Source organism: Nitratireductor aestuarii, from assembly GCF_014641695.1.
In the GTDB taxonomy this organism is placed as follows: Bacteria; Pseudomonadota; Alphaproteobacteria; order Rhizobiales; family Rhizobiaceae; genus Chelativorans; species Chelativorans aestuarii.
Genome location: NZ_BMIF01000009.1, coordinates 56,195 through 171,537 on the forward strand (window position 1 = coordinate 56,195; position 115,343 = coordinate 171,537).

The following is a 115,343-nucleotide window of genomic DNA, read 5'->3' on the forward strand; positions in this document are numbered from 1 at the left end:
TCAGGCGCTTTCGCATTTGGTGGGGGCGTCCGAAGCCTATCGGTTTCTTCCTTGCGCTGCTGATTGCCGCGACTGTTCTTCCTGCGCTTGGAATTTCAGCGGTTTTGCTCAAACGAAACGACCTGGCGCAGCGCGAAATCACGACCACGCTGGCCGCCGGAATGGCGGCCTCGATCGCTGAAGCGGTCGATCGGGAACTCAATGGCGTCATCACGACGCTGCGAGTCATGGCAACGTCTCCTACTTTGGCCAATAATGATCTCGGGCCGTTCTACACCAGGGCCGTCGACGCCCTCGCGGGGACAGGCTCGTATCTTTTGATCATCGATCAAGGATTCAACCTCCTGATGAACACGCGTGTGCCGTTCGGCACGCCGCTCGGCAAGTCGGTCAATCCGGCTCTGGTGGAGACGGCACTCTCGTCCCGTGCAACGAACGTGTCGAACATCTTCTATGGAGCTATCCCCGACAGGTGGGTCTTCAACGTGCTCTATCCGGTTTTTCCGGAGAACCAGCCACCCCGCGTCCTGGCAATCTCGCAGAATGCGGATTCGATGGCTACGACGCTGTCGCAGCATCTTCTGCGCGGCGGCTGGCACGCGTCTTTGCTTGATCGTGAGAACAAGGTCATCGTTTCAACCTCAGCCGACGATACGGTCGGCGAACCGTTTTTCCTGAATGTCGGCAACAGCAGTTCCGCGGGTATGGTGCGCTACACCGAGGGCGGGGACGAGCTCTACCTGACGGTGATGGACGAATCCAACTTCAGTGGCTGGAAGGTCGTGGCCTGGGCGCCTGTCTCTGTCATCGAGTCACCTATGCGGCGGACGCTGTCGCTGCTCTTCGCGGGCAGTCTTATCGTCCTGGTGATCGGTGCGGGAACGGCGCTGATGGTGGGCAGGCAGATCACCCGCCCAATCCGCAGGTTGGCAGCAGACGCCCGCAGGCTTGGAGCCGGCGAACCGGTGTCCGGCGCCATCTATCCCATCACCGAGATGACAACCGTCTCTTCGGCCCTGGCTGAGGCCGCGAGAAACCGCAAGCAGGCGGAGAACGAGATCCGCCTTCTCATGCGTGAGGTGGCTCATCGCGCCAAGAACCAGCTGACCGTCGTTTCCTCCATGGCCAAGCAGACGGCGCGGCATGCCCGCTCGCTGCCGACATTCCTCGACTCGTTCCAGAAGCGCATCTACGGCCTTGCCCGCTCGACCGATCTGCTGATCGCCGGCGGTGCAGTGGGTGTGGAGCTGAAGGAGCTTATCACGGTCCAGGTGGAGCCATTCAGGCCGGACGATCCCAAACGGCTCGAGATCAATGGACCGGCCTTCCGGCTTGCCAACCAGGCGGCGCAGACGATTGGGCTTGCGATCCACGAACTTGCCACCAACGCCTCCAAGTATGGCGCGTTTTCCGCAAGCGGTGGCAAGCTCCACGTCTCATGGAAGATCGAAGGCGAAGCGCTTGTCTTCGTCTGGCAGGAGTTCGTCAGCCGCGCGCGGCGCAAGCCGGTCATCCGCAGCGGCTTCGGTACCGAGATCATCGACAGGATGCTGGGCGGTACGTTCGATGCCGAGATAGAACGCAACTTCCTGCCGAAGGGCCTGGAATGCATCTTCCGCATTCCCGTTGCGCGCATCGCCGCCGAGAGCGTCCATGTGGTCCAGGCGGCCGCGGAATAGGACTACTCTCGCCGTTTTGGCGGTTTTCGCTAGCATTGAAGGCCACAATGCCCTATATGCGCGATGTGCTGCCGTGCGTGGTGCACGGCCCACGACCCTGGCTGAACGACATCTCGGCTATGGGCGCCTCAATCCTCCCGTAAGTTAGAAAGGATATACGATGTCGATTACTGCCGAGCGCAAACAGGAACTCATGCAAGCATTTGCAACTGCTAAGGGCGACACTGGTTCGCCTGAGGTGCAGGTTGCCATCCTGTCGGAGCGCATCAAGAACCTGACCGAGCACTTCAAGGATCACAAGAAGGACAACCACTCCCGCCGTGGTCTTCTGAAGCTCGTTTCGCAGCGCCGTAGCCTCCTCGACTACCTGAAGGGTAAGGACGAGGGACGTTACCAGACGCTGATCGAAAAGCTCGGACTGCGTCGCTAATCTAAAGGCGGGTCCTTCAGCATGGAAGGACCCGCCTTTGGCATAAGCTTCGCGCCTGATGCGCGAAGTTTTGAGACGGATGGGTCATGGGGCAGGATTGCAGGACGCTTGATTACAAGCTTCCCGTTGTCTTGCCCGTGGCTGGTCCCACGAATGGAAAGGGCTCTGCACCGATGCAGGGCCAACACGTAAGGACAAGACATGTTCAAGGAACATAAAGTCGAGATCGAATGGGCTGGGCGTCCGCTCATCCTCGAAACGGGCAAGATCGCCCGCCAGGCAGACGGCGCCGTTCTGGCCACCTACGGTGAGACCGTCGTTCTCGCCACCGTCGTTTCGGCGAAGGAGCCGAAGCCGGGCCAGGATTTCTTCCCGCTCACCGTCAACTACCAGGAAAAGTCGTTCGCTGCGGGCAAGATCCCCGGCGGCTACTTCAAGCGTGAAGGCCGTCCGAGCGAAAACGAGACGCTCGTTTCCCGCCTGATCGACCGCCCGATCCGCCCGCTCTTCGTGGAAGGCTACAAGAACGACACGCAGGTTGTTGTGACCGTTCTGCAGCACGACCTCGAGAACAATCCTGACATCGTTTCGATGGTTGCCACCTCGGCAGCTCTGACGCTGTCCGGCGTTCCATTCATGGGCCCGGTCGGCGCGGCACGCGTTGGCTACATCAATGGCGAGTACGTTCTGAACCCGCATCTCGACGAGATGGCCGAGACGAAGCTCGACCTCGTTGTCGCCGGTACGTCTGACGCCGTTCTGATGGTTGAATCCGAAGCTCAGCAGCTTTCGGAAGAAGTCATGCTGGGTGCCGTTACGTTCGGCCATCGTGGCTTCCAGCCGGTCATCGATGCGATCATCAAGCTCGCTGAAGTTGCCGCCAAGGAACCGCGCGACTTCCTGCCGGAAGACCTGAGCGCGCTTGAAGCCGAGATGCTGAAGATCGCCGAGAGCGACCTGCGCGAGGCTTACAAGATCATCGACAAGCAGGCTCGCTATGCCGCCGTCGACGCTGCCAAGGCCAAGGTCAAGGCTGCCTTCACGCCTGCTGAAGGCGAAGAAGCTGCATGGTCCGCCGAGCAGGTTGCGACCGTGTTCAAGGCCCTGCAGGCCAAGATCGTTCGCTGGAATATTCTCGACACCGGCAGCCGCATCGACGGCCGCGACCTGAAGACGGTTCGCAAGATCGTTTCGCAGGCTGGCGTCCTTCCACGCACGCACGGTTCGGCGCTGTTCACCCGTGGTGAGACGCAGGCGCTGGTTGTTGCGACGCTGGGTACCGGTGAAGACGAGCAGTACATCGATACGCTCACCGGCACCTACAAAGAATCCTTCATGCTGCACTACAACTTCCCGCCCTACTCGGTCGGTGAGACGGGTCGCATGGGTTCGCCGGGTCGCCGCGAAATCGGCCACGGCAAGCTGGCATGGAGAGCGCTCCATCCGCTGCTGCCGGCTCCGGATCAGTTCCCCTACACCATCCGCGTTGTTTCCGAGATCACCGAGTCCAACGGCTCGTCCTCGATGGCAACGGTCTGCGGCACCTCGCTCGCACTGATGGATGCAGGCGTTCCGCTGGCAAAGCCGGTGGCCGGTATCGCCATGGGCCTGATCAAGGAAGGCGAGCGCTTCGCCGTGCTGAGCGACATCCTTGGCGACGAGGATCACCTCGGCGACATGGACTTCAAGGTCGCTGGTACCGATGAAGGCATCACCTCGCTGCAGATGGACATCAAGATCACCGGCATCACCGAGGAGATCATGAAGATCGCCCTCGACCAGGCCAAGGACGGTCGTCTGCACATTCTCGGCGAAATGGGTGCAGCCCTGTCGCAGAGCCGCTCAGAGCTCGGCCAGTTCGCGCCGCGCATCGAAGTGATGCAGATCCCGACCGACAAGATCCGTGAAGTTATCGGCACGGGCGGCAAGGTGATCCGCGAGATCGTCGAAAAGACGGGCGCCAAGATCAACATCGAGGATGACGGCACGATCAAGATCGCTTCGTCGAACGGCAAGGAGATCGAGGCCGCCAAGAAGTGGATCCACTCCATCGTGGCAGAGCCGGAAGTTGGCGAAATCTACGAAGGCACGGTCGTGAAGACCGCTGACTTCGGCGCATTCGTGAATTTCTTCGGTCCGCGTGACGGTCTGGTTCACATCTCGCAGCTGGCCCAGGACCGCGTCCAGAAGACCACGGACGTCGTCAAGGAAGGCGACAAGGTTTTCGTGAAGCTCATGGGATTCGACGAGCGCGGCAAGGTTCGCCTTTCCATGAAGGTTGTCGACCAGACAACCGGCAAGGAAATTGCTCGCGAGAAGAAGGAAGACGAGGGCCAGGCGGCCCAGGGCTAAGCCCTTCTTCTTTTCAGATACGAAAGGGCGCGGCAACTCCGCGCCCTTTTGCTTTTCATGATGGCGGCGCGTAGAAGATGCGGCATCCGCCATCGATTGCCAGCGCACTGTACGGGACCACCCCATGAATGAAGCCCTGCCCACCCTGCTGTTTCCCTTCGAACGCGGCATCCTAGATGTGCCGGGCAAGGGGGAGCGCGTGCTCGTCCTCGGAGCCTCTGCAGGCTTTCGCATGCCGGATGGAGCGGCCGCAGATGTGACAGCCGTTCAGGATTTCCGCCCGGATTATCTGGCGCTTGAGAAGGCCGGCTTTCATGCCGTTGCTGAGGCTGAAGGCGAGGGCTATGATCTGGCTCTCATCCTGCTTGGACGGCACCGCCGCGAGAACGAACTCCGCTTCGCAGAGGCACTGACGCGGGTGAAGCCCGGCGGCCTGATCGTCGCGGCCGGCACCAAGAAGGACGGTGCCCCAAGCGTCGCCAAACGGATGGGTGAGATGGTGCCCATCGTTGAGCAGATGTCCAAGCACCACGGCATCGTATTCTGGTCTGTGCGCCCCGAGGCGCTTGATGCCGCCACCATTGCTCCGCTGTTCCCGGAAGCGGTGATGACGCCGGAAGGGTTCGAGACGGCAGTCGGCGGGTTCTCGGAAGGCAGGATCGACGAAGGTTCGCAGCTTCTGCTCAGGAGCTTGCCAGAGAAGCTCACCGCTTCGACGGGTCGTATTGCCGATTTCTGCGCCGGCTGGGGTTATCTCTCTGTTGAGGTGGCTCGGAAGTATCAGATGGGCGCGCTCGATCTCTACGAGGCCCACAGGCGCTCCCTTGAGGCAGCCAAGCGCAACTTCGAGAAGCTCGCACCGGATGCACCCGCAGGTTTCCATTGGCATGATCTGGTGAGTGAGAGGGTCGCCGGTCGCTATGACGCGATCATCATGAACCCACCGTTCCACCAGTCGCGCTCGGCCGAACCCGACCTTGGCAAGGCCATGATCAAGGCTGCATCCGCAGCAATGAAGCCGGGCGGCCGCCTGTACCTCGTGGCAAACAGGGGGCTACCGTATGAAGCCGTGCTGAAGGAGCATTTCTCCGCCAGCGGCGAAGTTGCCCGCGGCGGTACGTTCAAGGTGCTGTGGGGACGTCGATAAGTAGAGCGACAACCGCTTTTGCAATCTTCACGTGTGTAGGGTTGTGGGTGTATAAGTAAGCTGTTGGGGGCAGAAGCAGCAGCGCCTAGAACACTTCAGTGTTTCACGGAAACTCTGAAGTGATCTAGGCAATTGTTTCAACGCAATTCCGGACGGAAAACCGGATCCCACTTTTTCTGGAATTGCTCTAGGCCAGCAGGTGCAACCAAGGAAGATGGGCTTCCCTGGCTGCGGCAACAGCCTTGCTCTCTACTAAGGAGGTATCGCCATGTGGTTTTGGCCACTGACGATAGGCTTCAGGCTTAGAAAAACACGGACGTGTTGGTCTCTTGAGATCCGTGTTGGACTGATACTCTAGCCAAAGGGGGCCAGGTTGGCGCCTGGTCCCACCTCCTTAATATAGCTCGGCCGTACCTGCGTATCAAGCTGAACGGTTGTTCGCCCCCGCAAACGAAAAAAGCCGCCTCGAGGGCGGCTTTTTGCGCATCATTTAAGATGGACTTACTTGGCGCTCGCTGCAGCTTCGGCTTCGGCCTTTTCCTGCGCCTCGCCGGTCGACTTCAGCTCTTCCAGAGCCGGCATCGAGACGATGTTGTAGCCGGAATCCACGTAGTGGATCTCGCCGGTGACACCGCTCGCCAGGTCCGACAGCAGGTAGAGTGCTGATCCACCAACGTCATCAATGGTGATGTTGCGGCGAAGCGGCGAGTTGCGCTGCTGGTAGGAGAACATGTGGCGCGCGTCAGCGATGCCTGCACCAGCCAGCGTACGGACCGGGCCAGCGGAGATCGCGTTGACGCGGATGCCCTTCGGGCCAAAGTCATTGGCGAGGTAGCGAACGCTCGCTTCCAGGCCTGCCTTGGCAACGCCCATGACGTTGTAGTTCGGCATGACGCGCACAGAGCCCGCGTAGGTGAGGGTGAGCAGGTTGCCGCCGTTCGGCATCAGCTCCACCGCCTTGCGGCTCACTTCCGTGAACGAGTAGCAGGAGATCACCATCGTGCGGATGAAGTTCTCGCGCGTGGTGTTGGCGTAGAGGCCCTTCAGCTCGTTTCGGTCGGAGAACCCGATAGCGTGAACGAGGAAGTCGATCGTGCCCCATTCGTCTTTCAGCGTTGAGAACACCGCGTCGATAGAGGCGCTGTCTTCCACATCGCAGGGGAGGAGAAGCTTGGAGCCGAGCTGGTCGGCCAGAGGCTTCACGCGGCGGCCAAAAGCTTCACCCTGGTAGGTGAAGGCCAGTTCCGCGCCATGGGCGGCAAGCTTCTTCGCGATGCCCCAGGCAATGGAGTGGTCGTTTGCCACGCCCATCACCAAACCCCGCTTGCCCTTCATTATTGGTTCCATGCAAGGTTCCCCTTAGCCGTTGTAGCGTTGGAAGACCAACGTCGCGTTCGTGCCGCCAAAACCGAAGGAGTTGGAGAGAACGGTGTCGATCTTGGCATTGTCGATACGCTTGCGAACGATGGGCACGCCGTCGAACTCAGGGTCGAGCTCGGTGATGTGGGCGCTTTCCGCGATGAACCGCTCCTGCATCTGCAGGATCGAGTAGATCGATTCCTGAACGCCAGCCGCACCCAGCGAATGGCCGGTAAGCGACTTGGTCGATGCCGTCGGCGGGATGTTGTCGCCGAAGACTTCACGCAGCGCGCTGATCTCGGCGCTGTCGCCGACAGGCGTCGAGGTGCCGTGCGTGTTGATGTAGTCGATCGGAGCGTCCACCGTAGCGATGGCCTGACGCATGCAGCGGATAGCGCCTTCGCCGGACGGGGCGACCATGTCGTAGCCGTCGGACGTTGCACCATAGCCAACGACCTCAGCGTAGATCTTGGCGCCGCGGGCCTTGGCATGCTCCAGTTCCTCAAGAACCAGAACGCCCGCACCGCCTGCGATAGCAAAGCCGTCGCGTGAGACGTCATAGGCACGCGAAGCCGTAGCAGGCGTGTCATTGTACTTGGAGGTCATCGCGCCCATGGCGTCGAAGAGGTCGGACATGGTCCAGTCCAGATCTTCGTGACCGCCGGCAAAGATGATGTCCTGCTTACCCCACTGGATCAGCTCAAATGCATTGCCGATGCAGTGCGACGAGGTCGCGCAGGCCGAGGAGATCGAGTAGTTGACGCCGTGGATCTTGAACCAGGTCGCGAGCGTGGCGGATGCCGTCGACGACATCGCCTTCGGCACGGCGAACGGTCCGATGCGCTTCGGGCTGTTGTTCTTGCGAACGACGTCGGCAGCTTCCACGATGGCGCGGGTGGAAGGACCGCCCGAACCCATCACGATGCCGGTGCGCTCGTTGGTGATCTCGCTTTCGGTCAGGCCTGCGTCGGCAATGGCCTGGTCCATGGCGACATGGTTCCAGGCAGCGCCCTTCGACAGGAACCGCATCGCGCGGCGGTCTACCAGTTCACTCGGGTCGAGAGTGGGCTTTCCCCATACCTGGCAGCGGAATCCGTGTTCAGCAAAATCTTCCGAAAAACTGATGCCGGACTTTGCTTCACGCAGGGATTCGATAACTTCCTGGGCATTATTCCCAATGGAAGAAACAATGCCGAGGCCCGTGACTACGACGCGTCTCATATAGCTTCTCCTTGGGCACCCAGGGAGTCAGGTGCCCTCGCGTGGTTGATCGTGTAAGCGGCGTCTATCAAGCTTCCTGCTTGAAAAGGCCTACCCGCAGGTCACTGGCCTTGTATATGGTCTCGCCATCGGCCTTCAACCATCCATCCGCCATTCCAAGGACCAGACGGCCGCGCATGACGCGCTTGAAGTCGATCCCGTATTCGACCTTCTTGGTCGCAGGCGTCACCATGCCACTGAACTTCACTTCGCCCGTGGAAATCGCACGGCCCTTGCCGGGCTCGCCGAGCCAGCCGAGGAAGAAGCCGGTCAGCTGCCACATGGCGTCCAGGCCCAGGCAGCCGGGCATGACAGGATCGCCAATGAAGTGGCACGGGAAGAACCAAAGGTCAGGCTTAATATCGAATTCGGCGCGGATGTAGCCTTTGCCGTATTCGCCACCAGTCTCGCTCACGTCAGTAATTCTGTCGAACATCAACATCGGCGGCGCTGGAAGCTGGGCGTTGCCTTGGCCAAAAAGTTCGCCTCGAGCACAAGCCAAAAGCTCTTCGTAACTATAGCTGGATTTCTGTTGCGCCATCATGCCCTTCTCACTTCACACCCGATGCTTTCAGGGGGTATGTTTTCCACCTCCCTATCACAGCTTGTTTCCGGTAGGAAACCGTACAAGCACAAATTCGGCAAGAAAGCGCCAGCAGTATCAACATTCTGGGCGCTATTGATCGGACCCTCCCCCACAGATATATATCTCTGTAGGTCGAAAGGTGCATTCCGTGCCTCTGACGATCCTAACCAAAGGGAACCGTTTCCTTGAGCGATGTGACTGAGCGCGACATTTCCAATCTTGAAGCCCGGGTTCGCGAGGCTGGCCTTCGGCCAACCCGGCAACGCCTAGCTTTGGCGAGCCTGCTGTTCGCGCACGGCGACCGGCATGTCTCGGCTGAGGATCTGCATGAGGAAGCGCTCCAGGCTGGTGTGCAGGTTTCGCTCGCAACGGTCTACAACACCCTGCACCAGTTCACCGAGGCTGGCATGCTGCGGATCCTCCCGGTTGAGGGGTCGAAGACCTATTTCGACACCAATACGTCCGAGCACCATCACTTCTTCTATGAAGGCGAGGAACGTCTGGTCGACATTCCCGACGGAAATATGGCCGTGACTAACCTGCCTGAGCCGCCTGAAGGCATGGAAATCGCTCACGTCGACATCCTGGTGCGCCTGCGGCCGAAGCGTAAGCACTAGGCTTCGCGCGCGGCGCAAGGCGCAGCCGCTCAGGCTTCCGTCGTTTCCTTAGGCCGGCGAATTTCCGGCAGCGCCTCCATTACGATCGGCTTCAGCTTGAACAAGCCGGACTCAGCCAGTTCGAAGAAGCGCTTGCGCATGCGCGGTTCCCAGAAATTGTTGATGTGATCCGCCACTCCATGGGCCGCCGCCTGGGGAGACTGGCTTTCAAAGAAGGTCGCGATCTGGTTTGCCATGTAGACGAGACGTTCGTCCGTCGTCTGGCCCTCGTCATGCGACATGGTCGGACACTCCTATGCGTTCGTCATGGGTGAAAACATCATACTCGTCTCCGCGCACGAGCGCGACCAGCGTGATGCCCGCAGCCTCAGCCGTGCGGACTGCCAAGGCGGTCGGCGCTGAAACTGCGATAATGATGGGTGCGCCGATGGCAGCCGATTTCTGTACCATCTCAACTGACACACGGCTGGTTATGACGACGGCACATTCCCGGGCATCGATCTTCATGCGCGATAGTGCACCGGCCAGCTTGTCCAGCGCATTGTGCCTGCCGACGTCTTCGCGGGCGGCGAGGATGCCTTCGCCAGGCCTGTAGATGCCTGCCGCGTGCACAGCTCCGGTAGCCCGGTGAAGCACCTGCTTTTCAGACAGCAGACGGACGGATTCAACAATCTGGTCGTGGGTCAGGCGGAACCCGCTCGCGACACTCGGTACGTCGCGCATGGCCTCCTCAATGGACTCGATGCCACAGAGGCCACAGCCCACGGGGCCTGCGAGCCTGCGTCGCCGTGCCTCAAAGCGATGGTTGGCCGTATCCTTGAGCCGGATCTGGACGTCGAAACCGACTTCCAGATCCTGAACATCGATACTCTCGATCTCGTCCGGTGAGGCGATAATCCCCTCGGTCAGGCTGAAGCCGAGGGCGAAGTCTTCCAGATCTGCAGGCGTCGCCATCATGACGGCATGTGTCGTGCCGCCGTAGGAGAGGGCGACGGCGGTTTCCTCCGGCAGTGTGCGCGGCTCTTGCCGCACGCCATCGCGGCGTTGGGCAAGACGCGGAAACGAGGCGAGCGGCGAGGTCACGGCTTCAGCGTCACTCAGCCGGTTCTGCATGCACGATCCGGCGGCTGCGCTTGGCCTGATCGTTATAGTCGCGCTGCCACTCGGTCGGCCCATTGGACGGTGATACCTGGACGGCGGTCACCTTGTATTCCGGGCAGTTCGTGGCCCAGTCGGAATATTCGGTGGTCACCACATTCGCCTGCGTGTCCGGATGGTGGAAGGTCGTATAGACCACGCCCGGCGCCACGCGATCGGTAATCCTGGCGCGCAGGCTTGTCTCGCCCGAGCGGCTCGCGAGCTTCACGTAGTCGCCATCGCGAATGCCGCGATCCTCCGCGTCGTTCGGGTGGATTTCCAGCCGGTCTTCCTCATGCCAGGTCATGTTGGCCGTGCGTCGCGTCTGCGCGCCGACGTTGTACTGCGAGAGGATACGGCCAGTGGTGAGCAGCAGCGGGAAGCGTGGTCCGACCTTCTCGTCCGTGGGCACATAGGCGGTGCGGATGAAGCGGCCCTTGCCGCGCACGAAACCGTCCATATGCATGACCGGCGTGCCGAGCGGAGCCTTCTCGTTGCACGGCCACTGGACAGAGCCGACACGGTCGAGCAGATCGAAGGAGACGCCGGCGAAGGTCGGCGTGGTCTTGGCAATTTCGTCCATGATCTCGGACGGGTGCTGGTAGTTCCAGTCGAGGCCCAAGGCCTGCGCCATCTTCTGCGTGACTTCCCAGTCCGCGTATTTGTTCTTCGGCTCCATCACCTTGCGGACGCGGTTGATGCGCCGTTCGGCATTGGTGAAGGTGCCGTCCTTCTCGAGGAAGGTGGAGCCCGGCAGGAAGACGTGGGCGTAGTTGGCCGTCTCGTTGAGGAACAGGTCGTGGACGACGACGCATTCCATGGCGGCAAGGCCAGCGGCCACGTGCTTCGTGTTCGGGTCGGACTGAAGGATGTCCTCGCCCTGGACGTAGAGGCCCTTGAACGAACCATCGACAGCGGCATCCAGCATGTTGGGGATGCGCAGGCCCGGCTCGTTGTCGAGCTTCACGCCCCAGAGGCTCTCGTAGACGGCGCGGGTGGCGTCGTCGGCGATGTGGCGGTAGCCCGGCAGTTCGTGTGGGAACGAGCCCATGTCGCAGGAGCCCTGCACGTTGTTCTGGCCGCGCAGCGGGTTCACGCCGACGCCCGGGCGCCCGATGTTGCCGGTTGCCATGGCGAGGTTGGCAATAGCCATGACGGCCGTGGAGCCCTGGCTGTGTTCGGTGACGCCGAGGCCGTAGTAGATCGCGGCATTGCCGCCGGTGGCATAGAGGCGGGCGGCGGCGCGAACCTGCTCGGCCGGAACGCCGGTGTATTTCTCAACGGCCTCGGGGCTGTGTTCAGGCTGGAGCACGAACTCGGCCCAGTCCTGGAAGGCATCCCAGTCGCAGCGTTCGCGGACGAACTGCTCATCGACCAGACCTTCCTCGACGATGACATGGGCAAGTGCGGTCAGCATCGCGACGTTGGTCCCGGGGCGGAGCGGAAGGTGGTAGTCGGCCTGAACGTGCGGCGTGCGGACCAGATCGATGCGGCGCGGGTCGATCACGATCAGCCGTGCGCCTTCGCGCAGCCGCTTCTTCATGCGGGAGCCGAAGACCGGGTGCGCGTCGGTAGGGTTCGCGCCGATGACCAGGACCACGTCGGTATGCTCGACTGAGTCGAAGTCCTGCGTACCGGCCGAGGTGCCGTAGGTCATGCGCAGACCGTAGCCGGTGGGCGAATGGCAGACGCGGGCGCAGGTGTCGACGTTGTTGTTGCCAAAGCCCTGACGGACCAGCTTCTGGACCAGATAGGTCTCCTCGTTGGTGCAGCGCGACGAGGTGATGCCGCCGACGGAGCCTTTCCCGTACTGGTACTGCAGGCGGCGGAATTCCTTGGCAATATAGGCGAACGCCTCATCCCAAGACACTTCCTGCCACGGATCAGTGATCTTCTCGCGGATCATCGGGTTAAGGATGCGGTCCTTGTGGGTCGCATAGCCCCAGGCAAAGCGGCCTTTCACACAGGAGTGGCCGCGATTGGCCTGACCTTCCTTGTAGGGCACCATGCGGACGACTTCCTCGCCGCGCATTTCCGCCTTGAAGGTACAGCCGACGCCGCAATAGGCGCAGGTGGTGACCGCCGACCACTCGGGCATACCCTTCTCGATGACGGTCTTTTCGCGCAGCGCGCCCGTCGGGCAGGCCTGCACGCAGGCTCCGCAGGAGACGCATTCGGACTCAAGGAACGGATCGTCCATGCTGGCGGCGATGCGGCTTTCAAAGCCGCGACCTTCCACCGTCAGAGCAAAGGTGCCCTGCACTTCGCCGCAGGCGCGGACGCAGAGCGAGCAGACGATGCACTTGGCCGGATCGTAAGCGAAATATGGGTTCGAAAGGTCCTGCTCGCGGAAATGCGGGTTCGTGTCGCCGTGAAGCAGCGGGGCGACATGGTTCTCCCCATTCGGGCCATAGCGGTTTTCGGTGAGGCCCACCTTTGCCGCCATCTCGACCATGTCGCAATCGCCCTCGGCGCAGGCCGGGCAATCTGCAGGATGGTCGGACATGTAGAGTTCCATCACGCCGCGGCGGATGGAGCCCAGGCGGTCCGTCTGAGTGGCGACCTTGATACCCTCGGCCACGGGCGTGGTGCAGGAGGCAGGAGTGCCGTTGCGGCCTTCGATCTCGATCAGGCAGAGACGGCAGGAGCCGTAGGCCTTCATCATGTCATTGGCGCAAAGCTTCGGCACTTCGATGCCGGCTTCGCGGGCCGCGCGCATGATGGACGTGCCTTCCGGAACCGTTACTACCTTGCCGTCGATGGTCAGCGTGACCATACGGTCGGACTTGGAGGCAGGGGTGCCGTAGTCGATTTCATTTACCATGCACATGGCGCTTCTCCTTTTCCGCCGCTCACTCAGCCGCTTGGCGCAGGGGCGCAGGGCGGAAATCTTCCGGGAAGTGGGTTATCGCGCTCATCACCGGATATGGGGTGAAACCACCCAAAGCGCAAAGAGATCCAAATTTCATCGTGTTGCAGAGGTCGGTCACGATCTCGAGCTGGCGCTCGGGCTCGACGCCGTCTGCAAGACGATCCAGCACCTCGACACCGCGCGTGGAACCGATGCGGCAGGGGGTACACTTGCCGCAGGACTCGACGGCGCAGAACTCCATGGCGAAACGCGCCTGCTTCAGCATGTCGACCGAGTCATCGAAAACGACGATGCCGGCGTGGCCGATCAGGCCATCCTTGGCAGCGAAGGCTTCGTAGTCGAAGGGCGTGTCGAAGAGCGATGGCGGGAAATAGGCGCCCAGCGGTCCGCCCACCTGCACCGCGCGAACCGGACGGCCCGTGGCCGTGCCGCCGCCGATGTCCTCCACGATTTCGCCGAGCGTCAGGCCAAAGGCCGCCTCGAACAGGCCACCATGTTTCACGTTGCCGGCTATCTGGATCGGGATCGTGCCGCGTGAGCGGCCCATTCCGAAGTCCTTGTAGAATGTTGCGCCGCGATCCATGATGATCGGCACAGACGCAAGCGAAATCACGTTGTTGATGACGGTCGGGCGGCCAAGGAAGCCCTCATGCGCTGGCAGCGGCGGCTTGGCGCGCACCATGCCACGCTTGCCCTCCAGGCTGTCGAGCAGCGCGGTTTCCTCGCCGCAGACATAGGCGCCGGCGCCCATGCGCACCTGCAGCTCAAAGGCGTGGCCTGAGCCGAGGACGCTAGGCCCGAGGACGCCTGCATTGCGCGCCACCTCGATAGCCTGATTGAGCACCGTCTCTGCGTAGGGATATTCGGAGCGCAGATAGATGTAGCCACGGGTCGCGCCAACAGCGATGGCTGCGATGATCATGCCTTCGATCAGGACGAAGGGGTCGCCTTCCATGATCATGCGGTCGGCGAAAGTACCGGAATCGCCTTCGTCGGCGTTGCAGATGATGTATTTCTGCGGGCCCCTGGCGTCGAGCACGGTCTTCCACTTGATGCCGGTCGGGAAGCCCGCGCCGCCCCGTCCGCGCAGGCCGGACTCCGTCACCTGCTCGACGATCTGCTCCGGTGTCAATGCGAGGGCGTTGCGCAGGCCGCGTAGACCTCCATGCGCCTCATAATCCTCCAGCGATACCGGGTTGGTGATGCCACAGCGGGCGAAGGTGAGGCGGGTCTGGCGCGCCAGGAAAGGAAGGTCCTCCGGTCGGCCAAGGAGGAGGGGATGTGGGGAGGAGCCGCCGGAGGTAAGGTTATGATCAAACAGCGAGGAGACGTCAGACGGCTTGACCGGGCCATAGGCAACGCGGCCGTTTTCGGTTTCCACCTCGACCATTGGTTCGAGCCAATAAAGGCCACGGGAGCCGTTGCGGACGATCGTTGCTTCGATGCCGCGCACTTCAAGCTCGCATTCAATTGCTCGCGCGACCTGGTTGGCGCCAAGGGCAATGGCGCCGGAATCGCGCGGGATGTAGATCTTCACAGCCATCAGGAGCGAACCTCCGCCGCAATCTCGGCAGCCTTGGCTTCATCGAGACGGCCTATCACTTCGCCATCCAGCATCGCCGAGGGCGCGCAGGCGCAGAGGCCAAGGCAGTAGACGGGCTCAAGCGTCACGGAACCATCAATCGACGTTTCGCCGAAGCGCACGCCCAGAAGTTGCTGCAGCCTTTCGGCAACCGCATCGCCACCCATCGACTGGCAGGCCTCGGCGCGGCAAAGCTTCAGCACGTGGCGGCCAGTGGGTTCTGCCCGATAGTCGTGGTAGAAGGACACGACGCCGTAGACGTCAGCGCGTGACAGGTTCAGCGCATCTGCAATGGTCGGGATGACCTCACGGGGAACGTAGCCGAATTCACGCAGAATGCCGTTCAGGATCGGCAGAAGCGGACCTTCCTCCTGCTTCCATCGGTCGATGATCGGCATAATCGACGTGATCAAATCGGTACTGGCTGGTTGCATGCCCAGCGCCTCCCTTAGCTAAAGCTGCCCAAGGGTATGAGATACCGGATCCCAGTTCCGATCAATATAGCATATCCGTCGCTTGATAGGAAATTTCTATCAAGCTTTGCCGTAGCGTTCGGCGACCAGCCGCGCCTCGTAAAGAAGTGCGGAAACCATGGGCGTATGTGGCTCGCGCTCGGCAGCGACAACGCCGACGAGATGGCTCACATCCGGCTCAGTGATCGGGATGGCGCGGACGGGCTCCGAGAAGCCCAGCACTTCGGCAAGATTGAGCGGCATGATGGATGCCCACTTGCCCGAGCGGATGTGCGAAAAGAGGAGGATCATCGAGTTGGACTCGAGCGTCGGCTGGACGCGACCGCCTGCTTCCTCAAGGTGCTTGTTGATGATGCGCCGGTTCTGCATATCAGGCGTCAGCAGGCAGAGCGGCAGTTCGGCCACCTCTGCCCAGGTGACGTGATCGCGGTCGGAGTAGCGGCTGCCGGCGGCGGTGATGAGCTGGTAGCGCTCTGAATAAAGCGGCACCGCGACGACACGGCCCAAGGGTTCGTTCTCGATGTAGGTGATGCCGATGTCGATGTCGTAGTTCTCGAGATGTGAGAGTACCTGCAGCGAGGTGCAGGAGATGACCGAAAAGGTGACGTTCGGATGCTTCTCACGGAACGGCGTGGTGATGGAGGGCACCATGGCGAGTGCAGTGGGGATCGCGGCAATACGCACGTGGCCGGAAAGACCCTGGCGGGCGGCGCGCATTTCTTCCTTCAGGGTGCGGGAGTCGCCCACGATGCGGCGGGCCCATTCCAGCACGCGTTGCCCTTCCGGTGTCAGTCCCTGAAAGCGGGAGCCGCGCTTCACCAGCATCACGCCAAGCTGATCTTCAAGCTGCTTGATTGCCGCCGAAAGCGTTGGCTGAGTTACGCCAAGCTCGACAGCGGCGCGACCGAAATGCTGCTCGCGGGCAAGAACCAGAAAATATTCCAGCTTGTCGATCATTGGCGGATCTTCGTACCACTCCCTAGATTAAGACTAGCCCTAGAGCATTTTGCAGCCGGCGTGAAGGAAAGCGGCAAGCTGTCGCTTGGTTCTGCGATCGGTCTGATCTATGACGGGGCAGAGTTTTCCGTGCACCGGCTGATGTCCCAGGGACTTCCCCCATTCCCGAGCCGATGCTTCAGCAGTTTGAAGGCAGACAACATGACCGTCACGCGTGAAGCCGTCATCGACAAACTTTCCACCATCAAGGGACCGGACTTCAAGGACGATATCGTTTCGCTCGGGATGGTCTCGGAGATCTTCATCGCTGACGGCAAGGTTTTCTTCTCGATCACGGTACCGGCAGAACGCGCCAGGGAACTTGAGCCATTGCGCGAAGCCGCTGAACGGGCTGTGAAGAGCCTGCCCGGCGTCCAGAATGCAGTGGTGGCGCTGACCGCCGAACGCCAGGGCGGCATGGGTCAGGCTCCAGCGCAGACGCAGCGCCCAGCGCCGCGACCCTCCGCGGCGCCAGCCAGCGCGCCGCATGGGGCCGGGGCTGTTGCTGCGAAAGCTGACATTCCGGGTGTCGCCAAGATCATCGCGGTGGCCAGCGGCAAGGGCGGCGTCGGCAAGTCGACGACGGCGGTCAACCTCGCGTTGGCGCTGAAGGCGCTGGGACAGCGCGTGGGTATCCTGGATGCTGATATCTACGGACCATCGATGCCGCGCCTGCTGGGCGTCAAGGGCAAGCCTGCCTCTAAGGACGGACGCACGATTGTTCCGATGGAAGCCTATGGCGTGAAGGTCATGTCCATGGGCTTCATGGTGGACGAAGACACGGCCATGGTGTGGCGCGGACCGATGGTCATGTCGGCGCTCCGGCAGATGCTGCGCGATGTGGAGTGGGCGCCGATTGATATTCTCGTGGTCGACATGCCGCCCGGAACGGGTGACGCGCAGCTCACCATGGCGCAGCAGGTGCCGCTCGCAGGTGCGGTGATCGTCTCGACGCCGCAGGATCTCGCGCTGATCGATGCCCGCAAGGGGATCAACATGTTCCGCAAGGTCGAGGTGCCGCTTCTCGGCGTTGTCGAGAACATGAGCTATTTCATCGCGCCGGACACCGGCAAGCGTTACGACATCTTCGGGCACGGTGGCGCCAAGGCTGAAGCGGAACGCATTGGCGTGCCGTTCCTCGGCGGTGTTCCGCTGACGATGGATGTACGCGAAACGTCCGACGCCGGTACCCCTGTGGTGGCGGTCGATCCGGAAGGCGCGCAGGCGAAGGTGTACCTATCGATTGCGGAAAAGGTGCTCGCGGAACTCAACGAACGCGAAGGCGCTGGAGCAGGACCGAAGATCGTATTTGAGTAGCGCTCATTCTCCCCTCGTGGTTCGACTAGCTCACCATGAGGGGAGAATTGGTTTCCGTGAGTGCCTTAGGCGGTGGCTTCTTCCGAGGCGGAAGCGCCGCTCACGTGGGCGTTGAAGTCCGCGAAGAACTGCGACGCAAGCTTCTTGGACGTCGATTCAATCAGGCGGCCACCGAGCTGGGCAATCTTGCCACCAACATCCGCCTTGGCAGTGTAGGTGAGGATCGTCGTGTCCGGCCCATCCTCCTTGAGGGACACATCTGCGCCGCCCTTGGCAAAGCCAGCGATACCACCCTTGCCCTCGCCGGAGATCGTGTAGGAATAAGGCGGGTTGAGGTTCTGGAGCTCGACGAAACCTGCGAACTTCGCCTTGATCGGCCCGATCTTCAGCGTCACCGTCGCTTCAAGTTCGGTGTCGGACTTCTTCTCCAGGGTCTCGCAGCCGGGGATGCACTCCTTCAGAACATCCGGATCGTTCAAGGCGCGCCAGACAACATCGACCGGCGCCGTGATCCGCTCCTCACCTTCAATAACCATTGCCATATGCGAAGACCTCCTAATGCTAATCTCACCTGCAAGCTAATGCATGACGGCAAGTTTGGGAATGTTTCTAATCATGGCATTGGGATGATGAAATTTCAGCGGCCATCTGGACACGGAATGAAGAAGAACCACATTTGTGTGCCTGGAGAGCTCAAAGGACCACATCGGGCTTGTTCCAAGCCAATTTCCGTTTATCTCCGCGCCATTGCGAACCTAAGAGAGAACAATGATTGCATATTCTGATGCGCTGGAAGCGCTGCGTGAACACCATCGTCAGAACGGGCAGTTCGATCTCAGGGAAGCATTCAAGGCAGATCCCGAGCGATTCGCGACGTTCTCTGCCTCGCTGGACGATCTGACGCTTGATTTCTCCAAGACTGCAGTGAGCGAAGAGACGCTTCAGCTGCTTGGCGATCTGGCTGACGCCGCAGGCGTGAGCGAGCGGCGCGATGCGATGTTCGCCGGTGACCCGATCAACGGCACCGAGAAGCGGGCAGTTCTGCATACGGCCCTGCGCAATTCCTCCGGGCCGGTTATCCATGCCGGACATGACGTGATGCCCGACGTTGAGGCGGTGCTTGCCGCGATGGGCGCGTTCGCGGAGAAGATCCGCTCCGGGGAGCTTACGGGCGCCACCGGCAAGCGGTTCACCGATGTGGTCAACATCGGCATCGGCGGCTCTGATCTCGGCCCCTGCATGGCCACACTTGCGCTCGCCCCCTATCACGACGGCCCCGCCTGCCACTACGTGTCCAACGTAGACGCCGCGCATATAGCCGACACGTTGCGCAAGCTTGATCCTGAGACGACGCTCTTCATCGTCGCGTCCAAGACCTTCACCACGATCGAGACAATGACCAACGCCGAGACTGCGCGGCAATGGATCATCGGCAAGCTGGGTGAGGCGGCTGTAGGCGCCCATTTTGCGGCCGTCTCGACCGCGCTCGACAAGGTCGCAGCCTTCGGAATCGATGCGGACCGCGTCTTCGGGTTCTGGGATTGGGTTGGCGGACGCTACTCCATGTGGTCGGCCATTGGTCTGCCGATCATGATTGCCGTCGGGCCGGAAAACTTCCGCCTCATGCTGGACGGTGCCGCTGACATGGACCAGCATTTCAGGGAAGCGCCGCTCCGCCAGAACCTGCCGATTCTGCTCGGCCTCGTCGGCTTCTGGCACCGCGCGATCTGCGCCTATCCATCGCGCGCCGTGATCCCCTACGATCAGCGGCTGGCGAGGTTGCCGGCCTATCTCCAGCAGCTCGACATGGAGTCGAACGGTAAGCGGGTGAAGCTGGATGGTTCTCCAGTGGTGACGCCTACGGGCCCGATCGTCTGGGGTGAGCCCGGCACCAACGGCCAACACGCGTTCTTCCAGCTCCTGCATCAGGGCACGGACGTGATCCCCGTCGAGTTCATCGTCGCTGCGCAGGGGCATGAGCCCGAGCTTAAGCAGCACCACGACCTGCTCGTCGCCAATTGCCTGGCGCAGTCGGAAGCGCTGATGAAAGGCCGCACGCTGGAAGAGGCGAAGGCTCAGCTATTGTCGAAGGGGATGGACGCCGCCGAGGTAGAAAAGCTTGCGCCGCACCGCGTCTTCCCCGGCAATCGTCCTTCGATAACGATCCTCTATCGAATGCTCGACCCTTACGCACTGGGTCGTCTGATCGCGCTTTACGAGCACCGTGTTTTCGTCGAGGCGGCGCTCTTCGGCATCAACGCGTTCGACCAGTGGGGCGTGGAGCTCGGCAAGGAACTGGCAACCGAGCTGCTGCCCGTTGTCGAGGGCACGAAGGATTCGTCCGGTCGTGACGCTTCAACGGCTGGGCTCGTCAGCCGGGTTCATTCTCTGCGGAGTAAGTAAGCGTGCGAGGGCGGGCGGAGGATCACTCCGCCCAACTTTCCAGGCGCTATTTCAGCTCGCGGCGGAGGAATTTGCCGACATTGCTTTTCGGCAATGCGTCCCGGAATTCCACGTGCCTCGGGCGCTTGTAGCCAGTGAGCTTGTCCTTGCAGAATTCCATGATGTCCTGCTCCGTCAGCTTCGGGTCCTTGCGCACCACGAAAACCTTCGGCACCTCGCCGGAGTGTGGGTCCGATACACCGATGACGGCGGCTTCCAATACGCCCGGATGGGAGGCCACGACCTCCTCGACCTCGTTCGGGTAGACGTTGAAGCCGGAGACGTTGATCATATCCTTCTTGCGATCGACGATGCGGATGAAGCCGCGTTCGTCCATCTCAGCCATGTCACCCGTCCTGAAGAAGCCATCGCGTGTAAAGCATTGGGCGGTTTCTTCGGGCTGTTGCCAATAGCCCGGCATCACCTGCGGACCACGAACGCAGAGCTCCCCGATCGTGTTGAGTTCGACGGGCGAACCGTCCTCATCGCAGATGAGCACTTCCGTTGACGGGATCGGAATGCCGATCGTTCCGGAAAAGGTCTGGTCGCAGAACAGGTTTGCGGCAATTACAGGCGATGTTTCTGACAGGCCGTAACCCTCATGGATCGTGCCGCCGGTCGCTTCCTTCCAGCGCAGCGCAACGGAAGACTGCACGGCCATGCCGCCGCCGAGCGTCAGATGCAGGTGCTGGAAGTTGAGCTTCCGGAAGTCAGGGTTGTTCAGCATCGCATTGAAGAGGGTGTTCAGCCCAACGATGATGTTGAATCCGTAGCGGCTCATCTCCTTGATCATGGCGGGGATGTCGCGCGGATTGGCGATCAGAAGGTTGGTGCCGCCGATCTCCATGCCCATCAGCGCATTCACGGTGAGCGCGTAGATGTGATAGAGCGGCAGGGCGCAGACGAGGATCGGATTTTCCGGCTGCGGGCGCCCGATATAGGCCGTTCTCAGCCATTGCTCGTTCTGCATCGTGTTCGCCAGAACGTTGCGGTGGAGCAGGATCGCGCCCTTCGCCATGCCCGTGGTGCCGCCGGTGTATTGGAGGAAGGCGATGTCATCGAGACCGATGGACGGCGGCGTGAGTTGGAGCTTCGCTCCTTCACGCATTGCGCGTGGGAAGGGGATGCAGCCATCGATACGCCAGTTTGGCACCATGCGCTTGACATGGCGAACAACCAGGTTGACGGCATGACCCTTGAGGCCGAGCATGTCGCCCATGGCGGTGACGATGACGTGCTTTACTGCGGTCTGGGGCAGGGCCTTCTGAAGCGTGCCTGCAAAATTCTCCAGCACGATGATGGCCTCGGCGCCCGAGTCCTTCAGCTGGCGGGCGAGTTCCGGCGCGGTGTAAAGCGGGTTGACATTGACGACCACCAGGCCGGCTCGCAGCACAGCCATCAGCGCTACCGGATATTGCAGAAGGTTCGGCATCATCAGCGCGACGCGTGTGCCCTTCTTCAGGCCGAGTGACAGGAAGAAAGCGGCAAGGTCGCGGGATTTCGCCTCAAGCTCTGCAAAGGTGAGGCCCTTGCCCATGGAAAGAAAGGCCGTGCGATCCGAATAGCGTTCGCATGCCTCCAGCATCAGGTCAACGAGCGAGACATGCGTGAAGGGTCCGATTTCGTGCGGAATGCCTTCGGGGTAGCTCGAAAGCCAGGGTTTCGGGTTATGCTCCACCGCAACCGGTTTCTTGCGGGGGGATTTCGGCTTGCTGACGATCTCCACCTCCTGGACCACCCTGCCAGCCTTGGACCGGGTCACTGCTGTCTTCTTCTGCGAAGACATGCCGGCGTCTCCGTCCAGCTCAGTGCCCTTGGTGTCGTCCGCCGTCTTCGTCCGCCCGGATCCTTTCGAGCCGGCTGAGTTATCGTTGCTGGTGGATCGCGCCAAATTTCTCTCCCCGACTGATGTACAGGCCCCCGCCTGGAATCACTTGTTCGTTACTGACCGTACCCCGCATGTTCTTTCATGAATGCTAATTCCTCCTCGGTGCTCGACCGCCCCAGCACTGCGTTACGGTGCGGAAACCGTCCAAAACGCCGGATGATGTCACGATGTTCGATGGCGTAGCGCAGAGGTTCGTCCAAACCGAGTGCTTCGCAGAGCATAACCGAGCGATCCTGATCCGCCGAAACCTCGGAATGCTCGAATGGCAGGTAGAGAAAGAGGCGTTCGTTGGGCGACAGGTTCGCGTCGAGTCGGTTGTCTACAGCGTCCGCAGCGATCCGCAATGCCAGATTGTCAGTGGCAAATGCACGCGCTGTGCCACGGAATATGTTGCGTGGGAACTGGTCGAGTGCGACGACAGCAGCAAGCGCTGTTCTTGGTTCGGCGCTTAACTCGGCGGGCGGCGTCGTGCTCAGCTTGCTGATCAGGGAGCCGAAGCGCTCGCGTATCTGCTCGTCGAGTTCCTTCGTGGAGAAGAACCATTGCTTCTCGTCCAGCTCCTCGAACCAGAACTTCAGGACGTCATCGACCCACTTGTTTTCCATAGCTCTCACGCTTTCTCCCAAGTGCCCGTCAGATCGTCAGTTTGACGCGCCAACGCGGTTGCGTCCAGTGCCGTTCAATTTGAGTAACGCTATTGTCTCATAAGCGTTCGATCTGTCTTGCCTACCTACAATGATGTCTGATTATATACCGCTATACAAATCGGTTAAGTCCGTACGTTACGGGCATAGGGAGAGCAAAATGAAACTTAAATCGGCTTTTGCAGCCGCCTTGCTGGCGGCGACAATGATGAGCGGAGCAGCCGCCGCCAAAACTTTTGTTTATTGTTCCGAAGGTTCTCCCGAGGGCTTCGATCCCGGCCTCTACACCGCCGGCACCACCTTCGACGCAGCCGCCCACACCGTCTATAACCGGCTGCTCGAGTTCAAGCCTGGCACGACCGAAACCATTCCGGGTCTCGCTGAGGACTATCAGATCTCCGAGGACGGCCTTGAATATACGTTCAAGCTGCGTCCAGGTGTGAAGTTCCACACCACGGAGTATTTCACGCCGACGCGTGACCTCAACGCCGACGACGTAGTCTACTCGTTCGAGCGCCAGTGGAAGAGCGACAACCCGTGGAACAAGTATGTTGCGGGCGCCAACTGGGAATATTTCAACGGCATGGGTCTGCCGGACCTGCTCGAGTCTGTCGAGAAGGTCGATGATCTCACCGTTCGCATCAAGCTGAAGCGTCCGGAAGCGCCGTTCCTGGCAAGCCTCGCGATGCCTTTCGCTTCGATCATGTCGAAGGAATATCTGGACAAGCTCGAAGCTGACGGCCAGATGAACCTGCTGAACCAGCAGCCCGTCGGTACCGGTCCGTTCCAGTTCGTGGCCTACCAGCAGGATGCCGTCATCCGCTACAAGGCAAACGAGAACTACCACAACGGCAAGCAGAAGATCGACGATCTCGTCTTCGCGATCACCCCGGATGCATCCGTTCGCTACCAGAAGCTGAAGGCCGGCGAATGCCACCTGATGCCTTACCCGAACTCGGCTGACGTCGAGGAAATTAAGGCGGACCCCAATCTGAAGGTCCAGGAGCAGGAAGGCCTGAACGTGGCTTACCTCGCCTACAACACCAAGGTTGCTCCGTTCGATGACGTGCGCGTCCGCAAGGCGCTGAACCACGCGATCAACAAGGAAGCGATCGTCGAGGCCGTGTTCCAGGGTCAGGCAACGCCTGCCAAGAACCCGATCCCGCCGACAATGTGGTCCTACAACGACGCGATCGAAGACGATGCCTACGATCTCGACCAGGCCAAGAAGCTGCTCGAGGAAGCCGGCGTCGGCAACTTCGACATGAAGATCTGGGCGATGCCGGTCAGCCGTCCGTACATGCTGAACGCACGTCGCGCGGCGGAAATCATGCAGGCTGACTTCCAGAAGATCGGCGTGAACGTTGAGATCGTAAGCTACGAGTGGGCCGAGTACCTCGAGCGCTCCAAGGCTGAAGACCGTGACGGCGCTGTGATGCTGGGCTGGACCGGTGACAATGGTGACCCGGACAACTTCCTGCACACCCTGCTGGGCTGTGAGGCCGTGGGCGGCAACAACCGCGCTCAGTGGTGCAACGAAGAGTTCAACAGCCTCGTGATGAAGGCCAAGGAAGCCAGCGAAGTTGACGAGCGTACGCGCCTCTACGAGGAAGCTCAGGTCGTCTTCAAGCGTGAAGCTCCGTGGGCCACGATCGACCACTCGCTGTCCGTCGTTCCGATGCGCAAGAACGTTGAAGGCTTCGTACAGAGCCCGCTCGGTGACTTCGCATTCGAAGGCGTAGATCTGGTCGAATAGGAAACGTCGGCCATATAACTGGAGCGCGCTCTCTTCAGGGCGCGCTCCGATTTCAATTATGCGAGGCTCTTCTCGCGTACAAAGGAGAGCAACCGCGCTATGCTCCAGTTCCTGTTCAGGCGCCTTGCGGTTCTTATCCCGACGTTCGTCGGTGTCTCTATCATTGCCTTCGCCTTTATCCGTCTGCTGCCCGGTGATCCCGTGCAGATGATGGCTGGTGAGCGCGTAATCTCCCCGGAACGTCATGCTGAACTCAGCCAGCAGTTGGGGTTCGATCGGCCCATCGTTGTGCAGTATCTCGATTACCTCGGTGGTATCGTCACGGGCGACTTCGGCAATTCGATCGTCACCAAGCGGCCGGTGCTGAGTGAATTTTTGGCCCTCTTCCCTGCGACGCTGGAACTGTCCATCTGCGCCATTCTGCTTGCCGTCATCATCGGCGTGCCACTCGGCATCATCGCCGCAGTCAAGCGAGGATCCTGGTTCGACCAGGGCGTCATGGGCGTTGCGCTTGTGGGCTACTCCATGCCCATCTTCTGGTGGGGCCTGCTGCTCATCATCTTTTTCTCGGGCGTCTTGCAGCTGACACCGGTCTCCGGCCGGATCTCGCTCATGTATTTCTTCCCGCCCGTGACAGGCTTCATGCTGATCGACAGCCTTCTCTCGGGCCAGTCCGGCGCTTTCAAGTCGGCCCTGTCGCATCTCATCCTGCCCACCGTCGTGCTCGCCACGATCCCTCTTGCGGTGATCGCGCGTCAGACGCGCTCGGCGATGCTTGAGGTGCTGAGCGAGGACTATGTGCGCACCGCGCGGGCCAAGGGCCTGCCGCCGCGCCGCGTCATCGGCCTGCATGCGCTGCGCAACGCGCTGATCCCGGTGGTGACCACCATCGGCCTGCAGATCGGTGTGCTGATGGCTGGCGCGATCCTCACGGAAACCATCTTCTCGTGGCCGGGCATCGGCAAGTGGATGGTCGACAGCGTGTTCCGGCGGGACTACACCGTCGTGCAGGGAGGACTGCTGCTCATTGCCATCATCATCATGGTCGTGAACCTGCTCGTCGACGTTCTGTACGGGCTGATCAATCCACGAATCCGGTACTAGGCGGCAGGTTGGCAAATGGCTGTTAACACACCCAAAACTGTAGCAGAGCCCGTGGTGCTCGAGGGCGAGCACAGCGCCTCTGCGATCCGCTGGGCCATGCTGGCTGAGTTCTGGTACTATTTTCGCCAGAACCGAGGCGCCGTCGTTGGCGCGGCGGTCTTCACAATCATCCTGCTCGTCGCGATCTTCGCGCCGTTGATTGCGCCGCATGATCCCATAACACAGGTGCGTGGCGCATTCCTGAAGCCGCCGGTCTGGCAGGCAGGCGGCAGCTGGGAATACATTCTGGGCACCGACCCGGTCGGACGCGATATCCTGTCCCGCCTTATCTATGGCGCACGCTTCTCGCTGTTCGTAGGTCTCGTCGTCGTCACCATTTCGGTGTCGGTCGGCGTTGTGGTCGGTCTCATCGCCGGCTATTTCCGCGGACCGCTCGACACGTTCATCATGCGTCTGATGGACATCATCCTGGCCTTCCCGTCGCTGCTCTTGGCGCTCGTGCTGGTAGCGATCCTGGGGCCGGGGCTGCTCAATGCGATGATCGCAATCGCCCTCGTCCTTCAGCCGCATTTCGTGCGTCTCACCCGCGCCGCTGTGATGGCGGAGAAGAACAAGGACTATGTCATGGCCGCGAAGGTGGCCGGCGCAAGCCGGATGCGCCTGATGTTCAGGACCATCCTGCCCAACTGCACCGCGCCGCTCATCGTCCAGGGGACGCTGTCGTTCTCCAACGCCATCCTGGACGCGGCGGCACTCGGCTTCCTCGGCATGGGCGCACAGCCGCCGACGCCCGAATGGGGCACCATGCTTGCCGAAGCGCGTGAGTTCGTCATGCGCGCCTGGTGGGTGGTGACGTTCCCGGGTCTGGCGATCCTGATCACCGTTCTCGCCATCAACCTGATGGGTGACGGCCTGCGCGACGCGCTTGATCCCAAGCTGAAGAGGTCTTGATCATGGCTCTGCTCGAAATCAAGAACCTCTGCCTCACCTTCGATACGGTCGGCGGCAAGCTCAAGGCCGTCGACGGCATCTCGCTCCACGTCGATCGTGGCGAGGTGCTGGCAATTGTAGGCGAGTCCGGTTCCGGCAAGTCCGTCTCGATGCTGGCGGTCATGGGGCTTCTGCCCTGGACCGCAACGATTACCGCCGACTACATCCGCTTCGATGGCAAGGATATCCTGAACCTGAGCCCGTCGGACCGGCGCAAGATCATCGGCAAGGACATCGGGATGATCTTCCAGGAGCCGATGGCAAGCCTCAATCCGTGTTTTACGGTGGGTTTCCAGATCGAGGAGACGCTGCGTCAGCACACCGACCTCGACCGGGCGGCACGCCGCAGACGGGCCGTCGAGCTTTTCCGCATGGTTGGCATCCCCAATACGGAGGACAGGCTCAGCTCCTACCCGCACCAGATGTCGGGCGGACAGTGCCAGCGCGTCATGATCGCCATGGCGCTCGCCTGCAATCCGAAGCTGCTGATCGCCGACGAGCCGACCACGGCGCTCGACGTGACGATCCAGAAGCAGATCCTTGAGCTCCTGGTCAATCTCCAGATCGAAACCGGAATGGCGATGATCCTCATCACCCATGACATGGGTGTGGTGGCGGAAACGGCCGACCGGGTGGCGGTGCAGTACAAGGGGCGGCGGGTTGAGGAATCCGATGTGCTCAGCCTCTTTGAATCGCCCAAGCACCCCTATACCAGGGCGCTCTTGTCGGCTCTGCCGGAGAACGCTACGGGCGACCGGCTGCCCAGCGTCTCCGACTATTTCCTTGAGGAAGAAGCCGTTACTGGAGGCGCCGCATGAGCGAGATCGTTCTTGAGACGCGCAACCTTGTGCGTGACTACACGACCGCCGGCGGCATGTTCCGCCAGGCCAAGACCGTGCGCGCGGTCAAGGGCATCAGCCTCAAGGTGGAGAAGGGCAAGACGCTTGCCATCGTCGGCGAAAGCGGCTGCGGCAAGTCCACGCTCGCACGCATGATCACCATGATTGATCCGCCGACGGCGGGCGATCTGATCATCGACGGGCAGAAGGTGGATACGGCCAAGGGCGTTTCGCCGGAGCTGCGCCGCAAGGTGCAGATCGTGTTCCAGAACCCCTATGGTTCGCTCAACCCTCGCCAGAAGATCGGCGATGTGTTGATGGAGCCGCTTATCATCAACTCTGACCTGCCGGCGTCTGAGCGGCGTCACCGGGCCATGGAGATGCTGAAGAAGGTCGGCCTCGCGCCGGAGCACTTCAACCGCTATCCGCACATGTTTTCCGGCGGCCAGCGTCAGCGCATCGCGATTGCCCGCGCGCTGATGCTCAATCCGCGGCTGCTGGTGCTGGACGAGCCGGTCTCGGCGCTTGACCTTTCAGTGCAGGCGCAGGTGCTGAACCTGCTCGCCGACCTGCAGGACGAGTTCGGGCTCACCTACGTCTTCATCAGCCATGACCTTTCGGTGGTGCGCTACATCGCCGACGAAGTGATGGTCATGTATTTCGGTGAGGCGGTGGAATACGGCACGCGTGACGATGTGTTCTCCAACCCTCAGCACGAGTACACGAAAACTCTGTTTGCAGCCACGCCGCGTACGGATGTGGAAAGCATCCGGGCGCGCCTGGCGCGAAAGACTGCCGCAGCGTAGACGGTTCAGGCGAGATACACGACATATTGAACGACATATTGAGAAGGGCGGTCCTCAGTGGCCGCCTTTTTCTTTGGATGTTTCGCGACTGAATGCGTCTGGTCGCTTGCGCACAGCAGATAGAGCCTGTCGGCGGACCTCCGAGTGGCTGAGAATTTCCTGAATCGCGTATCTGCCGTAATAAATGGCCATCGTTCCCGGATTTAGATCCATGTTATTGCGATTTTCTTAATAGTAGAAGGTAAAATAGACTTACTAAACGTTATTGCGCTATATCGCCGCAAACGAACGGCGATAATTATCGAACTATTCTTGCAATATTATAAAATAGTAAGATCTGTTTACTTATATTAACTGACGAGGCTTTTGAATGTTTCATCTTCCATATGATGCTTGCGAGATAGAGTACGGCACCCAGTCTGAGTGCCTTCACGGAGGGACGGCTGGAGAGATCATCAGCTTCATCGCTGACTTCGCCTGCCAATTCATGGCATTCCTGGCCTAGTCTGGCTGAGCTGAACGGTCGGGCTTCCTTACGGGAGCCCGGCTGCTCCAAACATGCACGGAAGTACGCGCTCTTCAGGTCTGCTGATCAAAATTGTTCGGGAAGAGAAATGGTGCCGCTTAGGTGACTCGAACACCTGACCCCATCATTACGAATGATGTGCTCTACCAACTGAGCTAAAGCGGCCCGAGGCGAAGATGGCATCCCCGCCGGAGATGGGTGGCTGATACAGACATTGAGCACCAATTTCAAGCCCGTCTAACAGCTTGAATTCACATTTTCTGTGCATGGGCGAGCAGGCGGCGGAAAACCCGTATTTGCCGCAGGTGCCCTCTTCCAGATAGTGGCGAATGTCAGCACTGCGAGAGTGGCAGGCCGGTGAAAGCTCAGTGAGCATGGCAAGATCGGCAGGCATGAGTCGGCGCGGGAAAAGATGTCGCGTCGAGCCTCTTACAAGGAAGTGGACTCTTGCACCGGGTGAGGTAATCTCAAACTCTAAAAAGCCGAGCCAGCATTCCACGCAAGCAATGTAGGAGGAGATACATGGCTGAAATAACAATGGTCGTGAATGGCCGAAAAGTGACGCAGACGGTGGAGGACCGGACGCTGCTCGTTCACTTTCTCCGCGAACATGTGGGCCTGACCGGCACGCATGTGGGCTGCGATACGTCTCAATGCGGAGCCTGCGTGGTGCATGTGGACGGCAAGGCCGTCAAATCCTGCACGATGCTGGCGGCGCAGGCTTCGGGAACCGAAGTCGTGACCATCGAGGGGCTTGCCAAGGGCGACCAGCTGCATCCCGTCCAGGCGGCATTCAAGGAGCACCATGGCCTGCAATGCGGTTTTTGCACGCCCGGCATGATCATGGCGGCCGTCGACATGATCAATCGTCATCCGGAAGGGCTGGACGAGAAGACCGTGCGGGCCGAGCTCGAGGGCAATATCTGCCGCTGCACCGGCTATCACAACATCGTCAAAGCCATACTCGCCGCTTCGGAAGCCGTGAGCGCCAACAGGGTGGTTGCCGCCTAAAGCTTGCCAGCAATGAGAGGATCAGGCTCAGGCTTAAGCTGCAAACGGCATAGGGGAGTTGCCGTTCTGCCTGCCAGTCTCCGGGCCTTCGACGCTTCATCCGGGAGGAGAAGATAATGGGAATTGAAGGGATTGGTGCGCGCGTCGCGCGCAAAGAAGACAAGCGATTCATCACTGGCCGGGGCCGCTATGTCGAGGACATGGTCGTACCGGGGATGAAGTACGGGGTGTTCGTCCGCAGCCCCCATGCACATGCGAAAATCAGGAGCATCGACCTTTCGGCCGCGCAGGAGATGCCCGGCGTCATCGGCATCTATACCGGACCGGAGCTCAAGGCAGATGGCATTGGCAACCTCATCTGCGGCTGGATGATCCACTCCAAAGACGGCAGCCCGATGAACATGGGCCAGTGGTCGCCGCTTGCCACCGACACGGTGCGCTATGTGGGCGATGCCGTCGCCATCGTCGTCGCTGAGACTCGCGGTCAGGCGCGCGATGCCGCCGATGCCGTGGTGGTGGAATACGAAGAGCTGCCGGCGGTCACCAATGTGGTCGAGGCGCTGAAAGATGGTGCCCCGCAGCTTCATCCGGAGGCGAAGGGCAATCTGATCTTCGACTGGGAGATCGGCGATTCGTCGGCGACGGATGAGGCGCTCTCCCAGGCCGTGCACATCACGAAGATGCACATCGTCAACAACCGGCTGGTGCCGAATGCGATGGAGCCGCGCGCGGCGCTTGGCGTCTATGACATGGCGGAGGACCACTATACGCTCTGGACCACCAGCCAAAACCCCCATGTGGCCCGGCTGGTCATCAGCGCCTTCTACAACGTGGCGCCGGAAAACAAGCTGCGCGTGATTGCGCCGGATGTCGGAGGCGGATTCGGCTCGAAGATCTTCATCTATCCGGAAGAAGTCGTGTGCCTGTGGGCCTCGCGGAAGTCCGGCGTTCCGGTGAAGTGGACGGCGGACCGAACGGAAGCGTTCCTCTGTGACGCGCATGGCCGCGATCACGTGACGGAAGTGCAGATGGGCTTTGACGCCGATAACCGAATGGTGGGGCTCAAGGTCGATACGATCGCAAATTTCGGCGCGTATATGTCGCTCTTCTCCTCCAGCGTGCCGACCTATCTCTACGCAACGCTGCTGTCCGGCCAATATGCGATCCCGGCGATCCACTGCAACGTGCGTGCAGTCTACACCAACACGGCACCCGTCGATGCCTATCGCGGGGCTGGGCGACCGGAGGCAACCTATCTGCTTGAGCGCACTGTCGAGACGGCGGCGCGCGAGCTTGGCGTTTCGCCAGCGGAGCTCAGGCGCAAGAACTTTGTTCGCACCTTCCCCTACCAGACGCCTGTGATCATGAACTACGACACGGGTGACTATGAGGCTTCGCTCAATGCGGCCATGCAGGCGGCGCAGTGGGATACGTTCCCGCAAAGGCGCGACGAGGCACGGGCACGCGGCAAGCTTCGGGGCATCGGCATGAGCTGCTACATCGAAGCATGCGGCATTGCGCCTTCGCAGGCGGTGGGAAGCCTCGGCGCCGGCGTCGGTCTTTGGGAATCGGCTGAGGTGCGGGTGAATGCGGTCGGCACGATCGAAGTGCTGACGGGCTCGCATAGCCATGGCCAGGGTCACGAAACAACCTTCGCGCAGCTTGTGGCCGGACGTCTCGGCATTCCCATCGAGCAGGTTTCGATCGTCCACGGCGACACCGACAAGGTGCAGATGGGCATGGGCACCTATGGTTCGCGTTCGGGTGCTGTCGGCATGTCGGCGCTGCTGAAGGCGATGGAAAAGGTCGAGGCCAAGGCCAAGAAGATTGCGGCGCATCAGCTTGAAGCCGACGAGAACGACATCGTCATTGAAAACGGTGAAGTGAAGGTGGCTGGTACCGACCGCACACTTCCCTGGGCGCAGGTGGCGCTGGCTGCCTATACGGCGCACAACCTGCCGGCGGGCATGGAGCCCGGCCTCAAGGAGACGGCGTTCTACGATCCGCAGAACTTCACCTTCCCGGCGGGCTGCTACATCGCCGAGGTGGAAATCGATCCGGATACGGGCAAGACCGAAGTGGTGCAGTTCGTGGCGGCGGACGACTTTGGCGTCATCATCAATCCGATGATCGTCGAGGGTCAGGTGCACGGCGGCATTGCGCAGGGTATCGGGCAGGCGCTGCTGGAAGGCTGTCACTACGATGCCACGTCAGGGCAGCTCATCACCGCGTCCTTCATGGACTACACAATGCCGCGCGCGGACGATCTGCCGTCGTTCCAGATCTCGCACCAGACGACGCCCTGCACGACCAATCCGCTGGGCATCAAGGGTTGCGGCGAGGCTGGCGCGATCGGTTCCCCGCCCGCGATCATCAACGCCATCACCGACGCGATCGGCAACAACAACCTGACCATGCCGGCAACGCCGAATGTGGTCTGGAAGCTGCTGCACGCGTCAGTTTAAAACAAGCTGCATTCGAGGAGAACGAACCTCATGTACCAGACAACGTATCACAGGGCTTCGTCGATCGATGAGGCAGTCAGGCTATTGAGCGAGGCCGAGGATGCCAAGTTGGTGGCGGGCGGGCAGACGCTCATTCCCACCATGAAGCAGCGGCTGGCCGCACCGTCGGATCTGATCGACCTGCGCCATATTCCGGAGCTGAAGGGCATCACCGTCTCGGGAAACAGCGTGCGCATTGGGGCGGGAACACCCCATGCACAGGTGGCCGATAGCCAGGAGATCAGGGCCGTTTGTCCTGCTTTCTGCGAGCTGGCCGGCGTGATCGGCGATCCGCATGTGCGCCACATGGGCACGATCGGGGGCTCAATCGCCAACAATGATCCGGCAGCAGATTATCCCGCAGCCATGCTCGGCCTGAAGGGCACGATCCACACCAGCAAGCGGGACGTTTCGGCCGATGATTTCTTCGTCGGTCTCTTCGAGACGGCGCTGGAGGCGGATGAGATCATCACGGCGGTGTCATTTACCGCACCCCAGAAGGCTGGCTACGCAAAGTTTCGCAACCCGGCGTCGCGCTATGCCATGACCGGCGTATTCGTGGCGCAGCACGGCGATGGCGTGCGCGTGGCGGTGACAGGAGCAGGCGAAAACGGTGTGTTCCGGGCGACAGAGCTTGAGGCGCGGCTTGCCGGCTCGTTCGACGAGGCGGCATTGCAGGGCGCGACCGTTCCATCGAGCGGGCTGATCTCGGACATTCACGCTTCCGCTGAATACCGCGCGAACCTGATCGTGGTGATGGCAAAGCGCGCCTTGGCTGCCGCGAACGGCTAGGCGCCTTACGTGGGCCACACGCCCTCGTGCTGAGCTGTCGAAGCACGAGGGTCCAGTTGCCGCTCATTTCCCCCTCGTGGTTCGACAAGGCTCACCATGAGGGGGGAGCCGCCTTTCCCATGAGTTCATCTCTTCACCTGAAGTGTCAGGAACGCGTTCATTTCAGCTTTGCGTTGCCGCGCAGAAATGATCTAAGTCATTGATTCCTGCAGGTCCGGACACAAAGCCTGGTCCTTTCTCTGGAACCTCTCCTAATTCGCCCGCTTTTCAGTGGGAAGGGGTGCATTGCCGTTGATCCAACTCATCCGGATGGTTAACGGTAAGTTGGTACGATGATGAGGTCTCATATCGGTGTCGGTGAAAGATAGAATACTGGCTGCGCTGGCGAAGGGTGACGCGCGGGATCGCGGTTTTCGCGAGTCCGTGTACCGTCAGGTATTTGCAGCGCTTGAGAAGTCGGTAAAGAACAATCCCGAACTGAGCGCCGACGATGTCTACCGTCGCCGCGAGCAGATCCTCGGCATCATCGAAGAGATCGAAAAGGAATTCGCTGCAGCCGAAGCGCAGGCGATGGCCGCCCCTTCGATGGATTTCGTACCCGAGCCATCCATTCCGGAGCCCTCGCTGAGCGGACCGGAGGCCGATTTTGTACCCTCCATTTCGCGCGAGGAACGGATCGCGCCGCAAGGTGGCAAGCGTGAACGTGCCCGTGCGCGCAAGGCCGAAGCGCTGCTGCGCGATGATGGACGTGATCCCAAGCAGAAGCGCAAGCGGTGGCTACCCTGGTGGGCGCGGCTCATCCTGTGGCTCGTGGTGCTCGCACTTCTGGCTTGGGGCGGCCTGTGGCTCTGGCGGCAGGGCGAGGAAGCTGTTCGCACCGGCGGCGCCAGCATCGAAGAGATCATTGGCAGCAACGGTGCTCCGCTTGTGGGCGGCAACGGGCCGCTGCTTCCAAGCCGCGAGGATGGCCAGTGGGTCGAAATCTTCAACCCGTCTGACACGTCCACTGTGCAGGCGGCAAACGGAGCCCAGGCAAGCTCGGATGAGCAGGGTGAGTTTATCTCCATCGGAGGCACCAGGGCGGTTACCTTCACCGTGGATCCAGGCACGCTCCAGCAGTTCGCTGGACGCACCGCCACATTCAGCGTGAGGGCAAGGGCGCCCGAGGGCGAGAGCCAGATCGCGGTCGCCTGCGATTTCGGCGGCATGGGCAAGTGCAATCGCCTGCGCTACGTGGTGGGTGCGACGGCGGCGGACTATTTGTTCGAGGTCGACTTGGCCAATGCGTCAGCCTCGGGTGGAACGATCTCGATCGTGCCGGATGTTGAGGGTAAGGGTCGGAACCTGGACATTTTCGGCATTGCGGTGACGACCGAATAGCTACTCGATCTGCGGTGCTTCGAAGGCCGTTTCCTGCAGCAGCTGTTCCAGTGTCTCAAGCCGGTCTGCTTCATTGGCCGGCTTGTCCCAGCGCAGCCGCGAGATGCGGGGAAAGCGCATCGCCACGCCGGACTTGTGCCGGGTGGAGCGGTTCAGCCCCTCAAACGCGATTTCCAGAACAAGGCCATGGTTACGATCAGCCCGGACCGAGCGGACAGGTCCGAAGCGTTCGATCGTGTTGTTGCGGACGTATTTGTCCAGCTCCCGCAGCTCCTGATCGGTGAAGCCGAAATAGGCCTTGCCCACGGGAACCAAGGCTGCGTCATCCTCAGGCCCCGACCAGACCCCGAAGGTGAAGTCTGAATAGAAGCTGGAACGCTTGCCGTGACCGCGCTGGGCATACATCAGCACCGCATCGATGGTGTGCGGGTCGCGCTTCCACTTGAACCATGGCCCTTTGGGACGCCCAACCATGTAGGCCGAGTCCTTCCGCTTCAGCATCACGCCTTCAATCACCGGATGAGGCGGAGTGCAGCGCATATCGTTCAGCTCGTCCCACGAATGGTAGGTGACGAGTGGCGAAAGGTCGAAGCGGTCGGGCTCGAGCGTCGCGACGAAGGCCTCAAGGCGCTTGCGCCGCTCGACCCATGGCAGAGGGCGCAGGTCCTCATTTCCGTCGATCAGCAGATCGTAGCAGCGCACGAACACTGGCGCATCGCGCAACATTGCCTTCGATACGGTCTTGCGATTGAGGCGCTGCTGCAGGTCCGAAAATGTGCCGGTCCGGGTGGGCGGATGGCCAACGAGCAGTTCGCCGTCGATCGCACCTTCGAAGTTCATGTGCTCCAGCAGGTCAGGGAAGGTGCCGGAAATATCGTCGCCGGTGCGGGAATAGAGGCGGCGCACGCCCTTCTCCGAGACGACCTGCACGCGGATGCCATCCCATTTCCATTCTGCGACGTAGTCGGCCGGATCAAGCGAGGCGAAGTCGTTTTCCGCAACGGCATTGGATAGCATCACCGGGCGGAAGGGGGCGAGGGCGGCGCTGGTGGGTTTGGGTGCACTTCCCTCAAGCCACTGGAAAAGGTCGGTGAACGGGGGCACGACCCCATGCCATAGCTCCTCGATTTCCTCGACCGGAACATTGCCGAAGTCGGCAAGCGCCTGCTTCGTCAGACGTGCGGAGACGCCGACGCGCAAGCCGCCCGTCGCCAGCTTAATCGCCGCATAACGACCGGAGGGCGTCAGCTCATCGAGCAGGTCCGACATGACACCGGCGGCATCGGAACGGCTCGCGGACGACAGACGCTGCACGATCTCGTCAAGGCTCGGCGTGGAATTGCGGCGGCTGCGGGATTCCGGCCAGACGAGGGAAACCGTTTCGGCGAGGTCACCGACATAGTCGTAGGAATAGGCGAAGAGCACGGGATCAAGGCGCTCGGTGGCGATGGTTCGCAGCATGGCGGGCTTGATCGCAGGGAAGTCCAGCCCGCCGGTAAGGCCTGCCAGGCCCCAGCCGCGGTCCGGGTCCGGCTGGCTCGCAAAGTAGTCTTTGAGCAGCCGCAGCTTGCCGTTGCGGGAGGGCGTCAGCACGAGCCGGTCAAGGAGTTCAGCGAAGCGTTCCACCTATTCAGCCTCGTCTTCGTAGCCCGCGAGATGAAGCGGCTTTGCGGTGATGCCGTTGATCTCGCACCAGCGCACCAGCGCTTCCTCGCGGCCGTGGGTGACCCAGACTTCCTCCGCACCTGTCTCTCGGATGGTCAGGAGCAGATCGTCCCAATCGGCGTGGTCGGAGATGATGAGCGGGAGCTCTACACCTCGCTGTTTGGCGCGCTGGCGGATGCGCATCCAGCCGGAGGCGAAGCTTGCCAACGGATCCGCAAAGCGGCGTGACCAGCGGTCATCCACCGCCGAAGGTGGCGCTATAACGAGAGCTCCGGCGGGTGGGGCGCTGTTGCTGGTGGCGGGCTCCAGAGGGCCAAGGTCGATACCCTGTTCGGTGTAGTAGTCGCATAGGCGGATCAGCGCGCCATGCAGGTAGATCGTGTCAGTGTAGCCAGCCTCGCGGGCAAGCGCGATCACGCGCTGCGCTTTGCCGAGCGCGTAGGCGCCGACGATGTGCGTGCGCTCCGGAAACTGCCGCATGGAGTCCAGCAGGCGATGGATCTCGGTCGAAGCGGCCGGGTGATTGAAAACCGGCAGCCCGAAGGTAGCTTCGGTGATGAACACGTCGCAGGGAATGACTTCGAAAGGAAGGCAAGTCGGGTCGCGCTCGCGCTTGTAGTCACCGGAGGCGACGACGCGTGCGCCATTCTTTTCGATGGCGATCTGCGCGGAGCCAAGGACATGGCCCGCAGGGTGGAAGGTAACCCTGACGCCGCCGATTGCCTGGGTTTTACCAAGGGGAGCTTCTTCCGTCGTTCCGGCGAAATTCTCGCCATAGCGGATCGCCATGATGTCGAGCGTCTCACGCGTGGCGAGCACAGCGCCATGACCGGATCGGGCATGGTCGGAGTGGCCGTGGGTGATGAGCGCGCGTTCAACCGGGCGAACGGGATCGATGTAGAAATCCCCTTCGGGACACCAGAGCCCTTCCGGGCGCAGACGCAGGAGCGAACGAGGATCTACCATGCACACAACATAGTGCAGAAATGCCTCAGCGGAAGATGGCCTTCGCCGGATGATTGAAATGAGGGCGATTAGGACTTGGCTATGGGGATGTTCTGCATTAGTTCTGGGTTATCTTGAGCACGACCCTGCCCATCACCGGCGACGAGGCCGACGCGCTGCTGCCCGAGCGATTTCGGGAGTGGTTTGCCGCGCGGGGTTGGACGCCGCGTTATCACCAGCTTGAACTTCTGAAGCGGACGGGCGAGGGACGATCCGTGCTGCTGATCGCGCCAACAGGTGCCGGCAAGACGCTGGCAGGCTTCCTGCCTTCGCTCGTGGATCTGGCGACGCGGGAAAGGCGGAGGCCCGGAGAGCCGATGCGAGGCATCCATACGCTCTACATCTCGCCGCTGAAGGCGCTGGCGGTGGACATCCAGCGCAACCTCAATACGCCGATTGAAGAGATGCGGCTCGATATCCGCGTGGAGACGCGGACAGGGGACACGCCCTCGCACAAGCGCCAACGGCAGAAGCAGGTGCCGCCCGACATTCTGCTCACCACGCCCGAACAGCTGGCGCTGCTGATCGCATCCGGCGACGCTGAGCGGTTCTTCGAGGACCTTCGCTACGTGGTGCTGGATGAGCTCCATTCGCTTGTGACCTCTAAGCGCGGGCAGCTGCTTTCGCTTGGTCTTGCGCGGTTGCGCAGGCTGGCAAAAGAGCCGATCTCGATCGGCCTGTCTGCGACGGTGGCCGAGCCCGACGAGCTGCGGCGCTGGCTGGTTGACCAAAGTGCTGAAAGCGCGCTGGCCGATCTGGTCACCGTGCCGGGCGGCGCGAAACCCAACATCTCCATTCTTGAGACGGAGGACCGGGTGCCTTGGGCGGGGCATTCGTCGCATTATGCAATCCCCGCGATCTATGAGGAGATCAAGAAGCACAAGACGACGATCATCTTCGTCAATACACGAAGCCAGGCGGAAGCGATCTTTCGCGAGCTGTGGCATGTGAACGAGGACGTTCTGCCCATTGCGCTCCATCATGGCTCGCTCGACGTGGGCCAGCGGCGGCGGGTCGAAAAGGCGATGGAGTCGAACAGCCTGCGGGCGATCGTGGCGACCTCAACGCTCGACTTAGGCATCGACTGGGGCGACGTGGATCTTGTGATCCACGTGGGAGCGCCGAAGGGTGCGAGCCGTCTGGCGCAACGCATCGGCCGCTCCAATCACCGGATGGACGAGCCGAGCGAGGCCATTCTTGTGCCCGCAAACCGCTTTGAGATCCTCGAATGCCGGGCAGCGCTTGAGGCGAATTATGTGGGTGCGCAGGACACGCCGCCGATGGGTGAAGGCGGGCTCGACGTGTTGGCGCAGCATGTGCTGGGACGAGCTTGCGCAAGTCCGTTCGATGAGGACGAGTTCTACGCGGAAGTGCGGAGTGCAGCACCCTATTCCAATCTCGACCGACACACGTTTTCGCGCGTTGTCGATTTCGTGGCGACAGGCGGTTATGCGCTCAGGACCTATGAGCGCTACGCCCGCATCCGGCGCATGAAGGACGGGCGGTGGCGGATTTCGCATCCGTCGGTCGCGCAGCAGTACCGGCTGAACCTTGGTACCATCGTCGAGGAGGCGATGCTGAACGTGCGGCTGATCCGCGACCGGCGCTCGTCAAGCTTCGCGCGGGGCGGGGTGTCGCTCGGCAAGGTGGAGGAGTATTTCCTGGAGCAGCTTGCGCCGGGCGATACGTTCTTCTTCTCTGGCCGCACGCTGCGCTTCGAAGGGATCCGCGAGAGCGAAGCGTATGTGACCAACGCGCCGGGCGACGCCATGGTGCCGTCCTACATGGGTGGCAAGTTTCCGCTTTCCACCTTCCTCGCGTCCGAAGTCCGGGCGATGCTCGCCAACCCTGACCGTTGGGACGCGCTGCCGGATCAGGTTGCGGACTGGCTGCGCCTGCAAAAGGACAAATCGGTCCTGCCGCACCGTGAGGATTTGTTGATCGAGACCTTTCCTCGCGGCGATCACTACTATCTGGTCGCCTATCCGTTCGAGGGCAGGCTTGCGCACCAGACCCTCGGCATGCTGCTCACACGACGGCTGGAGCGCATGGGAGCGAAGCCGCTCGGCTTCGTTGCGACGGACTACACGCTTGCGGTCTGGACGGTGCGCGACGTTGGCCAGATGATCCGGCGCGGGAAGCTCTCGCTCAACGAACTCTTTGACGAAGATATGCTGGGAGACGACCTTGAAAGCTGGCTTGCGGAAAGCTGGCTGATGAAGCGCACGTTCCGCACCTGCGCGATCATCTCGGGGCTGGTCGAAAGGCGGCATCCCGCCAAGGAGAAGACCGGGCGGCAGGTGACCGTCTCGGCCGATCTGATCTATGACGTGCTGCGGACGCACGAACCTGACCACATCCTGCTGCAGGCGACGTGGAAGGATGCGGCGACTGGCCTGCTGGACATCGGCCGTCTTTCTGAGATGCTCTCGCGCATCAAGGGCAGAATCAGGCATAAAGACCTTGAGCATATTTCACCGCTGGCCGTACCCATCATGCTGGAAATCGGCCGCGAGCACGTACCGGGTGCGACAGAGGACTATCTGCTGTCGGAAGCCGCAACCGATCTGATCCATGAAGCGCTGGGCGAATGAACCTTTACGCCAAGATCGAAGCACGACCCGCTCAACCGGTGATCAGGATCGCCGGAGAAGACGTTCTGTGCGACTCTTCGGGTGCATTGTTTCTTGCGGAAGAGTCGATCCTCATCGTCTCTGACCTGCATCTGGAAAAGGGTTCTTCCTATGCGAGGCGCGGAAGCTTCATTCCGCCTTATGAGACGGGCGTGACGCTCACACGGCTCGAGGCTGTGATCGCCCGCTATCGCCCGTCCGCAGTGATCAGCCTTGGCGACAGTTTCCATGACGATGGCGGCGCTGGCCGCATGCCGGACATCTACCGCGAAAGGCTGCTCGGCCTGATGAGCGGGCGGGATTGGTTCTGGGTCACCGGGAACCATGATCCATCGCCGCCGGAAGGCCTGCCGGGGCAAAGCGTGGAAGAACTGGCGCTTGGCAACCTCATCTTCCGGCACATGCCGGAAGGCGAAGAGGGCGAGATCGCAGGCCACCTGCATCCGGGTGCCCGGATCGTGCAGCGGGGACGATCGGTGCGCCGCGCCTGTTTCGCGACGGACGGTCTGCGCATGGTGATGCCCGCCTTCGGCTCCCTGACCGGAACGTTGAACGTGCTCGACCGCGCCTTTGCGGGGCTGTTCCATCGCGAGCGGCTCGTTGCCTATATGCTTGGCAAAGCTCAGGTCTATCCGATCGCGGGAAGTCTGCTTCGATCGTAGTCGCGGTTATCATTAGCTGACGCCCTCATGCTTCGACAAGCTCAGCATGAGGTGGGTGAGAGCCTCGCAGCTTTCATTAGCCCTTGCGGAAGATGATGCTGCCCAGCCAACCGGTGAGCATCGCCAGCAGCACGGCGAAGACGCCGTAGTTGAAGCCGTTCGTCTGTGCGTATTCGTAAAGGCGCTGCTCAAGACCTGCCTTGCGGATCGTGAGGTTGGTCGAGGTTTCCTTGATGAACACGCCGTTGCGGAACAGGAAAGCGCGGGCGCGGTGGGTGCCGACCGGCACATGCGGCGCGAGATAGAGTGTGGCGCGGAACAGGCTCTGCGAGAGGAACTGCACGCCGCCGATACGCTCGGCAAAAAGCGCGGCCGCATTCTTGCGATCCCGCAGCGCGGTGGAGAATTCCTTGAGCGTGGTATCGTCGATGTTTGGGCTCAGCGGCTGCAGGAACAGGTTGTTGGCGCGCAGCGCAAGGCGGCGGTAGCTGCTCGGGTCCGTGATGTCCTGCGGCTGACGGGTCATGGCAATGGAATAAGACGCGGGAACGTCCTTGAAGGCGACCGACTCCGTGTTGATCCACATACCGAGCACGCGGGTCTTCTTGCGTACGACCGTAGGGCGGGGAGGGCCTTCCAGAACCACCACAACGTCATAGCGACCCTGGCGCAAAACCTGCGTGTTGGGGTTTTCCAATGCGCCGAAGATCGTGAGATCGGCGCCGGAGAAGTCAGACGTTATGTAGATAGTGTCGGTGGAAAGGCCGATCTGGATACCCTCAGGCAGAGGCTCCTGCTGCGCCTGCGCGAAAGCCTTGCTGCCAAGGCAGAGGAACAGGAGGCAGGAGAGTATCCGCAGGAGCATCCTCAAACGCTCCCGATCACGATCGAATAGACGTCCGACGGCCGCACGAAGAGGTCGAAGGCAAGGCGCAGAGCGACGGCAAGAACCAGAAGCGCCAGCAGCGCGCGCAGCTGCTCGCCGCGAAGTTTCTGGCCGACGCGGGTTCCGTACTGGGCGCCTGCAACGCCACCCACCATCAGCAGGAAGGCGAGCGCAACGTCTACCGTGTGGTTGGTGGTCGAATGCACGATGGTCGTGTAGGCCGAGACGAAAATGATCTGGAACAGTGAGGTTCCAACGACCACGTTGGTCGGCACCTTCAGGAGGTAGATGAGGGCCGGAACCATGATGAAGCCGCCGCCGACACCCATGATGGATGAAAGCACGCCGATGCCTGCGCCGATGCCTAGGATCGGGATGACGCTGACGAAGAGTTTCGACGTGCGGAAGCGCATCTTGAGCGGCAGGCGGTGGATCCAGTTGTGGTGCCCGGTGGTCGAGGCGCTGGGCGGCTGGCCTGAGCGAGTGCGCCGGATTGCGCGCACGCTTTCCACCAGCATCAGGCCACCGACGGTGCCGAGGAAGATGACGTAGAGCAGCGAGATGATCAGGTCGAGCTGGCCGAGGCTGTTCAGGTAGGCGAATATGTAGATGCCAAGCGACGAGCCGACGATACCGCCGATGAGCAGCATGGTGCCGAGCTTCACGTCCAGCGTGCCACGCCGGAAATGGGCGAGCGCGCCGGAGAAGGACGAGGCGATGACCTGGTTTGCGCCAGTTGCAACGGCGATGCCAGGCGGGATGTTGTAGAAGATCAGGAGAGGGGTGATCAGGAATCCGCCGCCGACGCCGAACATGCCTGACAAAAAGCCGACCGCTCCCCCCATGGCGAGAAGAACCACCATGTTTACGGACATTTCCGCAATAGGGAGATAGATGCCCACCCGGTGACACCCGCAATTCGTAACAAGGTTATCGTGGACGTTACATCCACTGGTGCAGATCGACGGTCGCGTTCATGCGCCGACGCTACGGCGAAGTCAAACTACTACGTGTAATAGCTTGAAGAGTCGCTAACATCGACAGCAAAAATCACCAAATTGGGGCGCTGCGGGAAACGCCGGAAACAGCCTGAAAATCAGGCTGTTTCATTCTGCTCAAGCAGCTTCTTGACGAGGTCCTGATCGATCTCCCCGGAAGGCGTCAGGCCGTGCTTCGACTGGAACGCCTTGATGGCGTTTCGGGTCTTGGCTCCCATGATCCCGTCGGGCACACCGGCGTCATAGCCCATCCTGTTCAGGAGGTGCTGGATGTTGGTGAGGGCCTGCTTGTATTCCGGCGAAGCGCTCGAAATCTGCGGCTCATTCCACTCGACTGGCACGGCAACCGTGTTGGCCGCCGCATCGACGTTGCGGGCCTTCCAGAGCTTCGCCTTTCCTTCCGCGATCTTCAGCTGGTCCGGCTCCATGGCGCGGGCCAGATCGTCCCGTTTGGAAGCCGCGTCGGTGTCACCCTTGCGGGCGACGATGTCGAGCCACTTGTAGGCCTCGGTCATGTCCTTCTGCATGCCGAGACCCTTGGCGGCCAGGATCGCCAGGTTGAACTGGCTGTCCGTGACGTCGAAGTCCGCGGCTTCGGTGAACCAGCGTACGGCCGCCCGATGGTCGGCATCGTTGTCGGCACCCATGGCGTAGAGAACGCCGAGATTGTGCATGGCGGTGAGATTGCCCTGCATGGCCGCCGCCTTGTACCAGGTCTTGGCCTTCGTCAGATCGCGTTCAACGCCAATGCCCTTCTCGTACATGTTGCCGATGCGGTACTGGGCGAGCGCCAGGCCTTTGTCGGCAGCCCTTTCGTACCAGGTTGCAGCACTCTCGATGTTGCGGGGCATGCCGCGGCCTTCAGCCAAGCGATTTGCAATTTCGAAATAGGCGATTGCGTCGCCCTGAAGCGCAGCTTCGCGTAGGGCCTGCACCTGCAGTTCGGCCGGAAGATCGGCTTCCGTCGGAACGAAAGCGTCTGCTGCCTTCGCAGCTGCTGTTGCGGGCGCGGCTTCAATCTTCGTGTCGGGCGCAGCAAACGCATGCTGGGGAATGATGCGCTCCTCCGCGTTCGCCTTCCTGGAGGCCGAAGCAGGCTTGATCGAACCGGTCTGGATCGGATCAGGCTTCTTGGCGGCGGCAATCTGCTTGGTCACGGCCTTAGGTTCGGCCGGAGCATCCTTCGCAATGTCCATCAGCGGCGATGCAGGCCCCATCGACAGGGTCGACGCCCAGTGCATGCCGGCAGCGAGGAGGATAACGCCGCCGAGCGCCACCATCGCATGCTTCCTGTGCTTGCCAACAATGGTGCTGATGCTGCGGCGTCTCCGCGGCTCTCCCGTCTCGTCGTCGAACGCCTCCGGCTCGCCAGCCTCGGCGGTGGCGGCACGACGGGCGGCTGCAATGAAGTCGGCCTTGCCGGCATCAGGGCTTCTGACGCCGAAGGACGGCCGATCTGCTGTCACGCGGCGCAGGATCGTGTTGATGTCCGAGATGGGTTCCTTCTGCTCGTGCCGATCGTTCGCGAGGCCTGCGAGTGAGGGTTCGATGGCCGCCTGCTCTTCCTGCTGCGGCTTGCGGCGACGGCGGAAGGCTTCCGACAGCGAACGGAAGCGTGACTTCACAGTCTCCAGCGAACCGTCCGTGGCTGCTTTCTCACCGAACAGCGCGCCCGTCTCTTCGAACACAGGTTGCTGCGCGAAAACCGGCTCCGGCTCGCTGAAGGGCGGGAATGTGTTCGGGGTGTCCCCCTCGAGGCTCTTGCCTTCCGCTTCGAGCGTGCCAAGCCGCGATACGATCTTCACCAGCGTGTCGTGGATCGCCTCGAAAGTCTTGGAATTCCGCTCGGCGGTCTGTCGGGTCAGGACTTCGAGCTTCTGCAACTCGTCCTGCAGACGGGCGTCCATCGGCTCCGACCGCTGGGACACGGCAAACTTCTGCAAAGCCTCTTCGGCGGCCTGCCTTGCGGCATCGATAAGAGAGGCGCGGTTTTCTGTCATCGCCCGCTCGATCTGCTCCAGTCGCGGCGTCAGTCGTGCGAGGCCGGCCAGATCCTGGTGCGGCTGGGACAGGAGCGAAGAGAGGTGGCTTACCTGAGACTCGAGCTTGCGCAGAAGGCGCGGATCGCCGCCGTTGCTGGTGACCGCATAGAGCTTGTTCGCCATGTTCTCAAGGCGGGCTTCCAGAGCCTGGTAGGTACGCTCATCTCCCAGCGCCCGCACGTCGTCCATGCGGCGGGCAAGATCGGAGAAGCGGTCGTCGATCATCGCCATCAGCGTTGAATCGGAGGCGCTCGCGCTCGTGCTGCTCAGGCGGGTGACGACGTCTACGAGTTTCTGCTCAAGGTCGTGGAAGAGGCTGGTGCCATGCTGCAGCACATCCGCCTGATGGCGGGTGAAGGCATTGGACAGCGCACTGACTTGCGCCTCGATGCCGTGGAGCATCTGCTCCGTTTCCGGCGCCAGGGAGACGGACCCCATCCGCTCCGAAATCAGCTGTACGTAGTGGGCAAGCCGCTCGAGCGACTGGGCTGGTACTTCCACCTTCTGGGCAAGGTCATCGACGCGGGTGGAGAGCCCGATCAGGTGCTCGATGATTGTATCGGAGGTGGGGTCGTCGTTCAGTTCGTCCACCTGGCGGGCGAGCGAGCCGATGCGAGCCTCGATGCGCTCCAGGACAGCCGGGTTGATGCCGGAGGAGCGCGCAAGTGCTGCTGACGCTGCGATGGCGCGGGAGATCTCGTCGAGACGCTCGTCAATGGCGGTAACCAGATGCTGCTGGTCGCCCTGGCTGCGTAGCGCCAGCTGCTCCAGTGCATGGGCAAGCTGCTGCATACGCTCATCCAGCATGCGGACGGAGCGCAGGTCAGGGATATGATCGATGGTTGCCGCAACCTGATCGAGGCGGGCCTGCAGGGCATCAAAGTCGCTGGAGAGCGGCGCCTGAGCAGTCCTTACCTGCTCGGCATGTAGCAGCTCGTCGATCGCGGCCTTCAGCCGACCGAGCTCCATCTGCAGCAGGTGGGTATCTCGGTCGTCGCGTTCCGACAGTTCGGCGACGGAGCGGGCGATGCGGGCAAGCCCAGCTTCCAGTCCTTCCGTGCCTCGGGAGTGCGGGACAGCGGCGAGCAGGTCGGAGAGCTCGTGACGCAGGTGGGAGAACTCTTCCCGCATGCCGCTGTTGATGATGGTGTGCAGGTCGCTGCGCAGGTTGCCGAGCTCACGCGCAAGCGAGTTCACGGAACTCTGCGGCTCGTCCTGGCGGCGTGTAAAGAGCGGATCGCGCGATAGGCGTTCGAGCGGCGAAAGATGAGGATCCCTTGCTGCGGCACTGGCAGAAACGCGAACGGGGCCGTTGCTCTCGCTGGCCGCTTCATCCGCTAGTTTCTTGAGCCGTTGCGCTATCACGTCCTCACTGTCGCGGTTGTCGATAGCGCGGCCGAGATGCTGTTCAAGCCTGGAGAGTGTCTGGGTAATATCATCCAGTGCAGAGCTGGGCCTACGCTGCCGTCCATCATTCAGCCTGTCTACATAAGAAAGCCTGGTACTCATGGGATCGCCCGCCTATACGCGACCTTTATGGCCGCCGTTCTCCGACACCGGAGCAGTCGCGACTGGCTATCCGTCAACGCCTACACGCTCCAGGGAAGGCCCCGAAGGTCGAATCGACCATCCGCCTTCCAAGGCAAATCTTTCGTCAACTATGGTAAATATGCCGTTAACTCTGGGTACGCAGGAGTGCGAATTACTAACTATTCGCAAGCACGCGAGGCTGCGGGAGGCGGGAAAACGGGGCTTGTCGGTACCCTGATGCTGTCAGGTTTAGTTCCCCTGACTCACCTATCCGCACGTGGTAAGGATAGCATTGCGATGGTTAACGTCCATCGGCACTGCGCTAGTTTACGGTAACTGAACGTTCCGTCCTTCACAGTCAGAGGTTTCGATGATCATCCGGCAAGAAAAGCCTGCGGACCTGCCTGCGATCCATAGGATCGTCCGCGAGGCGTTCGCGGGAGCAGAGCACAGCAGCGGCAACGAGCAGCACATTGTCGACGCCTTGCGGGACGCGGGCGCTCTGACGCTGTCGCTGGTGGCGGAACGCGATGGTGAAATCGTCGGGCACGTTGCCTTTTCGCCAGTGACAATCGGGGGCAACGAGGGATGTTGGCTCGGCATGGGGCCGGTCGCTGTTGCGCCTGATGCTCAACGGCGGGGCGTAGGCGCTGCACTGATCGGGCAAGGGCTCGAGCGCATCCAGGCAGATGGCTGGGCTGGGTGTGTGGTGTTGGGCGACCCCGCCTATTACCAGCGGTTCGGGTTCCGCGTTTCCGAAGGCCTGGAATTTGAGGGCGTGCCGGCGGAATATTTCATGGCGATCGCGTTTGCCGGTGCGATCCCGGTTGGGAATGCGGTCTATCATCCCGCTTTTTACCAGTGAGCATGTCAGGCCACCGTCACGCGATGGCCTGACGTAGGCTAAGCTAGGCGCGAAGTTCGCCCGACAGAGCCTGCGCGATGAGTGTGCGGCTCTCCTCAATGCCATAAAGCGCCACGAAGGATCCGAAGCGGGGTCCGCGTTCCTGGCCGAGCAGGACTTCGTAGAGCATCTGGAAGAAGGAGACCGAAACACCCGGTCCACCGGATGGGCTCTTCTTCGCATGGTCCTGATAGCGTTCGATGCCGCGGGCGACGTCGAGCAGCGCGTTCTGGATCTCCTCGCCGTCCGCACCTGCCGACAGCTCGCCAAGCTTCGCGGAGACTGCTTCCAGCGCTGCACGCTCCACTTCGTCTGGCTCGCGGAATTTCTTCGCAGGCTTCACGAAGTCGTCGAAGTAGCGGATCGCGTATTCGGTGAGGCGGTCGAGCTCCGGATGCGTTTCAGCGGTGACGCCCGGCGCGTAGCGGGAGATGAAGCCCCACATCACGCTCTTCTCGCTTGCGTTGGAAGCGCTCGCCAGGTTCAGCAGAAGCGCGAACGGCACCGGCAGTTCCGTTGCCGGAGGATTGCCGTTGTGGAGGTGCCAGACCGGGTTGCCGAGCTTGTTGCTCCAGTCCTGCCGATTGTAGGCAGACAGGAACGTGTAATACTCGTCCACGGCGCGCGGGATCACGTCGAAGTAGAGCTTCTTCGCGGTCTTCGGCTTCTGGAACATGTAGAGCGACAGGCTCTCGGTCGGCGCATAGCGCAGCCATTCGTCGATCGTCAGGCCGTTGCCCTTTGACTTTGAAATCTTCTGGCCGTGCTCGTCGAGGAAGAGCTCGTAGTTGAAGCCCTCCGGCGGACGACCGCCGAGCACCTTGCAGATCTCGCCGCCGAGCTTCACGCTGTCGATCAGGTCCTTGCCGGCCATTTCGTAGTCGACGCCGAGAGCTGCCCAGCGCATAGCCCAGTCAGGCTTCCACTGCAGCTTGAGGTGGCCGCCGGTTACAGGCGTCTCGAAGGCTTCGCCCGTTTCCGGATCGCGCCAGACGACCGTGCCGGCGTCGAGCTTGCGCTCCTCGATCGGGACCTGCATCACGACGCCGGTCTTCGGGTGGATCGGCAGGAACGGCGAATAGGTCTTGGAACGCTCTTCGCGCAGCGACGGCAGCATGATCGCCATCACTTCGTCATAGCGCTCCAGAACCTTGAGCAGCGTCGCGTCGAACCGGCCCGAGCGGTAATATTCCGTCGAGGAGGCGAATTCGTAGTCGAAGCCGAACCGGTCGAGGAAGGCGCGCAGGCGGGCGTTGTTCGCAGCACCGAAGGACTGGCCGCTCAGGAACGGGTCCGGCACCTCGCTCAGGGGCTTGCCAAGGTGCTCGCGCAGCAGTTCCTGGTTAGGCACGTTGTCCGGCACCTTGCGCAGGCCGTCCATGTCGTCCGAGAAGCAGAGGAGCTTCGTCGCAACCTTGTTGTCGGTCAGCACGTGGAAGGCATGGCGCACCATGGACGTGCGGGCGACTTCACCGAACGTTCCGATGTGCGGCAGGCCGGACGGACCGTAGCCGGTTTCAAACAGCACCTTTTCAGGAAAGCCGGACTTTTCGTAGCGTTTGACGATCTTCCGGGCTTCTTCGAATGGCCATGCCTTGCTTTCCGCCGCTGCATTCAGGAGGTCGGGGGAAAAAGAGGATGCATTGCTTGACGATGTCATCGTGGCTTCCGGTAGATCTGATTGGCTTTGTGCCGCCAAAAATGGGGCTATCCGGGGCTTTCCCGGAACGTACGGCATGTACGCGGCCCCGTGCAAAGCGTCAATGGAAGGGGCTCTTTTTCTTACGCGGGGCGCTCTTTAGACATTGCAGGGCTTCAAAGAAACGCTGAATTATCTAAGTCATTGTTTTAGCGCAATTCCTGACGGAAAACCGGTTCCCACTTTTCCTGGAATTGCTCTAGGGGAGCTGCTCGTAAAAGTCGACCGGGAAGTAGCGCAGATAGAGTTCGGTGAAGACGCCGTCGGCCTCCAGTTGCTGCAGCGCGAAGTTGAGCGCGTCCTGCAGGAGCGGCTGGTTATCCCGCGTCGCGATTGTGAGCCCATGGCCGAAATATTCGGGCGCAAGATAAGGTCCACCGGCAAAGCTGCAGCATCCATCCGTCTCTTCGCCTGTCAGCGCAAAACTAAGCCGCAGGCCATCTCCAAAGATGGCGCGAACATCGCCGTTGCGGATGGCCGCAAACAGATCCTGCTCCGCCTCGAAGGGGGCGGCGGTCACGCCGTCAAAGAAATCCCGCAGCATTTCCTCGTGGGCGCTGCCGGCAAGAACGCCAACACGCTGGCCCTTGAGTGTGGCATAGAGCGGCTCAGCGAGGCGGGCATCCTGGCGGACAATGAAACGGGCAGGGAACTGGAAGTAGGGACGCGAAAAGTCGTAGGTCGCGCGGGTTTCCGCTGTGACTGCGATGCCCGCGAGGATGGCCTCACCTTCGCCGCGTTCCAGCGCTTCGCCCAGTTCCTCGAAGGGCATGGCCTGGATCTGGCAGCGGTTGTCGATGCTGAGCTTGCTACAGATGGCGCGCGCAAGATCAACATGGAAGCCGACGAGATTGCCCTGCGGGTCAAGCATGCTGAACGGAAAGAAGTCCGTCGTGGTGAGAAACCGCAGGCGCTGGATCGTGGTAAGATCCGGTGCTGACAGGCGCTGCCGCGTGTCCCAGAAATGCGGAACCCTGACCTGAGCAAAGGCGGGCGCCGACACCATGACTGCAACGAATGCGAGAGCCAAACGGGAACGCAGCATGAGACCCCTTTGAGCGAATCTGCCAAGATCGCAGCCTACAGTAATTGTTGTTTCCGGCAAGCAGGCGCATATGCAATTCCAGATTGCAAATGCGCTCCTAAAAAATCGCTTAACGAGAAATGTGAATTGACGGCACTGAGGTTCTTGGACCATAGTAAGCACAAGCTTGGTAGCTGGCGTCTGAATTTCAGACAAACTTACATCCTGATCGATGGTGTTCGGTTCTGTTTAACCAGAACAGAGCAAGCCTTGCATTCGTGCCTTCGCGCTAGTGATAGCTTTACAGTGCATAACGATTGCCAAATCACTGCTGCATGTGCCTGGCAAGACTGCTGCTGTCGGGCGCAAGTCTAGACCATCCGGCGCGTTCGCGCCCGATGAGGGTGGGGTGTTCTCATGATGCTGGTCGCTGGTGGAGGCCGCGCACAACTGCGCGTGCCGTCGAATGTTCGCGTCAACAAAAGTGTGCGGGTGATCCGGGTCATACCGGCACGTGCGTACGACCGGACTGCGTATGGGCGCTCCGTGGATGGATGGTCCGCAGATGAACATCCCGCTCATGAACGTCGTGCCGACGGTGTGGTGGTGTTGCCGGAGGGACGACGCGCGGGCGGGCACCGCCAAGAGGCTGACGGGCTAAAACACCAGCCGGGTGTTCGCAGTCGACCAATCAATTCTCATGACACAGGTCGGGCTGAGGCGCTGCCGGGAGGTGCGGCCGGTTGGCTTCAGTACGGTTGGCGAGCCTTGCGGCTCAAGCTCGGGTTAAGCCAAGCGGACTGGCGTAACATTACCCGGCGGGCAGAAAGCCTCGGCGTGCCGCTCCAGGCAGAGTTGATTGCGTCGAGAGCCGTTTCGGAGGAAGCGCTCGTTCGGGCGCTGGCAGAGCTCATGGAGGTGCAGACGGTCAGCAGCATAAGAGCTGAACGGCTGATGGTCACGGGCGAACAGTGCCTGCAGGCAATCGGTCGGAAAGCAGGGCTCCCGGTCGTCACAGGGATGGATGACAGCGGCAGATACGTGTTCCTGCTCGCGCCCCGCCACCTGGATCTCGATGCGTTCGCAAAGTATCTCGCAGACCATCCGGAGCAGCGTTCAAGGGTGTGCTTTGTTCAGAGTCATGCTCTCCGGCAAGCCTTTGAGCAACGAGGCAGAAAAGACGCGATCAGAAAAGCACTGGCCGGACTGAAGGAAGCCCTTCCGGTCTATTCAGCCAGCACGGTTCTGAGCGGACGGCAGGGCGTGCTGCTGGGGGCTGCACTGGCTGGTGGGATTGCCTGTGCCGCCAACTGGCCAGGCCATACGCTGATCGCCATACACATCATCGTCTCGCTCGTCTGCTTCTGCTGTGTGGTGTTCAAGCTGCTGACCGCCAGCAGTTCGGATGTGACGCCAGAGATCCCGCTGAATGGGTTCAAGGCTGACGAGATGCCTGTCTACACCGTCATGGTAGCGCTCTACCGGGAAGCCGATGTGGTGCCGCAGCTCATGACGTCGCTCAGCCGGCTGGTGTGGCCGAGAAGCAAGCTTGAGATCAAGCTCGTGTGCGAACGCGATGACCACGAGACGCTCGCCGCCATCCGGGCGCTGGAACTGCGGGACCACGTGCAGGTGATTGAAGTACCGGTCTCCCTGCCGCGCACGAAGCCGAAGGCGCTCTCCTATGCCCTGCCGCTTTCAACGGGCGAGCTGATAGCGGTGTTCGACGCCGAGGATCGCCCGAACCCGTATCAGCTGCTGGAGGCGTGGCGTGCCTTCCGCAAGGGAGATGATACCCTTGCCTGCGTGCAGGCGCCGCTCGTCATCACCAACGGGCGCGGAAGCTGGCTCGCACGCATGTTCGCCTTTGAATACTCCGCGCTTTTCGGGGTCGTGCTGCCATGGCTGGCGAAACGACAGCTTGTCCTGCCTCTTGGCGGGACCTCCAATCACTTTCGCCGCGCGGCGCTCGAGGATGTGGGCGCGTGGGATCCCTACAACGTCACGGAAGATGCCGATCTCGGGATCAGGCTCTACCGGATGGGCTACAATATCGGGACCATCTCTTCGCCCACCTGCGAGGATGCGCCAACCGAGCTCGCGATCTGGCTGCGGCAGAGAACACGCTGGTTCAAAGGCTGGATCCAGACGTGGCTCGTCCACATGCGGCACCCGGTGCGGCTTTTCAGGGACGTTGGCGCCCGGTCATTCTTCGTCATCCAGATCCTGGTTCCCTGCGCGCTGACGGCCGCTCTCAGCAATGTTCTGATGTTCATCGCTGTCTTGGGCGGGGCACTGTGGCTTGCCGTAACGGGGACGGTTCCGGAGATCTATGAGACCCTGCTGCTGCTTGACGTTGCCAATATCGCGCTTGGTTATGCAGGGTTCCTGGTGATCGGGTGGCGCAGTCTGCCTGTGAAAGATCGGGCACGGCTCTGGCGCTATGTCGTGATGACACCCTTCTATTGGCTGCTGCTTTCGATCGCCGCCTGGCGGGCGGTCTGGCAGCTCTACCGGTGCCCGCACTACTGGGAAAAGACTCCGCATGCTCCGAGGAAAAGGGCGGCAGGTGATGCGGCTAGCCAACAGTCTACGCGCGTTCCTCAGCCAGGCTTGTAAAAATCCTGTCACACGGGCCATGTTAGTGGCATGGGATACAGGGTTATTCAGGCACGGGATGCAGGACTGTTGATGACGGATGATGGGGGCCGAAAGCCTGTTCGCTATGCCGGAGCGGCGGGGGTTCGCCGAAATCTGCCCTTTATCCTTGCCGGCGGGCTTCTGCTCCTCGCGATGGAGTTATGGAGTGGGGGCTCGGGCGTGGTATCAGCCGCTGGAATTCTGGGTCTTCTGATCCTCAGTGCCCTGCAGCCGACCCGAAGTGGCGGGGCCAACGCAAAGGCGCTCTCTGAGACCCCGGAAGGCGGAAGGATTTCTGCAGCGGAACTCGCTGCGGCCATCAACGATCCCATCTATTTCCTCGATGAGGAAGGCACCGTGCTCTACTCGAACGGTGCGGCCCGCGATGCTTTCGGCCCTCTGGCCGAGGGATCCGCCATTCAGCTCAAGTTCCGCTCGCCCGAAATGCAGGTATTCCTGCGTGACGCTCTCAAGAGCAAGCAGACGGAAACTTCCGTCGACTATGTCGAGCGTATTCCCATGGAGCGGGTCTATCGGGTATCGGCGCGAGCGATAGGTGAGGGCGGCAGGCGTTTCGTCCTCCATTTTCGCGACCAGAGCGAGGCGCGACGGATCGACCGCATGCGCGCCGACTTCATCGCCAATGCAAGCCATGAACTTCGGACGCCGCTCGCCTCGATCTCAGGCTTCATCGAAACGCTGCGCGGGCCGGCGCGCGACGATCCGAAGGCGCAGGAACAGTTCCTCCAGATCATGCATGGCCAGACCCGGCGCATGGCGCGGCTGATCGACGATCTTTTGACGCTGTCACGGATCGAGGCGAAACCGGTCGGCAAACCCACCGAGCCAGTCGACCTTCGCCCGCTGGTGGCAGGCGTCTGCGATACGCTGCGCCAGGTCGCCGACGAGGCCGGGGTGAATATCGAGATCGAGTTCCCGGATGGTCCGTTCGAGGTTGCAGGCTTTCGCGACGAGCTGGTGCAGGTCTTCGAGAACCTGGTCTCCAATGCCTGCAAATACGGCCGGGACGGGAAACGGGTGGTCGTGCAGGCAAAGGTGGAAGCGGGTGGCGAGAAGAGCGTCACTGTTACGGACTTTGGCCCCGGCATCGCCGAAGAGCATCTGCCGCGGCTGACGGAACGCTTCTATCGCGCCGACAGCGGGACCGGTCCCAGCCAGCAGGGCACGGGATTGGGGCTTGCGATCGTCAAGCACATTCTGAACCGTCACGGCGCTCGCCTGATCATCCGCTCGCGGCCAGGTGAGGGATCGTCGTTCACAGTGCACTTCCCGGCTCCCGAATTCTGACCGGCTGCCAATATCGGCGGGTTGTGGTAATCAGGGCCTCACAGGGAAAAGCAACAGAATGTCCAGCCAGCACATCAGGCGGTCCCTAGACGAGGACCTCAGATACATCACGACGCAGATTGCGGCGATGGGCGGCCATGCCGAGCGCATGGTTGAACAGTCGGTGGAAGCGCTCACCACCGGGGATGAAGCTCTTGCGCGCAAGATCATCCAGAACGATGCGGTCCTCGATGGGCTCGAGCGGGAGATTGGCGAGAGGGCGGTTGAAATCCTGGCACGCCGTCAGCCGATGGCGGGCGACCTCAGGGAAATCGTCGGCGCGATCCGCATCTCGGGCGACCTTGAACGTATCGGTGACCTGGGCAAGAACATCGCCAAGCGCTCGATCATCATCGGCGAGGTGGCGCAGCTCAGGCGGCTGTTCGTGGGCTTTGCAGCGCTAAGCGATCTCGCGATGGAGCAGCTGAAGGCTGTTCTCGACGCCTATGCCGCACAGTCCGTCGACAGAATTGCCAGCGTGCGCGACCGCGATCGGGAAATTGACGCGAAGTACACCTCGCTCTTTCGTGAAATGCTCACCTGCATGATGGAAGATCCTGCCAACATCACGCCCTGCACACACCTGATCTTCTGTGCGAAGAATATCGAACGCGTCGGCGATCACGCGACGAATATTGCCGAGACCGTCTATCACATCATGACCGGTGAGCAGCTGCCCGCCGATCGCCCAAAGGAAGACCGCAGTCATGTGGTCGGCGCGGCGAGCGCGGGCAATGGTGCAGAAAAACCTGACCGCCGTTCCTAGACCAGTTCAGACTTTCACAGAAACTCTGAACTGCTCTATCTCTTTGTTTTCTCGCGGTTCCGGACGGAAAACCTGTTTCCACTTTTCCTGGAACCGCTCTGAGGTCAGTCGCGCGGACCACTGCTCGTCATGTGTCCAACAAAAAAGCGGCTCGCAGGCCGCTTCTTTGTTAAGGTAACCGGTTTCAGTTTACCTGGAATTGTTTTAGCGAACGCGACGGCGCTCCGCAGCAGGCTGGTAAGCGAGCTTGGAATGGAAGCCGCAGTAGGGGCCGCTCTCGCCGGAGTCGGCACCGCAGAAGCTGAAATCATCGGAAAGCGGGTCGCCATTCGGCCACTTGCAGGTGCGCTCGGACAGTTCCACCAGCTTCAGGTTGCGTGCAATCGGAACAACGTTGGAGGGAACCGCGCGGTAGTGATGGAAAACCGCCTCTTCTTCCTCAAACTGCACCTTGAGCGCCGTTGCACCCACGGTGGTCATCATCGGACGGGAAGGAGCAGCGGCTGCCGCGGGACGCGGCTTGTGGCGGGCTGCCGGAGCAGCCGCGGAAGGCGCCGGAGCAGCTGCAGGCGCCGGCTTCTTCGGGCGGGCCGGGGCGGCGTTCGTGCGTCCGCGGCTAGAAAGCTTCAGGCGGTGCACCTTGCCGATAACAGCGTTACGGCTCACCCCACCGAGTTGCGCAGCAATCTGACTTGCACTCAAGCCTTCCGCCCAAAGTTTTTTCAACGACTCCACGCGTTCGTCTGTCCAGCTCATGGGTTTGCGCTCCTTGCAAGCGCGGCAGAATCCTTCTACTTTTCCGCCCTGCCATCGCAGAGAGGACGTAAGAACGTCACGGATAGGATTAACTGCCGCACAAAAATTCAGTTGTTATGGCGGCAAGGTACATTATCGGTTGACTCCGTGACAAGAGTCCCAGAGTCGCGGCGAATCTGTTTTTGGGGTTTTCCCCAACTTGGGCGTCACAGTCCTGGAACCTGTGTCAGGCACCTTTACATCACATAACGGACTCTCGTTGACTTCGGGCCGGAAAACGCTGATAAAAGCGCCCTTGCCGCCCTTGGGCGGCATTTTAATTTCCGTCGCTCGGGTTGGTGCCGTTTGGCTTGCCGATCCTGCGGCTGTTCCGGAGTGAAAATTAATGTCTGGTTCGGCTCTTTTTAATACGTTCGCCCGCCTGCCGCTTTCGTTTGAGCGCGGTGAGGGATCCTGGTTGATCGCGGCGAACGGAGAGCGATATCTCGATTTTGCAGCGGGAATTGCCGTGAATTCCCTGGGCCACGGACATCCGCACCTGGTGGCCGCGCTGGTCGGACAGGCCGGCAAGCTCTGGCATGTCTCCAACCTCTATGAGATCCCCGGCCAGTCACGTTTGGGCGAGCGCCTCGTTGAAGCGACCTTCGCCGACAAGGTGTTCTTCGCCAATTCGGGCGCCGAGGCTCTGGAATGCGCCATCAAGACCGCGCGGCGCTATCATTTTGCCAAGGGCAACCCCAACCGCTACCGCATCATCACCTTCGAAGGTGCGTTCCATGGACGCACCCTGGCGACGCTCGCCGCAGGTGGGCAGAAAAAGTACCTGGAAGGGTTTGGTCCCGTCGTGGACGGCTTCGACCAGGTGCCGTTTGATGACATTGCTGCGGTCGAGCAGGTAATCGGGCCGGATACGGCCGCCATTCTGGTCGAGCCTGTACAGGGTGAGGGCGGCGTGCGCCGCCTGCCGCTCGTGACGCTCCGCCGCCTGCGTTCGCTCTGCGACGAGCACGGCCTGCTGCTCGTCTTCGATGAAGTCCAGACGGGCATCGGCCGCACCGGCAAGTTCCTCGCCCATGAGTGGGCTGGCGTCACGCCCGACATCGTCGCATTGGCCAAGGGCCTCGGCGGCGGCTTCCCGGTAGGCGCTTGTCTTGCCACGGAAGAGGCCGCCAGCGGCATGACGGCCGGCATGCACGGAACCACGTTTGGCGGCAACCCGCTTGCCATGGCCGTGGGCAATGCAGTGCTCGACATCGTCCTGGGTGAAGGGTTCATGGAATGCGTTGCCCGCAAGGGTCTGCTGCTCAAGCAGGGTCTGGCCGCGATCGCCGATGATTTCCCGGATGTCATTGAAGAAATTCGTGGCGAAGGGCTGATGCTCGGCCTACGCTGCAAGGCACCCAACAGCGTTGTCCAGAAGGCGTTCACGGAGGAAAAGCTTCTCTGCGCGCCTGCCGGCGACAATGTCCTGCGCCTTCTGCCGCCCCTGACCGTGACAGAAGACGATATCCAGGAGGCGCTCAACCGCATCCGGAAGGCCTCCGAGGCGGTATCAGCCGCCAATCAAGCGGCAGCAAGCTAGACAAAGGCAAACCATGACCACTCCGCGCCACTTCATCGATCTTTCAACATTGTCGGCTGCCGAACTCCACGGCATCCTCAATGATGCGAAGGAGCGAAAGGCGAAGCTGAAAGCTGGCGAAGCGACGGAAAAGCCGCTGGAAGGCAAGGTTCTCGCCATGATCTTCGAGAAGGCCTCCACCCGCACCCGCGTCTCGTTCGACGTGGGTATGCGGCAGCTGGGCGGCGAGACGATCATGCTCACCGGAACAGAAATGCAGCTTGGCCGGAGTGAAACGATTGCGGACACGGCGCGCGTCCTGTCGCGCTATGTCGACGCGATCATGATCCGCACCACCGATCACGCACGCCTGCTGGAGCTGGCGGAATACGCCACGGTGCCGGTGATCAACGCGCTGACCGACGACACGCACCCCTGCCAGATCATGGCCGACATCCTCACTTACGAGGAGCATCGCGGCAGCGTGAAAGGCAAGATCTTCGCCTGGACGGGTGACGGCAACAACGTGCTGCACTCGCTGCTGGAGGCTTCCGCCCGGTTCGAGTTCCGCGTCAATGTGGCCGTGCCTGCTGGAAGTGAGCCCAAGCAGCACTATGTAGACTGGGCGCGTGCGAACGGAGCTCAGGTTCTGGTGACCAACTCGGCCGAGGAAGCCGTCCGCGATGCCGACTGCATCGTGACGGATACCTGGGTATCCATGGGACAGGAGCATCGTGCGCGCGGTCACAATGTCTTCCTGCCGTATCAGGTCAACGAGAAACTGATGAGTTTTGCCAAGCCAGACGCGCTGTTCATGCACTGCCTGCCCGCACATCGCGGCGAGGAAGTCACGGACGAGGTGATCGACGGGCCGAACTCCGTTGTCTTCGATGAGGCAGAAAACCGTCTGCATGCGCAGAAGGCTATCCTCGCATGGTGTCTTGAATCGTGAATTGGCAACAACCCAAACTAGGTGAATTCGGCTTTGCTGGCGACGACCACGTCGTACCCTTCGACGTGGACCAGCTGGATGTGCGCGGTCGCGCCGTCCAGGTCGGCCAGATGCTCGACCAGATCCTCACGCGCCACAACTATCCCGATGCAGTTTCGCGGCTGCTTGCGGAAGTGATCGCGCTGACGGTGATGCTCGGCAGTTCGCTGAAATTCGACGGAAAGTTCATCACCCAGACCCGGTCCGACGGACCCGTAGACCTGCTTGTGGCAGACTTTGCGACGCCCGGTTCGGTGCGGGCCTATGCCCGCTACGACGAAGACCGCCTGAAGGCGGCGATCGAAGCAGGCGAGGACAGCCCCGAAGAGCTGCTTGGCAAGGGCGTTCTGGCGCTGACCATTGATCAGGGCGCGCATATGAAGCGCTACCAGGGCATTGTTCAGCTCGACGGTTCTTCGCTTGAGGATGTGGCGCGGACCTATTTCCGCCAGTCGGAGCAGATCCCGACCGAGGTTCGCCTTGGCGTCGCGCGCATGCAGGTGCCCGGCGAGAACGGTGTGGTTGAGAGTTGGCGGGCCGGCGGTTTGCTGTTGCAGTTCCTGCCCAGTTCCACGGAACGGATGCGGATGCGCGACCTTCCGGGCGGGGATGGCGATCCGGAGGATCACGGCGACGGTCATCCCGATGACGATGCCTGGCAGGAAGCGATTGCGCTTCTGAACACCGTACAGGACGACGAGCTCCTCGACCCTTCCGTCGGTACGGAACGGCTGCTCTATCGCCTGTTCCACGAGCATGGGGTCCGCGTCTATGACGGGGTCGACATCATCGATCAATGCTCGTGCTCGCATGAAAAGGTCAAGTCCATCCTGGAAGGGTTTTCAGCCGAGGAAATCCAGGAAAGCACAGAAGACGGTCAAATCCGCGTCAACTGCGAGTTCTGTTCGAAATTGTACCTCTTCGACCCCAAGGACTTTCCGCAGAAATAGAGTTCAACGCCCCTCGTGCTCGACAAGCATGAGGGGTTCGTTAATTCAGCACCGTGCGCTGGCCTGGCAGGTCTAGCGAGAAGGCTGGAATATCGACCTCGAACTGGTCGCCTGTCTCTGTTTCCATCGTATAACGGCCGACCATAATGCCCGAGGGTGTGCCTAACGGGCAGCCCGAGGTGTACTGGAAACTGTCGCCGGGCTCCAGCCGCGGCTGCTCTCCCACGACGCCATCGCCGGTCACCTCCTGGACGCGGCCAAGCTCGTCCGTGATGTGCCAGTAACGGGAGATGAGCGTGACGATATCGGGAGAATGGTTGATGATGGTGACCTGGTAGGCCCAGACGAAGTGGCTTTCTTCGGGGTCCGACTGCTCGGGGAGGAAAATCGGTTCGACCGATACCTCAATGCCGGCTGTGATTGCTCGATACATGGCACTCCCAAGAACCAGGACCGCTGCGCACCATCATAGCGGAAAAAACACGCAGACTGCTAGAGCGGTTCCATTAAAAGTGGGAGTGAAAGGATGGGCGTCTGAACCGCCCATCCGTTCGACGTTAGGCGCTGCCTTACGCAGCGTCGAGTGCGCGTTCCACGTCCTTCAGCAGATCGCCAGTGTCCTCGATGCCTGCGGAAATGCGCAGCGTTCCATCGGTGATGCCAGCTTCGGCGCGGCCCGCATCATCCAGGCTCTTGTGCGTGGTCGTGGCAGGATGCGTGATCAGGCTCTTGGCGTCGCCAAGGTTGTTGGAGATCTTGATGACCTGAAGCGCGTTCGAGAAGTTGAACGCAGCCTGCTTGCCACCCTTGAGTTCAACGCAGATCAGCGAGGAACCGCCGGTCATCTGACGGGCGATGAGGTCTGCCTGCGGATGGTCCTTGCGGCCCGGGTAGATCACACGGCCGACCTTCGGATGCTCCGCCAGAAGATCTGCGATCGCTCCGGCATTGTGCGTCTGCTGGCGGACGCGCAGCGGCAGGGTCTCGAGGCCCTTCAGCAGTGTCCACGCATTGAACGGCGAAAGGCTGGGGCCGGTATGACGGAAGTAGTCGTGCAGGTTGGCGTCGATCCATTCCTTGTCGGAAAGGACGATGCCGCCCAGGCAGCGGCCCTGGCCATCGATGTGCTTGGTTGCGGAGTAGACCACCACGTGCGCGCCGAGCTGCAGCGGCTTCTGGTAGAGCGGCGTCGCGAACACATTGTCGACGACCACACGTGCGCCGATGGACTCAGCCAGCTTGGAGATCGCACGGATGTCATAGACTTCCAGCGTCGGGTTGGTCGGGCACTCCATGAAGAAGAGTTTGGTGTTCGGGCGGACGGCCTTTTCCCACTCCGCCATGTCGCGGGCGTCGATCAGCGTCGTCTCGATGCCGTAGCGCGGCAGGAGCTGCTGGATGATCCAGTGACAGGAACCGAAGAGCGCGCGGGCGGAGACGACATGGTCGCCGGCCTTGAGCGAACAGAGGAGGGCGGCAGCAACCGCGGCCATGCCCGAGGCCATCGCGCGGCCTTCCTCGGCACCTTCCAGAGCGGCCATGCGCTTTTCGAACATGTCGACGGTCGGGTTGGCGTAGCGCGAGTAGACGAAACCTGGATCCTCACCCTTGAAGCGGGCTTCCGCAGCTTCTGCGCTGTCATAGACGAAACCCTGGGTCAGCCAGATGGACTCTGAGGTTTCCTGAAACTGCGAACGGATCGTGTGACCGTGGACCAGAAGGGTCTGCGGTTGCCAGTCTTTCTCTGATTGCTGTGTCATTGTCTCTGCCCAAAAGTAAAACTGCGGCCGCGAAAAACGCCGGTTCGAGCATCGACATCGAGCGCGGCCTTTTAGCGAGTTATTTTACGTGGCTGCAAGCCGACCGGCCAAATCACCACGGGATAAAGGGTCTTTAATCTCGTATTGTTGTTGCGTCAATCGTCAAGCACGGTAAAGCTCCTCGCTTAAAATCTTGGAGGCGAGACGTGGTGAAGACAGGCATTCTGCCTGATGCAGACATTGCAGCTCTGTTCAGCGAAGGTGCGCTCAAGAGTGCGCGCCCGCTGGATGACGACCAGATCCAGCCAGCGAGCCTCGACCTCCGCCTGGGCAATGTCGCCTATCGCGTCCGCGCAAGCTTCCTGCCGGGACCGCGCCATCTGGTGGCCGACAAGCTGGAGCGGCTGACGCTGCACGAGTTCAGCCTTGAAACGGGCGCGGTGCTCGAGACCGGCTGCGTCTACATCGTTCCGCTGATGGAAAGCGTGGAGCTGCCGAGGGATATTTCCGCCTCCGCCAACCCAAAGAGCTCGACCGGTCGCCTCGACATCTTCACCCGCGTCATGACCGACTGCGGCCAGGAGTTCGACAAGATCCCGGCCGGCTACAAGGGGCCGCTCTTTCTCGAAGTGAGCCCACGCACATTTCCGATCGTGGTGCGCGCGGGATCGCGCCTGTCGCAGGTCCGCTTCCGTCGCGGCAATACGGTCTTGAGCGAAGAAGATCTGGCGCAGCTCCATGACAGCGAGACGCTGGTTGCTTCCGAGACGCCAAACATCTCCGGCGGGGGCATTGCGCTTTCGATCGACCTCAATGGCGGGGAGGGCGGCCTCGTCGGCTACCGCGCCAAGCATCATTCGGGCGTCGTGGATGTCGACCGCAAGGCCGGTTATGACGTGCGCGACTTCTGGGAGCCGCTCTACGATTTCGGCAAGGGTGAGCTGGTGCTCGACCCTGACGAGTTCTACATCCTCGTCTCCCGCGAAGCGGTGCATGTGCCTCCCGGCTACGCTGCCGAAATGACGCCGTTCGACCCGCTGGTGGGCGAATTCCGTGTGCACTATGCGGGGTTCTTCGATCCGGGCTTTGGCCACTCAGCCGCTGGTGGGACGGGAAGCCGCGCGGTGCTCGAGGTGCGCAGCCACGAGGTGCCGTTCATCCTGGAACATGGCCAGATCGTCGGCCGCCTGATCTACGAGCGCATGAGCACGCTGCCCCAGAACCTCTACGGCAGCGGCCTCAAGTCCAACTACCAGGGCCAGGCGCTGAAGCTCTCCAAACACTTCCGCTGAGCGATCAGCTCTGCCGATAGCCGGCCGGGAATTCGTCGCTCCCATTCCTGATCAGGAGGTGCGGCGGAATTCCTTCCGGCCGCAGCTTTCCCTCCGGCAGCGGTGAGACATAGACCTGGTCTCCCTTGCGGCGGACGAAGTCCGCACGGGCGGCTTCCCGCAGCTCGGCGTTGGTCATGATGTCATAGCCTACGCCGGCCATAACGGTCGCGGAATAGATTGAAGCCTTGTCGCCAATGCTCATGCCGCCGCAGGCTGTCACGGGCCACGTGTGCAGGCCGACGCCTAGCGGCATGGTGGCAATGGCGAAAAGCCCAGTCGGTGCGTTATAGCTCACATCACCCACATCGGTGCCGCCGCCGGTGGTGATCTCCGGCAACATCGGCATGACTGTTGACATCAGCCCATCCTCCGGAAGTTTCATCTCCCGCTGGCAGGCCTTGGCAAATTCCTGCTCCTGGCCGCTCCATTCTATCGTCAACGCCGACATGTGGGCGTGCAGTAGCTTGACCAGCGTGTCATTGGGCAGGAGGTCGTGAAGGCCGAAGAAGTGGTCGATCTCGACCTCTGTCTGCGTCGACATGGCAGACCCGTTCGCCACATCGCGTACCCATTCGGTCACATCGTTGACCTCCGCGCGATCCTGATCGCGGATCATGATCAGCACCTCGGCCGCGTCGGGGATGACATTGGCCGCACCTCCGCCATCCGTATAGACGTAGTGCAAGCGTGTGGTGGTCTTGATGTGCTCCCGCATGAACTGGATCCCAGTACCAAAGAGCTCCGCGCCTTTTAGCGCACTGCGGCCCTCCCAAGGGTCGACGCCCGCGTGAGCCGTTCGGCCGGTATAGCGAATGCGCATGATATTCGCGGCTGCCGTTCGCAGCAGCCCTGTCGCGTTGAGGGGCGCAGGATGCCAGGCAAGGCAGGCGTCAAGATCATTGAACAGACCGTCGCGCGCCATATAGACCTTTGCACCTTCCGTTTCTTCGGCGGCGCAGCCGTAGACGCGGATCGTGCCGGGGATCTGCTCGTCCATCATCAACTTGCGGAGCGCGAAGGCCGCGCCGGTGCAGCCGGCACCCAGCATGTTGTGGCCGCAGCCGTGACCCACTTCAACGCCCGTGGGACCCGCTTCCTGCCGCGGCTCGGCAGAGTTTCCCAGTGCGGGAAGCGCGTCGTACTCTGGCAGGAAGCCAACCTTAGGCCCGTTCTCGCCCTGGCTCCATTCGGCGATGAAGGCTGTCGGGATGTTCGAGGTCCCCCTGCTGGTGATCTCGAAGCCCGCAGCTTCCAGTTCACGGATGTGGATCTCGGAGGAGACCTCCTCATGGAGCGACAGCTCCGGGTTCTCCCAGACTTGGCGAGAGATCCGCAGGATCACCTCGCCGAAACTCTCGACCGCTCCCTTCGCTTTCGCTGCAGATTCTGGATCCGGGCCAGCTTCGGCCGATTGCGCAAACCCTTTCGTGGGGTAGAGCGGCCACAAGGCGGCAGTGGCGAGCGAGCCCATCAACACGGTCCGGCGAGACGGATGCAGCGAAGCGAGATAATTCCGCATGGGACTGCCTTTCCCAGAGGAGGGTCCATTGCCTTGCAGATGCCTACGGCATGTTCTGATGAAGCAAGGAGAGGCGAAGTTACTACCGCATCTCATGCCTGCCGGAAGAAACAATCAAGTAAATATTGTTAAATATCGCAGTCAGATGGTGTCTGCTCTTGCGGGGATGACTGGAGCGGGTAGCGGGAATCGAACCCGCGCGTTCAGCTTGGGAAGCTGACAGGCTACCATTACATCATACCCGCGCCTGCTATTTCGTACCCAAATTCCCCTGCCTCCGTCAATCTGGAACCGCTTGCACGAGTGAAAATAGGTTCAACGGGTCACGGGGCATCCAAAGCAGATGGAGCTCGTACCCAGCTGCTGAATACAACATCAACCGTATAGCATAAACTAATTACGGTTCTCTGAGTTCAATAAAACTGGATAGTATTCGAACTGTCAGGCCATTGATATGATTGCTTAATTGCGTGGTATTTTGGCTGGTTAATATTCAACAGAATTATGCCTACAGGTTATTTACGGGGATTGACACCTGGTAGGATTATGCAGATCTTGCACCCAGCTCCGGTGATTTGAACAAGGGCTGATGGGTAACGATCGAAGTCAGCGCTGATGATGCGGCAGGTGCAGTTCCTGCGTTGCCGTCACCAAGTCAAATGCGACGCTGGAATGCCGTATCATCTGTAATTTGTTGGAATGAGTCACCTTCTTCCGTTGCGAAGGGGAGGGTTTTGCTCGCGACAAGGCGCTGCCGACCGCGGTGTCTTGTTGTTGAGATTGCAAGAAAACTGAACCTGGCGTCTGCGGCGTTCGGGCTGGAGCTTTGGGTCCTGGCATCGACTCCGCTCGCTCGCGCCCTGCCATACACAGAATAGGAAGTCTAAATGCACAGAACAGTGTGTGTAGTTGGCGCCCTGCTGATAGGAACCGCCTCGGTTTTGGCAAATGATTGGGGGAACCCAAGCCTCGAATGGTCAGGTCATCTCCGGTTCAGCGGTCCCAGTCAGGAGCAGGTAGATCTGAATCGCGCTGACATGATCAAACGCGAGCGAGGTGGCTACTACGGGCAGTGGCGCACGACGAGTGTCACCAACAACTACGGTGATACGTATATCGAGAACATGAATAGCTCGACTTCCATTGGCAGCCAGACCGTTACCGAAGTCAGCATTGTTGGCGACAACAACGACGTCAACCAGCAGTCCAGCAGTAACTCCAGCAATGTTGGAGACACAAGCTCCGGCATCTGGACGACCGGCGAGGGCGGCACGAGCTCGAACTATTTCAATAATTGATTTCGACCGCTGGTGGCGTCCTGGCGCTAGGCCGGGTGGCAAACAGCTTCGGAGGCTTTACTCAATGTACGTGACAAGACGATCGATCCCGTCTGCCGCAAGTCTGGTTGCTCTGCTGGCGACGAGCGCCTGCTCTGTTGCGCTGCGGGAGGAAAATATTCCGAATCCTCCGGGGCCTCCGATCGTCAGCAATCTCGTCACTCCTTTCGATGAAGCGTTGCAGTGTCTGGCGGAGACAACCCCGAAAGAAGTGCGCCGCAAGATGATTTTCGGTGTCGGTGAAATCGCGGACCTCACCGGCAAGGAGCAGGTGACCGACGGCGGCAGCGGCAAGTTCGTGAGCCAGGGGCTGGGTGATGTGCTGCAGAGCGCGCTGGTTCAGGCTGGCGCCCTGGTGGTGAACCGCCGCGACATGCGCGTTCTGGTGTTTGACCGAGATCGCGCCAAGCTTCCGCATGGCATCGTCCCGACGACAGATCACTTCACCGGTTCGATCAATCGCCTCGATTTCTTCCCAGGCGGTTCTGTTCAAGTTGGCGTCGATGGTATTGGCGGGGGTGTGCGTCAGTATCGTGTGATGGTGGGCATGAACATCGCGCTGACTGATACCCGCACGGGAGAAGTGCAGAAGGTGCAGGCTCTGGATAAACAGATCGTCGGTGACGAGATCAAGGCCGGGGTAGGCCGCTTCTTCGGCAGCTCGCTGGTCGAAGTGGGTATGAACGGAGGGTCGCGTGAGCCGCTCCAGTTCGTATCCGCACAAATGGTCAAGCTCGCCGGGTACAACACGCTGGCGGATGTCTGGAAAAACCACGGCTGCGACAAGCACCTCGAAGAGCTCTACAAGCCCCGAGACCTTGCACCGAAGCAGAAGCCGGCTGCCTGACGACACCTGGTGCGATCCAGCGCGTAACGAACGTCATGGTTGAACCGCAACAACTTCTGCTGCGGGACAGCCGTAATGCGTGAGTGATGCTGTCGAGAAAGCACTGTTCGCACGGGACGTGCGCCAGGTTGGCGTTGCTCGCAGCCGAGTAGGTTGGAAGTGCGTAGCGAGTTGGGATCAGCCAAAGCGGTTGCCGTCACCCAGCTCGATCAACAGTGAGCAAATCAAACCGAGGAATGGAGACAAACATGAAGAGACTCCTGATTGCTGCCCTTGCGGCATCCATGGTGACCGTATCGGGCGCTGCCTGGGCAATTGATGACATCGAAGTCGATGTTACGAACATCAATACCGACATCACCCGCGTCAACTATTTCGACAATTCGCTGGATGTGAACGGGAATGACCTGTCCAGCCACAACGTTGACAACTCCATCAATACCAGCACCCGTTCCAGCGTGCGTGACTCGCATAACACCACTGCGATCTCCTCGCTGACTGACATCGACTCCACGGCCACATACACGCGCAACACGTCTATCGATAATACGCGTACGACAAACGTGTCCCGCACCAATGTGCGTGACACCGACGGCTACAACACCATCAGCCAGATCACGGCCGACAGTAACGCGTACCATTATGGTAATACTGTTGCCGTCTACAGCTTTCGTCCGACAAACGCGCCGTCCACTTCCGATCAGAACAATTTCCGCGACCTGCACAAGATCTCCGTCAGCGCCGTTGGTGCAATGTCCGGCCCGAGCATCAGCGTAGGCCGTACAGTCAACAACGAACGCTAACTGCACAATACTGCAGCGGCTGGCCAAAATGCTGGCCGCTTCTTTTCAGGGTATTCAGGGGATGCAGGTATAACCCAGCGTATTCCCAACTTCGGTCTGGGTGGTGTATAAATGGCAGGCACAGGGGGGGTGGAGTGCGCTCACGGTCGCATCGCTGTTGCACTTGCCACATTCACACCATATGAGCAGATAACGCATCGTGCGCAGACCAGACAGGAGTGGATCGTGTCAGCATTGTCCAGATTTCTCGGAGACTCGCCGTGGCGGGTCGTCATCAAGCTGCTGCTGATCTCCCTCATCGTCGGCTACATCATGCATATGTTCGACTGGACGCCGTGGGACATCTACTACGGCATCCGCGACGCCGTGATGGATATCTGGCACGCAGGGTTTGACGCCCTTGGCCGCTTCGCCGGCTACATCCTGATTGGCGCCATGGTAGTGGTGCCGATCTTCCTCCTGGCGCGAGTACTGAGCTTCCGGCGCAACTAGCGGGAAGTCGCCGGGGCGCACGAGTAAGCTTCATGGATCAGTCAGCGGCTGGCGTGTCTCCGCGCGCATTCAAGGTCACGAACCGGGAAGTTCTCGGCATTGCGGTGCCGATGACGCTTGCCTACCTCACCACGCCTCTGATCGGTATCACCGACACGGCGGTGGTCGGTCAGCTGAATGATGCAGTACTGCTGGGCGGACTTGCCGTCGGCGCGATTACCTTCGACGTCGTTTTCGGCACCTTCAATTCGCTTCGATCCGGAACGACCGGCCTTGTAGCGCAGGCGCTTGGGCGCGGCGACCGCAAGGAAGAGGCTGCCGTGCTGCTTCGAGCACTGGCGCTGGCGCTTGTCATCGGTTTTGCGCTGGTTCTGCTGACGCCGGTCATCATTGCGACCGCGACATACCTCATCAATCCTGCACCCGATGTAGCTACGGCCATGGCCGTCTATGTCGGCATCCGGATGCTGGCCGCGCCGCTAACGCTCACCAACTACGCGGCGCTCGGCTATATCCTCGGACGCGGCGAGGGGAAGCTCGCGCTTGTTCTTCAGATAGTCATCAACGGCGTGAACATTGCGCTCTCCGTCATCCTGGGGCTGAAGCTCGGATGGGGGATCGAAGGTGTTGCCTGGGGAACCGTTGCAGGTGAGGCCGCAGGGCTGATCGTCGGCGGGAGCTTTCTGATCCGCAAGCTGCGGGCAGAGACCATCGAATGGTCGCGGGTGCTGGATCTCTCCGCGATGAAGGAGATGCTGGCGCTCAACCGCGATATCATGATCCGATCGTTCGCGCTGCTTGCCGCCTTCGCGCTGTTTACCAGGCAGGGGGCGCAGCTTGGGACCATAACGCTTGCCGCCAACGCGATCCTCATGAACTTCTTCCTGCTGGCGGGGTACTTTCTCGACGGCTTTGCCACCGCCGCCGAGCAGCTGGCGGGCAGGGCGGTCGGCGCTCGACACCAGGCCGCGTTCAAGCGGGCGGTTGCGCTTTCCTCCATCTGGGGATTTGTGCTCGCGTTCCTGCTTGCAGCAATCTTCCTGATCTTTGGCCGCACGTTCATCGAGCTTCTGACCAATGCGGAGGAAGTGCGGAAGGCGGCGATCGCCTTCCTCCCGTGGGCTGCCTTGACGGGGGTTTCCGGCGTTCTCGCCTTTCAGATGGACGGCGTCTACATCGGCGCTACATGGTCGCGTGACATGCGCAACATGATGCTCCTCTCACTCGCCGTCTATGCCGCCTCGATGTTCGCGCTGGACGGCACGCTGGGGAACGCAGCGCTCTGGCTGTCGCTCCACGTGTTTCTGATCGCGCGGGGCTTGAGCCTGCTCGCGCTGCTGCCGTCCAGAACAGCTCGCACGTTCCAATAGGCCGTTGGTTTAGTCCAGCGGACGGTTCGCCCAGTCGTCCAGCCGCGTATCGCGCAGATCCGTGACGGAGGAAGCGCCGAGCTCGACCAGCTTGCGGTCCAGATCACGCAGGATGCGGGCCGGGAGCTGAGGGCCGCCGTAGATCAGGCCCGTATAGATCTGGACCAGATCGGCACCGGCACGAACCTTTTCAAGCGCGGTTTCAGCGGAATCCACGCCACCCGCACCGATGATCGGAAGCTCCTGGCCCACGAGCTTGCGCATCTTTGCCAGAACGACCGTAGAGCGTTCGAAGAGCGGAGCGCCGGACATGCCGCCCGTCTCACTGGCGGCAGCGCTCTTCAGGCCGGCGCGCGAAAGCGTCGTGTTGGAGACGATGAGCCCATCGATCTTCTTGTCGAGCACTTCTTCGGCGATGTCCTGTAGCGACTGCTGATCGAGATCCGGGGCGATCTTCAGGAAGATCGGCGTCTCGGCGCCCTGACCCTGCGGAAGCGTGCTGCGGGCCTGGATCACGCGGGCGAGGAGTTCAGCGAGGCTTTCGCGCTCCTGCAGGGCGCGCAGGCCGACGGTGTTCGGCGACGAGATGTTGATGGTGAGGTAGGACGCAACCTTGGCGAAGCGGCGCACGCCCTGCTCGTAATCGGCGATGCGGTCTTCGCTGTCCTTGTTGGCCCCGACATTGATGCCGACGATGCCGCCGCGCGAAGCGCGTCCCGCTACACGGGCAAGCGCGGGGGCGTGGCCGTCATTGTTGAAGCCCATGCGGTTGATGACGGCGCGATCCTCGATCAGGCGGAAGATGCGCGGCTGCGGGTTGCCGGACTGGGCCTTCGGCGTCAGCGTTCCGCATTCGACGAAACCGAAGCCGAGCTTGAGCAGTCCATCCGGCACCTCGGCGTTCTTGTCATAGCCGGCAGCCATGCCGAGCGGGTTCGGGAAGTCGAGCCCGGCCAGCTTCACGGCAAGCCGTGATGACTTCGGTGCAGGCGGGCAGATCGGCATGCCCAGCTTCAGGGCGGCGATGGAGAGGCCATGCGCCTTTTCCGCGTCAAAGGAAAAGAGCAGCGGGCGACCGAGGATATCGTAGAAACTCATTCGGGAAGAACCGGAAACTGGTGTTGGCCGTCGGCGCCGAGAGGAAGCGGCTTGATCCACTGGACGGCGGAGCAGGGGAGCGGTGCATAGAGATGCGGGAAGAGCTGCCCGCCACGCGAGACTTCGTATTTCAGCTCAGGGCCGAGTACAGCCTCATCGACTGCGACGAGAACAAGGTCGTCCTGACCCTTGAAGTGCTTGGCGGCGGTCTCCCTGACCTGCTCTGCGGTGGAGAAGTGAATGAAACCATCGGCCAGGTCCACGGGGGCTCCGCGGAACGCGCCTTCCTGTTCGGCCACCTGCCACATGGAGGCGGGACAGATCTTGTAGATCAATTTTGCCATAGGGGGGCTATAATCCGATTGAGGAACGGGTGAAAGTGCCTTGCATCCAACAAATCGCTTTTGCGCAACCAAAATGAGCCGTAATCACTTCATAAGTTGCGGATGATTGAGCCGGGGAGATGAATGATGCTTAAGACGAGATTTGTGGCGATCGGTCTGGTACTGGCCGCAGGGGGCTTGAGCGGCATCGCCACGGCTCAGGATGCGCCGCGCTTCCAGATGGAGCGCTCCAATGGCGGTTTCATCGTCATGGATGCGCAGACCGGCAACACCTCCTTCTGCCGCGAGCAGGCGGGCAAGTTCGTCTGCGACACGACAGCCGATCAAAAGGCAGCCGACAATACCGTTGAAATGCTGCAGAAGAAGATCACCGAGCTTGAAGCGCGTATCGAGGCGTTGGAAAGCGGACGTGCTTCGGCCCACAACGATCTTCCTTCCGAGCAGGAATTCGAGCAGACGCTCAATTTCATGGAGCGATTCTTCAAGCGCTTCATTGGCATCGTGAAGGGGCTCGAGTCCGACGAGCCTGCGAATGAACGGGTTCCCTCGTCCGGTAGGGCTCCATCCGAGCAGCTGTGAGTCTGATCTCTTAGCCCGACAGTTCTGGGCGATACGGCGTCTCACGCCCGGAAACGCCGGCTCTACAGCCGCCTTGTTCGCCGACTACAGACTTGTTACAATATCTGGGTAACAGGTTATACTATCGCATGGGGCGCGGCAGCCCCGAGGCTTACGAGGGGACGTTTCATGGCATCCATTTTGGATGAATTCAAAGAGTTTATTGCGCGTGGCAATGTGATGGATCTCGCCGTCGGTGTGATCATCGGCGGCGCGTTCGGCACAATCGTCAGCTCGCTAACGGACGATATCATCATGCCGATCGTCGGTGCTATCTTCGGCGGTTTCGATTTCACCAACTACTTCATCCCGCTCTCGTCCAACGTGACGGCCGGCTCGCTTGCGGCGGCCCGCGAGCAGGGTGCGGTGCTGGCCTATGGCAGCTTCATCACCGTGGTGCTGAACTTCCTCATCCTGGCCTGGATCATCTTCCTGATGGTGAAGGGCGTGAACCGCCTGCGCCGCAAGAAGGCAGAAGCCCCGGCTGTCCCAGAGGCACCACCCGCAGACGTCCAGCTGCTGACCGAAATCCGCGACCTGCTTTCGCAGCGGCGCTAAGCCTGGCGCATCAGTCGCAATCGTTGCAGAGGCGAGGCTTACGAGGGCCTCGCCTTTTTGTTTTCTTGCAGTTCCGGGCAGAAAGCCGGTGGAACTGCTCTACTCCGCCGCGACGATCTCGAAGCGCTGCAGTGTGGCCTGTCGGCCGGAGTTCATGAGGTAGATCAGGCAGCTCGTGCGAAGCAGCGAGGCGAAGTTCGAGACCGTTCCGTTGATCTCCAGCGCTTCATCGTAAAGCGTCGAGAGGAACTTGGCGGTCGACAGCCCCTGGCGCTCGGCGATCTCGTCCAGCAGCACCCAGAATGCCGCTTCCAGCTGAATGCTGGTCGAATGTCCCCCGATCCGTACAGAGCGATTGATAGGGCGATATCTATCCGGGTTTTGCCCCGCGTAGATTTCACACATCTGCACCTCCCACGTTGTTCTTTTTCCTGACTATGCCCCTGCCTTCGGGCGGCGTCAAATGGTGGAAGTGCTTGCCAGGGGCACAGAGAAAATGTTCACATGATCATCATTATCTCCGGTGCGGTAATCGATTACTACCAGCACCGGTTTCGACCGATCTAGACTGCCCTCTCAAAGAAGGGAGAAGTCATCGTGGCAAAGATGATCCACAGCATGATCCGCGTTCTCGACGAGGCGCGTTCGGTCGATTTCTACGACAAGGTCTTCGGGCTTAAGGTGGCGGAGCGGCTGGAGTTCGACAGCTTCGTGCTCGTCTATCTCAGCAATGACGAAGATGGTTTCGAGCTTGAATTGACGATCAACAAGGGGCGGGAAGAGCCTTACCAGCTGGGTGACGGCTACGGCCATCTGGCCTTTTCGGTCGATGATCTGGATGCGGAGCGGGCGCGCATCACCGAGGCAGGATTCACGCCCAACCCCATATCCGAACTCAAGCACGAGAGCGGCCTCAGGGCGCGCTTCTTCTTCATAACAGATCCCGACGGCTATAAGATCGAGGTCCTGCAGAGGCAGGGTCGATACAGGTAATCCGCGCCGAGGAGGGCGCGGCCGCGTGATCATGGAGGCATTGATTTTACGCAGTTCTGGAGAGACCGGTTCCCGCTTTCCCTGGAATTGCTACAAAGGGAGGAAATCAAATGACAACGGTTTATCAGCAGCCGGGGCTGTCGCGCCGTGAGCTGCTCAAGCGAGGAGCAATCGGCGCTGCCCTCATCATTGCGGGGCGCGCCGTCATCAGCCCTGACCGGGCATGGGGCCTCGAGGCCACCAGCCTGAAGCCCGACACGGTGGCCACGCTAATCCGCATGGCCCGCGATACCTATCCCCACGACCGTCTGCCCGACCGCTTCTACGCCATCGCCATAAAGGGCCATGACACCAAGTCCGCTGAGGATGAAGCCTACAAGGCGCTGATCGAAGACGGTGTTGCCGATCTCGACAAGCGCGCGGGCTCGGTCGGCTATCGCGGGCTTGGCTGGGAGGAGGAACGGGTCGCCATCCTGCGCGACATCCAGGACAGCAAGTTCTTCCAGACCGTGCGCGGCGATCTTGTCGTGAGCCTCTACAACCAGAAGGAGGTCTGGCCGTTCTTCGGCTACGAGGGCGAGGCCTTCTCCAAGGGCGGCTACATCGAGCGCGGGTTCGACGACATCGAATGGCTGTGACGCGTTGACGGCGCCTTCAGGGGCGCTTTCCGGTCACGAGCGATACCATTTCCCGGGAGGAAATAATGGCAACCCAATACCAACAAGACGACGATAGCGTTGTCGTGATCATCGGCTCGGGCGCCGGTGGCGGCACGCTCGGCAACGAACTCGCCCAGAAGGGCATCGACGTCGTCATTCTCGAGGCAGGCAGCCGCATCGAATTCGAGGACTTTATCAACGACGAGTGGGACGCCTTCGCCCAGCTCTCGTGGCTGGATAATCGCACGACCGGCGGCGGCTGGCGGATCACCAAGGATTTCCCGAACCTGCCAGCCTGGATCGTGAAGGCGGTCGGCGGCACAACCATCCACTGGGCAGGCGCTTCACTGCGCTTCCATGAGCATGAGTTCAAGGCGCTCACGACCTATGGGAAGATCGACGGCGCGAACCTTCTCGACTGGCCGATTACGCTGGCCGACCTTGAGCCTTACTACGCCAAGGCTGAAGACAAGATGGGCGTGACGCGCACCAACGACATCGCGGGCCTGCCCGGCAACAACAACTTCAAGGTGTTCAAGGCTGGCGCCGACAAGCTCGGCTACAAGGAGTGCCACACGGGCCGAATGGCCATCAATTCGGCTGAGCGGGACGGGCGCAATGCCTGCCAGCAAACCGGCTTCTGCTTCCAGGGCTGCAAGTGGGGCGCCAAGTGGTCGACGCTCTACACGGAGATCCCGAAGGGTGAGGAAACCGGAAAACTGGAGGTGCGGCCGAACTCGCATGTGGTCAAGATCGAGCACGACGTATCCGGCAAGGTCACCGGCGTCGTCTATGCGGACAAGGACGGCAACCTGCATGAGCAGAAGGCGCGCGTCGTCTGCGTTGCAGGCAATTCGATCGAGAGCCCGCGGCTGCTGCTGAATTCTGCGTCCACCATGTTTCCCGATGGCCTGGCGAACTCATCCGGACAGGTTGGCAAGAACTACATGCGGCACACCACCGGTTCGGTTTACGGTGTGTTCGAGAAGCCTGTGCACATGTATCGCGGCACGACCATGGCTGGCATCATCACCGATGAAGCGCGGCATGACCCGTCGCGAGGCTTTGCCGGCGGCTATGAGCTCGAGACGCTGTCGCTCGGCTTGCCCTTCATGGCGGCGTTCCTTGACCCGGGCGGCTGGGGCAGAACGTTTGCTTCGGCGATGGACAGCTACGACCACATGGCCGGAATGTGGATCGTCGGCGAGGACATGCCGCAGGAGCAGAACGCCATCAAGCTGCACGCGGAACTTAAGGACCAATACGGCATGCCGATCCCGGACGTGTGGTTTACCGACCATGCGAACGACGAGGCGATGCGCAACCACGCCTACAAACAGGGCATGGCGCTCTATGAGGCCGTGGGTGCGACCCGTACGTTCCCGACGCCGCCTTATCCCTCAACGCATAACCTCGGCACCAACCGCATGAGCGAGAAGGCGGAAGATGGCGTGGTAAACAAATGGGGCCAGACGCACGACATCAAGAACCTGTTCGTGTCCGACGGCAGCCAGTTTACGACGGGTGCGGCGGTGAACCCGACGCTGACGATCGTGGCGCTCGCAATCCGCCAGGCCGATTACATCGCGCAGGAGATGGCGGCCGGGAATATCTAGGCTGTTCCGGAAGGCAGGTACCGCCTTTTCGGACCGGTTTCAAAGAGCTTGGCCGCTTCCCCGGGCGGCCAGGAGTCCGCGCTTGCTGACGGCCGTGGACCCACCACGTGCAGGCGGGACAGACAACGTCCGCATCCGTGCCCAAATCCCCCCCCCCGCCCCACAAGGCACGGATGCGGCGGTCCAAGCTTTTGTTCTACGCAATTCCGGATGAAAACCGGTTCACGCTTTGCCTGGAATGCCTCAAATGATCATGCAAAGAAAAAGCCGCAGGGCGGGGCCGCTGCGGCTTCTCTTGTTGCGCTCGATAGAAGAGTTTTAGCCACCAGACTTGGAAACGACCAGCGGGATGACGCGGGCCGACTGAGCTGCAGCCGGTTGCGTTTCGCCCTGGAACGAGAGGCCGAGGGCTTCCCAGGTCTCCAGCAGCGCGTCGCGCAGGGTCTCGATCAGCTCGTCCGTGTGGAACGGGGTCGGCGTGATGCGAAGGCGCTCGGTGCCGCGTGGAACCGTCGGGTAGTTGATCGGCTGGATGTAGATGTTGTGCTTCTCCAGCAGACGGTCGCTCGCCATCTTGCAGAGCTCCGGATCACCAACCAGAAGCGGAACGATGTGCGTTTCCGACGGCATGACGGGAAGGCCTGCAGCCGAAAGCACGTCCTTCGTGTGCTGCGCCTGGCGCTGGTGCGCTTCGCGCTCAGCGGTCGACGTCTTCAGGTGACGGATCGAGGCGGTGGCCGCAGCAGCGATTGAAGGCGGCAGAGCGGTCGTGAAGATGAAGCCCGGCGCGTAGGAGCGCACGGCATCGATCACGTCGGCGCTGCCGGTGATGTAGCCGCCGATCACGCCGAAGCCCTTGGCCAGCGTTCCTTCAATGACGTCGATGCGATGGGCAAGGCCGTCACGTTCCGTGATGCCGCCGCCGCGTGCGCCGTACATGCCAACCGCGTGGACTTCATCGATGTAGGTCATCGCGTTGTACTTGTCGGCCAAGTCGCAGATGCCCTCGATCGGAGCGATGTCGCCGTCCATCGAGTAAACGGATTCAAAGACGATCAGCTTCGCACGCTCGGGGCCGGCGGCCTGCAGCAAGCTCTCCAGATGCGCCAGGTCGTTGTGGCGGAAGATCTTCTTTTCCGCGCCGGACCGGCGAACGCCCTCAATCATGGAAGCGTGGTTGAGTTCGTCGGAGAGGATAAGGCAGTTCGGAAGAAGGCGGGCGATGGTGGAAATGGCAGCTTCATTCGAGACAAATCCCGACGTGAAGACAAGCCCGGCTTCCTTGCCATGGAGGTCGGCAAGCTCGGCTTCCAATTCCACGATGGGATGGTGCGTGCCCGAGATGTTACGGGTACCACCGGCACCAGAACCCATGCTGCCAGCTGCGTTCTGCATGGCGCCGATGACCGTCGGATGCTGACCCATGCCCAGATAGTCGTTAGAACACCAAACGGTGATCTCCCTGGGGCCGAAAGGGCCGCGCCAGAGAGCCCGCGGAAACGAACCGACAATCCGTTCCAGGTTGGCGAAAACGCGATACCGCTTCTCCGCATGCAATTGATCGATAGCCTCGGAGAAAAAGCGCCGATAATTCATTGATATCTTCCCGATTGCTCAGCAATCATAATTGTAGAAAACCACTGCGTCCACAGCTCATTGCTGGGCAAAATGACACGTTGGTTCCGGTTGTACCTTGAGGTCGATCAACCCCACGTACCTTTGTTATCCAGTGTAACCTTAGAATGGTTTTAAGCTTTTTCGTCAACTCCCGCCAGTAGCGCTGCGCCAATTATTCCCGTTTCATGGGCACAAAGGCTGGGCACAATCAGCCTGTCGTGGAAGCATCTCTAGTGCGGCTTCGCGCTGCCTGATCAAGCTTCTCCATAAGCGCTGGGGCACGCGAAAGTCTACCGCCGGCAGATACGATGATAGCCAGTCACATTGACGACCACCGCAAGCGGTGCGCTGGTAATATCAATAAACCAGTCGATCGTCTGTGCGGCTTTTTGATCACCTTTGAGTGATGCGACATTTATTCCTGGCGATCAGGGAACGTCGTTCGCGTGCTTTAGAGGCATGTCGTCGTGCGACGGCACGGTCTGGCGCTCTATCATGCGGTGAATGCGCGGCAGCTCCGGACCTTTGTGCAGCTTGCGCAGCTTCTCCGTGGTCTCCTGGTCAGCAATGGTGCGACGATGGTTGTGCCGGATATAGTCGACCCAGGTCGGGAAATGGTAGCTCTCGGTCCACAGTTCTGGATTTTCGAGGTCCCGCAGAAGTGCCCACTGCCGGGCGCCATCGCGGATACGAGCGCGGCGACGGTCCGCCATCACGGCAAGGAATGCATCGACGTTCTTCTGCTCCACGACGTAGTCGACCATGATCATGATCGGGCCGCTGCGCAGCTTCAGGTCTAGGAGCAGTTCCGGTTCGCGGAATTTCAGCGGATCGAGATCGAGCGCTACGAGGCCCGGAATGGGGAAACGCAGCCCGGCGATGGCGCCGACCAGAAGCGTGACTCCTGCCGCGATCAACGAAGCCGTGACGCCCCAATGCTCGGCCGCAACACCCCAGATCCAGCTGCCGAGCGTCATGCCGCCGAAGGTAGCCATCTGGTAGAGGGAGAGCGCGCGGCCCACCACCCAGCGGGGCGTGGACAGCTGTACGGTGACGTTGAAGAGCGACAGGGCCAGCACCCAGCAAGCGCCGGCAACCACAAGGAAAACGCAGGTGACGACGACGAAGGTGCTGAAGGCCAGGATCACCACGCTACCGGCAAAGCCCAGAAACGCGCCACGAACGATCGTCTCGCTCTTGAAGCGTTCACGTAGCCGCGTGTTCAGGAGTGCCGCGCTGATCGCGCCCACGCCGAAGCTTCCGAGCAGCAGGCCGTAGGTGAGGGCGCCGCCGAGCAGGATGTCGCGCGCGATGATGGGCATCAGCGCCATGACGGAGACCGCGCCAACGCCGAACATGCAGCCACGCGACAGAACCGTCATCAGGTTCGGCGACATCATCATGTAGCGCAGGCCCGCAGACATGGCGCTGCCGAACTGCTCGCGCGGGATGTTGGATGACGGCCGGCGGTGCTTCCAGCGGAACAGCGCGTAAATGAGCGGAATGTAGCTCATGGCGTTGAGCAGGAAGGCTACTGCCGCGCCGGACACGGCCACGATGACGCCGCCCAGCGCCGGGCCGATGCTGCGCATGATGTTGAATGACATCGCATTCAGCGACACCGCCTGGGGGATGTCTTCACGCGGCACGATATCGCCCATGGAGGCCTGCCAGGACGGGTTGTGCAGCGCCGTGCCGCAGCCGATCATGAAGGTGAAGGCAAGCAGCAGCCACGGCGTCATCTGGCCTGCAAAGGCAAGGTATGCGAGTGCCGCCGACACGACCATCATCAGCGCCTGCGCCACCAGCATGATGCGCCGGCGGTCAAGGTTGTCAGCCAGGGCGCCTGCTGCAAGCGAAAAGAGCATGATAGGCAGCGTGTTGGCTGCCTGCACGAAGGCGACCAGATCCTTCGAATCCGAGATCTGGGTCATCATCCAGCCGGCGCCGACAGTCTGGATCAACCCGCCAAGGTTGGATACCAGCGTCGCCCCCCACAAGGCCCGGAAATTGCCGTTGCGCAGGGGAGACATTATCGACGCTCTGGAACTCAAACCGGATCCTTCCTCAGTTCGGCTGACGGCACATAAGAATCTGTTGAATAAAGCTTATACGCAATCGCCTTGCGATTGGCAGAGCATTTTCTGCTGGATTGTTCTGTAACAGTCGGGCAACCGCGAGCGGTGCGCCGTTGCGAGGCCAGCAGCCCCTGCCTATGGAACGAAAACCGAGACGGCACGGGGATGAACCTTGAAGTCCGCGGGCGTTGACGTGACGATTTCGCCGTCGGTATTAACGGGCATCTCGCGCCGCGTCTCAATCTTGAATTCGACCCCTCTTGCGGTGCGCACCTCCTTGTAAGCGCCGTGGCGGCCGGAGCGGAAGGCGGGCAGCATGAAGGCAAGCTTCCAGAGGCTCTTCATCTCGAGGCTGTAGAGATCCAGGTGTCCGTCATCGATCGCAGCCGATTCCTGGATCACGTTGCCGCCGCCGTAGTGAACGCCGTTGCCGATGGCGATCTGATAGGTGCGTACGATCCGCGTGTGATCCGATTCGGTGATGCGGGCGCGGAAGCGGGAGGCTGACACCAGCACCTTGAAGGCGGCCACCGCGTAACTCAGCTTGCCGAATCGCCGCTTGAGGCCCGAATCCAGTTTTTGAGCAAGCTCGGAGCTTAGGCCTATGCTCGCGACATTGAAGAAGGCGTGGCCATTGACTGAGCCTACGTCGATGGCGCGCTGCTTTCCGCGAATGATCACGTCAGCGGCTTCGTCCAGTTCTGTGGGAATGGCGAGGGTGCGGGCCAGGTCGTTGGCAGTGCCCATCGGCAGGATACCCATCGGCAGGCCGCTCTCCATGACTGCAAAGGCCGCAGCAGAGACCGATCCATCGCCACCGCAGATGACGATCTGGTCGTGGGAGTTCCGCAGCCGCATGATGTCACGGGCGAGCTCCGGCAGGGCGTCAAAGGTTTCGGTGGTGATCTGCAGACCGCCACGCCCGAACTGTTCGATGATGGGTTCTAGTGATTCTCCACCCCGACGGGCGTTCGGATTAACGAGGAGAAGCGTTCGCCTGAGTCTGGTCATCAAGGATCCTTGCCGCAACATGGCAAGGTTACATAGGCGGCAAAGGAGTCTTGTCGAGAGAAGACCCTACTCTTCCGGGCGATTGCTCAAAGCGGTGGATGGGGAGGCGGGCAGCAAGTGAATGCTGCCCGCCAATAGGCGCAGAAGGCGGGAGGATGGGGGGGGGATTGCCTTCCGCACCTTTCTCAGCTGTACCAATATGGTACAGAAATCCGCTGGGACATCGGGAACTCACGCATCATCCAGAGATGATTACCGATTTGAGTCTCCCGCTGAAACCTCCGATCATGAACGTGTAATGTTTATTAGTACGAGGTCAAGTGGATTGAGCGGGATCGCTGCTGATTCTCGCTTTGGCACAGGCGAATTGTCATGAGAGGTGTGTCCAAGCGACAATTGCCGTGCTGTGTTTGATAGGGAGCCGGCAATTCCCAGGTATCCACCGTTTCATGTGAAGAGATGAAAAAGTTCTTCGCAGGGTGGCTAGACAGGCGAAAATCTCATGCTATAACCCAGCCCAATTCAGGGGCGCGGCGCTGGTGACAGAGCTTCAAGCCTCGGATGCCCAGATAGCTCAGTTGGTAGAGCAGCGGATTGAAAATCCGCGTGTCGCTGGTTCGATTCCGGCTCTGGGCACCATCCCTTCTCTTCCTTAGATCGCTACATCAAGGCCTTTGGCCTCGGCTTGCTTGCGCAAGTGTCTCCGCAATGCATTTCGGGCCCTATCGCTTGCGCGACGGGCCCGTTGATTCGGCAAGACGGATTACCACTCTTCCGGAACTGCCTTAAAGCGCCAGCTCGAATACCCGGAACGGCGTCGTAATGATGATGCCTGCGGCGTTGCCGACGGTCTGGCCAATGCTGCCGGTAATCGAACTCAGCTGATTCGACAGCGTGCGGTCGTTCACTATCGTATCTTCACGAGTTAGCGTGACGCCCAGCAGCTTCACCAGCACCGGGTTCTCCGCAAACTTCGTGTGGTTGAGTGAGTCGGCGGCTGAAAGCGCTGTGACGTCGACAACCGTGACGCCATATTCCGCCAATTCCTCGGCGTTTAGGATTGCGCCGACGCGTTCGCGGCTGCCGGAGAGGAAGCTCGCAAACCCTAGCGCACGGTCGTTGCGCGAGGCGAGCACCACGAAGTTCGTTCTCGAAGATCCAAGCCGGCGCTTCTGCGTCTTGAATACGTCGGCGTCGATGTCCGGTGATGCGAGAATCACGTCGGCCAACCTGCCGTTCAGGTCCGCATCGTTCGACATTGCGAGCTGACGCAACGCTTCCATGGTGACAAGGCTGCCCATGGAATGGGCAATAAGGTCGATTCGCTCGGCACCTGCCTCGGCAACAAGCCGCAGCATATCCTCCAGCGCGTCGCGGCTCGCCATGGCGCTGTTCTGATCATAGAGATAATCGACGACGCGGCCGGCGGAGGGCCATGTGAACAGCACCACAGCGCCCGGATAGCCGGAATCATGCGCCACCTGCGTCATACGGTAGACGGCATCGTCAAAGGCAGTGTTGTAGCCGTGGACAAAGACCATGGCGCGACCACCGCGCTGGCGGATCTCCCGGGCAAGCTCGTCGCGATAGTCGTCACGGCTTCGGAAGATGCCGAGTCGTCTGGCGGTGAAGTAGCGGGCCGGATCTGCCACGACTGGATTGACCGCGCGTTCAATATTGCCAGCCTCATGCACCTTGGGCACGGTGACATCCACGAAGGCGAAGTAGGGATCGAGGGTTCGGTCGCCGGAGAAGACCAGGCCGTCCTGATCGGATTTGGCACGCGTTGTCGCAAGAAAGATTCGGTGTTCGCCTGCGATCTGAGCATCAGACGCTGGCGCGATCGTGCGGGCCATCAGCCGGTGATATTCGGGGCTGGTGCAACCGGCGAGGCCAAGCATCAACAACAATGCAGGGATAAGGAAGCTCGAAGAAACTCTGTTACGCATACATCTATCCGGCAGCAGACAGGTCAGGCGGCATGAGATTGCGCCGCCCGTCGATCAATCGGACCATGTCAAAGCAGATGCAGGTTGGAAAGCGCGCAGATTGCTACAGTGCATGAATTTTGCGTTCTCGTGTGAATGGTGACACAGGACGGAACGAGTTCCCGCCTTTCACGTTGTCATGCCGAAGAACCACACAGGAGTTGAAAATGCTGAAAGGTATCGCGCTTTGGGCAATGGGAGTGCCGATCTTTGTGATCATCCTTCTCTACATGTTCGTATTCTAACACACCGATATTTTGTGCCCCTGAATGGGTTTGCGCCTTCGGCGCGATGCTTGGCCAAGCATTACAATTTGCTAATGTTACCATTCACAAAAGGTTCACGTTCGCGGCTCTATCACTCACACATATTCAAACAGTGAGTTGAGCCAATGAAAACCATATCCCGCGTATTTGCAGCAGCGATTGCCGTAGCCATGGCCGCCCTTCCGGTGGCTCAGGCCAGTGCCCAGGGTTATCATCAGCCGCCGCACAGGGAAGCGCCGCGCAAGCCGGCTCCTCCTGCTCCGGCACGTCCGCAGGCGCACAAGCCAGCGCCGGCGCCTCATGCAAAGCCGATGCCGCCGAAGCCGCAGGCGCACAAGCCGATGCCGCCTAAGCGCAAGTGGGCTCGTGGACAGCGCTTCAATGACTGGAAGCGTTATTCGGAAGTGCGTGACTACAAGCGTCATGGCCTGAAGCGCCCGGCTCCGGGTCAGCGCTGGGTGCGGGTGGACAACGACTACCTGCTGGTGACGATCGCCAGCGGCATCATCGCGGGCATCATTGCCGGACGCTAGCTCGCGGTTGGTAGTGGCTGAATGATGAAAGGGCGCCTCAGGGTGCCCTTTTTGCTTCTCTTTTTCACAAGTGGACCAAGGTTCCCTGGCCCGCCGAGAGTCTTCCGGTTGACAAACGCCGCCCGCGGGCATCTATCACCTGCCAACCCCCAAGCTGGACACTGCATATGACCAATGTCGCCCTTACCGGCCTAGCCCGTGATCTTCTCATCCGTGCGGAGCAGGGAAATCCTGTTCGCGTCGGCGTTATCGGCTGTGGCGAGATGGGAACCGACCTGGTCACGCAGATCGCGAAGATGAAGGGCATCGAAATTGCCGCCGTGGCCGACCGCCGCTTCGTCAATGCCGAGGCCGCCGTGAAGATCGCCGGCCGTGATCCGGAGAGTGCAGGGCGCGCGACAACGACCGGCCAGATGGAGGATCTCATTCGTTCAGGCCGTACGGCCATCGTGGGCGATGCGATGCAGCTTATTGCCAGCGAGCAAATCGACGTGGTCGTGGATGCGACGGGCAGACCCACGGCAGGCGCTGAGCTCGGTCTTGCTACCATCAATGCCGGCAAGCACCTGGTCATGATGAATGTCGAGGCCGACGTTACCATCGGCGCCTATCTCAAGAGCCTCGCCGACAAGCAGGGCGTGGTCTACACGGTCGGTGCCGGCGACGAGCCTTCCTCCTGCATGGAGCTGATCGAGTTCGTGAGCGCCATGGGCCACGACGTGATCGCTGCCGGCAAGGGCAAGAACAATCCGCTCAATCATGATGCGACGCCGGACGACTATCGCGAGGAAGCAATCCGCCGCAACATGAACCCGCGCATGCTGGTGGAGTTCGTCGACGGCTCTAAGACCATGGTGGAGATGGCGGCGCTCGCCAATGCCACCGGTCTCGTCCCCGACAAACCCGGCATGCATGGTCCGGCAGCTTCGCTCGAAGATCTGCCACGTGTGCTCTGCCCAATTGAGGACGGCGGCATTCTCTCGCGCCGGGGCGTGGTCGATTATTCGATCGGCAAAGGCGTTGCGCCGGGTGTTTTCGTCATCGCTGACATGTCCCATCCGCGCCTCAACGAGCGCATGAGCGACCTGAAGCTCGGCGATGGGCCATACTTTACCTTCTACCGTCCGTATCACCTGACGAGCCTCGAAGTGCCGCTCTCCTGTGCGCGAGCCGTGATGTATCGCAAGGCGGATATGGTGCCGCTGCCGCGTCCGGTGGCGGAAGTCTGCGCGGTGGCGAAGCGCGATCTGAAGCCGGGTGAGAAGCTCGATGCGATCGGTGAATACACCTACCGCTCATGGACCATGAGCGTTGAGGATGCCCGCGCGTCCGATGCGATACCCTGTGGCCTGCTGGAAGGCGGTACGGTGCTCAAGGCTGTGAAGAGAGGCGAGCTGCTGACGAACGCCAACGTGCGTCCCATTCAGGATACCAAGCTTATGGAACTGCGCCGCCTGCAGGACCAGATGGTGTTTGGAAGCGTATAAACTTCCACTTTCAGCTCCCACACCCTCATGCTGAGCTTGTCGAAGCACGGGGGCCAGACTGCGCCTCATCTCACCCTCGTGGTTCGACAGGCTCACCATGAGGGATGAGATAAGGCAGCGCGCAGACGCTTACTTGCCCAACTCGATCGAACGACGACGCGCGGCGTCGACGGCTTCGTCAACGAGATTGCCGAGACGGTTCTCACCCATGAGAACGGCAAGCGCTGCTGCCGTGGTGCCGTTGGGGCTCGTTACCTGCTCACGCAGACGGCCGGGTTCCTCGCCGCTTTCCTTCGCCAGATTGGCCGCACCGTAGACCGTCTGCATGGCGAGCAGCCTCGCTGCCTTTTCCGACAGGCCAGCCTTCACGGCGGCAGCTTCCAGGCATTCGATGAAGTGGAAGACATAGGCCGGGCCGGAGCCGGAGACTGCCGTCACCGCGTCGATCTGGCCTTCATCGTCCAACACAACCACTTCGCCGCTGGCAGACAGCAGCGTGTTTACGAACGCGAGGATGTCTGCCGAGACGAGCTCGTTGGCGTAGATGCCCATCATGCCCTTGCCGATGGCGGCGGGAGTGTTGGGCATGCAACGGATGACCGGGGTGTCAGACCCCAGGATTTCGGAGAAGGTGCTGATCGCGATACCTGCAGCGATGCTGAGGAAGGCGGCCTTAGGCGCCAGAGGCTTGTAGGCCGGGAGCACGTCGCGCAGAACCTGCGGCTTGACGGCGATGATCACGAGATCCGCGCTTTCGCCTGCAATGCCATCCGGTGCGGCGCTTGTGCGCACACCCTGCTCGCCCGCGCGGTTACGCAGCGTTTCGTTTGGCTCGATCACCAGAACGTCGGCAGGCTGGACGGCACCGGAAGCGAGCCAGCCCTTGAGCATGTCGAAGCCCATGTTGCCGCAACCTACGAGAATAACTTTACCGGCCATCTGCGGCTTCCTTTCTCAGAACTTCGGCTGTTCGACGCCGGCGAAGCGGCAGGCTGCCGTAAGCGTGTTGGCCATCAGCATGGCAATGGTCATGGGACCGACGCCGCCCGGCACAGGCGTGATTGCGCCTGCAACTTCCTTGGCGGCGGGGGTATCCACGTCGCCCACGAGGCGGGTCTTGCCTTCGCCCTTTTCTGGAGCCGGGATACGGTTGATGCCAACGTCGATGACCGTGGCGCCGGGCTTGATCCAGTCGCCCTCGATCATCTGCGGACGGCCAACCGCGGCAACAACGATGTCAGCCTGGCGGACGACGTCAGCCAGATTGGCGGTGCGGCTGTGGGCAATGGTAATGGTGGCGTTGGCGGCGAGCAGCAGGTTCGCCATCGGCTTGCCGACGATATTGGAGCGGCCCACAACCACGGCGGAGAGGCCGGAGAGATCCTTGCCGCGAACGCGCTCCAGAAGGAGCATGGAGCCTGCGGGCGTGCAGGGCACGAAGGCCGTATCGAGCTCACCGGTGCCGAGCTTGCCGACATTGATGAAATGGAAGCCGTCGACATCCTTTTCAGGCGCGATCGACTGGATCACGGCGGCGGAGTCGATGTGGTCCGGCAGTGGGAGCTGAACCAGAATGCCGTGGATCGAAGGATCGTTGTTGAGGCTTTCAACCAGCGCCAACAGGTCGGCTTCGGTGGTTTCGCGCGGCAGTGTGTGCTGGACCGAATGGAAACCGCATTCCTTGGCCATGCGCGACTTGGAGGCGACATAGACCTGGCTTGCAGGGTCTTCGCCAACGAGAACCGTGGCCAGGCCCGGGACCACGCTGCCTGCAACAGAGGCCGTATGGGCTGTGACCTTCGCCACGATTTCGGCTGCTACAGCCTTGCCGTCGATTATCTCTGCCACGGTCATCTCCTTGTTCCTGAGGATCGTTGAATATTCACCGACCGCAGCAAATTCAAGCCATCAGTGCGCTCAGGCCTGTTCGAATATCGACGCGCCCTCGTCAGCGCGACCGGCGATCCGGCGGAAGGCGGCGAAGAGTTCGCGGCCCATGCCGTGCTGGCGGTGGGAGAGATCGACCGGTTCGACCGTGCGGCTTGCCAGTTCCTGCGCGTCGACCAGCAGCTCAAGCGTTCCAGCTTCCGCATCGACGCGGACCATGTCGCCATCGCGCACCTTGGCAATCACACCACCGTCGAGCGCTTCCGGCGTGACGTGGATCGCTGCAGGCACCTTGCCCGACGCGCCAGACATGCGGCCATCCGTGACCAGTGCCACGTGGTAGCCGCGGTCCTGCAGGACACCCAGGGCAGGGGTAAGCTTGTGCAGCTCAGGCATGCCGTTCGCCTTTGGGCCCTGGTAGCGCACGACCGCAACCACGTCGCGGTTCAGGAGGCCGTCCTTGAATGCCTGCTGCAGGGCTTCCTGCGTGTGGAACACCATGGCCGGCGCTTCGATAACCCGATGCTGCGGCTTCACGGCTGACGTCTTGATGATGGCGTGGCCGAGGTTCCCCTTCAGCATGCGCAGGCCGCCGGTTGGCTGGAAGGCCTTTTCGAAAGGTGCAAGCACCTTTTCGTCGCCGCTTTGCTCCGGAGTCGGCACGCGGGTGACGCTGCCATTCTCGCCGAGCTTTGCTTCGACGGCATAGTTGCGCAGACCCGGCCCCCAGACCGTCGAGACGTCCTCGTGTAGAAGCCCTGCGTCGAGAAGCTCGCGGATCAGGAAGCCCAGACCGCCTGCCGCATGGAAATGGTTCACGTCGGCAAGGCCGTTCGGGTAGACGCGGGCGAGTAGCGGAACGATGTCCGAAATCTCGGCGATATCCGACCAGGTCAGCTTGATGCCCGCCGCAGCGGCTATGGCGATCAGGTGGATCGTGTGGTTGGTCGAGCCGCCCGTCGCATTCAGACCGACAACAGCGTTGACGATCGAACGCTCGTCGATCATGCGGCCGACCGGGGTGAACTCGTTGCCCTGCGCGGTGATGGCGAGCGCGCGCTTGGCGGCTTCACGCGTCAGCGCGGTGCGCAGCGGCGTGTTCGGGTTGACGAAGCTAGCACCTGGCGTGTGCAGGCCCATGATCTCCATCATCATCTGATTGGAGTTGGCCGTGCCGTAGAAGGTGCAGGTGCCGGGGCTGTGATAGGACTTCGATTCAGCTTCCAGCAACGCGTCGCGACCGACCTTGCCCTCGGCGTAGAGCTGGCGGACCTTGGCCTTCTCGTCATTTGGCAAGCCCGTCGTCATCGGGCCAGCCGGGATGAAGACGGCGGGGAGGTGGCCGAAGTTGAGGGCTGCGATCAGCAGGCCCGGAACGATCTTGTCACAGATGCCGAGATAGACCGCGGCATCGAACATGTTGTGCGAGAGACCGACGGCTGCGGACAGCGCGATCACGTCACGGGAGAAAAGCGAGAGCTCCATGCCGGCCTGGCCCTGGGTCACGCCATCGCACATGGCCGGAACGCCTGACGCTACCTGCGCAACCGCACCCACTTCGCGCGCGGCCTCGCGGATCAGTTCCGGGAAGGTCTCATAGGGCTGGTGCGCCGAAAGCATGTCGTTATAGGCGGTGACGATGCCGAGGTTCGGCACTGCATTGCCGGAAAGCGCAGCCTTGTCGCCGGGAGCGCAGGCGGCAAATCCATGCGCCAGGTTTCCGCAAGCGAGTGCGGAACGGTGCGGGCCGGATGATGCAGCTTCGTCCAGCCGTTGCAGATAGGCTTCGCGCGTCGCGCGGGAGCGCTCGCGGATCCTGGATGTGATTGCTTCAAGCTCGCGTTTCACCGTCATGATACTCAACCCTTCGGAGCCCAGTAAACGTGCACGGGCACGCCTGCGCGCTCGATGACTGCCCGGATGGGCAGGTTTGACTTCTTGGCAAGCGCCTGTTCCAGAACGGCGCGCTTGTCGTCACCTTCGATGTGGAGGAAGATTGCCCGCGCAGCACAGAGCACGGGCATGGACAGTGTCAGCCGGGGCTCTTGAGCGGCCTCGGAGACCACCGGCTGGACGGGCGGACCGTCCAGCGTTGCGAGAAGCTCTCCGATGTTTTCCGCATCGGGAAAGAGTGAGGCCGTATGGCCGTCATTGCCCATGCCAAGCACCAGAACGTCGAGCGGCAGCGGGAGAGCTGCAATCGTCTTCGATGCCCGCTCTGCGGCTTCATCGATGTTGGAACCCGAATGGTAGAGGGGCACAAACTCGGCGTCGGATGCACGGTTCTTGAAAAAATGGCGCAGTGCGAGCCGTGCGTTGGACCGTTCAGAAGATGGCGGAACGAACCGCTCGTCCGCCAGGGTCACGGCAGTCCGCTCCCAATGGATAGGGGTTGAGGACAATTCTTCCAGAAACAGGCGCGGAGTGGTGCCGCCGGAGATGGCGAGCAGTGCCTTGTTCCGGGCAGACAAAGCCTTTGCCAGCTCGCCTGAGACCTTGTTCGCGAGGTCCCGCGCCAATGCCTGCGGCGAGGAGAATTCGTACCACTTGACCTTCATGCTACACGCTCTCGTGCCAGGTGCGGCCTTCCCGCTCGATCAGGGCGATCGATCCGGAGGGACCCCAGGTGCCTGCGGTATAGAGCTGAACCGGCTGCTTGTTGTCTTCCCAGGCGCCGACGATCGGGTCGATCCAGTGCCAGGCGGCCTCAACCTCGTCACGACGCATGAACAGCGTCTGGTTGCCCCGGATCACGTCCATCAGCAGGCGCTCGTATGCGTCGGGGTTACGGTCCGTGAAGGACTCGGCAAAGCTCATGTCGAGTGGCAGATGGCGCAGGCGCATGCCGCCCGGCCCTGGTTCCTTGATCATGATCCACTGCTTCACGCCCTCGTCGGGCTGCAGGCGGATGACCAATTGGTTGGCGAAAACCGGCCCCGCCTGATCGCCAAAGATCGAATGCGGGATCGGCTTGAACTCAATGACGATCTCCGACACGCGGGCCGCAAGACGCTTGCCTGTGCGCAGGTAGAAGGGCACGCCTGCCCAGCGCCAGTTGCCGATCTCGGCCTTGATCGCCACGAAGGTTTCCGTGTTGCTGCTGCCCGCGCCCAAATCGTCGAGATAGGCCTTCACCGGACCGTTAGCCGAAGCACCGGCGCGGTATTGCCCGCGGATGGTCGAGCGTTCCGCGTTGGCGCTGGTGATCGGCACCAGGGAGCGCAGGACCTTCAGCTTCTCGTCGCGCACGGCATCCGCCTCCATGGAGGAGGGGGGCTCCATGGCCACGAGGCAGAGAAGCTGCAGCATGTGGTTCTGGACCATGTCGCGCAGTGCACCGGCCTTGTCGTAGTAGTCGGCCCGGCCTTCGAGCCCGACGGACTCGGCTACGGTGATCTGGACGTGGTCGATATGGGCATGGTTCCAGAGCGGCTCGTACATGACGTTGGCGAAGCGCAGCGCCATCAGGTTCTGGACCGTTTCCTTGCCGAGGTAGTGGTCGATGCGGAAGATGTTGCGTTCTTCGAACACCCGGCCGATGACCTCGTTGACCTCCTTCGCGGTGCGAAGGCTGCGCCCGATCGGCTTTTCAACGATGATGCGCGAGGTGGGCGTGGCAAGCTGGTGCTTTTCGATCTGGCCGACAAAATCACCAAAGATGCTTGGCGCTACAGCCAGATAGAAGGCACGGACGTGATTTCTGTCGCCCAGATGTTCCTTAACCGCGGCAAATCCGTCGCCGGAGCGGGCGTCCACCGGGACATAGGAGAGGCGAGAGAGGAAACGCTCTAGCTCCGTGTCGCTCACCTCGGCCGCCGGCACGTGGGTGACGATCGCCTCGCGCGCGGTTTGGCGGAACTGTTCGTCCGTCAGGTCGGAGCGGGAGGCGCCGATGATCCGCGTCGGATCACTGAACTGGCCGGCGCGCTGGCGCTGGTAAAGCGCAGGTAGAAGCTTGCGCTGCGAGAGGTCCCCGGTCGCCCCGAAGACGACGAGATCGAATGGTTCAACCGGAATGATCTGGCTTGTCATGCACTCTGCCTTTCACGTTCTGGCTGCTTCTAGATTAATCGATTTAAAAATTCCAGACAGGATTGCAACTAAGTGCAGCCTAACATCGCAATTTAGAAGGAATAAGGCTGCCTAGATGAGGTCGCGGAGCGCGTACCAGTTCAACGCAAGCACCAGCAGAACTGACTGGAAGCGCTGACCGCCGGGGAAGGGCGGAATGGCAAGCTCTTCAAAGAGCTTCAGTTTTTCGCGTTTGCCCGCGAGCGCTTCGGCGTAAAGGCGGCCCACGTAGTTGGAAAGCATGACCCCGTGCCCGGAATATCCGCCAGCGGAAATGACATGGGGCAGGACTTCGCGCACGTAGGGCATGCGGGGCATCGTGATGCCGACATAACCGCCCCAGGCGTGGGTAATCTCCGTGTCCTTCAGCTGCGGATAGACTTCCGCGATCTGCCGGCGGATCTGGTTGCGGATGTCGCCGGGGCTCGCCTTCGAATAGATCTCTCGCCCACCGAAGAGAAGGCGACCATCGCTCGACTTGCGGAAATAGCGGACGACGAAGTGGGAGTCGTCGACGCTTTCGCCGCCGGGAAGTACTTTGCTGTCGGAGCCAAGCGGCGGCGTTGCGCCGATGAAGGAACCGATCGGCATCAGATGGCGGGCCGTCGTTTTCTCGAGCCCATCGATATAGGCGTTGGTCGCGATCAGGCAGTTTGCCGCGGTAATCGTGCCCTGGTCGGTCTCAACCTCCACCCGCCCGCCATTCGCGTTGATACGCAGCGCCTGCGTGCCCTCGAAGATATGCGCTCCCGCCCTTGCAGCCGCCTGACCGGTCCCCACCAGAAGTTTGATCGGGTTGATGTGACCGGTGCCGGTATCCTTGATGCCGCCATGATAGCGGCTCGACCCAAGATGCGCCGCCGTCTCGTCGCGATCCATATAGGTCAGGTGCGGATAGCCGAAGCGCTCCGCCATGATTTCTGCATGGTGCTTATAGTGGCGAGTGTATCGAGGCTTATGGGCAACGGAAAGCTGACCTGGCATGTAGTCAATGTCTATGCCGTGCTCTCCGGCGAAGGACAGGAGATGTGACTTCGCTTCCTCTGCCACGTCGAAGAGCGCCTTGGCGCGGGTGAAGCCCAACTGGCCCTCGAGGTCTTCGGCCCAGGAGCGCTGGCCAGTGCCAAGCTGGCCGCCGTTGCGGCCGGAAGCGCCGTCACCCAGCCGATGTGCTTCGATTAGCACAACGTCCACACCAGCCTTTGCCAGGTGATAGGCAGCCGAGACGCCCGTAAAGCCGCCGCCGATGATCACTACATCGGCACGGCGACTGCCGTCCAGCCTCGGATATTCAGGTCGTGCGTCGAGTGTCGCCTCGTACCACGAGATTCCGGGCGAAATCGGAGACTGGTAGCCCATGCGGAGGCTCACACCCTAAACGTTCAACAGAAGGTATTCGCGTTCCCAAGGGCTGATTACACGCATGAAGGTTTCAAACTCCATGCGCTTGATCGCCGCGAAGGTGGTGATGAAGCTGGTGCCCAGAATGTCGTGCAGGAGCTTGTCCTGTTCGAAGAGCGCAACAGCTTCGAGCAGCCCGCGCGGCAGCTCGATCAGATCCTCGTTCACGGACTTGCTGGAGGGCGCATCGGGTTCGATCTTTTCGAGGATGCCCGACAGACCGCAAGCCAGCGATCCGGCAAGCGCGAGGTAAGGGTTGGCGTCTGACGACGGGATGCGGTTTTCCACGCGACGGGCCTGGTGGTCCGATACAGGAACACGGAAAGCGGCGGTGCGGTTGTCGTAACCCCAGCGCGTGTTGACCGGCGCAGAGGCGCTCTGCGTCAGGCGGCGGTAGGAGTTCACGTAGGGCGCCAGCATCACCAGCGCATTTGGAATGTGCTTCTGCAGCCCGCCGATGAAGTGGCGGAACGTCTCGCTCTCACTGCCGTCGGCGTTGGTGAAGACGTTCTGGCCGGTCTTGATGTCCACCAGCGACTGGTGGATGTGCATCGCCGAGCCGGGCTGATCCTGAATGGGCTTCGCCATGAATGTTGCGTAGATGTCGTGCTTCAGCGCCGCCTCACGGATCGTGCGCTTGAACATGAACACCTGGTCGGCAAGCTCGATCGGATCACCATGGCGCAGGTTGATCTCCAGCTGGCCTGCACCTTCCTCGTGGATCAGGGTGTCAATCTCCAGACCCTGCGCTTCCGAGAAATGATAGATGTCATCGATCAGTTCGTCGAACTCGTTGACGCCGGCGATGGAATAGCCCTGGCCACCACCAATCGGGCGTCCCGAGCGGCCGACTGGCGGGGTCAGCGGGTAATCCGGGTCGGGGTTCTTGTGGACGAGGTAGAACTCGATCTCGGGCGCTACGATGGGCTTCATGCCCATCTCGGCATATTTGGCCATCACGCGCTTCAGCACGTTGCGGGGGCTGTATTCCACCACGCTGCCGTCCTGACGAGCGAGATCGCAGATCACCTGTGCGGTCGGATCGCTTTCCCACGGAACCACGGACAGTGTAGCCAGGTCCGGGACCAGCTTCAGATCGCCGTCGTCCTCGGGATAGACAAAACCATGGCCATCTTCCGGGTATTCACCGGAAATGGTTGTCATGAAGACAGCGGAGGGGAGGGCCAGCGACGTGTTGGAGATGAATTTCTTCGACGGCATCATCTTGCCGCGCGCGACACCCGCCTGATCAGGGGTGATGCACTCGATGTCTTCAATGGCACGCCATTCAAGCCATTCCGTGGCCTGTTTCCAATCCGTCACGCCTCGCAGGTTTTGCAGGAACGCTGCAGATGCGCGCGTACGGCTCGCTTTCCCACGTGGAGTTTTCGTATTGTTCAACATCAATCACCTAAAATGCTCAAACGAGATACTATACTAGCCCCGTTAAATGCAACGAACGAGCGCGTTGTTGCCGAGCATTGCGGGAAAATTACGTCAGAACACGAGCTCTCCGCACCCTTTCAGGTTCATCCGTCAGTGCGCCAGTCCCTGGTTCAGCAGCCGGGCCACCGATGCCTGTATCTTGTCCTGGGTGAGCGGCATCGAAATCATTGCGTCCAGTACCATCGCCGTTCGGACAGATCCATCGTAGGGCTGTCCGCCCTTCGTAATCCCCAAAATTCGCGGAAAACCGTCATTGCGCCTGTTGCGAAGCTCGATCAATGACGCAACTATATCGCCCAGCGTGGCGTGTTCTCGGGTCAGGTCCAGAACGACCAGCGCCAGCTCTTGAGTATTGAGCGTATCAAAGCTCTCCCAACCATCCACGCAGGTGGTTTGCCGGTAGATGCCTTCAATACTTTGGGCCAGGATGATCCGATTTATCGGTGAGGCTGAAATGACAACGACGGAACTGCCGGTTGCCCTACGCCTCGGATCGATCGCCTCCAGCAGTACATTCCCACTCGCCATCAATCCCCACCTGCAATCTTTAGTTGCATGTTTATATATAATTACAACGAAAGATTGCCTTCGTCAATGCGCGGCAAAGACCCATGTTTGTGCCACTGTAATGGCATGGGGGAAATCTTTTATTTCTCGCGAATTTCCTCCTTGTCTGTACAGTTGATCAACAATAGGTTCGGCCCAAATTCCGCGTTTGCGGATATGATGGATGAAGGGAGCTTGGTCCAATGAAGAGCCATCTTGTACTGCGGTCAGTACTCTCGGTAACAACAGCTCTCTTCGCGTTCGGAGCGATGGCGCAGGAGCGGGTTGTCAACGTTTACAACTGGTCCGACTATATCGACGAAAGCATCCTTGAAGACTTCACCAAGGAGACGGGGATCAAGGTCGTCTACGACGTTTACGATTCCAACGAGGTGCTGGAAACCAAGCTGCTCGCTGGCGGATCGGGCTACGATGTCGTGGCGCCCACGGCCGAATTCCTGGCGCGCCAGGTGCAGGCCGGCGTGTTCCAGAAGCTCGACAAGTCGAAGCTCCCGAACATCTCGAACATGTGGGACGTCATCGAAGACAAGACGGCGATGTACGATCCCGAGAATGCCTTTTCGATCAACTACATGTGGGGCACTACCGGAATCGGCTACAACAAGGCCAAGGTGAAGGCGGCACTGGGCATCGACACGGTGGATTCCTGGGACGTGCTGTTTGATCCGGAGAATGCAGCCAAGCTTGCCGACTGCGGCATCTACCTGCTCGACACGCCGACCGATGTGCTGCGCGCGGCGCTGAACTATGCGGGCCTGAACCCGGACAGCCGTGACCAGGCTGAACTGCAGAAGGGCGCTGACATTCTTCAGGCGATCCGTCCCTATGTGCGCAAGTTCCATTCGTCCGAATACATCAATGCACTCGCCAACGGCGATATCTGCGTGGCCCTCGGCTATTCCGGTGATATCTTCCAGGCGCGCGACCGCGCTTCCGAGGCAGGGCAGGGTGTCGAGATAGGCTACTCCATCCCGAAGGAAGGCGCGCAGATGTGGTTCGACCAGATGGCGATCCCGGCTGATGCGCCGCACGTTGAGGAAGCGCACGAGTTCCTGAACTACCTGATGCGCCCCGAGGTGATCGCCAAGGCGTCGAACTTCACCGTCTATGCGAACGGCAACTTCGCCTCGCAGGAATTCATCGACGACGATATCATCACCGACACCGCAGTCTATCCGGATGAAGCCACGCTGGCGAACCTGTTCGTAGCGCTGCCGTTCGATCCGCAGACGCAGCGCGTCGTGACGCGTCTGTGGACGCGCATCACCACCGGACAGTAAAACTAAGTTGGCCGGTCCTCGCCCAGGATCGGCCAGCCAACATCCTTGGGCGGGAGGCTGGTGAATGGCGTCTCTTGGCAGTATCCGGCGGGATTTCGCTCCCTGGGCAAACCCCGACGAAAAGCCGTTCATACGCTTCGAAAACGTCACAAAGAGTTTCGGCTCACAGACCACAGCCGTCGATGACCTGACGCTGTCGATCTACGAGCGCGAGTTCTTCGTCCTGCTCGGACCTTCCGGCTGCGGCAAGACCACGCTTCTGCGCATGCTGGGCGGGTTCGAGCAGCCCACCTCCGGTCGTGTTCTTCTCGATGGACAGGACCTCTCCGGCGTGCCGCCTTATCGGCGGCCGGTGAACATGATGTTCCAGTCCTACGCGCTCTTCCCGCATATGTCGGTCGAAAAGAACATCGCCTTCGGCCTCAAGCAGGAGGGGATGCCCAAGGCGCAGATTGGCGAGCGGGTTCAGCGCATGCTGAAGCTCGTAAAGCTGGAGAAGTATGCGTCGCGCAAGCCGCACCAGCTTTCCGGCGGACAGCGGCAGCGCGTGGCACTTGCGCGTGCGCTGGCGAAGCGGCCGAAGGTTCTGCTGCTCGACGAGCCGCTGGGCGCGCTCGACAAGAAGCTGCGGGAAGAAACGCAGTTCGAGCTGATGGATCTGCAGCAGGAGCTGGGCCTCACCTTCGTGATCGTGACGCACGATCAGGACGAAGCCATGACCATGGCCGACCGCATTGCCGTCATGGACGCCGGCAAGGTGCTGCAGGTGGCGACGCCAGCGGAGATCTATGAAGCGCCCAATTCCCGGTTCGTTGCGGAGTTCATCGGCAACATCAATATCTTCGACGGGCAGATCGTGGAGAAGACGGGAAGCGCTGCCCGGATCCGCGACAAAAGCGGGACAGAATTCCAGATCGCCCTAGGGTCAAACGCGCAGGCCGATGGCTCGGCGGGGCTCGCCGTCAGGCCCGAGAAGCTGCAGATCACTCGCGAGCGGCCGGCCGATGCCGTCAATGCCATCGACGGTGAGGTCTGGGACATCGCCTACATGGGCGATCTCACGCTCTATAACCTGAAGCTGGACGACGGGCGGATCATCAAGATCAGCACGATCAACAGCCGCCGGAGGGTGGAAGACGCGCTCACCTGGCATGACCGGGCGTGGGTGTCCTTTGCGCCGGATGCCGGCGTGCTGCTGACGCGTTAGGAGGGGCTGATGAGCCGGCCTTCACCATCTCTACTGAGCCGGGTCGTCATCTGGGTGCCCTATCTCTGGCTCCTTGCGCTGTTTCTCGCTCCCTTCTTCATCGTCTTCAAGATATCGCTGTCGCAGACCGCGATTGCGATGCCTCCCTATACGCCCACCTTCGGGCTGAGCGAGGGTTGGGAGGGGCTCAAGAACGCCTTCAACAGCCTGTCGTTCGACAACTACCTTTGGGTGTTCGGCGATCCGCTCTACGTCAAAGCCTATCTGTCGAGCCTGAAGTTCGCGGCCATATCGACGGTGCTCGCGCTGCTGATTGGTTATCCGCTCGCCTATGGCATGACGCGCGCGCCGGAAAATCTGCGCACCATCTTCCTCATGATGGTGATCCTGCCGTTCTGGACGAGCTTCCTGATCCGCATCTATGCGTGGGTGGCGATCCTGAAGCCGGAGGGGCTGCTGAACCAGTTCCTGCTGTCGCTCGGGATCATCAAGCAGCCGCTGATCATCCTGAACACCGACCTCGCGATCTATATCGGCATAGTCTACTCGTACCTGCCGTTCATGGTGCTGCCCCTCTATGCTGCGCTTGAGAAGATGGACCATTCGCTGGTGGAAGCGGCGCAGGACCTTGGGTGCACCCCCATCAAGGCGTTCTGGAAAGTGACCTTCCCGCTCTCGCTTCCGGGCGTTCTTGCCGGGTCCATGCTTGTCTTCATCCCGGCAGTGGGCGAATTCGTGGTGCCGGATCTGCTTGGCGGTTCGAGCACGCTCATGATCGGCAAGACGCTGTGGGCCGAGTTCTTCGTTAATCGCGACTGGCCGGTCGCTTCGGCGGTGGCGATCCTGCTGCTGCTGATCCTCGTCCTGCCGATCGTCTATTTCCAGCGGGTTCAGGCAAAAGCCCGCGAGAGCGAGGTCTGACATGGCTGGAAGCTGGAGCCGGTTCAACATCATCTCGCTGACGCTGGGTTTTGCGTTCCTCTACATACCCATCGTGCTACTCGTCATCTATTCGTTCAACGAGTCCCGTCTCGTGACCGTCTGGGGCGGGTTTTCGTTCAAGTGGTACGGGGCGATGCTGAACAACAGCGCGCTGATGAGTGCCGCGTGGGTGACGGCCCGCGTCGCGCTGATCTCTGCGACGCTGGCGACCATTCTTGGAACGATGGCGGCCGTTGCGCTAACCCGCTACAGCCAGTTCCGTGGACGCCTGTTGTTCTCGGGAATGGCGGTGGCGCCGCTGGTCATGCCGGAGGTTATCACAGGACTGTCGCTGCTGCTGCTCTTCGTGGCGGTTGGCCTTGATCGCGGGTTCACGACGATCATGCTGGCGCACACCACTTTTGCCATGTGCTATGTCGCCGTTGTGGTGCAGTCGCGTCTGGTAACCTTCGACCGCTCGCTGGAAGAGGCTGCCATGGATCTTGGTGCTACGCCCGCGCGCGCCTTCTTCCAGGTGACGCTGCCAGTCATTGCGCCTGCGGTCATCGCCGGCTGGATGCTGGCCTTCACGCTGTCTCTCGATGATCTGGTGATCGCAAGCTTCACGTCGGGCCCGGGCGCCACGACGCTGCCAATGAAGATCTACAGTCAGGTTCGTCTTGGCGTGACGCCTGAGATCAACGCGATCAGCACCGTGCTGATCGGTATCGTGACGGTTGGCGTACTCGCCGCTTCCCTCTTCAACAAGCGCCGCGCGCTGCGCGAGCGCCAGGGTTAAGCGAAGCGATCAGGGCATCAGTCCTTCCGGTCCGAAGCGGAGGGGGGCGGTGACAAAGGGCGCGTCCCATGAGCCGCCGACGAAAAAGTGCAGCTCGTCGGAGCCTTCCTCGGACAGCACAGCGGAGAGCGCCAGAGCGCGGCCTGCGACCGGGACGAGGCCATGCAGCCTGAGATTATATTGCCCGGCGCTTGCCTTCGCTGTGCTGATCTCAGCCAGTCCGTTCTTCACCGTTGCCTTGATCTCGGCAGCATCCAGCGCGATGCTTCCGTCAGCGTCCGTATAGAGCGGAATGAAGGTGCTCTTGCCGGATTGGTCGATCAGCTTCTGAATATCGATTCCGGGCAGCTGACCAGGGCCGAACGTGGCGGATACCTCGCCATTTGCCGTTGAAAGCAGGTTTTCGATGGTAGATCCCTGGCCTTTCAGGAACACGGACAGGTTCGCCTTTCCCTGAGGGATGAGATTACGGCGCCCGAAAGGCTGCGCAAGCTGGCCAAGCTCGATCTCGGTTCCGTTCAGGCGAAGTTCCAGCTGATCCGGGTCGCCGGACTTGTCGGCGCGAACGCCCACCTGAAAGTTGCCGCCCAGTCCCATGGCGTCGGAGATATCGAAGGTCGAGAGCTCGCCCTTGGTCTTTGCGACGGCGGCAACCTTGCTTAGCGGAATGGAGCCGAAGGTGGCGGAAGCGGCGGAGAACCGCAGATCGAAGTCGAGGCCGCTGATGAAGGAATGATTGCCGTTCGTCCGGGCACTGCCCGTTTCCAGCGGGCCGAGCGCCTGTGCCAGGCCGCGCAGGTTGAGCGCGTCGAAGGCCAGCGTTCCGATAATGCTCGGCCTTTCGTCCTCAAAGCTCACTTCCAGAACACCGCGCCCGGAGCTCGCATCGACGGCAAGGCTTGGCGTTTCCAGCTTCATGCGGTTGGAGTCGCCGGAGAGCTGGGCGGTGAGAGCAAGGGGACCGATGCGACCGCCCGGCAGGCGCACGCCATAGGTCCATTCTGCAAGCCGGTTGACCGACGGAGCAGACATCTCGAGCGCGCCCTCCACGAGACCGATCTCGCCGAGACCGGCCGTGCCCTCGAAGGAGAAGCGGGCGGGAGCGGCTTCTACCGTGAGCGAGAGGGGAGCATTGCCACCAGCCACGAGCAACAACGGCTGGGCGGAGTTGGCGCGCACGGTGACGGCTTCACCGTGCCAGATGCCGCGGGCGGACAGGGTAGCCGCGCGGTTGAGCGCAGGCCAGTCAAGCTCGCCCGACAGGCTGCTTATGACATCCACCCACTGTCCCTCGACAGGCGACAGCACGCGGGCTTCGGTAAATTCGATTTCGCCAAGGCTGTAGGCGGGCAGGGAGCTCAGATCCGGAGCTTCCGGCGATGCAGTGACCGCTTCCTTGGCCAGCCGGACGGAGCGAGCAAGCCTTCCCCAGCTTTGGGGTGAGGGAAACTGTGCGACGGTGATGTCCTCACTCAGGCGCAGGATCGGGCGGAGCAGTCGTATGCGGGTGAAGACGACTTCGCCGCGCAGTGCAGCGAGGGCGGACAGATCCACCTCGATCTCCTCCGCCTCAAGGACGGGCTCGCTCGTGTCTGTCCAGCTCTGCAGGCGGACATCCTTCAGAACGGCGCGGAAGGTGGGCCATACGTGGACGTCTGGCGCATCATCGATGCTGACGCGATAACCGGTCCAGGCGGTCATCTGCTGGGCTATACGGTCACGTACAATCTGCGTCGACGCCACGAAGGGCAGCCCGATGAAAATGACAAAAATACCCAGCACGACAGCGATGGCTGCGGCCCATATCGTTTTTTTTGCAAGCCCCTGCGACATACATCTCCGATCCACAAGTGGTCCGGCCACTCTGCAATCGATTTCCTTATCCGACTAACCTACCAGTTCAAATCCTTGTGCCATAGCGGTGGCAACAAATCATCACCAGCGAATGACCTGGATCTACATATCACATGGGACCAATATAAGAAGAACTCACAGATCCGATTGCCACGGTTTCTTGAGCAATTTCGCAGGGATACTGGCAAGTTCTGTATCGGAGGCCCGCGTGGGAAAGGTTAATTTGTCATTAGGAAAATGTTAAATATGTGAAGCTTACGATGCATTTGGCGACACTGCTTCGTCCAAGTGCGCCAAGCCCCGTTTTAACAGTTCCTCCACGCTGAACGCCTTCACCCCCTACGAAGGCGTTCTTTTTTAGCAACGCTATCCCGGCTGAAGTCCCTGAGCCTACGTGTCGGCCAGAACCCGGGTTGGAGGAAAAGTGATTTCGACGAGCGTTCCTTCACCCGGCGTCGAGCTGATCGAGAAGAAGGCGCGGTTGGCTTCCACCATGGCACGGGTCAGCGGCAGGCCGAGGCCGGTGCCGTCGCCGCGCTTGCGCCGCAGCGCGTTGATCTGGCGGAAGGGTTTCAGTGCTTCCTCCAGCTCCGTCGGGTTCATGCCAATGCCAGTGTCGCGGATGCGCAGGACCACCGAACCTTCAGGCTGATAGGCGGTGGATACAATGATCTGCCCGCCGGCCGGTGTATAGCGCACCGCATTGGACAGCAGGTTGAGCGCGATCTGGCGGATGCTGCGAAGATCAGCCACCACATTGGGGATACGGGTGCCGAAGCTTGAGCGGATGATGACGCGTTCGCTGTTGGCCTGCGGCTGCATCATGGAGACGGCCTGCTCCAGCGCCTCGTTAAGCGAGATCGACTCGAAGTGCATCTCCTGCTGGCCGGCCTCGATCTTCGAGATGTCGAGCAGATCGTTGACGAGATCCAGGACATGGTTGCCGGACCGGTTGATGTCGCGCAGGTAGTCGCGGTAGCGGTCGTTGCCGATCGGACCGAATTTCTCGTCGATCATCAGCTCCGAGAAGCCGATGATGGCGTTCAGCGGCGTGCGGATCTCATGGCTGACGCGGGCGAGGAAGTCGCTTTTATGGGAAGAAGCCTGCTCAGCCTGCGAGCGAGCCTGATTGAGTTCGTCCTCTATGCGCTTCCAGTGCGAGATGTCCCGCAGCACCGCGCAATAACCCTGGTTCTCCGGCAGGCGGGCCAGCGTGATGAAGAGCGGGATGAAGCGCCCATGGGCCTCGCGGCCAATCACGTGACGGCCGTCGTTGAGGATGCTGTTGGCGCCACGCTCGCCCATCGCGACGACGTATTCCTGGACCGTGCGCTTGCTTTCGATGGCGAACAGCACGGAGAAATTCTTGCCGATCACGTTTTCCGCGTTGAACCCGAACAACGCTTCCGCAGGCGCATTGAGCGAGCGGATATCTCCCTCGTTGCTGATGATGATGACGCCGTCGGCAGCCGTGTCGACGATCGTCTGCATCTCGCGCAGACCAAGGCCGAAGGGCGATGTCTCGTGTTCGAAGGGTTCCCGGTACTGGGTGCGGATCACTGGCTTCAGCGCTAGCATCAGGGTCTTGCGACCGTGCCAGCGGACCGATTGCAGCCGTGTCTGTACGGGAACCGCGGTGCCTGTGGCGGTGCGCAGCGTCAGAGTGGTCTCGTCGTGAACGCGGAAATCCGGCGCGTCTTCGAACAATGCGCCAATGCCGCCAGCTGCCTCGAGGCTTGGCAGATCCGCATAGCCGGTGAGCTGCAGGAACTCCCTGTTGGCAAAGTGGAGTTCGTCGCCGGAATGGATCAGCAGCGGTACAGGCAGGTGCGCGACCAGATCATCCAGCTCCTGCGACGGGGCAGGCTCTGCCTTCAATGCCGTCGCTGCTGCGAGGGAGCGTGAGGCCTTTGCTGGCTTTTCGTGCTTCTTTGCCGGAACGAGGCTCAGCAGAGAGCGGGAACGGCGGGGTTGCGCGGCAGGCGCTTCCACCGGCTTTGGCTCGGGCGCCGGGGCAAACCAGGCGCCAGGCATCTCGACAGTCTTATCCGCCGGAGTGGTCTCTTCAGCCTCATTGCTGAATTGCGTTGCAGGCAAATCTTTCGCGTTGTCCGGCTCTGAAAAGGATTCCGGAGCGTTTTCCGGATGGTCCTCAACCGGGGGCAGAACGGCGTCCGGAATTACCGGGGTCAGCTCAGGCAGTTCGGTCGCCGCCTGCTCCCCGGCAATGTCTTCTGCAGCCAGTTCCTGATTGCGCGCAGCCAGCGCCTCGTTGGCGCGGCGAAGCCGTTCGCCAATCTCGCGGAATGCCAGACGCTCAGCCTGAGAAAGACCGTAGGTCTTCTCGATAGCCTGGGCGGCTTCCTTATCCGCAGCGCGTCGCGTGTGTTCCTGCGGGATCTCCAGGGCCGGACGCTCACCGGCGAATGGGTCCTTCGTCAATTCATCAATGATCGGCGTGGTGGTATAGGGCGTCTCGCGAGGGCCCTGATCAGGCGTAATCGCCCGCAGCACTTCCCCGATGCCTTCCGGATCCTCGACGGCTTCGTTCATGCGGATCATGCCGAAGCCACGGAACCCTTCGAACACCTTGCCGCGCCCGTAGACAGGCAGGCCAGCCAGATCGACAGGCACCTTGAGGCGGGTGCCTGCCAGCGGCCACATGACCGTGCGGCCCGACCAGGTGTCACGACGTTCCATCAGACGATAGATTGAACCGTCATTGTCGAGCCCGAAGGTGTTCGCAACTTCGCGGAAGGTGCGCCCGATGACGTCCGCAGCAGGCTCACCGACGGCTTCGCCAAATTCACTGGAGATGCTGGTGAAACGACCTTCCGCATCCGTGCGCCAGGAAAAGCGGACCGTCGGATTTTCCTGGGAAAAGCTCTTGGCAACAACAGAATTGTCCGGATGCACTGGAGTCTCACTGATTGGCGGCGCGACAGGCTCAAGCTCAGCATCGCGAGAGAGCGGCTCGGTGGATGCCTCGGGCTCAGCCACAACCGGCTGGTCGTCGACGATGACCAGCAGATGGAGCTCGGGGTCGTCCGTCAACCGGGCGATGCCCGCGGGAAGATTGCGGCCAGCTGACAGGCGGCCCTTGGCAAGCCGCGCCTCTCCCTGGCGAACATCTTCAAGCAGGCTGCTGATGGCTGAACTGTCTAACTTCAGGGAGGCGAAATTGGATGATGCCGCTTCGATGCTTCCCTTGGCGTCAACCAGTGCTGCGAATTGGCCTGGTCCGGCGATACCAGAGATGACGCGACGGGCGCGTTCAGCCGCCGCGAGCTCTTCCGCCGGTGCGGCTGCGAGCAGCAATGCTTCCTCGCCGCCGGGCAGCGTGAAGGCGCTTGCGTGGAAGAAAGCGAGGCCGGAACTCAGGCGCACTGCAACGGCACGATTCTTGCCGATGTGCGGGAAGTCGGGCAGGGCCTTCAGCTGACGTAGGGCGACACGCGAGAAACCCGGGTCCTGGTCGACTGCCTCCTCGACGCTTGCAAACCCGAACAGCTCGGCGCCTGCGCCATTGGCCCAGACAATGCGCGACAGATCGGCGGAGAGGATGACGAGCGCGTCTCCTGCCACAAAACGTTCCCGCACCCCATCGAGCACGACTATGTCGAGAAACGGATAAGCTCTCGCCATTCGGGTTCACCAGAGTTCGACAGGACCCATTTCCTGCCGGCTTTAACGAGTTGTTAATAAAGGGATGTGGCGGGCACGTCCACAAAACTAAAGAACCTGAGCCTTGTGATCCTTGACATTGGTTAACGGCACACCCAGATTTTGTGCACTGCAATATAATGTTGCAATGCACAATTCAGCGCGTTATAGTGCCTCTATCAAATGGCGTTAGATGTCGCGATGGTAACCAACGAAAGGTTCATACCATGAGCAAGATCAATGAAGGTAACGCAGCGGACCAGGTCAAGTTCGGTCCGGAAGAAGTACGCAGTGCTTTCGAGAAGTCCCTTGAGAACGCGCAGGCACTGAGCACCGATTTCGCACAGAAGTCGATCGCGATGATGCGCGAGGGCACAGAAGTCGGTCTCGGCCAGTTCAAGGCTCTGGCAAGCGCGAAGTCCGTATCCGAGCTCATGGAAGTGCAGAGCTCTTTCCTGCGCAAGCAGATCGATTTCGCCACCAGGCAGGCCAAGGAATTCCAGACCCTCTCCGAGAAGGCGATGAGCGAGTTCACGCAGCCGATGCGCGACGTGTTCTCCACGACGTTCAAATTCCACTAGGTGGCGGGCTCACTGCCCAATGGCGGTGAGATATTGCTTGGGATGGAGGCTGCGGTTCGTTCGAATCGCAGCCTCTTTTCATTTCGGAAGCTGATTCTCCTCACGAAGGCGTGCGAGCCGGATTTCAGCTGTTCCGACCCTCATGCATCGTGCAGCCGACACGGACATTCCAGGGTTTTTCCAACGGAAAGCAGCGACAATTTCGCTTCTGTGGTTTGAGGCTCTTGCAAATCAGAACGATTGCCCGTAAGGACGCGGGCAGAAGCCGTGCGGTTGTAGCTCAGTTGGTTAGAGCGCAGGATTGTGGCTCCTGAGGTCGGTGGTTCGAATCCACCCAACCGTACCACTCGCACCCTTCCCCATCTCCGAAATAGCCGTATCAAGACGCTGCCAACCGGTGGCCGAACTCACGCGAATCTTGGCCAGAATTCAATCAGATAGGGCGTTTTCAGAACAACGAGCCCTGACCGCCCTTGTCGTTTGCGGGGGGCACCTTGCGCGCTGGCGCAGGCTTCGGCGCAGCTGCCTGGCTGCCCGCAATTGCGGTCGTGCTGCCATCCGCAAACTGGAGGTTCAGCACCTGTCCGGCTGAGATCTCGGCAGCCCTCTTCAGCGGAAGATTATCCGCATCGCGGACGACGGCGAAACCTCGCTCCAGCACAGCCTGATAGGAAAGCGAATTGACCAAACGTACGTGGTGGTCGAGCTTGGCGCGATAGGTTCTGATCTGCAGCCCTGCCGCCCGATCGGCTCGGCCGGTGAGTGCGTCGAGACGATCTTTCGCAGAACGGAGACGGTCGACCAGCCCACGGGGCGTGATCCGCGCAGCATCGCGATCAAGGCGGGTCCGGCGATTGTGCAGCATGTTCTGGTAGACCAGCGGCAGGCGGCTGCCGCACTGGTTCAGGCTGCGACGCGATTCGCCCAGACGTAGCGTCAGCGTTGCCGGCGAAAGCCGGATGCTGTCCAGCCTCAGGCGCTTCTTGTGCATCAGCACATCCAGCGCACGGACATGGCGGCTCGCGCATTCGTCAAAGTGACGGCGCGGGATGGCGAAGAGCTGGTCGGGCGATGGCATTGCGCGGGCGGTCGAGCGCAACGTGTTCTGTTTGCGGTCGAATTCGCGCGAAATGGCTCGCTTCAGACGGGCGGAAAGCTGGGCAAGGCCTGCTTCCAGGTCGGCCCTCACCGGCGTCACCATTTCGGCGGCACCCGTAGGTGTCGGCGCGCGACGGTCGGCCGCCAGGTCTATCAACGTCCAGTCCGTTTCGTGGCCGACGGCGGAGATGACCGGAATCTTCGAATCCGCAACGGCGCGGACCACTGCTTCGTCGTTGAAGCCCCAAAGGTCCTCGAGGCTGCCGCCACCACGTGCGACGATGATCACGTCGGGGCGCGGAAGGGAAGGGTGATCACCGAAGCGGTTGAAACCAGCAACAGCATTCGAGACTTCCATGCCTGTCGTCTCGCCCTGGACGCGTACGGGCCAGACGAGGACGTGCAGCGGATAGCGATCGGTGATGCGGTGAATGATGTCGCGGATCACCGCGCCGGTGGGCGAGGTCACCACGCCGATGACGCGGGGCAGGAAGGGCAGGGGCTTCTTGCGCTGTTCGGCAAAGAGGCCTTCGGCCGCCAAACGGCGCTTGCGCTCTTCCAGAAGCGCCATCAGCGCTCCGGCGCCCGCAGGCTCGAGCTGGTCGATGACGATCTGATACTTGGACGAACCCGGGAAGGTGGTGAGCTTGCCGGTCGCGATGACCTCAAGCCCTTCCTGCGGCTGGAACTTCAGCCGCGGAAAAGTGCCTTTCCAGATCACTGCTTCGATGCGGGAGCGGTCATCCTTCAGGGAGAAATAGCAGTGGCCGGAGGTGTGGCGGCCGCGAAAGCCGGAGATCTCACCACGCACGCGGACATAGCCGAACGCGTCTTCCACCGTCCGCTTCAGGGCGAGCGAAAGCTCGCTCACCGAAAATTCGGCGGCGTTGGTTCGCGAATCGGTCACTCTCAGCTCGTCCATGTCGTGATTGAGCCTCAACGGAGAAGGAACGGTCAAGCAGCGGCGGAAATCAGCGGGGGACTACCATCCCGGAAGGATGTGGTCCGGCCGCATGCGCTTTGCCCGCCGCATGTGGCGCATGCCGTTGTTGAAGTCCACGTCCTCGCTCGTTTCAATAAGCGTTGCAGAGATGTTGTCGAGGCTTTCCGTTATATGGCGGGCGAAAGCATCCACGACATCCATCTGCGTCGCGGGCCTGCGCAGGATGCCGATGACGCAGTCGGGCAGCGGCGGGAACTCGTCAGCTTCTCCCAGCACGCGCATGCCCGGGCGCAGCGAACATTCCGGCATGATGGTGATCGCTCCGCCCGACAGCACGGCTGCCGCGATTGCTGTCGCGGAATAGCTCGTAAACATGACGCGATAGTCGCGGCCGATCTTGTCCAGCGCAGTGCAGCCATGCTGCCGCCAGGTGCAGGTGGGACGCCCAAACGCCATCGGAAGAACGGCGCGCCGGTGCGTCTCGTGATTCGCAGAACCAACCCAGAGAAGGGGTTCGCGCCGCACCATCTGCGCTGGCGCATGGTCGGTCACCAGCGCGACGTCGAGCAGTCCCTGCTGGATCTGCGTGATCAGGTTGACCGTCGGTTCGCAGATGATCGACATTTCTACCCGCGGATTGGAGCGCGAAAAGCGGGTCATGATCTCAGGCAGGAAACGATCGGCATAGTCGTCCGGCATGCCGATGCGGATGTGGCCTTCAAGGCTCTCCTCATCGAAGGCGGCAAGTGTCTCGCGGTTCAGCCGCAGCAACTCGCGCGCGTAGAGCAGAAGCTTTTCGCCGTCGGTGGTGAGGCGGTTGTTGCGCCCGTCCTTTTCGAACAGCGTCTTGCCCAGACGCTCTTCCAGCCGGCGCATCTGCATGGAGACGGCAGACTGGGTTCGGAACACCTCCTCCGCCGCACGGGTGAAGCTGCCAGTCTCCGTAATCGCTACGAAGGTGCGAAGCTGATCGAGATCGAGGGGCGTAACCATGGCTAGCCTGCATCACCAGTTTTGATGATTAAGATTAGAAACATTCGTTCGAATAATCAATTGGCCTGTGAGACAAGGCTTCCCGATCTTTCAGGAGGTGGTGTCATGCAGGTTCAACAGAATACCGCAAAGTTGCAACTCGGGGGCGGATCAGAAGGTCTGCTCACCCGGCTCGCGCGTGTAGTCCGTCATGTCCGCAAGATCATCGCGGGCCGTCTTGCATTGCGTCAGCTGGAAGAATTGGAAGACTGGCAGCTCAGGGATATCGGGGTGAGCCGGAGGGATATCCACTTTGTGGGTGACCGCTCATGGCTGGACGATCCATCACATCTGCTGAACGAGATCGCGCGTGAGCACGCCAAGCAGATTATCCGGAAGACTTCGTGAGAGAAGTCGCCAAGTCCCCCTTCGCAGTTCGACATGCTCACCATGAAGGGGGAGAGGCCTATTCCTCGTCCGCTTCCTCTTCAGGGCGGACGGGGATTGCATAGGAGCCGGAGAGCCAGCGGTTCAGGTCGACATCCTTGCAACGTCCCGAACAGAACGGGAAGAACTGCCGTTCCGAAGGCCTGCCGCATTCCGGGCAGGCGCGCTTCGGGCGCAGGGGGACGACCTTGTCATTCTTGCTGTCAATCATTCGTCATACACGATCTGGCGAAAGCCAGTTCTGATGCACCTTGTAGCCATCTGCAGTCAGCAGACCCAGGGTCTCGTAAAGCGGGAGCCCGACAACGTTGGTGTAGGATCCGGCGAGACGAACCACGAAACACCCTGCGAGCCCCTGAATGGCGTAGCCCCCGGCCTTGCCGCGCCATTCACCTGCTTCCAGATATAGGTTCAATTCTTCGCTGGACAAACGCTTGAAGCGCACACGGGTTTCAACGACCTTCTGGCGAACCTTGCCGGAAGGCGTGATCAGGCAGACGCCCGTGTAGACCCGGTGTGCGCGGCCTGACAGCAGTCGCAGGCAGTTCGCCGCATCCTCACGCGTTTCCGCCTTGGGCAGAATCCGCCGGCCCACCGACACGACCGTATCGGCACCCAGGATGAAGCTGGTTTCGGCCTCATTGTCCTTCTTCAGGCGCGCGAACGCCCGCTCCGCCTTGCCGTGGCTCAGGCGCTTGGCGAGCGAGCGGGGATGCTCCGCCCGCAGGGGCGTTTCATCAATGTCTGTGGGGATAAGGCGATCAGGCTCGATGCCAGCCTGCTGAAGAAGCTCAACGCGCCGCGGCGACCCGGAGGCCAGGACAAGGCGATAGGTGGCACTCATGATGATCCCGGCGCCGCGTCGGTTACTTGAAGCGATACGTGATGCGGCCCTTGCTCAGGTCGTACGGCGTCATCTCCACCAGAACCTTGTCACCCGTCAGAACGCGGATGCGGTTCTTGCGCATGCGGCCAGCCGTATGAGCAATGATCTCGTGATCGTTTTCGAGCTTGACCCGGAACATAGCGTTGGGCAGCAATTCAGTAACTACACCCGGAAATTCGAGGACTTCTTCCTTCGGCATCCCATACCTTCTTTTGTGTCAGAAAAATCAGGCACACCAACAGCCGCTGTGGTAACCCACGCGGCACCCTGGGACCCGAATTGGAGCGGAACCTAAACCATCCGCTTCCATTTGTGAACCGTGTTGTTGCAGTTCAAGCAATTCTGCGGATTTGGCGGCATCTTTTGACGCTCGTACACAGCCCGGAACGTCTGGTTAGCTGCCGCTGAACCGCCTTGCGATGTTATCCTTCAAATATTCGCGAAGTTCACGGTAGGCGGCGAGGATCTGGTCGCGAGTGCCTTCAACGACGGATGGATCGAAGGTGGGCCAATATTCCACCTCCACCGCGTGGGTCCTGGTCAGTTCCATTGCGCGGTGGTGGGCTTCCGGCGACAGCGTAATGATCAGGTCGAAATAGCTGTCTTCCAGCTCCTCGAAGCGCTGCGGCATGCGCTCGCCGAGCGACAGGTTCTCCTCGGCCAACACTTTGTCAACGAAGGGGTCACGCTCGCCGGGCTTCACACCGGCCGACGTTACGAAGGTGGTTGCGGGCAGGTTCTTGCGGGCGAGAAGCTCCGCCATCGGCGAGCGGATGGAGTTGCGCCCGCAAAGAAAGAGAATGGAGCGGGGAGGCGGGCGGCTTGCCGTCTCTTCCGTTTGGCTCATCACAGGATTGGCTGAACGGTCCGTTCCTGCCATTCACGAGCCTCGCCAATGCAGCACGCACACAAGCGTGAAAAGCCTGCGCGCCGTGTCGAAATCAAGTTCGATCTTTCCTTTGAGGCGGTCCTGCAACAGCTGGGAGCCTTCGTTGTGAAGGCCGCGCCGACCCATGTCGATCGCCTCGATCTGGCTCGGCGACGCCGAACGGATCGCCTGGTAATAGCTTTCGCAGATCATGAAATAGTCGCGCACGATCCGCTTGAAGGGTGAAAGCGACAGGATGTGCGTGACGACTTCCTCGTCACTCTCCCGCGCTATGCGCAGCACAAGGCGCTTCTCGACCAGCGAGATGCGCAGCTTGTACGGGCCGCCCGCCTCGTCACCCAGTGGACAGAAGCTGTTTTCCTCCACCAGGTCGAAGATGGCGACCGCCCGTTCGTGCTCGATGTCCGGCGGAGCCCGGCCGATGGTCTCGTCCAGCTCGACGTCTATCAGGCGCGCCTTGCCGGGGTCCGGTGCTCCCATGGCTCGCCTTACGCGTTCAACCGTATGGAAACGGACCGCGCATGTGCATCAAGCCCTTCCGCACGACCCAAAGCGATTGCCGCAGGGCCGATGGCGCGCAGCTGATCGGGACCGGCTTTCAGGAGCGACATGCGCTTCATGAAGTCGAGCACGCCGAGACCGGAGGAGAAGCGTGCCGAACGTGCCGTTGGCAGCACGTGGTTGGAGCCCGCCACATAGTCGCCCAAGGCTTCCGGCGTGTAGCGACCGATGAAGACGGCGCCGGCGTTGCGGATCTTCAAGACCAGCTTCTCGGCCACGTCCGTTGCCAGCTCCAGGTGCTCCGGCGCGATCCGGTCGATCAGGGCGGGGGCTTCCTCAAGGCCGTTCAGCAGGATGATGGCGCCGAAGTCGCGCCAGCTGGCGGAAGCGATCTCAGCCCTCGGCAGGGTCTCAAGCTGCTTCTGCACCGCTTCTTCCACAGCGTCCGCAAAGGCGGCGTCCGTGGTCATCAGGATCGATTGCGCGGCGCTGTCGTGCTCAGCCTGCGCAAGAAGATCGGCGGCGATCCAGGCCGGATCATTGTCCGGGTCGGCCACAACGAGAACCTCGGATGGTCCGGCGATCATGTCGATGCCCACCTTGCCAAAGACCTGGCGCTTTGCAGCGGCCACATAGGCATTGCCGGGACCGACGATCTTGTCCACGGCTGGAATCGTCTCGGTGCCATAGGCAAGAGCAGCAACAGCCTGCGCGCCACCGATGCGGAAGATGTCCGTCACGCCTGCAATGTCGGCCGCCACGAGAACCAGCGGGTTCAGCTCGCCGTCCGGCGTAGGCACGGTCATGACAATGCGCTTCACACCGGCGACACGCGCGGGCACGGCGTTCATCAGAACGGAGCTCGGATAGCTCGCCAGTCCGCCAGGTACATAGATGCCGACAGTGTGGATCGCGGTCCAGCGCCAGCCGAGTTCAACGCCGGCATCATCGCGATAGCGCAGGTCCGACGGCAGCTGGCGGGAGTGATGCGCCTCAATGCGCTCACGGGCGATCTTCAGCGCTTCCAGCGTCGGCTTGTCGACAGCCTCGTAGGCAGCGGCGATTTCTTCCGCCGAGATGCGCAGGCCGTTCACGGAAGGGTCGAAGCGATCAAAGCGGCGCGTGTAGTCGATGACGGCAGCGTCACCTTCCTCGCGGACGCGCGCGATCACTTCGGCGACAACAGCGCCAACCTCTTCGGAAACCTCACGCTTCGTGGCCAGCAGCTCGGTAAATAGCGCTTCGAAATTGCCGTCGGCCGTGGAGAGCCTGATGCTCATGAATTGTCCTTCCTAATCGTCGTGGCGCGGGAGCGACGAGGTTTCCCAGGCGGCACCCGTATCGGCAAGCCTGGCCTCAATGCATTCCACATCCAGTGAAAGCGCCGCATCGCCCGAAAATACAAGCTCGATTGTGCCCGACGGGGGCTCTCCCTTGATGAAATTCACCGTCAGCAGGGAAAGAATCTCACCCGGCTTACCCTTGTCGATACCGCGGGAGCGAACCGTCATTACGCGGCCGAAATGCAGGATACTTTGATGACGCTCGTACGTGGGCTTACGGAAAAGCCGCTTCTGCTGCCGCTCCCAGGCGAACCGGTTCATCGGGATGACGAACTGTTTCTGCCGGGGATGGAATACCAGATCACCTACCTTGATGACCGCATCCTGCACGTGGGCCGCTACAATCTTGAGATCGTCCTGATCAAATGCAACCAGCTTCAGAAAATCCATCAGCGACGCTCATCCTAACCGGTACAATCAAGCTCAACTGCAACCCCACCGCAACTCGACTGGGGCAACCTCGATGAGGCACCCCAACGGGTTCCCACGGAAGGGCCGTCACGTCAAGCGGAGATGCGTTCGATCTCGGCGCCGCAGTTCGACAGCTTCTCTTCCAGCCGCTCGAAGCCGCGGTCAAGGTGATAGACGCGGTTGACCGTCGTCTCGCCTTCGGCTGCCAGTCCGGCAATGACGAGCGAGACGGAGGCGCGCAGGTCCGTTGCCATAACGGGAGCGCCCTTCAAGCGTTCCACGCCCTCGACGATAGCCGTCTGGCCGTCGAGCTTGATGTTTGCGCCGAGGCGGGCCAGCTCCTGCACGTGCATGAAGCGATTCTCGAAGATGGTCTCGGTGATGCGCGACTTGCCCTTGGCCTTGGTCATCAGCGCCATGAACTGCGCCTGCAGGTCCGTGGGGAAGCCCGGGAACGGCTCCGTCGTTACATCAACAGCCTCGACGCCCGCACCATTGCGGCGGACACGGATGCCGGAATTCGTGGTGGTGATTTCCGTACCGGTGCGTGCCAGAACCTGCAGCGCATTCTCAAGCAGGTCAGCGCGTGCGCCTTCCAGCAGCACGTCGCCGCCGGTCATGGCGACAGCCATAGCATAGGTGCCGGTCTCGATTCGGTCCGGAATGATTCTGTGCCGGGCACCGGAGAGCGAGGCAACGCCGTCGATGACGATGGTTGACGTGCCCGCGCCCCGGATCTTCGCGCCCATGGCATTGAGGCAATCCGCGAGGTTTACCACTTCTGGTTCCTGGGCGGCGTTTTCCAGAATCGTCTGGCCGTGGGCGAGCGAAGCCGCCATCAGCATGACGTGAGTCGCGCCGACGGAAACCTTGGGGAAACGGTAGCGAGCACCGATCAAACCCTTTCGGGCTTTCGTGACGACATAGCCGTTCTCAATGTCGATCTCCGCGCCGAGCGCCATCAGACCATCGATGAAGAGATCGACCGGGCGCGTGCCGATGGCGCAGCCGCCGGGCAGCGAGACGCGGGCTTCGCCCATGCGGGCCAGCAGCGGACCGATGACCCAGAAGCTCGCCCGCATCTTAGAGACGAGTTCATAGGGCGCGACCGTGTCGACGATGCTGCGCGCGGTGAAATGGATCGTGCGCGAATAGCCCTTGTCCTGATTCTCCCGCCTTCCATTGACGGAATAATCGACACCATGGTTGCCGAGGATCCGGATCAGCTGTTCCACATCCGCCAGATGCGGCACGTTTTCCAGGGTCAACGTGTCGTCGGTCAGCAGCGACGCAATCATGAGCGGGAGGGCAGCATTCTTTGCTCCCGAAATCGGGATGATTCCGTTCAGGACATTGCCGCCGCGGATGCGAATTCGATCCATTCTTCAATCTCTTTCCAGCTGGCGCCGAGGGCGCGCAAGACGAACGTTCCTAGAGCATGCGACAGCTGCGTTCAACCCGTGCCGTAAACCATGCGCTGTTGGGCTGCACTTACGACTCACCCTGTTGCTTCGCTGCCGGGATTCCGTCGTCGCGCTCGTCGGGATTGCCCTCGCGGCGGGATCTCGCCTGGGCTTTCCGCCGTGCGAGATTTGCGCGCAGTTCTTCCGCCAGACGCTTCTGGCGATCATCGGAACCCTGCTTGTTCAACGGTTTGGAGCTCATGTCGTCAACCTCGATACCAGCTTGCAACATTTTCCCTTATAATTTCCTACAAGAGAGGTTGCACTCCGCTCATCGATATGGCAGAAGCCGCCCCGAAATCAACGTTCACTTGCTGCTTCGGCGCGGTGGGCAGCGATGGTCCGGATGCTGCGGTAGCTCAGTGGTAGAGCACACCCTTGGTAAGGGTGAGGTCGAGAGTTCAATCCTCTCTCGCAGCACCAGTTTCCCTCTGAGCTACGTGGTTAAGTGATGGTGGTTTAGATAGTGCGCTGCCGATCGCTGTCTGTGACTATGCGCGCGTGAGCGGTCATGGTGATGACTAGCGCTCGTCTTTTAGGATTATATGTTCACCTTAGGTTTACATGTGCGACAATCTCCGGGTAACTTAACATTACCGGAGACGAGCCCATGCACTCTTCAACTTTCGAGACCTTCCGCCATCGGTTTGTAACATCGCTTTGCGCACTTGCCCTTGCTGGCACTGGCGCTCTGGCTGCTACAGGTGCAATGGCACAGCAGAACTACGATCTCTTGAAGAACGATTCATATCGACTCAAATTCAATGAGAACACAGCAAATACAAATAATGAGCCTATGGATGAGATCCAGGTAAATTGGACGATGGGAACTTATCCGGGCTTTGCTGCTGAGGTAAAGTATTCGAGTTCCGTCAATATCCGGGATATTGCGAAAATCCGCGGTAGGGTCTTTATTCATCAAGAGGCCACACAGACCGGTGCCCACAGGGCATGGTTCGAGTTTCAGGCAGAGGCCAACGAAGTGAAAAGCGTTCGGACTCTCAATAATGAACTGACAAACTGCTCCAACTCAGTTGGCACCGTCTCTCAAGGATATTGCAAGGCACCGAAGTCCGGTTCTGATTTGCTGCTCGCGATTCCTAACGGTGAGAAATTCCGGCATTACGTAAAAACAATCGCCCCAAAGACGATTGAATTGGGTATAATCAATTTAACAAAGAATAAGACGTATGTTCTTGGATCGATTACCACGACTAACTCAACGGGGCCTGGTTCCGACTCGATGAGAACCCATATCACCTTTAATGGAAACAGGACGTGTGCAAACCTTCCTGTCGTGACATATTCTGTCCAAAAGGCCTACGCAAAGAAGGGTGGTAAAACCTTCGACTACATTGGCACGCCTGAAGGTTTAAATCCTAACACGACATGTTCGCCTAAAGTTGGCGGGGCCAATACCGGCAATATTACGGTCCAGATCCCCGGCTAAAAATGCGCTTCAGTGCCTGCCGCGCAAAGGGAGGTGCGCGGTAGCGGGTGTTTGACGGCGAGCGCGTCGATCGCGCTGTCAATCTTAACAATGTCGACAACGTGACTGTTAAGATCCCGGGATAAGGTGGATATACGCTGGGTGCTTAAAGGATCAGCAATCAGGGGAGGTGATTGGTACTTTCCAGAGTCTGTTGAAATGATCCACGAAACCTCAGTCGGATGGCCAATCTGTGAGCTCTTCAGGTTGGCCATTTGGGTTATGCGACTAAGTGTGGACTGCTGCAGGGTCCTCAACCACACTTGTGATGCCGTCACAGCAGTCCAGCCAAAATGGTCACACGAGCGCCGAGATGGTGCGGGATTGGACGGGCTTATTTGCCCGCCCGTTGTTCGCGTGTGTCATTCTTGGGAGGGGCAACATTTTCTTGATATAGGAATGAAGTTCGATGTTTCTCTCTCTTCCAAAGTCCACCCGCAGTCCGCGAGCGTGGTCACTTCGCGGTTTTGTCATTCTGGGTGTGACCACCTTGTTAACGGCTGGTGCTATGGCAGCTGACGGAGGCGGGCTCAAATTTCAGCCTCAGGGATCGCTTCCAACGAATTCAAGGAAGCGTCTTTCTACATGACCATGGTGAAGGGACCCGGCAACTCTGCGTTAGCCAAATGCGAACACACGTTCAACCTGAGAGGTGGCTCAAAGGGCACCACGGTAGTTGGTACGGGGTCGATCTCGCAGGAATTCAGAAGGGTCGTGGTTGGTGCTTCATACGCATCAGTGGCCGTAGTGGTGCCAGAGGGCGAAATAGTGAATTTTGTTCCTGGAGCAGCTAACACTACGTGCAACAAGTCTGTGACCATCTTTGGCGATTATGTTGTGTGCAATGTGAAGGACACTCATGATCTGCTTGTAAGGATGGGCAATCTGGTTCGGTACGAGCATTATATAAAGAATATTAGCGGGAGGATATATGAGCTTGGCGTTGCGAATGAAACAATTTCGAAAACGTATCCGATCGGTACTGTAACGTTCATGACGATTGCGGGTATCGGACCTTCGTCGCTGAGGCATCGTCTGAGCTATCTTAGTGCCAGGTCTTGTGCGCTAATACCATATGTGGAGTACAGAGTTCATCGGGCGACTGCCGTAGGCGTCAATGGTCTGCCCTACGCATTCAATACCCAGTTCGATCCGGATAATCCATGGGGTGATTGTGACTATCAGGTTGACACAAGTGACGGCGCGAACGTTCTCGTGAGGTACAAGATTCCGTGAAACGTCTAGCGTGGGAGCGGGGACCAGTCGGCTTTGCTCAGGGTTAAGTGCTTTCCATTGTTATCAGACGAGCTGCAGGATTGGGGCTCGCCCGGGCCAGCCGGAGCGAGTCCTCCTGCTTCCGACCCGCAACTCCGCCGTTCATAAGCGCCGGGAGCCGGGCAATAGTTTCTATGCAATTTCTACCCCCTGCCACCTGTTAGCCACGTTTGGACACGACTACTAGTAAATGAGTGATTTGTTCGTTCACCTCGGTCGGTTGGGTGCTTTTTCGGCCTTGTGTCTTATTTGCGCATAACGCTGACAAGAGACCAATTTCTCGCAACAGCGTGTGCGTCGAAGCACTGGCGGCGACGAAGTGGGCTCGTAGCCTGTCCTGTTGCTTCCGCTTTCCAGCGTTGATCGGCCCGCCTTTGGGCGTGCAACCGCACCAAGTTCATCGAAGCGTTTGGTCCTGAACCGTCGAACACCTCTTAGGGATGCTCCGGCGACTGATGCTGCGTTTGATTGTGGCAGATGACTATTCGTAACGCCTTCCAGTCGCACCGAGATTATTATGCAAGTGGTTCTTACCTCGAATTGAACTGATTAAGCGCTTCGGGAAATCAAAGGCAAATTTTATAGCATGACAAAATTTGATACGAATGAGCCGCCGGCGAACAACAAAGATAATTCAGAGGATCGTGAGGCTGATCTTGCAAAACATGACTACAGGGTTGAAGCGCTAAACCGGATTCTATCCAGCGGACATTTCCGCGCATCTGAGCGCAACAAGCAGTTTCTGAAATTCGTGGTTGAGGAAACCGTTGCGGGACGCGCGAGCCGCATCAAGGCGTTCACCGTTGCCGTCGATGTTTTCGGCCGGGATTCTTCCTTCGATGCGTCTGTTGACCCGATCGTCCGCATTGCAGCCGGTCATCTCCGGCGCTCCCTTGAGGAATATTACGCCGGCTACGGTAAACATGATCCGGTGAGGATTGTTCTGCCGCTGGGGACCTATGCGCCTGTTTTCGTGAAGCAGGAGGGTCTACCGGGAAGGGCAGTCTCCCGTTTTCGGCAGATTGTCTCCGATCGCCAGCGCAGTCTGCAAAGCGGCGCTGTGAGCGTGAGCG

At 60.7% G+C, this 115,343-nt stretch carries 98 protein-coding genes, 5 tRNA genes and 1 riboswitch (1 of these 104 cut by a window edge); of the genes, 50 read left to right on the forward strand and 53 right to left on the reverse strand.

What is annotated here, in order from left to right; translation table 11 throughout:
• Positions 1–104: 104 nt before the first annotated feature.
• The 4 genes from IEX27_RS14590 to IEX27_RS14605 all read left to right on the forward strand — a co-directional run bounded on the left by IEX27_RS14590 (position 105) and on the right by IEX27_RS14605 (position 5,608).
• Entirely contained in the window at positions 105–1,679 is a 1,575-nt protein-coding gene (locus IEX27_RS14590) for a sensor histidine kinase (RefSeq protein WP_244630382.1), read from the forward strand.
• Between the two features lie 160 nt (positions 1,680–1,839).
• Positions 1,840–2,109: a 30S ribosomal protein S15 gene (gene rpsO / locus IEX27_RS14595; RefSeq protein ID WP_188721818.1), complete on the forward strand. Its 270-nt coding sequence runs from the start codon at positions 1,840–1,842 to the stop codon at positions 2,107–2,109.
• A 201-nt stretch (positions 2,110–2,310) separates the two neighbouring features.
• Positions 2,311–4,461 (forward strand): polyribonucleotide nucleotidyltransferase, encoded by a 2,151-nt coding sequence (pnp, locus tag IEX27_RS14600; protein WP_188721819.1) that lies wholly within the window; start codon positions 2,311–2,313, stop codon positions 4,459–4,461.
• A 124-nt stretch (positions 4,462–4,585) separates the two neighbouring features.
• Positions 4,586–5,608, forward strand: a complete 1,023-nt coding sequence (locus IEX27_RS14605) for a class I SAM-dependent methyltransferase (RefSeq protein WP_188721820.1) — start codon at positions 4,586–4,588, stop codon at positions 5,606–5,608.
• Positions 5,609–6,109: 501 nt separating this feature from the next.
• On the opposite strand, the gene fabI is transcribed toward IEX27_RS14605, so the two are convergent.
• The 3 genes from fabI to fabA all read right to left on the reverse strand — a co-directional run bounded on the left by fabI (position 6,110) and on the right by fabA (position 8,768).
• The gene (gene fabI / locus IEX27_RS14610) at positions 6,110–6,955 is read right to left on the reverse strand and encodes an enoyl-ACP reductase FabI (protein ID WP_188721821.1); all 846 of its coding nucleotides are present in this window, start codon (positions 6,953–6,955) and stop codon (positions 6,110–6,112) included.
• A gap of 12 nt (positions 6,956–6,967) precedes the next feature.
• Positions 6,968–8,188, reverse strand: coding sequence for a beta-ketoacyl-ACP synthase I (gene fabB / locus IEX27_RS14615; protein ID WP_188721822.1), 1,221 nt, complete (start codon positions 8,186–8,188; stop codon positions 6,968–6,970).
• Positions 8,189–8,255: 67 nt separating this feature from the next.
• The gene (gene fabA, locus IEX27_RS14620) at positions 8,256–8,768 is read right to left on the reverse strand and encodes a 3-hydroxyacyl-[acyl-carrier-protein] dehydratase FabA (protein ID WP_188721823.1); all 513 of its coding nucleotides are present in this window, start codon (positions 8,766–8,768) and stop codon (positions 8,256–8,258) included.
• Positions 8,769–8,998: 230 nt separating this feature from the next.
• Here fabA and irrA point away from each other — a divergent pair, with 230 nt between their 5' ends.
• Positions 8,999–9,430 carry an iron response transcriptional regulator IrrA gene (gene irrA / locus IEX27_RS14625; protein WP_280516492.1) on the forward strand — a complete coding sequence of 144 codons (432 nt, stop codon included), beginning with the start codon at positions 8,999–9,001 and terminating at the stop codon, positions 9,428–9,430.
• 29 nt (positions 9,431–9,459) lie between these two features.
• Here irrA and IEX27_RS14630 read toward each other — a convergent pair whose 3' ends face one another.
• The 6 genes from IEX27_RS14630 to IEX27_RS14655 form a co-directional block, all read right to left on the reverse strand.
• Positions 9,460–9,711, reverse strand: a complete 252-nt coding sequence (locus IEX27_RS14630) for a formate dehydrogenase subunit delta (RefSeq protein ID WP_188721824.1) — start codon at positions 9,709–9,711, stop codon at positions 9,460–9,462.
• On the reverse strand, positions 9,701–10,543 hold the full coding sequence (gene fdhD, locus IEX27_RS14635) for a formate dehydrogenase accessory sulfurtransferase FdhD (RefSeq protein ID WP_188721825.1): 843 nt from the start codon (positions 10,541–10,543) through the stop codon (positions 9,701–9,703). The genes IEX27_RS14630 and fdhD overlap by 11 nt, the downstream gene beginning before the upstream one ends.
• A complete protein-coding gene (gene fdhF, locus IEX27_RS14640; RefSeq protein ID WP_188721826.1) occupies positions 10,524–13,397 on the reverse strand; it encodes a formate dehydrogenase subunit alpha in 2,874 nt (957 codons plus the stop codon). Before fdhF ends, fdhD begins: the two co-directional genes overlap by 20 nt.
• Positions 13,398–13,419: 22 nt before the next feature.
• Positions 13,420–14,982: a formate dehydrogenase beta subunit gene (locus IEX27_RS14645; protein ID WP_188721827.1), complete on the reverse strand. Its 1,563-nt coding sequence runs from the start codon at positions 14,980–14,982 to the stop codon at positions 13,420–13,422.
• Entirely contained in the window at positions 14,982–15,461 is a 480-nt protein-coding gene (locus IEX27_RS14650) for a formate dehydrogenase subunit gamma (protein ID WP_244630392.1), read from the reverse strand. Before IEX27_RS14650 ends, IEX27_RS14645 begins: the two co-directional genes overlap by 1 nt.
• Before the next feature lie 93 nt (positions 15,462–15,554).
• Positions 15,555–16,451 carry a LysR family transcriptional regulator gene (locus IEX27_RS14655; protein WP_188721829.1) on the reverse strand — a complete coding sequence of 299 codons (897 nt, stop codon included), beginning with the start codon at positions 16,449–16,451 and terminating at the stop codon, positions 15,555–15,557.
• A 201-nt stretch (positions 16,452–16,652) separates the two neighbouring features.
• Here IEX27_RS14655 and IEX27_RS14660 point away from each other — a divergent pair, with 201 nt between their 5' ends.
• Positions 16,653–17,807: an Mrp/NBP35 family ATP-binding protein gene (locus tag IEX27_RS14660; protein ID WP_188721945.1), complete on the forward strand. Its 1,155-nt coding sequence runs from the start codon at positions 16,653–16,655 to the stop codon at positions 17,805–17,807.
• A 65-nt stretch (positions 17,808–17,872) separates the two neighbouring features.
• On the opposite strand, the gene IEX27_RS14665 is transcribed toward IEX27_RS14660, so the two are convergent.
• Complete coding sequence (locus tag IEX27_RS14665) at positions 17,873–18,349, reverse strand: SRPBCC family protein (RefSeq protein ID WP_188721830.1); 477 nt, start codon at positions 18,347–18,349, stop codon at positions 17,873–17,875.
• A gap of 226 nt (positions 18,350–18,575) precedes the next feature.
• Between IEX27_RS14665 and pgi the strand changes: the two genes are divergently transcribed.
• Positions 18,576–20,210: a glucose-6-phosphate isomerase gene (gene pgi / locus IEX27_RS14670; RefSeq protein WP_188721831.1), complete on the forward strand. Its 1,635-nt coding sequence runs from the start codon at positions 18,576–18,578 to the stop codon at positions 20,208–20,210.
• A 46-nt stretch (positions 20,211–20,256) separates the two neighbouring features.
• Here pgi and IEX27_RS14675 read toward each other — a convergent pair whose 3' ends face one another.
• Together IEX27_RS14675 and IEX27_RS14680 are read right to left on the reverse strand one after the other, a co-directional pair.
• On the reverse strand, positions 20,257–22,035 hold the full coding sequence (locus IEX27_RS14675; RefSeq protein ID WP_188721946.1) for a long-chain-fatty-acid--CoA ligase: 1,779 nt from the start codon (positions 22,033–22,035) through the stop codon (positions 20,257–20,259).
• 155 nt (positions 22,036–22,190) lie between these two features.
• Positions 22,191–22,742, reverse strand: a complete 552-nt coding sequence (locus IEX27_RS14680; RefSeq protein WP_188721947.1) for a DUF924 family protein — start codon at positions 22,740–22,742, stop codon at positions 22,191–22,193.
• 199 nt (positions 22,743–22,941) lie between these two features.
• Between IEX27_RS14680 and IEX27_RS14685 the strand changes: the two genes are divergently transcribed.
• The 5 genes from IEX27_RS14685 (at position 22,942) to IEX27_RS14705 (ending at position 28,276) form a co-directional block, all read left to right on the forward strand.
• Positions 22,942–24,537 (forward strand): ABC transporter substrate-binding protein, encoded by a 1,596-nt coding sequence (locus IEX27_RS14685; RefSeq protein ID WP_188721832.1) that lies wholly within the window; start codon positions 22,942–22,944, stop codon positions 24,535–24,537.
• 99 nt (positions 24,538–24,636) lie between these two features.
• Positions 24,637–25,641 (forward strand): ABC transporter permease subunit, encoded by a 1,005-nt coding sequence (locus IEX27_RS14690; protein ID WP_188721833.1) that lies wholly within the window; start codon positions 24,637–24,639, stop codon positions 25,639–25,641.
• 96 nt (positions 25,642–25,737) lie between these two features.
• On the forward strand, positions 25,738–26,592 hold the full coding sequence (locus IEX27_RS14695) for an ABC transporter permease subunit (protein WP_244630393.1): 855 nt from the start codon (positions 25,738–25,740) through the stop codon (positions 26,590–26,592).
• 2 nt (positions 26,593–26,594) lie between these two features.
• Complete coding sequence (locus tag IEX27_RS14700; protein WP_188721835.1) at positions 26,595–27,449, forward strand: ABC transporter ATP-binding protein; 855 nt, start codon at positions 26,595–26,597, stop codon at positions 27,447–27,449.
• Positions 27,446–28,276, forward strand: coding sequence for a dipeptide ABC transporter ATP-binding protein (locus IEX27_RS14705; RefSeq protein ID WP_188721836.1), 831 nt, complete (start codon positions 27,446–27,448; stop codon positions 28,274–28,276). Before IEX27_RS14700 ends, IEX27_RS14705 begins: the two co-directional genes overlap by 4 nt.
• A 615-nt stretch (positions 28,277–28,891) precedes the next feature.
• Here the strand turns inward: IEX27_RS14705 and IEX27_RS14710 are convergent.
• Positions 28,892–28,967: transfer RNA gene (locus tag IEX27_RS14710), tRNA-Thr, on the reverse strand.
• Between the two features lie 357 nt (positions 28,968–29,324).
• Here IEX27_RS14710 and IEX27_RS14715 point away from each other — a divergent pair.
• From IEX27_RS14715 to IEX27_RS14730, 4 genes are all read left to right on the forward strand, one after another.
• The gene (locus IEX27_RS14715; RefSeq protein WP_188721837.1) at positions 29,325–29,813 is read left to right on the forward strand and encodes a (2Fe-2S)-binding protein; all 489 of its coding nucleotides are present in this window, start codon (positions 29,325–29,327) and stop codon (positions 29,811–29,813) included.
• A gap of 116 nt (positions 29,814–29,929) precedes the next feature.
• Positions 29,930–32,278 carry a xanthine dehydrogenase family protein molybdopterin-binding subunit gene (locus tag IEX27_RS14720; RefSeq protein ID WP_188721838.1) on the forward strand — a complete coding sequence of 783 codons (2,349 nt, stop codon included), beginning with the start codon at positions 29,930–29,932 and terminating at the stop codon, positions 32,276–32,278.
• A gap of 30 nt (positions 32,279–32,308) precedes the next feature.
• Positions 32,309–33,109, forward strand: coding sequence for an FAD binding domain-containing protein (locus IEX27_RS14725; protein ID WP_188721839.1), 801 nt, complete (start codon positions 32,309–32,311; stop codon positions 33,107–33,109).
• 351 nt (positions 33,110–33,460) lie between these two features.
• The gene (locus IEX27_RS14730) at positions 33,461–34,489 is read left to right on the forward strand and encodes a hypothetical protein (protein ID WP_188721840.1); all 1,029 of its coding nucleotides are present in this window, start codon (positions 33,461–33,463) and stop codon (positions 34,487–34,489) included.
• Here the strand turns inward: IEX27_RS14730 and IEX27_RS14735 are convergent, their stop codons facing one another.
• Both IEX27_RS14735 and IEX27_RS14740 read right to left on the reverse strand, forming a co-directional pair.
• A complete protein-coding gene (locus tag IEX27_RS14735) occupies positions 34,490–36,115 on the reverse strand; it encodes a cisplatin damage response ATP-dependent DNA ligase (RefSeq protein WP_188721841.1) in 1,626 nt (541 codons plus the stop codon).
• On the reverse strand, positions 36,116–37,120 hold the full coding sequence (locus tag IEX27_RS14740; RefSeq protein WP_188721842.1) for a ligase-associated DNA damage response exonuclease: 1,005 nt from the start codon (positions 37,118–37,120) through the stop codon (positions 36,116–36,118).
• 113 nt (positions 37,121–37,233) lie between these two features.
• Here IEX27_RS14740 and IEX27_RS14745 point away from each other — a divergent pair, with 113 nt between their 5' ends.
• Positions 37,234–39,753, forward strand: a complete 2,520-nt coding sequence (locus IEX27_RS14745; protein WP_373869887.1) for a ligase-associated DNA damage response DEXH box helicase — start codon at positions 37,234–37,236, stop codon at positions 39,751–39,753.
• Positions 39,750–40,454, forward strand: coding sequence for a ligase-associated DNA damage response endonuclease PdeM (gene pdeM, locus IEX27_RS14750; RefSeq protein WP_188721843.1), 705 nt, complete (start codon positions 39,750–39,752; stop codon positions 40,452–40,454). Before IEX27_RS14745 ends, pdeM begins: the two co-directional genes overlap by 4 nt.
• A 76-nt stretch (positions 40,455–40,530) precedes the next feature.
• On the opposite strand, the gene IEX27_RS14755 is transcribed toward pdeM, so the two are convergent.
• The 3 genes from IEX27_RS14755 to IEX27_RS14765 form a co-directional block, all read right to left on the reverse strand.
• Complete coding sequence (locus tag IEX27_RS14755; protein WP_188721844.1) at positions 40,531–41,319, reverse strand: TIGR02186 family protein; 789 nt, start codon at positions 41,317–41,319, stop codon at positions 40,531–40,533.
• A 2-nt stretch (positions 41,320–41,321) separates the two neighbouring features.
• Positions 41,322–42,242 carry a sulfite exporter TauE/SafE family protein gene (locus IEX27_RS14760; protein ID WP_188721845.1) on the reverse strand — a complete coding sequence of 307 codons (921 nt, stop codon included), beginning with the start codon at positions 42,240–42,242 and terminating at the stop codon, positions 41,322–41,324.
• A gap of 194 nt (positions 42,243–42,436) precedes the next feature.
• Positions 42,437–45,889 carry an SEL1-like repeat protein gene (locus tag IEX27_RS14765; RefSeq protein ID WP_188721846.1) on the reverse strand — a complete coding sequence of 1,151 codons (3,453 nt, stop codon included), beginning with the start codon at positions 45,887–45,889 and terminating at the stop codon, positions 42,437–42,439.
• Positions 45,890–46,280: 391 nt separating this feature from the next.
• On the opposite strand from IEX27_RS14765, the gene IEX27_RS14770 reads away from it, so the two are divergent.
• Positions 46,281–46,775, forward strand: a complete 495-nt coding sequence (locus tag IEX27_RS14770) for a GNAT family N-acetyltransferase (RefSeq protein WP_188721847.1) — start codon at positions 46,281–46,283, stop codon at positions 46,773–46,775.
• A gap of 43 nt (positions 46,776–46,818) precedes the next feature.
• Here IEX27_RS14770 and IEX27_RS14775 read toward each other — a convergent pair whose 3' ends face one another.
• Together IEX27_RS14775 and IEX27_RS14780 are read right to left on the reverse strand one after the other, a co-directional pair.
• The gene (locus IEX27_RS14775; RefSeq protein WP_188721848.1) at positions 46,819–48,474 is read right to left on the reverse strand and encodes a lysine--tRNA ligase; all 1,656 of its coding nucleotides are present in this window, start codon (positions 48,472–48,474) and stop codon (positions 46,819–46,821) included.
• Between the two features lie 238 nt (positions 48,475–48,712).
• A complete protein-coding gene (locus IEX27_RS14780; RefSeq protein WP_188721849.1) occupies positions 48,713–49,558 on the reverse strand; it encodes a transporter substrate-binding domain-containing protein in 846 nt (281 codons plus the stop codon).
• Positions 49,559–49,954: 396 nt separating this feature from the next.
• Here IEX27_RS14780 and IEX27_RS14785 point away from each other — a divergent pair, with 396 nt between their 5' ends.
• The 3 genes from IEX27_RS14785 to phoU all read left to right on the forward strand — a co-directional run bounded on the left by IEX27_RS14785 (position 49,955) and on the right by phoU (position 54,290).
• Positions 49,955–52,156 carry a glycosyltransferase family 2 protein gene (locus IEX27_RS14785; protein WP_188721850.1) on the forward strand — a complete coding sequence of 734 codons (2,202 nt, stop codon included), beginning with the start codon at positions 49,955–49,957 and terminating at the stop codon, positions 52,154–52,156.
• 72 nt (positions 52,157–52,228) lie between these two features.
• Positions 52,229–53,485 (forward strand): ATP-binding protein, encoded by a 1,257-nt coding sequence (locus IEX27_RS14790; protein ID WP_188721851.1) that lies wholly within the window; start codon positions 52,229–52,231, stop codon positions 53,483–53,485.
• Between the two features lie 58 nt (positions 53,486–53,543).
• Positions 53,544–54,290 (forward strand): phosphate signaling complex protein PhoU, encoded by a 747-nt coding sequence (phoU, locus tag IEX27_RS14795; RefSeq protein WP_188721852.1) that lies wholly within the window; start codon positions 53,544–53,546, stop codon positions 54,288–54,290.
• 204 nt (positions 54,291–54,494) lie between these two features.
• Here the strand turns inward: phoU and IEX27_RS14800 are convergent, their stop codons facing one another.
• Positions 54,495–55,046, reverse strand: coding sequence for a GcrA family cell cycle regulator (locus IEX27_RS14800; RefSeq protein ID WP_188721853.1), 552 nt, complete (start codon positions 55,044–55,046; stop codon positions 54,495–54,497).
• Between the two features lie 385 nt (positions 55,047–55,431).
• Here IEX27_RS14800 and IEX27_RS14805 point away from each other — a divergent pair, with 385 nt between their 5' ends.
• From IEX27_RS14805 to IEX27_RS14815, 3 genes are read left to right on the forward strand one after another with little or no spacing between them, the layout of a single operon-like run.
• On the forward strand, positions 55,432–56,628 hold the full coding sequence (locus IEX27_RS14805; protein WP_188721854.1) for an aspartate aminotransferase family protein: 1,197 nt from the start codon (positions 55,432–55,434) through the stop codon (positions 56,626–56,628).
• 13 nt (positions 56,629–56,641) lie between these two features.
• Positions 56,642–57,559: an ornithine carbamoyltransferase gene (argF, locus tag IEX27_RS14810; RefSeq protein WP_188721855.1), complete on the forward strand. Its 918-nt coding sequence runs from the start codon at positions 56,642–56,644 to the stop codon at positions 57,557–57,559.
• Complete coding sequence (locus IEX27_RS14815; protein ID WP_188721856.1) at positions 57,556–58,548, forward strand: Hsp33 family molecular chaperone; 993 nt, start codon at positions 57,556–57,558, stop codon at positions 58,546–58,548. Before argF ends, IEX27_RS14815 begins: the two co-directional genes overlap by 4 nt.
• 40 nt (positions 58,549–58,588) lie before the next feature.
• On the opposite strand, the gene apaG is transcribed toward IEX27_RS14815, so the two are convergent.
• Entirely contained in the window at positions 58,589–58,981 is a 393-nt protein-coding gene (gene apaG / locus IEX27_RS14820) for a Co2+/Mg2+ efflux facilitator ApaG/CorD (RefSeq protein WP_188721857.1), read from the reverse strand.
• Positions 58,982–59,117: 136 nt separating this feature from the next.
• Positions 59,118–60,308, reverse strand: a complete 1,191-nt coding sequence (locus tag IEX27_RS14825; protein ID WP_188721858.1) for an O-succinylhomoserine sulfhydrylase — start codon at positions 60,306–60,308, stop codon at positions 59,118–59,120.
• 51 nt (positions 60,309–60,359) lie between these two features.
• Positions 60,360–60,437, reverse strand: a riboswitch (SAM riboswitch).
• Positions 60,438–60,514: 77 nt separating this feature from the next.
• Here IEX27_RS14825 and IEX27_RS14830 point away from each other — a divergent pair.
• Positions 60,515–61,600, forward strand: a complete 1,086-nt coding sequence (locus IEX27_RS14830) for a 2'-deoxycytidine 5'-triphosphate deaminase (protein WP_188721859.1) — start codon at positions 60,515–60,517, stop codon at positions 61,598–61,600.
• A 4-nt stretch (positions 61,601–61,604) separates the two neighbouring features.
• On the opposite strand, the gene IEX27_RS14835 is transcribed toward IEX27_RS14830, so the two are convergent.
• Complete coding sequence (locus IEX27_RS14835) at positions 61,605–63,161, reverse strand: amidohydrolase (protein ID WP_188721860.1); 1,557 nt, start codon at positions 63,159–63,161, stop codon at positions 61,605–61,607.
• A 171-nt stretch (positions 63,162–63,332) separates the two neighbouring features.
• Positions 63,333–63,406, reverse strand: a tRNA-Gly gene (locus IEX27_RS14840).
• Between the two features lie 792 nt (positions 63,407–64,198).
• On the opposite strand from IEX27_RS14840, the gene IEX27_RS14845 reads away from it, so the two are divergent.
• From IEX27_RS14845 to IEX27_RS14865, 5 genes are all read left to right on the forward strand, one after another.
• The gene (locus IEX27_RS14845) at positions 64,199–64,459 is read left to right on the forward strand and encodes a hypothetical protein (RefSeq protein ID WP_188721861.1); all 261 of its coding nucleotides are present in this window, start codon (positions 64,199–64,201) and stop codon (positions 64,457–64,459) included.
• A 64-nt stretch (positions 64,460–64,523) separates the two neighbouring features.
• Entirely contained in the window at positions 64,524–65,345 is an 822-nt protein-coding gene (locus IEX27_RS14850; protein WP_188721862.1) for a CsgG/HfaB family protein, read from the forward strand.
• 248 nt (positions 65,346–65,593) lie between these two features.
• Positions 65,594–66,148 carry a hypothetical protein gene (locus IEX27_RS14855; RefSeq protein ID WP_188721863.1) on the forward strand — a complete coding sequence of 185 codons (555 nt, stop codon included), beginning with the start codon at positions 65,594–65,596 and terminating at the stop codon, positions 66,146–66,148.
• Between the two features lie 225 nt (positions 66,149–66,373).
• Positions 66,374–66,640: a DUF6460 domain-containing protein gene (locus IEX27_RS14860; protein ID WP_373869888.1), complete on the forward strand. Its 267-nt coding sequence runs from the start codon at positions 66,374–66,376 to the stop codon at positions 66,638–66,640.
• Positions 66,641–66,672: 32 nt separating this feature from the next.
• Positions 66,673–68,010, forward strand: coding sequence for an MATE family efflux transporter (locus tag IEX27_RS14865; RefSeq protein ID WP_188721864.1), 1,338 nt, complete (start codon positions 66,673–66,675; stop codon positions 68,008–68,010).
• A 9-nt stretch (positions 68,011–68,019) separates the two neighbouring features.
• On the opposite strand, the gene IEX27_RS14870 is transcribed toward IEX27_RS14865, so the two are convergent.
• Entirely contained in the window at positions 68,020–69,108 is a 1,089-nt protein-coding gene (locus IEX27_RS14870; RefSeq protein WP_188721865.1) for a quinone-dependent dihydroorotate dehydrogenase, read from the reverse strand.
• The gene (locus IEX27_RS14875; RefSeq protein ID WP_188721866.1) at positions 69,105–69,452 is read right to left on the reverse strand and encodes a DUF952 domain-containing protein; all 348 of its coding nucleotides are present in this window, start codon (positions 69,450–69,452) and stop codon (positions 69,105–69,107) included. The genes IEX27_RS14870 and IEX27_RS14875 overlap by 4 nt, the downstream gene beginning before the upstream one ends.
• Positions 69,453–69,578: 126 nt before the next feature.
• Between IEX27_RS14875 and IEX27_RS14880 the strand changes: the two genes are divergently transcribed.
• Positions 69,579–70,031, forward strand: a complete 453-nt coding sequence (locus IEX27_RS14880) for a hypothetical protein (protein ID WP_188721867.1) — start codon at positions 69,579–69,581, stop codon at positions 70,029–70,031.
• A 177-nt stretch (positions 70,032–70,208) separates the two neighbouring features.
• Positions 70,209–70,628, forward strand: a complete 420-nt coding sequence (gene mscL, locus IEX27_RS14885) for a large conductance mechanosensitive channel protein MscL (protein ID WP_188721950.1) — start codon at positions 70,209–70,211, stop codon at positions 70,626–70,628.
• 99 nt (positions 70,629–70,727) lie between these two features.
• Here the strand turns inward: mscL and IEX27_RS14890 are convergent, their stop codons facing one another.
• Positions 70,728–71,033 (reverse strand): ribbon-helix-helix domain-containing protein, encoded by a 306-nt coding sequence (locus IEX27_RS14890; RefSeq protein ID WP_188721868.1) that lies wholly within the window; start codon positions 71,031–71,033, stop codon positions 70,728–70,730.
• Positions 71,034–71,225: 192 nt separating this feature from the next.
• On the opposite strand from IEX27_RS14890, the gene IEX27_RS14895 reads away from it, so the two are divergent.
• The 3 genes from IEX27_RS14895 to IEX27_RS14905 all read left to right on the forward strand — a co-directional run bounded on the left by IEX27_RS14895 (position 71,226) and on the right by IEX27_RS14905 (position 73,896).
• Positions 71,226–71,621 carry a VOC family protein gene (locus IEX27_RS14895; protein ID WP_188721869.1) on the forward strand — a complete coding sequence of 132 codons (396 nt, stop codon included), beginning with the start codon at positions 71,226–71,228 and terminating at the stop codon, positions 71,619–71,621.
• 110 nt (positions 71,622–71,731) lie between these two features.
• Positions 71,732–72,259, forward strand: a complete 528-nt coding sequence (locus IEX27_RS14900; protein WP_188721870.1) for a gluconate 2-dehydrogenase subunit 3 family protein — start codon at positions 71,732–71,734, stop codon at positions 72,257–72,259.
• A gap of 65 nt (positions 72,260–72,324) precedes the next feature.
• Positions 72,325–73,896 carry a GMC family oxidoreductase gene (locus IEX27_RS14905; RefSeq protein ID WP_188721871.1) on the forward strand — a complete coding sequence of 524 codons (1,572 nt, stop codon included), beginning with the start codon at positions 72,325–72,327 and terminating at the stop codon, positions 73,894–73,896.
• Between the two features lie 318 nt (positions 73,897–74,214).
• Here IEX27_RS14905 and hemA read toward each other — a convergent pair whose 3' ends face one another.
• The 3 genes from hemA to IEX27_RS14920 form a co-directional block, all read right to left on the reverse strand.
• Complete coding sequence (hemA, locus tag IEX27_RS14910; protein WP_188721872.1) at positions 74,215–75,492, reverse strand: 5-aminolevulinate synthase; 1,278 nt, start codon at positions 75,490–75,492, stop codon at positions 74,215–74,217.
• A gap of 449 nt (positions 75,493–75,941) precedes the next feature.
• Positions 75,942–77,567, reverse strand: a complete 1,626-nt coding sequence (locus IEX27_RS14915; RefSeq protein WP_188721873.1) for an MFS transporter — start codon at positions 77,565–77,567, stop codon at positions 75,942–75,944.
• A 159-nt stretch (positions 77,568–77,726) separates the two neighbouring features.
• On the reverse strand, positions 77,727–78,602 hold the full coding sequence (locus IEX27_RS14920) for a lipid kinase (protein ID WP_188721874.1): 876 nt from the start codon (positions 78,600–78,602) through the stop codon (positions 77,727–77,729).
• Between the two features lie 563 nt (positions 78,603–79,165).
• On the opposite strand from IEX27_RS14920, the gene IEX27_RS14925 reads away from it, so the two are divergent.
• Positions 79,166–79,241: transfer RNA gene (locus tag IEX27_RS14925), tRNA-Phe, on the forward strand.
• A gap of 146 nt (positions 79,242–79,387) precedes the next feature.
• Here IEX27_RS14925 and IEX27_RS14930 read toward each other — a convergent pair.
• Positions 79,388–80,551, reverse strand: coding sequence for an alpha/beta hydrolase (locus IEX27_RS14930; protein WP_188721875.1), 1,164 nt, complete (start codon positions 80,549–80,551; stop codon positions 79,388–79,390).
• A gap of 430 nt (positions 80,552–80,981) precedes the next feature.
• Here IEX27_RS14930 and IEX27_RS14935 point away from each other — a divergent pair, with 430 nt between their 5' ends.
• Together IEX27_RS14935 and IEX27_RS14940 are read left to right on the forward strand one after the other, a co-directional pair.
• Positions 80,982–81,389, forward strand: a complete 408-nt coding sequence (locus IEX27_RS14935; protein ID WP_244630384.1) for an RcnB family protein — start codon at positions 80,982–80,984, stop codon at positions 81,387–81,389.
• Positions 81,390–81,556: 167 nt separating this feature from the next.
• Positions 81,557–82,876, forward strand: a complete 1,320-nt coding sequence (locus tag IEX27_RS14940) for an NAD(P)H-dependent oxidoreductase (protein ID WP_188721876.1) — start codon at positions 81,557–81,559, stop codon at positions 82,874–82,876.
• A 129-nt stretch (positions 82,877–83,005) separates the two neighbouring features.
• Here IEX27_RS14940 and proC read toward each other — a convergent pair whose 3' ends face one another.
• From proC to IEX27_RS14980, 8 genes are all read right to left on the reverse strand, one after another.
• On the reverse strand, positions 83,006–83,815 hold the full coding sequence (gene proC, locus IEX27_RS14945; RefSeq protein WP_188721877.1) for a pyrroline-5-carboxylate reductase: 810 nt from the start codon (positions 83,813–83,815) through the stop codon (positions 83,006–83,008).
• 15 nt (positions 83,816–83,830) lie between these two features.
• On the reverse strand, positions 83,831–84,724 hold the full coding sequence (locus IEX27_RS14950) for a bifunctional methylenetetrahydrofolate dehydrogenase/methenyltetrahydrofolate cyclohydrolase (RefSeq protein ID WP_188721878.1): 894 nt from the start codon (positions 84,722–84,724) through the stop codon (positions 83,831–83,833).
• Positions 84,725–84,793: 69 nt separating this feature from the next.
• On the reverse strand, positions 84,794–86,617 hold the full coding sequence (gene edd, locus IEX27_RS14955; protein ID WP_188721879.1) for a phosphogluconate dehydratase: 1,824 nt from the start codon (positions 86,615–86,617) through the stop codon (positions 84,794–84,796).
• Between the two features lie 5 nt (positions 86,618–86,622).
• Entirely contained in the window at positions 86,623–87,321 is a 699-nt protein-coding gene (gene pgl, locus IEX27_RS14960; RefSeq protein WP_188721880.1) for a 6-phosphogluconolactonase, read from the reverse strand.
• A gap of 1 nt (position 87,322) precedes the next feature.
• Positions 87,323–88,795: a glucose-6-phosphate dehydrogenase gene (zwf, locus tag IEX27_RS14965; RefSeq protein WP_188721881.1), complete on the reverse strand. Its 1,473-nt coding sequence runs from the start codon at positions 88,793–88,795 to the stop codon at positions 87,323–87,325.
• A 111-nt stretch (positions 88,796–88,906) separates the two neighbouring features.
• On the reverse strand, positions 88,907–90,193 hold the full coding sequence (locus tag IEX27_RS14970) for an NAD(P)/FAD-dependent oxidoreductase (protein WP_188721882.1): 1,287 nt from the start codon (positions 90,191–90,193) through the stop codon (positions 88,907–88,909).
• A gap of 15 nt (positions 90,194–90,208) precedes the next feature.
• Positions 90,209–91,639 carry a glutamine synthetase family protein gene (locus IEX27_RS14975; protein ID WP_188721883.1) on the reverse strand — a complete coding sequence of 477 codons (1,431 nt, stop codon included), beginning with the start codon at positions 91,637–91,639 and terminating at the stop codon, positions 90,209–90,211.
• A gap of 132 nt (positions 91,640–91,771) precedes the next feature.
• Entirely contained in the window at positions 91,772–92,209 is a 438-nt protein-coding gene (locus IEX27_RS14980; RefSeq protein WP_188721884.1) for a hypothetical protein, read from the reverse strand.
• Positions 92,210–92,430: 221 nt separating this feature from the next.
• On the opposite strand from IEX27_RS14980, the gene IEX27_RS14985 reads away from it, so the two are divergent.
• From IEX27_RS14985 to IEX27_RS15000, 4 genes are all read left to right on the forward strand, one after another.
• The gene (locus tag IEX27_RS14985; RefSeq protein ID WP_188721885.1) at positions 92,431–93,528 is read left to right on the forward strand and encodes a polyamine ABC transporter substrate-binding protein; all 1,098 of its coding nucleotides are present in this window, start codon (positions 92,431–92,433) and stop codon (positions 93,526–93,528) included.
• Between the two features lie 64 nt (positions 93,529–93,592).
• Positions 93,593–94,735 carry an ABC transporter ATP-binding protein gene (locus IEX27_RS14990; protein WP_188721886.1) on the forward strand — a complete coding sequence of 381 codons (1,143 nt, stop codon included), beginning with the start codon at positions 93,593–93,595 and terminating at the stop codon, positions 94,733–94,735.
• 9 nt (positions 94,736–94,744) lie between these two features.
• Complete coding sequence (locus IEX27_RS14995; RefSeq protein ID WP_188721887.1) at positions 94,745–95,656, forward strand: ABC transporter permease subunit; 912 nt, start codon at positions 94,745–94,747, stop codon at positions 95,654–95,656.
• 1 nt (position 95,657) lies between these two features.
• Complete coding sequence (locus IEX27_RS15000; protein WP_188721888.1) at positions 95,658–96,455, forward strand: ABC transporter permease; 798 nt, start codon at positions 95,658–95,660, stop codon at positions 96,453–96,455.
• A 9-nt stretch (positions 96,456–96,464) separates the two neighbouring features.
• On the opposite strand, the gene IEX27_RS15005 is transcribed toward IEX27_RS15000, so the two are convergent.
• Complete coding sequence (locus IEX27_RS15005) at positions 96,465–98,288, reverse strand: AsmA family protein (protein ID WP_188721889.1); 1,824 nt, start codon at positions 98,286–98,288, stop codon at positions 96,465–96,467.
• A 411-nt stretch (positions 98,289–98,699) separates the two neighbouring features.
• Complete coding sequence (locus tag IEX27_RS15010) at positions 98,700–101,954, reverse strand: ATP-binding protein (protein ID WP_188721890.1); 3,255 nt, start codon at positions 101,952–101,954, stop codon at positions 98,700–98,702.
• 245 nt (positions 101,955–102,199) lie between these two features.
• Between IEX27_RS15010 and IEX27_RS15015 the strand changes: the two genes are divergently transcribed.
• On the forward strand, positions 102,200–102,553 hold the full coding sequence (locus IEX27_RS15015; RefSeq protein ID WP_188721891.1) for a phasin family protein: 354 nt from the start codon (positions 102,200–102,202) through the stop codon (positions 102,551–102,553).
• A 269-nt stretch (positions 102,554–102,822) separates the two neighbouring features.
• A tRNA-His gene (locus IEX27_RS15020) sits at positions 102,823–102,899 on the forward strand.
• A 102-nt stretch (positions 102,900–103,001) separates the two neighbouring features.
• Here IEX27_RS15020 and xseA read toward each other — a convergent pair.
• Positions 103,002–104,573, reverse strand: coding sequence for an exodeoxyribonuclease VII large subunit (xseA, locus tag IEX27_RS15025; RefSeq protein ID WP_188721892.1), 1,572 nt, complete (start codon positions 104,571–104,573; stop codon positions 103,002–103,004).
• Positions 104,574–104,633: 60 nt separating this feature from the next.
• Entirely contained in the window at positions 104,634–105,587 is a 954-nt protein-coding gene (locus IEX27_RS15030; RefSeq protein ID WP_188721893.1) for a LysR substrate-binding domain-containing protein, read from the reverse strand.
• A 105-nt stretch (positions 105,588–105,692) separates the two neighbouring features.
• Here IEX27_RS15030 and IEX27_RS15035 point away from each other — a divergent pair, with 105 nt between their 5' ends.
• Positions 105,693–105,974 carry a DUF1127 domain-containing protein gene (locus IEX27_RS15035; protein ID WP_188721894.1) on the forward strand — a complete coding sequence of 94 codons (282 nt, stop codon included), beginning with the start codon at positions 105,693–105,695 and terminating at the stop codon, positions 105,972–105,974.
• A 58-nt stretch (positions 105,975–106,032) separates the two neighbouring features.
• Here IEX27_RS15035 and yacG read toward each other — a convergent pair whose 3' ends face one another.
• The 9 genes from yacG to IEX27_RS15080 form a co-directional block, all read right to left on the reverse strand.
• Complete coding sequence (gene yacG / locus IEX27_RS15040; protein WP_188721895.1) at positions 106,033–106,224, reverse strand: DNA gyrase inhibitor YacG; 192 nt, start codon at positions 106,222–106,224, stop codon at positions 106,033–106,035.
• 3 nt (positions 106,225–106,227) lie between these two features.
• The gene (locus IEX27_RS15045; protein ID WP_188721896.1) at positions 106,228–106,857 is read right to left on the reverse strand and encodes a Maf-like protein; all 630 of its coding nucleotides are present in this window, start codon (positions 106,855–106,857) and stop codon (positions 106,228–106,230) included.
• Positions 106,858–106,879: 22 nt separating this feature from the next.
• Positions 106,880–107,098, reverse strand: a complete 219-nt coding sequence (gene infA, locus IEX27_RS15050) for a translation initiation factor IF-1 (RefSeq protein WP_188721897.1) — start codon at positions 107,096–107,098, stop codon at positions 106,880–106,882.
• Positions 107,099–107,293: 195 nt separating this feature from the next.
• Positions 107,294–107,746 carry an arsenate-mycothiol transferase ArsC gene (locus tag IEX27_RS15055; RefSeq protein WP_188721952.1) on the reverse strand — a complete coding sequence of 151 codons (453 nt, stop codon included), beginning with the start codon at positions 107,744–107,746 and terminating at the stop codon, positions 107,294–107,296.
• A 33-nt stretch (positions 107,747–107,779) separates the two neighbouring features.
• Positions 107,780–108,268 carry a UPF0262 family protein gene (locus tag IEX27_RS15060; protein WP_188721898.1) on the reverse strand — a complete coding sequence of 163 codons (489 nt, stop codon included), beginning with the start codon at positions 108,266–108,268 and terminating at the stop codon, positions 107,780–107,782.
• A gap of 8 nt (positions 108,269–108,276) precedes the next feature.
• Positions 108,277–109,569 (reverse strand): histidinol dehydrogenase, encoded by a 1,293-nt coding sequence (hisD, locus tag IEX27_RS15065; protein ID WP_188721899.1) that lies wholly within the window; start codon positions 109,567–109,569, stop codon positions 108,277–108,279.
• A 12-nt stretch (positions 109,570–109,581) separates the two neighbouring features.
• Entirely contained in the window at positions 109,582–110,022 is a 441-nt protein-coding gene (locus IEX27_RS15070; protein WP_188721900.1) for a DUF2948 family protein, read from the reverse strand.
• 113 nt (positions 110,023–110,135) lie between these two features.
• Positions 110,136–111,425 (reverse strand): UDP-N-acetylglucosamine 1-carboxyvinyltransferase, encoded by a 1,290-nt coding sequence (gene murA / locus IEX27_RS15075; RefSeq protein WP_188721901.1) that lies wholly within the window; start codon positions 111,423–111,425, stop codon positions 110,136–110,138.
• Between the two features lie 109 nt (positions 111,426–111,534).
• On the reverse strand, positions 111,535–111,738 hold the full coding sequence (locus IEX27_RS15080) for a hypothetical protein (RefSeq protein ID WP_188721958.1): 204 nt from the start codon (positions 111,736–111,738) through the stop codon (positions 111,535–111,537).
• Positions 111,739–111,854: 116 nt separating this feature from the next.
• On the opposite strand from IEX27_RS15080, the gene IEX27_RS15085 reads away from it, so the two are divergent.
• The 4 genes from IEX27_RS15085 to IEX27_RS15100 all read left to right on the forward strand — a co-directional run.
• Positions 111,855–111,929 (forward strand) — tRNA-Thr (locus IEX27_RS15085).
• Between the two features lie 187 nt (positions 111,930–112,116).
• Positions 112,117–112,956 (forward strand): hypothetical protein, encoded by an 840-nt coding sequence (locus IEX27_RS15090; protein WP_188721902.1) that lies wholly within the window; start codon positions 112,117–112,119, stop codon positions 112,954–112,956.
• A 624-nt stretch (positions 112,957–113,580) separates the two neighbouring features.
• A complete protein-coding gene (locus IEX27_RS15095) occupies positions 113,581–114,231 on the forward strand; it encodes a hypothetical protein (RefSeq protein ID WP_188721903.1) in 651 nt (216 codons plus the stop codon).
• A gap of 625 nt (positions 114,232–114,856) precedes the next feature.
• Positions 114,857–115,343, forward strand: the 5' portion of a protein-coding gene (locus IEX27_RS15100; RefSeq protein WP_188721904.1) for a hypothetical protein. Its footprint extends 473 nt past the window's final position; the window shows 487 of its 960 coding nt (coding positions 1–487); the start codon lies at positions 114,857–114,859; the stop codon falls past the right edge of the window.

Coding starts and splice junctions, on each gene's coding strand:
- hemA (WP_188721872.1), bottom strand. CDS start 75,492: ATGAATTATCGGCGCTTTTTCTCCGAGGCTATCGATCAATTGCATGCG.
- IEX27_RS15070 (WP_188721900.1), bottom strand. CDS start 110,022: ATGGATTTTCTGAAGCTGGTTGCATTTGATCAGGACGATCTCAAGATT.
- IEX27_RS14645 (WP_188721827.1), bottom strand. CDS start 14,982: ATGGCTGTGAAGATCTACATCCCGCGCGATTCCGGCGCCATTGCCCTT.
- murA (WP_188721901.1), bottom strand. CDS start 111,425: ATGGATCGAATTCGCATCCGCGGCGGCAATGTCCTGAACGGAATCATC.
- infA (WP_188721897.1), bottom strand. CDS start 107,098: ATGCCGAAGGAAGAAGTCCTCGAATTTCCGGGTGTAGTTACTGAATTG.
- IEX27_RS14685 (WP_188721832.1), top strand. CDS start 22,942: ATGAAACTTAAATCGGCTTTTGCAGCCGCCTTGCTGGCGGCGACAATG.
- IEX27_RS15045 (WP_188721896.1), bottom strand. CDS start 106,857: ATGAGTGCCACCTATCGCCTTGTCCTGGCCTCCGGGTCGCCGCGGCGC.
- IEX27_RS14690 (WP_188721833.1), top strand. CDS start 24,637: ATGCTCCAGTTCCTGTTCAGGCGCCTTGCGGTTCTTATCCCGACGTTC.
- IEX27_RS14825 (WP_188721858.1), bottom strand. CDS start 60,308: ATGACACAGCAATCAGAGAAAGACTGGCAACCGCAGACCCTTCTGGTC.
- yacG (WP_188721895.1), bottom strand. CDS start 106,224: ATGATTGACAGCAAGAATGACAAGGTCGTCCCCCTGCGCCCGAAGCGC.
- IEX27_RS15035 (WP_188721894.1), top strand. CDS start 105,693: ATGCAGGTTCAACAGAATACCGCAAAGTTGCAACTCGGGGGCGGATCA.
- IEX27_RS14630 (WP_188721824.1), bottom strand. CDS start 9,711: ATGTCGCATGACGAGGGCCAGACGACGGACGAACGTCTCGTCTACATG.
- IEX27_RS14875 (WP_188721866.1), bottom strand. CDS start 69,452: ATGGCAAAATTGATCTACAAGATCTGTCCCGCCTCCATGTGGCAGGTG.
- IEX27_RS14970 (WP_188721882.1), bottom strand. CDS start 90,193: ATGGGCTACCAGTCTCCGATTTCGCCCGGAATCTCGTGGTACGAGGCG.
- IEX27_RS14985 (WP_188721885.1), top strand. CDS start 92,431: ATGAAGAGCCATCTTGTACTGCGGTCAGTACTCTCGGTAACAACAGCT.
- proC (WP_188721877.1), bottom strand. CDS start 83,815: ATGGCCGGTAAAGTTATTCTCGTAGGTTGCGGCAACATGGGCTTCGAC.
- IEX27_RS14850 (WP_188721862.1), top strand. CDS start 64,524: ATGTACGTGACAAGACGATCGATCCCGTCTGCCGCAAGTCTGGTTGCT.
- IEX27_RS14980 (WP_188721884.1), bottom strand. CDS start 92,209: ATGGCGAGTGGGAATGTACTGCTGGAGGCGATCGATCCGAGGCGTAGG.
- zwf (WP_188721881.1), bottom strand. CDS start 88,795: ATGACAAGCCAGATCATTCCGGTTGAACCATTCGATCTCGTCGTCTTC.
- argF (WP_188721855.1), top strand. CDS start 56,642: ATGACCACTCCGCGCCACTTCATCGATCTTTCAACATTGTCGGCTGCC.
- fabA (WP_188721823.1), bottom strand. CDS start 8,768: ATGGCGCAACAGAAATCCAGCTATAGTTACGAAGAGCTTTTGGCTTGT.
- IEX27_RS14855 (WP_188721863.1), top strand. CDS start 65,594: ATGAAGAGACTCCTGATTGCTGCCCTTGCGGCATCCATGGTGACCGTA.
- IEX27_RS14805 (WP_188721854.1), top strand. CDS start 55,432: ATGTCTGGTTCGGCTCTTTTTAATACGTTCGCCCGCCTGCCGCTTTCG.
- IEX27_RS14675 (WP_188721946.1), bottom strand. CDS start 22,035: ATGTCTTCGCAGAAGAAGACAGCAGTGACCCGGTCCAAGGCTGGCAGG.
- IEX27_RS14930 (WP_188721875.1), bottom strand. CDS start 80,551: ATGCGTAACAGAGTTTCTTCGAGCTTCCTTATCCCTGCATTGTTGTTG.
- IEX27_RS14755 (WP_188721844.1), bottom strand. CDS start 41,319: ATGCTCCTGCGGATACTCTCCTGCCTCCTGTTCCTCTGCCTTGGCAGC.
- IEX27_RS14695 (WP_244630393.1), top strand. CDS start 25,738: ATGCTGGCTGAGTTCTGGTACTATTTTCGCCAGAACCGAGGCGCCGTC.
- IEX27_RS15080 (WP_188721958.1), bottom strand. CDS start 111,738: ATGTTGCAAGCTGGTATCGAGGTTGACGACATGAGCTCCAAACCGTTG.
- IEX27_RS14665 (WP_188721830.1), bottom strand. CDS start 18,349: ATGGCAATGGTTATTGAAGGTGAGGAGCGGATCACGGCGCCGGTCGAT.
- fdhF (WP_188721826.1), bottom strand. CDS start 13,397: ATGTGCATGGTAAATGAAATCGACTACGGCACCCCTGCCTCCAAGTCC.
- IEX27_RS15015 (WP_188721891.1), top strand. CDS start 102,200: ATGAGCAAGATCAATGAAGGTAACGCAGCGGACCAGGTCAAGTTCGGT.
- IEX27_RS14655 (WP_188721829.1), bottom strand. CDS start 16,451: ATGATCGACAAGCTGGAATATTTTCTGGTTCTTGCCCGCGAGCAGCAT.
- IEX27_RS14905 (WP_188721871.1), top strand. CDS start 72,325: ATGGCAACCCAATACCAACAAGACGACGATAGCGTTGTCGTGATCATC.
- rpsO (WP_188721818.1), top strand. CDS start 1,840: ATGTCGATTACTGCCGAGCGCAAACAGGAACTCATGCAAGCATTTGCA.
- hisD (WP_188721899.1), bottom strand. CDS start 109,569: ATGAGCATCAGGCTCTCCACGGCCGACGGCAATTTCGAAGCGCTATTT.
- IEX27_RS14770 (WP_188721847.1), top strand. CDS start 46,281: ATGATCATCCGGCAAGAAAAGCCTGCGGACCTGCCTGCGATCCATAGG.
- IEX27_RS14790 (WP_188721851.1), top strand. CDS start 52,229: ATGACGGATGATGGGGGCCGAAAGCCTGTTCGCTATGCCGGAGCGGCG.
- IEX27_RS14935 (WP_244630384.1), top strand. CDS start 80,982: ATGAAAACCATATCCCGCGTATTTGCAGCAGCGATTGCCGTAGCCATG.
- fabI (WP_188721821.1), bottom strand. CDS start 6,955: ATGGAACCAATAATGAAGGGCAAGCGGGGTTTGGTGATGGGCGTGGCA.
- IEX27_RS14845 (WP_188721861.1), top strand. CDS start 64,199: ATGATCAAACGCGAGCGAGGTGGCTACTACGGGCAGTGGCGCACGACG.
- IEX27_RS15000 (WP_188721888.1), top strand. CDS start 95,658: ATGGCTGGAAGCTGGAGCCGGTTCAACATCATCTCGCTGACGCTGGGT.
- IEX27_RS14725 (WP_188721839.1), top strand. CDS start 32,309: ATGTACCAGACAACGTATCACAGGGCTTCGTCGATCGATGAGGCAGTC.
- IEX27_RS14680 (WP_188721947.1), bottom strand. CDS start 22,742: ATGGAAAACAAGTGGGTCGATGACGTCCTGAAGTTCTGGTTCGAGGAG.
- pgi (WP_188721831.1), top strand. CDS start 18,576: ATGATTGCATATTCTGATGCGCTGGAAGCGCTGCGTGAACACCATCGT.
- IEX27_RS15060 (WP_188721898.1), bottom strand. CDS start 108,268: ATGGGAGCACCGGACCCCGGCAAGGCGCGCCTGATAGACGTCGAGCTG.
- IEX27_RS15095 (WP_188721903.1), top strand. CDS start 113,581: ATGACCATGGTGAAGGGACCCGGCAACTCTGCGTTAGCCAAATGCGAA.
- pdeM (WP_188721843.1), top strand. CDS start 39,750: ATGAACCTTTACGCCAAGATCGAAGCACGACCCGCTCAACCGGTGATC.
- IEX27_RS15055 (WP_188721952.1), bottom strand. CDS start 107,746: ATGAGCCAAACGGAAGAGACGGCAAGCCGCCCGCCTCCCCGCTCCATT.
- IEX27_RS15005 (WP_188721889.1), bottom strand. CDS start 98,288: ATGTCGCAGGGGCTTGCAAAAAAAACGATATGGGCCGCAGCCATCGCT.
- IEX27_RS15030 (WP_188721893.1), bottom strand. CDS start 105,587: ATGGTTACGCCCCTCGATCTCGATCAGCTTCGCACCTTCGTAGCGATT.
- IEX27_RS15010 (WP_188721890.1), bottom strand. CDS start 101,954: ATGGCGAGAGCTTATCCGTTTCTCGACATAGTCGTGCTCGATGGGGTG.
- IEX27_RS14975 (WP_188721883.1), bottom strand. CDS start 91,639: ATGTTGAACAATACGAAAACTCCACGTGGGAAAGCGAGCCGTACGCGC.
- IEX27_RS14780 (WP_188721849.1), bottom strand. CDS start 49,558: ATGCTGCGTTCCCGTTTGGCTCTCGCATTCGTTGCAGTCATGGTGTCG.
- IEX27_RS14705 (WP_188721836.1), top strand. CDS start 27,446: ATGAGCGAGATCGTTCTTGAGACGCGCAACCTTGTGCGTGACTACACG.
- fdhD (WP_188721825.1), bottom strand. CDS start 10,543: ATGCAGAACCGGCTGAGTGACGCTGAAGCCGTGACCTCGCCGCTCGCC.
- IEX27_RS14785 (WP_188721850.1), top strand. CDS start 49,955: ATGATGCTGGTCGCTGGTGGAGGCCGCGCACAACTGCGCGTGCCGTCG.
- IEX27_RS14995 (WP_188721887.1), top strand. CDS start 94,745: ATGAGCCGGCCTTCACCATCTCTACTGAGCCGGGTCGTCATCTGGGTG.
- IEX27_RS14740 (WP_188721842.1), bottom strand. CDS start 37,120: ATGGTAGATCCTCGTTCGCTCCTGCGTCTGCGCCCGGAAGGGCTCTGG.
- IEX27_RS14775 (WP_188721848.1), bottom strand. CDS start 48,474: ATGACATCGTCAAGCAATGCATCCTCTTTTTCCCCCGACCTCCTGAAT.
- IEX27_RS14800 (WP_188721853.1), bottom strand. CDS start 55,046: ATGAGCTGGACAGACGAACGCGTGGAGTCGTTGAAAAAACTTTGGGCG.
- IEX27_RS14765 (WP_188721846.1), bottom strand. CDS start 45,889: ATGAGTACCAGGCTTTCTTATGTAGACAGGCTGAATGATGGACGGCAG.
- pnp (WP_188721819.1), top strand. CDS start 2,311: ATGTTCAAGGAACATAAAGTCGAGATCGAATGGGCTGGGCGTCCGCTC.
- IEX27_RS14700 (WP_188721835.1), top strand. CDS start 26,595: ATGGCTCTGCTCGAAATCAAGAACCTCTGCCTCACCTTCGATACGGTC.
- edd (WP_188721879.1), bottom strand. CDS start 86,617: ATGACGGTGAAACGCGAGCTTGAAGCAATCACATCCAGGATCCGCGAG.
- IEX27_RS14720 (WP_188721838.1), top strand. CDS start 29,930: ATGGGAATTGAAGGGATTGGTGCGCGCGTCGCGCGCAAAGAAGACAAG.
- IEX27_RS14835 (WP_188721860.1), bottom strand. CDS start 63,161: ATGCGGAATTATCTCGCTTCGCTGCATCCGTCTCGCCGGACCGTGTTG.
- IEX27_RS14990 (WP_188721886.1), top strand. CDS start 93,593: ATGGCGTCTCTTGGCAGTATCCGGCGGGATTTCGCTCCCTGGGCAAAC.
- IEX27_RS14880 (WP_188721867.1), top strand. CDS start 69,579: ATGCTTAAGACGAGATTTGTGGCGATCGGTCTGGTACTGGCCGCAGGG.
- IEX27_RS14660 (WP_188721945.1), top strand. CDS start 16,653: ATGACCGTCACGCGTGAAGCCGTCATCGACAAACTTTCCACCATCAAG.
- fabB (WP_188721822.1), bottom strand. CDS start 8,188: ATGAGACGCGTCGTAGTCACGGGCCTCGGCATTGTTTCTTCCATTGGG.
- IEX27_RS14920 (WP_188721874.1), bottom strand. CDS start 78,602: ATGACCAGACTCAGGCGAACGCTTCTCCTCGTTAATCCGAACGCCCGT.
- IEX27_RS14865 (WP_188721864.1), top strand. CDS start 66,673: ATGGATCAGTCAGCGGCTGGCGTGTCTCCGCGCGCATTCAAGGTCACG.
- IEX27_RS14900 (WP_188721870.1), top strand. CDS start 71,732: ATGACAACGGTTTATCAGCAGCCGGGGCTGTCGCGCCGTGAGCTGCTC.
- IEX27_RS14890 (WP_188721868.1), bottom strand. CDS start 71,033: ATGTGTGAAATCTACGCGGGGCAAAACCCGGATAGATATCGCCCTATC.
- xseA (WP_188721892.1), bottom strand. CDS start 104,573: ATGGACGAGCTGAGAGTGACCGATTCGCGAACCAACGCCGCCGAATTT.
- IEX27_RS14870 (WP_188721865.1), bottom strand. CDS start 69,108: ATGAGTTTCTACGATATCCTCGGTCGCCCGCTGCTCTTTTCCTTTGAC.
- IEX27_RS15090 (WP_188721902.1), top strand. CDS start 112,117: ATGCACTCTTCAACTTTCGAGACCTTCCGCCATCGGTTTGTAACATCG.
- IEX27_RS14715 (WP_188721837.1), top strand. CDS start 29,325: ATGGCTGAAATAACAATGGTCGTGAATGGCCGAAAAGTGACGCAGACG.
- IEX27_RS14605 (WP_188721820.1), top strand. CDS start 4,586: ATGAATGAAGCCCTGCCCACCCTGCTGTTTCCCTTCGAACGCGGCATC.
- apaG (WP_188721857.1), bottom strand. CDS start 58,981: ATGTATCGAGCAATCACAGCCGGCATTGAGGTATCGGTCGAACCGATT.
- IEX27_RS14940 (WP_188721876.1), top strand. CDS start 81,557: ATGACCAATGTCGCCCTTACCGGCCTAGCCCGTGATCTTCTCATCCGT.
- pgl (WP_188721880.1), bottom strand. CDS start 87,321: ATGAAGGTCAAGTGGTACGAATTCTCCTCGCCGCAGGCATTGGCGCGG.
- phoU (WP_188721852.1), top strand. CDS start 53,544: ATGTCCAGCCAGCACATCAGGCGGTCCCTAGACGAGGACCTCAGATAC.